90 protein-coding genes, 1 other RNA gene, 1 pseudogene and 1 other annotated feature are annotated in these 95,697 nt (G+C 54.4%); of the genes and pseudogenes, 47 read left to right on the forward strand and 45 right to left on the reverse strand.

Translation table 11 applies throughout. The annotated features are described in order from the left end of the window. Positions 1–445 precede the first annotated feature (445 nt). From clpB to rluD, 3 genes are all read right to left on the reverse strand, one after another. The gene (gene clpB, locus ACOTZF_RS19615; protein ID WP_013098336.1) at positions 446–3,019 is read right to left on the reverse strand and encodes an ATP-dependent chaperone ClpB; all 2,574 of its coding nucleotides are present in this window, start codon (positions 3,017–3,019) and stop codon (positions 446–448) included. A gap of 129 nt (positions 3,020–3,148) precedes the next feature. Then, positions 3,149–3,880 carry a purine nucleoside phosphorylase YfiH gene (gene yfiH / locus ACOTZF_RS19620; protein WP_038980875.1) on the reverse strand — a complete coding sequence of 244 codons (732 nt, stop codon included), beginning with the start codon at positions 3,878–3,880 and terminating at the stop codon, positions 3,149–3,151. Further along, positions 3,877–4,857 carry a 23S rRNA pseudouridine(1911/1915/1917) synthase RluD gene (rluD, locus tag ACOTZF_RS19625; RefSeq protein WP_029882082.1) on the reverse strand — a complete coding sequence of 327 codons (981 nt, stop codon included), beginning with the start codon at positions 4,855–4,857 and terminating at the stop codon, positions 3,877–3,879. The genes yfiH and rluD overlap by 4 nt, the downstream gene beginning before the upstream one ends. A gap of 131 nt (positions 4,858–4,988) precedes the next feature. On the opposite strand from rluD, the gene bamD reads away from it, so the two are divergent. From bamD to pheA, 4 genes are all read left to right on the forward strand, one after another. Continuing rightward, positions 4,989–5,726: an outer membrane protein assembly factor BamD gene (bamD, locus tag ACOTZF_RS19630; protein ID WP_013098339.1), complete on the forward strand. Its 738-nt coding sequence runs from the start codon at positions 4,989–4,991 to the stop codon at positions 5,724–5,726. Between the two features lie 268 nt (positions 5,727–5,994). Further along, entirely contained in the window at positions 5,995–6,336 is a 342-nt protein-coding gene (gene raiA, locus ACOTZF_RS19635; RefSeq protein ID WP_008502470.1) for a ribosome-associated translation inhibitor RaiA, read from the forward strand. A gap of 103 nt (positions 6,337–6,439) precedes the next feature. Beyond that, positions 6,440–6,565: a sequence feature (Phe leader region), on the forward strand. After that, positions 6,441–6,488: a pheA operon leader peptide PheL gene (gene pheL / locus ACOTZF_RS19640; RefSeq protein ID WP_100249759.1), complete on the forward strand. Its 48-nt coding sequence runs from the start codon at positions 6,441–6,443 to the stop codon at positions 6,486–6,488. It overlaps the preceding feature by 48 nt. Positions 6,566–6,595: 30 nt before the next feature. Then, on the forward strand, positions 6,596–7,756 hold the full coding sequence (pheA, locus tag ACOTZF_RS19645) for a bifunctional chorismate mutase/prephenate dehydratase (protein ID WP_013098340.1): 1,161 nt from the start codon (positions 6,596–6,598) through the stop codon (positions 7,754–7,756). On the opposite strand, the gene ACOTZF_RS19650 is transcribed toward pheA, so the two are convergent. From ACOTZF_RS19650 to aroF, 3 genes are read right to left on the reverse strand one after another with little or no spacing between them, the layout of a single operon-like run. Continuing rightward, complete coding sequence (locus ACOTZF_RS19650) at positions 7,753–8,625, reverse strand: SMP-30/gluconolactonase/LRE family protein (protein WP_108453963.1); 873 nt, start codon at positions 8,623–8,625, stop codon at positions 7,753–7,755. The genes pheA and ACOTZF_RS19650 overlap by 4 nt on opposite strands. Positions 8,626–8,685: 60 nt before the next feature. Then, a complete protein-coding gene (gene tyrA, locus ACOTZF_RS19655) occupies positions 8,686–9,807 on the reverse strand; it encodes a bifunctional chorismate mutase/prephenate dehydrogenase (RefSeq protein WP_058683947.1) in 1,122 nt (373 codons plus the stop codon). Positions 9,808–9,817: 10 nt separating this feature from the next. Next, positions 9,818–10,888 carry a 3-deoxy-7-phosphoheptulonate synthase AroF gene (gene aroF, locus ACOTZF_RS19660; protein ID WP_020690781.1) on the reverse strand — a complete coding sequence of 357 codons (1,071 nt, stop codon included), beginning with the start codon at positions 10,886–10,888 and terminating at the stop codon, positions 9,818–9,820. 214 nt (positions 10,889–11,102) lie between these two features. Between aroF and ACOTZF_RS19665 the strand changes: the two genes are divergently transcribed. From ACOTZF_RS19665 to ACOTZF_RS19680, 4 genes are all read left to right on the forward strand, one after another. After that, positions 11,103–11,477, forward strand: coding sequence for a DUF2799 domain-containing protein (locus ACOTZF_RS19665; RefSeq protein ID WP_045294704.1), 375 nt, complete (start codon positions 11,103–11,105; stop codon positions 11,475–11,477). Between the two features lie 153 nt (positions 11,478–11,630). Then, on the forward strand, positions 11,631–12,167 hold the full coding sequence (locus ACOTZF_RS19670) for a YfiR family protein (RefSeq protein WP_028028085.1): 537 nt from the start codon (positions 11,631–11,633) through the stop codon (positions 12,165–12,167). After that, the gene (gene dgcN, locus ACOTZF_RS19675) at positions 12,160–13,380 is read left to right on the forward strand and encodes a diguanylate cyclase DgcN (RefSeq protein ID WP_129317795.1); all 1,221 of its coding nucleotides are present in this window, start codon (positions 12,160–12,162) and stop codon (positions 13,378–13,380) included. The genes ACOTZF_RS19670 and dgcN overlap by 8 nt, the downstream gene beginning before the upstream one ends. Before the next feature lie 12 nt (positions 13,381–13,392). Beyond that, the gene (locus tag ACOTZF_RS19680; RefSeq protein ID WP_045901429.1) at positions 13,393–13,878 is read left to right on the forward strand and encodes an OmpA family protein; all 486 of its coding nucleotides are present in this window, start codon (positions 13,393–13,395) and stop codon (positions 13,876–13,878) included. A gap of 2 nt (positions 13,879–13,880) precedes the next feature. Here ACOTZF_RS19680 and ACOTZF_RS19685 read toward each other — a convergent pair whose 3' ends face one another. The 7 genes from ACOTZF_RS19685 to ffh all read right to left on the reverse strand — a co-directional run bounded on the left by ACOTZF_RS19685 (position 13,881) and on the right by ffh (position 19,297). Continuing rightward, entirely contained in the window at positions 13,881–15,251 is a 1,371-nt protein-coding gene (locus ACOTZF_RS19685) for a PepSY-associated TM helix domain-containing protein (RefSeq protein ID WP_045901430.1), read from the reverse strand. Between the two features lie 37 nt (positions 15,252–15,288). Next, on the reverse strand, positions 15,289–15,693 hold the full coding sequence (locus ACOTZF_RS19690; RefSeq protein ID WP_129253187.1) for a DUF2946 domain-containing protein: 405 nt from the start codon (positions 15,691–15,693) through the stop codon (positions 15,289–15,291). Between the two features lie 132 nt (positions 15,694–15,825). Then, on the reverse strand, positions 15,826–16,173 hold the full coding sequence (gene rplS / locus ACOTZF_RS19695; RefSeq protein WP_002914145.1) for a 50S ribosomal protein L19: 348 nt from the start codon (positions 16,171–16,173) through the stop codon (positions 15,826–15,828). Between the two features lie 43 nt (positions 16,174–16,216). Further along, entirely contained in the window at positions 16,217–16,984 is a 768-nt protein-coding gene (trmD, locus tag ACOTZF_RS19700) for a tRNA (guanosine(37)-N1)-methyltransferase TrmD (RefSeq protein WP_008502493.1), read from the reverse strand. 31 nt (positions 16,985–17,015) lie between these two features. Then, positions 17,016–17,555, reverse strand: a complete 540-nt coding sequence (rimM, locus tag ACOTZF_RS19705; RefSeq protein ID WP_013098350.1) for a ribosome maturation factor RimM — start codon at positions 17,553–17,555, stop codon at positions 17,016–17,018. A gap of 15 nt (positions 17,556–17,570) precedes the next feature. Next, positions 17,571–17,819: a 30S ribosomal protein S16 gene (gene rpsP, locus ACOTZF_RS19710; protein WP_003863133.1), complete on the reverse strand. Its 249-nt coding sequence runs from the start codon at positions 17,817–17,819 to the stop codon at positions 17,571–17,573. Positions 17,820–17,935: 116 nt separating this feature from the next. Continuing rightward, the gene (ffh, locus tag ACOTZF_RS19715) at positions 17,936–19,297 is read right to left on the reverse strand and encodes a signal recognition particle protein (protein WP_013098351.1); all 1,362 of its coding nucleotides are present in this window, start codon (positions 19,295–19,297) and stop codon (positions 17,936–17,938) included. 166 nt (positions 19,298–19,463) lie between these two features. Here ffh and ACOTZF_RS19720 point away from each other — a divergent pair, with 166 nt between their 5' ends. Together ACOTZF_RS19720 and ACOTZF_RS19725 are read left to right on the forward strand one after the other, a co-directional pair. Then, positions 19,464–20,255, forward strand: a complete 792-nt coding sequence (locus tag ACOTZF_RS19720; RefSeq protein WP_014832951.1) for a cytochrome C assembly family protein — start codon at positions 19,464–19,466, stop codon at positions 20,253–20,255. An 18-nt stretch (positions 20,256–20,273) separates the two neighbouring features. Next, a complete protein-coding gene (locus ACOTZF_RS19725) occupies positions 20,274–21,560 on the forward strand; it encodes an HlyC/CorC family transporter (protein WP_028028086.1) in 1,287 nt (428 codons plus the stop codon). 52 nt (positions 21,561–21,612) lie between these two features. Here ACOTZF_RS19725 and grpE read toward each other — a convergent pair whose 3' ends face one another. Continuing rightward, positions 21,613–22,206, reverse strand: coding sequence for a nucleotide exchange factor GrpE (gene grpE / locus ACOTZF_RS19730; protein ID WP_013098354.1), 594 nt, complete (start codon positions 22,204–22,206; stop codon positions 21,613–21,615). A gap of 122 nt (positions 22,207–22,328) precedes the next feature. Between grpE and nadK the strand changes: the two genes are divergently transcribed. From nadK to bamE, 3 genes are all read left to right on the forward strand, one after another. Further along, positions 22,329–23,207, forward strand: a complete 879-nt coding sequence (gene nadK, locus ACOTZF_RS19735) for an NAD(+) kinase (RefSeq protein ID WP_013098356.1) — start codon at positions 22,329–22,331, stop codon at positions 23,205–23,207. An 85-nt stretch (positions 23,208–23,292) separates the two neighbouring features. Beyond that, positions 23,293–24,954, forward strand: coding sequence for a DNA repair protein RecN (gene recN, locus ACOTZF_RS19740; protein WP_023622551.1), 1,662 nt, complete (start codon positions 23,293–23,295; stop codon positions 24,952–24,954). 138 nt (positions 24,955–25,092) lie between these two features. Further along, on the forward strand, positions 25,093–25,431 hold the full coding sequence (gene bamE / locus ACOTZF_RS19745; RefSeq protein ID WP_003863121.1) for an outer membrane protein assembly factor BamE: 339 nt from the start codon (positions 25,093–25,095) through the stop codon (positions 25,429–25,431). Positions 25,432–25,539: 108 nt separating this feature from the next. Here the strand turns inward: bamE and ACOTZF_RS19750 are convergent, their stop codons facing one another. Beyond that, positions 25,540–25,827, reverse strand: a complete 288-nt coding sequence (locus ACOTZF_RS19750; protein ID WP_023314692.1) for an RnfH family protein — start codon at positions 25,825–25,827, stop codon at positions 25,540–25,542. Next, on the reverse strand, positions 25,817–26,254 hold the full coding sequence (locus ACOTZF_RS19755) for a type II toxin-antitoxin system RatA family toxin (protein WP_008502504.1): 438 nt from the start codon (positions 26,252–26,254) through the stop codon (positions 25,817–25,819). Before ACOTZF_RS19755 ends, ACOTZF_RS19750 begins: the two co-directional genes overlap by 11 nt. Before the next feature lie 156 nt (positions 26,255–26,410). On the opposite strand from ACOTZF_RS19755, the gene smpB reads away from it, so the two are divergent. From smpB to ACOTZF_RS19770, 3 genes are all read left to right on the forward strand, one after another. Further along, positions 26,411–26,893: an SsrA-binding protein SmpB gene (gene smpB / locus ACOTZF_RS19760; RefSeq protein ID WP_008502505.1), complete on the forward strand. Its 483-nt coding sequence runs from the start codon at positions 26,411–26,413 to the stop codon at positions 26,891–26,893. Between the two features lie 89 nt (positions 26,894–26,982). After that, positions 26,983–27,346: a transfer-messenger RNA gene (ssrA, locus tag ACOTZF_RS19765) on the forward strand. A 183-nt stretch (positions 27,347–27,529) separates the two neighbouring features. Next, positions 27,530–28,246, forward strand: coding sequence for a hypothetical protein (locus ACOTZF_RS19770; protein WP_129253208.1), 717 nt, complete (start codon positions 27,530–27,532; stop codon positions 28,244–28,246). 299 nt (positions 28,247–28,545) lie between these two features. On the opposite strand, the gene ACOTZF_RS19775 is transcribed toward ACOTZF_RS19770, so the two are convergent. Further along, the gene (locus tag ACOTZF_RS19775) at positions 28,546–29,157 is read right to left on the reverse strand and encodes a hypothetical protein (protein WP_129253210.1); all 612 of its coding nucleotides are present in this window, start codon (positions 29,155–29,157) and stop codon (positions 28,546–28,548) included. Positions 29,158–29,306: 149 nt separating this feature from the next. Here ACOTZF_RS19775 and ACOTZF_RS19780 point away from each other — a divergent pair. Then, positions 29,307–29,623, forward strand: a pseudogene (locus ACOTZF_RS19780) (integrase); the annotation flags it as partial. A 188-nt stretch (positions 29,624–29,811) separates the two neighbouring features. Continuing rightward, a complete protein-coding gene (locus ACOTZF_RS19785) occupies positions 29,812–30,930 on the forward strand; it encodes a hypothetical protein (protein ID WP_129253212.1) in 1,119 nt (372 codons plus the stop codon). A 702-nt stretch (positions 30,931–31,632) separates the two neighbouring features. On the opposite strand, the gene ACOTZF_RS19790 is transcribed toward ACOTZF_RS19785, so the two are convergent. Continuing rightward, entirely contained in the window at positions 31,633–32,679 is a 1,047-nt protein-coding gene (locus tag ACOTZF_RS19790; RefSeq protein ID WP_129253214.1) for a bifunctional transcriptional activator/DNA repair enzyme AdaA, read from the reverse strand. Continuing rightward, a complete protein-coding gene (locus tag ACOTZF_RS19795; protein WP_129317799.1) occupies positions 32,663–33,439 on the reverse strand; it encodes an isocitrate lyase/PEP mutase family protein in 777 nt (258 codons plus the stop codon). Before ACOTZF_RS19795 ends, ACOTZF_RS19790 begins: the two co-directional genes overlap by 17 nt. Positions 33,440–33,755: 316 nt before the next feature. On the opposite strand from ACOTZF_RS19795, the gene ACOTZF_RS19800 reads away from it, so the two are divergent. The 3 genes from ACOTZF_RS19800 to ACOTZF_RS19810 are packed head-to-tail and all read left to right on the forward strand — an operon-like array spanning position 33,756 to position 35,358. Further along, on the forward strand, positions 33,756–34,478 hold the full coding sequence (locus tag ACOTZF_RS19800) for a hypothetical protein (protein WP_129317796.1): 723 nt from the start codon (positions 33,756–33,758) through the stop codon (positions 34,476–34,478). A 2-nt stretch (positions 34,479–34,480) separates the two neighbouring features. Then, positions 34,481–34,948, forward strand: coding sequence for a hypothetical protein (locus tag ACOTZF_RS19805; RefSeq protein ID WP_129253217.1), 468 nt, complete (start codon positions 34,481–34,483; stop codon positions 34,946–34,948). Further along, positions 34,945–35,358 carry a DUF7079 family protein gene (locus ACOTZF_RS19810; RefSeq protein ID WP_230210012.1) on the forward strand — a complete coding sequence of 138 codons (414 nt, stop codon included), beginning with the start codon at positions 34,945–34,947 and terminating at the stop codon, positions 35,356–35,358. Before ACOTZF_RS19805 ends, ACOTZF_RS19810 begins: the two co-directional genes overlap by 4 nt. 111 nt (positions 35,359–35,469) lie before the next feature. Here the strand turns inward: ACOTZF_RS19810 and ACOTZF_RS19815 are convergent, their stop codons facing one another. The 7 genes from ACOTZF_RS19815 to ACOTZF_RS19845 form a co-directional block, all read right to left on the reverse strand. Beyond that, positions 35,470–36,480: a TauD/TfdA family dioxygenase gene (locus ACOTZF_RS19815; protein ID WP_013098374.1), complete on the reverse strand. Its 1,011-nt coding sequence runs from the start codon at positions 36,478–36,480 to the stop codon at positions 35,470–35,472. A gap of 87 nt (positions 36,481–36,567) precedes the next feature. After that, positions 36,568–37,107 (reverse strand): 3-isopropylmalate dehydratase small subunit, encoded by a 540-nt coding sequence (locus ACOTZF_RS19820; RefSeq protein ID WP_013098375.1) that lies wholly within the window; start codon positions 37,105–37,107, stop codon positions 36,568–36,570. After that, on the reverse strand, positions 37,097–38,452 hold the full coding sequence (locus ACOTZF_RS19825) for a 3-isopropylmalate dehydratase large subunit (RefSeq protein ID WP_129317797.1): 1,356 nt from the start codon (positions 38,450–38,452) through the stop codon (positions 37,097–37,099). The genes ACOTZF_RS19820 and ACOTZF_RS19825 overlap by 11 nt, the downstream gene beginning before the upstream one ends. Before the next feature lie 108 nt (positions 38,453–38,560). Beyond that, positions 38,561–39,787, reverse strand: a complete 1,227-nt coding sequence (locus tag ACOTZF_RS19830) for an MFS transporter (protein WP_129253221.1) — start codon at positions 39,785–39,787, stop codon at positions 38,561–38,563. After that, entirely contained in the window at positions 39,784–40,389 is a 606-nt protein-coding gene (locus ACOTZF_RS19835; protein WP_038980932.1) for an L-threonylcarbamoyladenylate synthase, read from the reverse strand. Before ACOTZF_RS19835 ends, ACOTZF_RS19830 begins: the two co-directional genes overlap by 4 nt. Before the next feature lie 12 nt (positions 40,390–40,401). After that, complete coding sequence (locus ACOTZF_RS19840; protein ID WP_129253223.1) at positions 40,402–41,628, reverse strand: HlyD family secretion protein; 1,227 nt, start codon at positions 41,626–41,628, stop codon at positions 40,402–40,404. 10 nt (positions 41,629–41,638) lie between these two features. After that, complete coding sequence (locus ACOTZF_RS19845; RefSeq protein ID WP_129253224.1) at positions 41,639–42,115, reverse strand: YbhB/YbcL family Raf kinase inhibitor-like protein; 477 nt, start codon at positions 42,113–42,115, stop codon at positions 41,639–41,641. 235 nt (positions 42,116–42,350) lie between these two features. Here ACOTZF_RS19845 and ACOTZF_RS19850 point away from each other — a divergent pair, with 235 nt between their 5' ends. Beyond that, positions 42,351–43,130 carry an L-threonylcarbamoyladenylate synthase gene (locus ACOTZF_RS19850; protein ID WP_023620864.1) on the forward strand — a complete coding sequence of 260 codons (780 nt, stop codon included), beginning with the start codon at positions 42,351–42,353 and terminating at the stop codon, positions 43,128–43,130. 38 nt (positions 43,131–43,168) lie between these two features. After that, positions 43,169–43,762, forward strand: coding sequence for an L-threonylcarbamoyladenylate synthase (locus tag ACOTZF_RS19855; protein ID WP_013098382.1), 594 nt, complete (start codon positions 43,169–43,171; stop codon positions 43,760–43,762). On the opposite strand, the gene ACOTZF_RS19860 is transcribed toward ACOTZF_RS19855, so the two are convergent. Beyond that, on the reverse strand, positions 43,746–44,660 hold the full coding sequence (locus tag ACOTZF_RS19860; protein ID WP_048970749.1) for a LysR family transcriptional regulator: 915 nt from the start codon (positions 44,658–44,660) through the stop codon (positions 43,746–43,748). The two genes, ACOTZF_RS19855 and ACOTZF_RS19860, sit on opposite strands and share 17 nt — an antisense overlap. A gap of 340 nt (positions 44,661–45,000) precedes the next feature. On the opposite strand from ACOTZF_RS19860, the gene ACOTZF_RS19865 reads away from it, so the two are divergent. The 9 genes from ACOTZF_RS19865 to ACOTZF_RS19905 all read left to right on the forward strand — a co-directional run bounded on the left by ACOTZF_RS19865 (position 45,001) and on the right by ACOTZF_RS19905 (position 64,992). After that, complete coding sequence (locus ACOTZF_RS19865) at positions 45,001–46,407, forward strand: MFS transporter (RefSeq protein WP_129253265.1); 1,407 nt, start codon at positions 45,001–45,003, stop codon at positions 46,405–46,407. Positions 46,408–46,766: 359 nt separating this feature from the next. After that, positions 46,767–47,123, forward strand: a complete 357-nt coding sequence (locus ACOTZF_RS19870) for a hypothetical protein (protein ID WP_013098385.1) — start codon at positions 46,767–46,769, stop codon at positions 47,121–47,123. Between the two features lie 696 nt (positions 47,124–47,819). Then, positions 47,820–58,460, forward strand: a complete 10,641-nt coding sequence (locus tag ACOTZF_RS19875; RefSeq protein ID WP_129317798.1) for a BapA/Bap/LapF family large adhesin — start codon at positions 47,820–47,822, stop codon at positions 58,458–58,460. Positions 58,461–58,543: 83 nt separating this feature from the next. Next, positions 58,544–59,947 (forward strand): TolC family outer membrane protein, encoded by a 1,404-nt coding sequence (locus ACOTZF_RS19880; protein WP_013098387.1) that lies wholly within the window; start codon positions 58,544–58,546, stop codon positions 59,945–59,947. Continuing rightward, positions 59,944–62,136 (forward strand): type I secretion system permease/ATPase, encoded by a 2,193-nt coding sequence (locus ACOTZF_RS19885; protein WP_421636197.1) that lies wholly within the window; start codon positions 59,944–59,946, stop codon positions 62,134–62,136. Before ACOTZF_RS19880 ends, ACOTZF_RS19885 begins: the two co-directional genes overlap by 4 nt. Positions 62,137–62,146: 10 nt before the next feature. Further along, entirely contained in the window at positions 62,147–63,316 is a 1,170-nt protein-coding gene (locus ACOTZF_RS19890; RefSeq protein WP_096897060.1) for an HlyD family efflux transporter periplasmic adaptor subunit, read from the forward strand. A gap of 327 nt (positions 63,317–63,643) precedes the next feature. Next, the gene (locus ACOTZF_RS19895) at positions 63,644–64,081 is read left to right on the forward strand and encodes a hypothetical protein (RefSeq protein ID WP_038980939.1); all 438 of its coding nucleotides are present in this window, start codon (positions 63,644–63,646) and stop codon (positions 64,079–64,081) included. Between the two features lie 253 nt (positions 64,082–64,334). Next, positions 64,335–64,634 carry a type II toxin-antitoxin system RelE/ParE family toxin gene (locus ACOTZF_RS19900; protein ID WP_014832979.1) on the forward strand — a complete coding sequence of 100 codons (300 nt, stop codon included), beginning with the start codon at positions 64,335–64,337 and terminating at the stop codon, positions 64,632–64,634. 10 nt (positions 64,635–64,644) lie between these two features. After that, positions 64,645–64,992: a HigA family addiction module antitoxin gene (locus tag ACOTZF_RS19905; RefSeq protein WP_038980942.1), complete on the forward strand. Its 348-nt coding sequence runs from the start codon at positions 64,645–64,647 to the stop codon at positions 64,990–64,992. Between the two features lie 146 nt (positions 64,993–65,138). Here ACOTZF_RS19905 and ACOTZF_RS19910 read toward each other — a convergent pair whose 3' ends face one another. Continuing rightward, positions 65,139–65,870: a helix-turn-helix domain-containing protein gene (locus ACOTZF_RS19910; RefSeq protein WP_038980944.1), complete on the reverse strand. Its 732-nt coding sequence runs from the start codon at positions 65,868–65,870 to the stop codon at positions 65,139–65,141. 98 nt (positions 65,871–65,968) lie between these two features. Between ACOTZF_RS19910 and ACOTZF_RS19915 the strand changes: the two genes are divergently transcribed. Then, complete coding sequence (locus ACOTZF_RS19915; RefSeq protein ID WP_058651053.1) at positions 65,969–66,388, forward strand: nuclear transport factor 2 family protein; 420 nt, start codon at positions 65,969–65,971, stop codon at positions 66,386–66,388. A gap of 2 nt (positions 66,389–66,390) precedes the next feature. Here the strand turns inward: ACOTZF_RS19915 and ACOTZF_RS19920 are convergent, their stop codons facing one another. The 3 genes from ACOTZF_RS19920 to ACOTZF_RS19930 form a co-directional block, all read right to left on the reverse strand. After that, a complete protein-coding gene (locus ACOTZF_RS19920) occupies positions 66,391–66,909 on the reverse strand; it encodes a DUF6622 family protein (protein WP_029883923.1) in 519 nt (172 codons plus the stop codon). 85 nt (positions 66,910–66,994) lie between these two features. After that, positions 66,995–68,176, reverse strand: coding sequence for a PLP-dependent aminotransferase family protein (locus ACOTZF_RS19925; protein ID WP_038420464.1), 1,182 nt, complete (start codon positions 68,174–68,176; stop codon positions 66,995–66,997). Positions 68,177–68,195: 19 nt separating this feature from the next. After that, positions 68,196–69,083, reverse strand: coding sequence for a LysR family transcriptional regulator (locus ACOTZF_RS19930; RefSeq protein WP_020690740.1), 888 nt, complete (start codon positions 69,081–69,083; stop codon positions 68,196–68,198). Between the two features lie 97 nt (positions 69,084–69,180). On the opposite strand from ACOTZF_RS19930, the gene ACOTZF_RS19935 reads away from it, so the two are divergent. Then, positions 69,181–69,783 carry a short chain dehydrogenase gene (locus ACOTZF_RS19935; protein ID WP_013098397.1) on the forward strand — a complete coding sequence of 201 codons (603 nt, stop codon included), beginning with the start codon at positions 69,181–69,183 and terminating at the stop codon, positions 69,781–69,783. On the opposite strand, the gene ACOTZF_RS19940 is transcribed toward ACOTZF_RS19935, so the two are convergent. The 5 genes from ACOTZF_RS19940 to ACOTZF_RS19960 form a co-directional block, all read right to left on the reverse strand. Next, positions 69,777–70,511 (reverse strand): class I SAM-dependent methyltransferase, encoded by a 735-nt coding sequence (locus ACOTZF_RS19940; protein WP_020690739.1) that lies wholly within the window; start codon positions 70,509–70,511, stop codon positions 69,777–69,779. The genes ACOTZF_RS19935 and ACOTZF_RS19940 overlap by 7 nt on opposite strands. Before the next feature lie 74 nt (positions 70,512–70,585). Next, positions 70,586–71,584, reverse strand: a complete 999-nt coding sequence (locus ACOTZF_RS19945; RefSeq protein WP_072200340.1) for a transketolase family protein — start codon at positions 71,582–71,584, stop codon at positions 70,586–70,588. Next, entirely contained in the window at positions 71,584–72,429 is an 846-nt protein-coding gene (locus ACOTZF_RS19950) for a transketolase (RefSeq protein WP_013098399.1), read from the reverse strand. The genes ACOTZF_RS19945 and ACOTZF_RS19950 overlap by 1 nt, the downstream gene beginning before the upstream one ends. A 12-nt stretch (positions 72,430–72,441) precedes the next feature. Beyond that, complete coding sequence (locus ACOTZF_RS19955; protein ID WP_129253227.1) at positions 72,442–73,191, reverse strand: SDR family NAD(P)-dependent oxidoreductase; 750 nt, start codon at positions 73,189–73,191, stop codon at positions 72,442–72,444. 35 nt (positions 73,192–73,226) lie between these two features. Next, the gene (locus ACOTZF_RS19960; protein WP_038980953.1) at positions 73,227–74,558 is read right to left on the reverse strand and encodes an MFS transporter; all 1,332 of its coding nucleotides are present in this window, start codon (positions 74,556–74,558) and stop codon (positions 73,227–73,229) included. Positions 74,559–74,773: 215 nt separating this feature from the next. On the opposite strand from ACOTZF_RS19960, the gene ACOTZF_RS19965 reads away from it, so the two are divergent. Further along, a complete protein-coding gene (locus tag ACOTZF_RS19965) occupies positions 74,774–75,694 on the forward strand; it encodes a LysR substrate-binding domain-containing protein (protein ID WP_013098402.1) in 921 nt (306 codons plus the stop codon). Between the two features lie 96 nt (positions 75,695–75,790). Here the strand turns inward: ACOTZF_RS19965 and ACOTZF_RS19970 are convergent, their stop codons facing one another. From ACOTZF_RS19970 to ACOTZF_RS19995, 6 genes are all read right to left on the reverse strand, one after another. Further along, positions 75,791–77,170 (reverse strand): amidohydrolase family protein, encoded by a 1,380-nt coding sequence (locus ACOTZF_RS19970; RefSeq protein ID WP_129318058.1) that lies wholly within the window; start codon positions 77,168–77,170, stop codon positions 75,791–75,793. Between the two features lies 1 nt (position 77,171). After that, positions 77,172–78,128: a carbamate kinase family protein gene (locus ACOTZF_RS19975; protein ID WP_013098404.1), complete on the reverse strand. Its 957-nt coding sequence runs from the start codon at positions 78,126–78,128 to the stop codon at positions 77,172–77,174. Then, the gene (locus tag ACOTZF_RS19980; RefSeq protein ID WP_040023525.1) at positions 78,125–79,705 is read right to left on the reverse strand and encodes a xanthine permease; all 1,581 of its coding nucleotides are present in this window, start codon (positions 79,703–79,705) and stop codon (positions 78,125–78,127) included. Before ACOTZF_RS19980 ends, ACOTZF_RS19975 begins: the two co-directional genes overlap by 4 nt. An 11-nt stretch (positions 79,706–79,716) precedes the next feature. Next, the gene (locus ACOTZF_RS19985; protein ID WP_206738705.1) at positions 79,717–81,132 is read right to left on the reverse strand and encodes a DUF1116 domain-containing protein; all 1,416 of its coding nucleotides are present in this window, start codon (positions 81,130–81,132) and stop codon (positions 79,717–79,719) included. Continuing rightward, positions 81,132–82,673 (reverse strand): acyl-CoA synthetase FdrA, encoded by a 1,542-nt coding sequence (fdrA, locus tag ACOTZF_RS19990; protein ID WP_129318056.1) that lies wholly within the window; start codon positions 82,671–82,673, stop codon positions 81,132–81,134. The genes ACOTZF_RS19985 and fdrA overlap by 1 nt, the downstream gene beginning before the upstream one ends. A 106-nt stretch (positions 82,674–82,779) precedes the next feature. Then, positions 82,780–83,385, reverse strand: a complete 606-nt coding sequence (locus tag ACOTZF_RS19995) for an ankyrin repeat domain-containing protein (RefSeq protein WP_129253231.1) — start codon at positions 83,383–83,385, stop codon at positions 82,780–82,782. Between the two features lie 318 nt (positions 83,386–83,703). Here ACOTZF_RS19995 and ACOTZF_RS20000 point away from each other — a divergent pair, with 318 nt between their 5' ends. Then, the gene (locus tag ACOTZF_RS20000) at positions 83,704–84,633 is read left to right on the forward strand and encodes a LysR substrate-binding domain-containing protein (RefSeq protein WP_020684930.1); all 930 of its coding nucleotides are present in this window, start codon (positions 83,704–83,706) and stop codon (positions 84,631–84,633) included. On the opposite strand, the gene ACOTZF_RS20005 is transcribed toward ACOTZF_RS20000, so the two are convergent. Continuing rightward, a complete protein-coding gene (locus tag ACOTZF_RS20005) occupies positions 84,630–84,788 on the reverse strand; it encodes a YqaE/Pmp3 family membrane protein (protein ID WP_013098410.1) in 159 nt (52 codons plus the stop codon). The two genes, ACOTZF_RS20000 and ACOTZF_RS20005, sit on opposite strands and share 4 nt — an antisense overlap. A gap of 178 nt (positions 84,789–84,966) precedes the next feature. On the opposite strand from ACOTZF_RS20005, the gene ACOTZF_RS20010 reads away from it, so the two are divergent. Both ACOTZF_RS20010 and ACOTZF_RS20015 read left to right on the forward strand, forming a co-directional pair. Further along, on the forward strand, positions 84,967–85,488 hold the full coding sequence (locus ACOTZF_RS20010; protein WP_045901503.1) for a rhodanese family protein: 522 nt from the start codon (positions 84,967–84,969) through the stop codon (positions 85,486–85,488). Positions 85,489–85,567: 79 nt separating this feature from the next. After that, positions 85,568–85,747, forward strand: coding sequence for a hypothetical protein (locus tag ACOTZF_RS20015; RefSeq protein ID WP_023621597.1), 180 nt, complete (start codon positions 85,568–85,570; stop codon positions 85,745–85,747). A gap of 38 nt (positions 85,748–85,785) precedes the next feature. Here ACOTZF_RS20015 and stpA read toward each other — a convergent pair whose 3' ends face one another. Then, positions 85,786–86,190 (reverse strand): DNA-binding protein StpA, encoded by a 405-nt coding sequence (stpA, locus tag ACOTZF_RS20020; protein WP_013098413.1) that lies wholly within the window; start codon positions 86,188–86,190, stop codon positions 85,786–85,788. Between the two features lie 479 nt (positions 86,191–86,669). Here stpA and alaE point away from each other — a divergent pair, with 479 nt between their 5' ends. After that, positions 86,670–87,119, forward strand: a complete 450-nt coding sequence (gene alaE / locus ACOTZF_RS20025; protein ID WP_013098416.1) for an L-alanine exporter AlaE — start codon at positions 86,670–86,672, stop codon at positions 87,117–87,119. 32 nt (positions 87,120–87,151) lie between these two features. Here the strand turns inward: alaE and ACOTZF_RS20030 are convergent, their stop codons facing one another. Further along, complete coding sequence (locus ACOTZF_RS20030; RefSeq protein WP_013098417.1) at positions 87,152–87,496, reverse strand: DUF2002 family protein; 345 nt, start codon at positions 87,494–87,496, stop codon at positions 87,152–87,154. Between the two features lie 160 nt (positions 87,497–87,656). Here ACOTZF_RS20030 and ACOTZF_RS20035 point away from each other — a divergent pair, with 160 nt between their 5' ends. The 8 genes from ACOTZF_RS20035 to proX all read left to right on the forward strand — a co-directional run bounded on the left by ACOTZF_RS20035 (position 87,657) and on the right by proX (position 95,557). Next, positions 87,657–87,983, forward strand: coding sequence for a DUF883 domain-containing protein (locus ACOTZF_RS20035; protein ID WP_029883716.1), 327 nt, complete (start codon positions 87,657–87,659; stop codon positions 87,981–87,983). Between the two features lie 243 nt (positions 87,984–88,226). After that, complete coding sequence (nrdH, locus tag ACOTZF_RS20040; RefSeq protein ID WP_129253233.1) at positions 88,227–88,466, forward strand: glutaredoxin-like protein NrdH; 240 nt, start codon at positions 88,227–88,229, stop codon at positions 88,464–88,466. Further along, positions 88,463–88,873 carry a class Ib ribonucleoside-diphosphate reductase assembly flavoprotein NrdI gene (gene nrdI / locus ACOTZF_RS20045; RefSeq protein ID WP_029883717.1) on the forward strand — a complete coding sequence of 137 codons (411 nt, stop codon included), beginning with the start codon at positions 88,463–88,465 and terminating at the stop codon, positions 88,871–88,873. Before nrdH ends, nrdI begins: the two co-directional genes overlap by 4 nt. Next, a complete protein-coding gene (gene nrdE, locus ACOTZF_RS20050) occupies positions 88,846–90,990 on the forward strand; it encodes a class 1b ribonucleoside-diphosphate reductase subunit alpha (RefSeq protein ID WP_129253235.1) in 2,145 nt (714 codons plus the stop codon). Before nrdI ends, nrdE begins: the two co-directional genes overlap by 28 nt. A gap of 9 nt (positions 90,991–90,999) precedes the next feature. Continuing rightward, on the forward strand, positions 91,000–91,959 hold the full coding sequence (gene nrdF, locus ACOTZF_RS20055; protein ID WP_058660443.1) for a class 1b ribonucleoside-diphosphate reductase subunit beta: 960 nt from the start codon (positions 91,000–91,002) through the stop codon (positions 91,957–91,959). Positions 91,960–92,292: 333 nt separating this feature from the next. Beyond that, the gene (proV, locus tag ACOTZF_RS20060) at positions 92,293–93,495 is read left to right on the forward strand and encodes a glycine betaine/L-proline ABC transporter ATP-binding protein ProV (RefSeq protein WP_013098423.1); all 1,203 of its coding nucleotides are present in this window, start codon (positions 92,293–92,295) and stop codon (positions 93,493–93,495) included. Then, on the forward strand, positions 93,488–94,552 hold the full coding sequence (proW, locus tag ACOTZF_RS20065; protein WP_013098424.1) for a glycine betaine/L-proline ABC transporter permease ProW: 1,065 nt from the start codon (positions 93,488–93,490) through the stop codon (positions 94,550–94,552). Before proV ends, proW begins: the two co-directional genes overlap by 8 nt. 9 nt (positions 94,553–94,561) lie before the next feature. Further along, on the forward strand, positions 94,562–95,557 hold the full coding sequence (proX, locus tag ACOTZF_RS20070) for a glycine betaine/L-proline ABC transporter substrate-binding protein ProX (protein ID WP_013098425.1): 996 nt from the start codon (positions 94,562–94,564) through the stop codon (positions 95,555–95,557). Positions 95,558–95,697: the final 140 nt, after the last annotated feature.

Genomic DNA, 95,697 nt, shown 5'->3' on the forward strand with positions numbered 1-95,697 from the left:
TCAAACTCTTCAATTTAAAAGTTTGATGCTCAATGAATTAAACTTCGTAATGAATTACGTGTTCACTCGTTGAGACTTGGTATTCATTTTTCGTCCGAGGACGTTAAGAATCCATGTCACTTTGAGTGCCCACACAGATTGTCTGATAAATTGTTAAAGAGCAGTGCCGCTTCGTTTTCGCTGCGGCGCGGGGTGTGCATATTACGCTTTCCCGCTTCAGAGTCAAGCGTTTAATTTGCTTTTCTCTGCTGACCCGGCGGCGTGTGTGCCGTTGTTCCGTGTCAGTGGAGGCGCATTATAGGGAGTAATTCTGAAGCTGCAAGGATAAAGTGAAAATTATTTACTGACTGCTCACTTTCCAGGCAAATTACATCCCAGACCTCAATTCTGGCCTGGTTTTTAAACAAAAACGAGCCGCAAGCGGCTCGTTTTTGCGTTTTGTGACTTACTGCACTGCCACAATTCGGTCGTCGTTGGCTTCCAGACGGATAACTTTGCCCGGAACCAGTTCGCCTGACAGTATTTGCTGCGCCAGCGGGTTTTCGATCTGCTGCTGGATAGCACGTTTCAACGGACGCGCCCCGTAAACCGGATCGTAACCATTTTCGCTCAGCAGTTTCAGCGCATCGTCAGAGATGTGAATTTCATATCCACGCTCTTCCAGACGTTTGTACAGACGCTGCAGCTGGATCTGTGCAATCGACGCAATGTGTTTCTCACCCAGAGGATGGAATACCACCACTTCATCGATACGGTTGATGAACTCCGGACGGAAGTTATGGCTAACCACACCCAGAACCAGATCCTTCATATGGCTGTAATCCAGTTCACCGAAACGTTCCTGAATCAAATCGGAACCCAGGTTCGATGTCATGATCACCACCGTATTACGGAAATCCACCGTTCTCCCCTGCCCGTCGGTCAGACGACCATCATCCAGGACCTGCAGCAGAATGTTGAACACATCCGGGTGCGCTTTTTCCACTTCGTCCAGCAGGATGACGGAATAAGGGCGACGGCGTACCGCTTCTGTCAGGTAGCCACCTTCTTCATAACCGACATATCCCGGAGGCGCACCCACCAGACGTGAAACGGAGTGTTTCTCCATAAACTCGGACATGTCGATACGCACCATCGCATCGTCGCTGTCGAACATAAAGTTAGCCAGCGCCTTACACAGCTCGGTTTTCCCCACCCCGGTAGGGCCCAGGAACAGGAACGAACCAATCGGACGATTAGGATCAGACAATCCGGCGCGGCTACGACGGATGGCGTTGGAAACCGCTTCAACCGCCTCGTCCTGGCCAATCACGCGCTGATGCAAATCCTGCTCCATGCGCAGCAGTTTATCGCGTTCGCTTTCCATCATGCGTGCTACCGGAATACCGGTCCAGCGCGCCAGCACCTCTGCAATTTCCGCATCCGTTACTTTGTTACGTAACAGACGCATCGTTTTGCCTTCAGACTGCGTCGCAATCTCAAGCTGTTTCTCCAGCTCAGGGATTTTGCCGTACTGCAGCTCTGACATTCGCGCCAGGTCACCCACTCGACGCGCCTGCTCAATGGCAATTTTTGCCTGTTCAAGTTCAGCCTTAATGGTCTGAGTGCCAGAGAGTGACGCTTTCTCTGCCTTCCACTCTTCTTCTAACTCAGAATACTGGCGCTCTTTATCGTCCAGTTCCTCATTGAGCATATCGAGGCGTTTTTTACTGGCTTCATCAGACTCTTTCTTGAGTGCCTGCTGTTCCAGTTTAAGCTGAATAATACGACGGTCGAGTCTGTCCAACTCTTCCGGTTTCGAGTCTATCTGCATACGAATGCTGGATGCGGCCTCATCGATAAGATCGATCGCTTTATCCGGTAACTGACGGTCGGCGATATAACGATGCGAAAGCGTCGCTGCCGCAACAATCGCCGGGTCAGTGATCTGCACATGGTGGTGCAGCTCATAACGTTCTTTCAGACCACGCAGGATCGCGATGGTATCTTCCACGCTTGGTTCCGCGACAAACACCTTCTGGAAACGACGTTCAAGTGCAGCATCTTTTTCGATGTACTGACGGTACTCGTCCAGCGTCGTGGCACCCACACAGTGAAGTTCACCGCGTGCCAGTGCAGGTTTCAGCATGTTGCCGGCATCCATCGCGCCGTCTGCTTTACCGGCACCGACCATGGTGTGCAACTCATCGATAAACAGAATGACATTGCCTTCCTGTTTAGCCAGATCGTTAAGTACGCCTTTCAGACGCTCTTCGAATTCACCGCGATACTTCGCCCCGGCCACCAGCGCCCCCATATCCAGTGCCAGTACACGGCGGCCTTTCAGCCCTTCCGGTACTTCACCGTTTACAATACGCTGCGCCAGTCCTTCAACGATGGCGGTTTTACCAACACCCGGTTCACCAATCAGCACCGGGTTGTTTTTGGTACGGCGCTGCAGAACCTGAATAGTACGGCGAATTTCTTCATCACGGCCGATCACCGGGTCAAGTTTACCCTGCTCAGCACGCTCGGTCAGATCGACCGTAAATTTTTTCAAAGCCTGACGTTGGTCTTCGGCTCCCTGATCGTTCACGCTTTCACCCCCACGCATTTTCTCAATCGCCTGAGTCACATTGGCCGTGGTTGCGCCGGCAGTTTTCAGCAGGTCGGTCAGGGTACCGCGTGATTCAAGCGCCGCCAGAACAAACAGTTCCGACGAAATAAAGTTGTCCCCACGTTTTTGCGCCAGCTTGTCGCAAAGGTTCAGCACCCGCACCAGATCCTGGGACGGCTGAACGTCGCCGCCGGTACCTTCTACCTGCGGTAAACGGCTCAGCGCCTGATCGATGGCGGTGCGTAACTGGCCAGCATTAATGCCAGCAGACGTTAATAATGGACGTACCGATCCCCCTTCCTGATTCAGCAAGGCGCTCATTAAATGAAGAGGTTCGATGAATTGGTTGTCGTGCCCCAGTGCAAGGGACTGGGCATCGGCGAGAGCAAGCTGGAATTTATTAGTAAGACGATCCAGACGCATAACTCCTCCCATAACAGGTCAAATTTGCTACTGGAGATTAAATGAGGTCATCCCTCAATTATTCAAGGTTAATGACCTGAATTATGTGAAAAGAAAACGGCACGTGCCGGATCGTCTTGATTCTTTAGGTTATATCAGCCAAATAAAACTTGCCATACGCCCCGTCGTCTTGTCGCGGCGATAAGAGAAGAAATCACCCTTTTCGGTGAACGTACAGCGGTCACCGCCGAAGATCTGCGTCACCTTGACATTATTCAGACGCTGACGTGCAAGCTGATAAATATCGGCCAGATATTTTTCCCCCACGGGTTCGAAAGCGTTAACGGCTTGCGGATCTTTTGCCATAAACGCTTCACGAACCTCTGGGCCCACCTCGAATGCCTGAGGACCAATTGCCGGGCCAAGCCAGGCAATGATATTTGCAGGATCGTCTTTGAAGCAGGCGACGGTCTCTTCCAGCACGCCTTCACACAGACCACGCCAGCCCGCATGAGCAGCCGCAACCTCGGTACCCGCACGGTTACAAAACAGCACCGGCAGGCAATCGGCTGTCATCACCGCGCATACTGTTCCCGGCGTATCGCTGTAGGAGGCATCGGCACGTTTAGACGCGTAGGGTTCTCCCGTCAACTTCAGCACGGCTTTACCGTGAACCTGCTCAAGCCACACCGGTTTAGACGGTAAGTTGCCCGCAGCAAACAGCCGCGAGCGGTTTTCTTCAACGTGTTCCAGGTTGTCGCCGCAGTGTGCGCCAAGGTTCAAAGACGCCCACGCCCCCTGACTTACCCCGCCAACGCGGGTTGAACTGCAGGCAGCCACACCTTCAGGCAGTGGCCACTCCGGAACAATCAGTTTGCTCATAACCAGTCCACTTGATCTTTGTGTTCTTCAAAATCCGCGCGCATGGCGTCAATAAGCTCCACCATATCCTGCGGGATCGGCGCATGCCATTCCATTTGAATCCCTGAAATAGGGTGATAAAGGCGCAGCATGGTGGCGTGCAGCGCCTGACGATCAAACTTGCGCAGTACGCTAATGAACTCGTCCGATGCCCCTTTTGGCGGACGCGGACGACCACCGTAAACCTGATCCCCCACCAGCGGATGGGTTATGTGCGCCATATGCACGCGGATCTGGTGGGTACGACCGGTCTCCAGACGCAGACGCAGACGCGTATGAATGCGGAAATGTTCCATAATGCGATAGTGCGTCACCGCCGGTTTACCCATCGGATGCACCGACATATGAGTACGTTTGGTAGGGTGACGGCTGATCGGCTCATCAACCGTACCGCCAGCGGTCATATGGCCAATAGCCACGGCTTCATATTCGCGGGTGATCTCACGCAGCTGCAGTGATTCCACCAGGCGAGTCTGGGCAGGTACGGTCTTTGCCACCACCATCAGACCGGTGGTGTCTTTATCCAGACGATGCACGATACCGGCACGCGGCACATCAGCAATCGGCGGATAATAATGGAGAAGTGCGTTAAGTACCGTACCGTCAGGATTCCCCGCTCCCGGATGAACAACCAGGTCGCGCGGCTTGTTAATCACCAGAATGTCATCATCTTCATAGACGATATCCAGTGGGATATCCTGTGGCTCGAAGCGGATTTCCTCTTCGATTTCAGCATTGATGGCGACAGCTTCCCCACCTAACACTTTCTCTTTCGGTTTGTCCCAGACTTTACCGTTTACCAGCACGCGCTGGTCAAGAATCCATTCTTTTATGCGTGAACGCGAATAATCAGGGAACAATTCGGCCAAAGCTTGATCTAAGCGTTGACCGAGCTGATTTTCGGAGACTGTTGCGGTGAGTTCTACTCGTTGTGCCATAAACTGCTTCTTCGTTTAACGTTGGGTTTTACGGCTTTGCCGTTTAATATAGTGTGCTATTGTAGCTGGTCTTAATCGGGAGCAGGAACAGAGTTTCTCCCGGACAAACATTTGAGGAAAGTCAAAACGTCATGACGCGCATGAAATATCTGGTGGCAGCGGCCACGTTGAGCCTGGCTTTGGTGGGCTGCTCCGGTTCAAATGAACAGGTCCCTGACAATCCGCCGAATGAAATCTATGCGACCGCACAACAAAAGTTGCAGGACGGTAACTGGAAACAGGCGATAACGCAACTGGAAGCGTTGGATAATCGCTATCCATTTGGTCCGTATTCGCAGCAGGTACAGTTAGATCTCATCTACGCATACTATAAAAATGCCGATCTGCCGCTGGCTCAGGCAACCATCGATCGTTTCATGCGTCTGAACCCGACTCATCCTAACATCGACTATGTAATGTACATGCGCGGTCTGACCAACATGGCGCTGGATGACAGTGCCCTGCAGGGCTTCTTCGGTGTGGATCGCTCCGACCGTGACCCGCAGCATGCGCGTGATGCGTTCAACGACTTTTCCAAACTGGTGCGCGGCTATCCGAACAGTCAGTACGTGACCGACGCCACCAAACGTCTGGTGTTCCTGAAAGACCGACTGGCGAAATACGAATACTCGGTTGCTGAATACTACACCCGCCGTGGCGCATGGGTTGCCGTGGTTAACCGTGTAGAAGGAATGCTGCGTGATTATCCGGATACGCAGGCGACCCGCGACGGCCTGAAGCTGATGGAGAATGCTTACCGCCAGATGCAGATGACCGCACAGGCAGACAAGGTAGCAAAAATCATCGCCGCGAACAGCAGCAACACCTGATAGCGACGTCAAAGCAAAACGGCAGCCCGCGGGCTGCCGTTTTTTTATTCAATTCAGACAAAGCTGAAGCGGTTTAGCTTCAACACATCCTATCAACTATGACCGCAATTTTTGCCTTCGACAAGGTAAATCTCACCTCTTCCTGCCCTGCCTCACAAAAAAGATTCCCTGACAAAAACCGACAAAATAACGTGATATAAATCACACATTTTGACATTAGGACAGGTATGCTGGAATCACCAAGACGGAAAGACAAGAGGTAAAATTTATGACAATGAACATTACCAGCAAACAAATGGAAATTACCCCGGCAATTCGCCAGCACGTCGCAGACCGTCTCGCCAAACTGGATAAATGGCAAACACACTTGATTAATCCACATATCATCCTGTCTAAGGAGCCGCAGGGTTTCATCGCTGACGCAACTATCAATACTCCAAACGGCCATCTGGTCGCCAGCGCAAAACACGAGGATATGTACACCGCTATTAACGATTTGATCAACAAGCTGGAACGGCAGCTCAATAAAGTGCAGCACAAAGGTGAAGCCCGTCGCGCCACGACCTCGGTGAAAGACGCCAGCTTCGCGGAAGAAGTTGAAGAAGAGTAATCCTTTAAATTGAGTTTACCGCCAACGCGCCTTCGGGCGCGTTTTTTATTGACAGGGTGAAAACAGTACGGGTACTTTAACGTTATCAACCACAGGATGATTTCATGAAACTGACGCCGTTTTTCTTCGCATTCTTTTTTACCTTCCCCTGAACGGGAGGCGTTTCGTCGTGTGATAAAGAATGCGAAGACGAACAACAAGGCCTCCCACACCGGGAGGCCTTTTTTATTGATAACGATAAAACGAGACAGACAACACTATGACACCGGAAAACCCGTTACTGGATCTGCGAGTAAAAATCAGCGCGCTGGATGAAAAATTACTGGCACTTCTGGCTGAACGCCGCGCGCTCGCCATCGAAGTGGGTAAAGCCAAACTGGACTCCCACCGTCCGGTACGTGATATCGACCGCGAACGCGACCTGCTGGAACGTCTGATTCAACTCGGCAAAGCCCATCACCTTGACGCACATTACATCACCCGTTTGTTCCAGCTCATCATCGAAGACTCTGTTCTGACCCAGCAAGCGCTGTTGCAGCAGCATCTGAATAAAACCAACCCGCACTCTGCCCGCATCGCGTTTCTTGGCCCTAAGGGCTCCTACTCCCATCTGGCTGCCCGCCAGTACGCTGCACGTCATTTTGAAGAGTTCATTGAGAGCGGCTGCGCAAAGTTCGCCGATATTTTCAATCAGGTGGAAACCGGCCAGGCGGATTACGCCGTCGTGCCGATTGAGAACACCAGTTCCGGTGCCATCAACGACGTGTACGATCTGCTGCAACACACCAGCCTGTCGCTGGTTGGGGAGCTGACAATCCCTATCGATCACTGCGTGCTGGTCTCTGGCTCAACCGATTTGAGCACCATCGAGACGGTCTATAGCCATCCGCAGCCGTTCCAGCAGTGCAGTCAGTTCCTCAACCGTTATCCGAACTGGAAAATTGAGTACACCGAAAGCACCTCCGCGGCGATGGAAAAAGTCGCCCAGGCAAACTCCCCCACCGTCGCGGCGCTGGGCAGCGAGGCGGGCGGTGCGCTGTATGGTCTCCAGGTTCTGGAACGTAACCTGGCAAACCAGACGCAAAACATTACCCGCTTCATCGTGCTGGCACGCAAAGCCATTAATGTCTCTGATCAGGTGCCCGCCAAAACTACCCTGTTGATGGCAACCGGGCAGCAGGCAGGCGCACTGGTTGAAGCGCTGCTGGTACTGCGTAACCACAATCTGATCATGACCCGGCTCGAATCGCGCCCGATTCACGGCAATCCGTGGGAAGAGATGTTCTATCTCGACATTCAGGCCAACCTGGAATCGCCGTCCATGCAGAAAGCCCTGCGCGAACTGAGCGAAATCACCCGTTCAATGAAGGTGCTGGGCTGTTATCCGAGCGAAAACGTGGTACCGGTTGACCCAAGCTAACGTTCGATAAACCGGCTTTTCTTCATCCCTGCCACACTGACCGGCAGGGTGAAGATAGCGCCGGAGAGGGGATATTGCGCCACCTCTTGCGCATCCATATTTTCCCGCGTGGTCGTGATAAACAGCGTTTTCATATCGTCACCGCCAAAGCAGACCATCGTTGGGCAACGGACCGGCATACGGTACTCTTCCAGTTGCTCTCCCTGAGGTGAAAAGCGCGCGATGCGCCAGCCATCAAACAGCGCACTCCAGTAACAGCCTTCCACGTCCATCGCGGCACCGTCAGGTATCCCTTCGCCGTCGTTGAACCGGCGGAATACCTCCCGTTTACCGGGTTCCCCCTGCTCATCCAGCGAGGTACGGTAGATAACGCCGTTTGGCGTATCAGAAGTAAACATCCACCGCTGGTCGGGGCTGAATGCCAGACCATTGTGGCCATGAATGTCGCACTGGATAACTTTTGGCGTCAGATCGTTATCAATGCGCATCAGCAGCGCCCCGTTGTAATCACCCGGTGCCCAGAAGGTCCCGGCGTAGAACTGGCCCCGGTGATCGGTTCCCCCATCATTGAAACGCGCAAGCTGCGGATTCGACGGGTTATCACAGACTTTGCGCTGCAGCAGGCCGTGTTTATCGGAAAGCCAGATGCCGCTTCGCATCGCGACGATAAAGCCGCCGCGTTCGCGCAGGGCGAAACACCCCACCTCTTCGTGGAAAGAGAGCACGGTGTGTTCCGCCGTGGGTAAATGATAACGGTGGATCTCACCTTCAAGAATATCCGCCCAGTAAAGCGCATTTTCCTCTGCACTCCACGTCGGGCATTCGGGCAGATGCCCGGTGTAGTTCAACAGCAGCTGCGGTTCGGCCATGACAGTTCCCCAAAATGAAAAAAGCCAGCAATGCTGGCTTTCAGTATATACATCATCGCATTACTGGCGACTGTCATTTGCCTGACGCAACAGCGTGCGGCTCTCGCTCTGGAAACGTTGCGCGTAATCGCCAAACCAGTGTTCGACCTTACGGAAGCTGTCGATAAACGCCTGCTTGTCGCCGTGCTCCAGCAGCGTAATGGCTTCGCCAAAACGCTGGTAGTAACGCTTAATCAGTGCCAGGTTGTTCTCAGACGACATAATAATGTCGGCGTAAAGCTGGGGATCCTGAGCAAACAGACGCCCCACCATCGCCAGCTCCAGACGATAGATAGGCGAAGAGAGTGCCAATAACTGCTCAAGCTGCACATTCTCTTCCGCCAGATGCAGCCCATAGGCAAAGGTCGCAAAGTGACGCAGGGCCTGGATGAACGCCATGTTCTGATCGTGTTCAACCGCGCTAATGCGGTGCAGCCGCGCGCCCCAAACCTGAATCTGTTCCAGGAACCACTGGTAGGCTTCCGGCTGACGACCATCGCAGTAGACCACCACCTGTTTCGCCAGGCTGCCACTGTCCGGGCCAAACATAGGATGTAGCCCCAGGACCGGCCCCGTATGCGCAGCCAGCATTGCCTGCAGCGGACCATTTTTCACGGATGCCAAGTCCACCAGGATGCAATCTGCCGGCAGCGGAGGAAGCTTCGCAATGATCTGCTCCGTCACGTGAATCGGCACGCTGACGATGACCATTCCGGCATCTTTCATCAGCTCCGGCGCGTTGGCCCAGTCCTCTTTTTCCAGGATACGCACCTGATAGCCAGACAGGGTCAGCATTTTTTCAAACAGCCGCCCCATCTGACCCGCCCCGCCCACAATAACGACCGGGCGCAGGGACGGGCAAAGGGTTTTGAAGCCTTTATCGTTTTCGCTGGAGTAGGACTCCCGCATCACACGACGCAAAACATCTTCAATCAAATCCGGCGAGACGCCCAGCGCCTGGGCCTCTTTACGACGGGAAGCCAGCATGGAGGCCTCGCGCTCCGGAACGTAAATCGGCAGGCCATATTTGCTTTTGACCTCACCCACCTCGGCAACCAGCGCCATACGGCGCGCTAACAGATCCAGCAGCGCCTTATCCACTTCATCAATTTGATCGCGTAATGCGGTCAATTCAGCAACCATACCTAACCTCTTAAGCCAGACGCGTCGCCAGCTGGCCGTTTATATCTTTGTGGATCTCACGCAGCAGCGCATCGGTGGTTTCCCAGCTGATGCAGGCATCCGTCACGGACACACCGTACTTCATTGCGCTGCGCGGTTGTTCAGATGATTGATTGCCTTCATGAATATTGCTCTCAATCATCAGACCGATAATAGAACGGTTGCCGTCTTTGATTTGTGCGACCACCGATTCCGCCACCGCAGGCTGACGACGGTAATCTTTGTTCGAATTACCATGACTGCAATCTACCATCAGTGCCGGGCGCAGTCCCGCCTGCTCCATCTCTTTTTCACACTGTGCCACATCTGCCGGGCTGTAGTTTGGCGCTTTACCGCCACGCAGGATCACATGACCGTCCGGATTACCCTGCGTCTGCAGGAGACAAACCTGGCCCGCCTGGTTAATACCTACAAAGCGATGCGGCATGGCCGCGGCGCGCATGGCGTTGATCGCCGTGGCAAGGCTACCGTCGGTCCCGTTTTTAAAACCAACCGGCATCGACAGACCAGACGCCATTTCACGGTGGGTTTGTGATTCCGTAGTACGCGCACCAATCGCAGACCAGCTAAACAGATCGCCCAGGTACTGCGGGCTGTTCGGATCCAGCGCTTCGGTTGCCAGTGGCAGCCCCATGCTGACCAGCTCAACCAGCAGGCGACGCGCAATCTTCAGACCGGCTTCCACATCAAACGAGCCATCCATGTGCGGATCGTTAATCAACCCTTTCCAGCCAACGGTGGTACGTGGCTTCTCAAAATAGACGCGCATCACCAGGTAGAGGCTATCGCTGACCTCCTCCGCTAATGCTTTAAATCGACGAGCGTACTCAATGGCGGTTTCAGGATCGTGAATGGAGCAAGGACCACATACCACCAGCAGACGCGGATCGCGGCCAGCGATAATGTCAGAAATGGTCTGGCGCGAGTGCTCAATTTGAGCCTCCTGCGCGACGCTCAGCGGGAACTCCGCTTTCAGTTGATCCGGTGTAATCAAAACCTGTTCGTCAGTGATATGTACGTTGTTCAGCGCGTCTTTTTGCATGATGGCGATCCTGTAAAGCTCGTTTGCGATAGGTGTTTTCCTCGAAGAGGTGAAACAACGATACCACAACAAGTAAAGATTTCAATCCAAAATACGTACACTTTACTTTACAAAAGCCATTTTACTGCAAAAATCAGCCGTCAAAATCGTAAACCTAAAATTACACCCCCACTTTCTTTTGCCAGGCTATGCTGAAGAAAAAAGGAGAATGGCTATGCGTTCAATCGCTCTGATGCTGTTGTCGCTGTTTTTATCGGGCTGTGAGATCAACCCTTATACCTTCCAGCCCGACTGGACTAGTCCCAGCTGGTTTGATGCGGGTAAAGAAGACGCCATGAATGGTCTGCCGGTTAAAGATAATCAGACGCTGGCCGATAGTTTTAACGACCCGCAGGTTGATCGTAGTGAATATCTTCGTGGCTACGCCGACGGACAGAAAAAAGTGTGTGAGGAAGGTTTTATTCACGCCTGGGGAATAGCAGGTAAATCTTTCCCGGCCAGTTGTGATACTGTTGAAAACGCAGCAAAACTGCATGAATCATGGCAACAAGGAATGGATGAAAGTATGCGTTCCAGCAGACTTAATTAAGCCGTTTTTTATACGCCGGAATATATACAACTGTAGGATTTAGCTTAGGTCGTACTCAGTACATTTCTGACATAATGACGGCTTTGATAAACAATGGTATTCTGCCGACAACTCGTAAGGACATCTATTTCCAGAGCGGTATGGCGGATTCTGGTGAGAAATTCATTCTTGATCTCTTTGTTCCGACTCACTCTGGTGCTAATGCTGTTCTTTATGGTGGGCCCAGCACCGGCAGCCACGTTCACAGAAACCGATAAATCGGTACGTTCGATTGTATCGGGTATTGTGAGCTATACCCGATGGCCGTCACTTTCCGGGCAACCTAAACTCTGCGTTTATGCCTCGTCTCACTACACGCAAGCACTGAGCAGCGAAGAAGGGCAAAGCGAGTTACCTTATACTCCCGTCATTGTACGTAACGATCAGGAAGCCCTGTCCGCGACGTGTGATGCTATTTATTTCGGGGCTGAATCGCCTGCAAAACAACTTGAATTAATAAGTCAATATCAGGGCAGAGCATTGCTATTAATCTCAGAGCAGAATCCGGAATGTGTTATTGGCAGTGCATTCTGCCTGATAATCGATCATAACCAGGTCAGATTTTCCGTTAATCTGGATGCATTGACGCGCAGTGGCGTACGCGTCAATCCGGATGTATTAATGCTGGCACGGAATAAGCAGCATGGATAAAGAAATCACTTCAACGCCACGTCCAACGTTTAAAAGCACGTTGAGACGAATCAGCATGATAAGCGTCATCATCACCATGACGTTTATTTGGCTCCTGCTCTGTTTTGCTTCCGTGGTGACATTAAAGCAATACGCCCAAAAAAATCTCGAATTAACCGGCGCAACAATGAGCCACAGCCTTGAAGCCTCACTGGTCTTTAATGATGCGCTGGCGGCTAACGAAACGCTCGCCACCCTGGGTAAACAGGGCCAGTTTGCCGTGGCTGAGGTTCTTAACGCGCATAAAAAGCGGTTTGCTTACTGGTCCTGGAACCCGGAAGAGAATAACGACACGCTGGGTGCATTGGTTAGCCGCTGGCTGTTCCCCGACCCGGTCGCACAGCCGATCATGCATAACGGTAATGCGATCGGCGAAATTCGCCTGACCGCACGCGATAATCTCATCAGCCATTTCATCTGGCTGTCGTTTGCCGTTCTTACCGGCTGTATTCTTTTTGCCACCGCCGTCGCGCTTACGATTACACAATCTCTGCATCATGGCATGGTCACGGCGCTGCAAAACATCACCGATGTCGTGCATGACGTACGCACCAACCGCAACTTTTCCCGGCGGGTGAAGGATGGTCGCATCGAAGAATTCCACCAGTTTGGCGAAGACTTCAACAGTCTGCTGGATGAAATGGAAGAGTGGCAGCTTAAGCTGCAGGCGAAAAACGCTCAGCTACTGCGTACCGCCATGCACGATCCTCTCACCGGCCTCGCCAATCGGGCGGCGTTTCGTAGCAGCATCGCGGCATTAATGCACGACGCCTCCGCAAAAACCAACACTGCCCTGCTCTTCCTCGACGGTGATAATTTCAAGTTTATTAACGATACCTGGGGACATGCTGCGGGCGATTGCGTCCTGATTGAAGTCGCCCGCCGGATGGTTGAGTTTGGCGATAAGCGTCATCAGCCATACCGCCTTGGCGGTGACGAGTTTGCGATGGTGCTGTACGGCGTGCAGTCTGCCGCGGAGGTTCAACAGATTTGTGCTGCGTTGTCGCAGCAGTTTATGCGCCCGTTCGATCTGCATAACGGGCAGACAGCAACGATGTCACTTAGCATTGGCTTTGCTCTGGCGTGGGAAAGTGCCTCTGTGGAAGCATTACTGGAGCAAGCCGACCGCAACATGTACCAGGATAAAAACCAGCGTACAAAAGCAATAACTTAGAAAGGATACGATATGTTAAAGCGATACTTCGCGCCGTTATTTCTCGCTTCAATGGTACTGGCGGGTTGTCAGTCACCGCCTGAAGGTAAATTCACCCCTGAGCAAATTGCGGCGATGAAGTCATACGGTTTTAACGAACTGAATGGCGACTGGTCTTTGGGCCTGTCAGATACGATCCTGTTTGATAAAAATGACGCCAGACTGCGCCCGGAAAGTGAAGCGCAGATCCGCTCCATGGCCTCTCGCCTGGCGGCTACCGGCCTGAAACACGCGCGTATGGATGGCCACACCGATAATTACGGAGAAGAGAGCTACAACGAAGCGCTGTCGTTAAAACGTGCCAATGCAGTGGCTGACGTCTGGGCCAAAGGCGCCAATATCCCGCGCAGCAACCTCACCACGCAGGGATTAGGTAAAAAATATCCGGTTTCCAGCAACAGTACGGCGCAAGGGCGTGCTGAAAACCGTCGGGTCGCGGTGGTCATCAGCACGCCATAGCCTTATTTAACGGATGATTGTGCGAGCGACACGCCAGTTGCCGCTCGCCAGCGTAGCCAGTCAATCAGCATAAACAGCGCCAGGCTCACGCCCATCACCGGCAATGCCAGCCCCAGCAATACGCTGACCACCACCGTGACGGCTTTTCCCCATCCCGGGAGCGCCAGCCAGCACTGACAAAGCGTCTGAAGCGGATCCGCCGTCGATTGCGCCGGACGACGCATCCACCACATCCGATATCCCCAGACAATCAGCACACACAGCGCCAGGCCAAATGCGACGAGCAGTAACTGGTTAACCAGCCCGAATAAGATCCCCATATGGAAATCCACACCCCAGCGGGTCAGCTTTGCCATTAACGGGAAATCCTCAAAGCGGGTTCTGTCCAGAATTTGCATGGAATTTGGATCCACCGCAACGGCATCCACCTGGGTCGGCCAGCTGCGGTCAATTTCCGTCACGGTCCACGCCTGGTCAGCGCTTTTCGCCGGGCGGATTTCGAGTTTATTCGCATCAATCCCGGCCTGGCGGGCAGCGTGCAATACGCCATCGAACTGGGTCAGCTCCATCGTCATGTCGGGCATCATCATGCCGGCATGATGCCCATGGTGTTCAGCGTGCTCATCCATCGTGGCGGGCGCACCCGAAAGCGTGGTGTTCACCTGCGGCGTGAGCCAGTTCATCTGCGCGCGCAGTTTATCCACATTGCCGCCCGCCCACTGGGACCACGTCAGGCCGGTCGCAGAAAACAGCAACATTCCCCCCAGCAGCACCCAGCCCAGCGTGACATGCAGGCGACGCCGGTTCTGAAAACGATTGTTGAGCCGACGTTTTGGCCGGGTATAAAACCACAGCGCAATCCCGCCCAGCGCAGCGACCCACATCCACGAGGCGGCCAGCTCGCTGTAGAGCCGACCAACGTTACCCAGCATCAGGGACGTATGCAGATAATCAATAGTCTGGCGTAGCGGTAAAATCCCGCTGGTGCCATACACGGTCATATCGCCACGCACCGCAAGAGTAACGGGATCGATAAAAATAGCGCGGGTCTCCGATGGGCCAAGCGACGGGTCGGCAAACATCACCCGGGTGGTTTCACCCGCAGCCAGGCCAGGACGAACGGCATGTAAACGCAGATCGGTGCCGATGTTTTTTTCCGCCACGGCGATCTGTTCCGCCAGCGGTTGGAGCTCCCCCACGGAATCCGTATGGAGCGCGTGCCGGTACAGGATATTTTCCAGCTGCGGTGTCGCCACGTACAGCGTACCGGTCAGCGCGGCGAAGAAGATAAACGGGCCGACAAACAGCCCGACATAGAAATGGAGTCGACGCAGCAGGTTTCCCCATGCCGCGCGCGGAGTGCAGGTAGTCATACTTTTCCTTTTTAAGGCAAAAAGTTATCGATATTTTTTAAAGGGAAAAAGCAGACTGCCGCGGCGGCGCGCGGGTATCAGGATAAAGCCAGGGGAAAAAGTGCCAGTGGCTGACTGCCTGACGCGGCGTCCTGACACGCAGCCTTTGCAGCACGATGCTGAGCAGCACAATCAGCGCGAGTATCATGCCCGGCACGTGGGCTAATAGCACGCAGTAGCCACAGGCTCCCGCATGGTCAACCGGCATGCTGTGCTGCATATCGCCGTGGTACTCATCCATCGACATCATGCTCATGTCATGATGCATCCCCGGCATGGCACTCATGGGATCTTTTTGCAGCGAGACGGAGATCAGCGGTGCGATCACGATCAGCAGGATCGCAAACAGCGCGGTCAATGCCGCTGCGCGTTTCCAGTTATGCTGATGCAGTACGTTAATCACTTACCCTCCACGGAAGAGGCCAGCATTGTAAATGATTTATGACGAAAGGGTTAACACGAGAGATGCGATGGGATAAAAAAAGGGCCAGCCTTTCGGCCAGCCCTTTCTAACAGGATGTCGCTTAAGCGAATCTTAGTTCAGACGCTCTTTAATACGAGCAGACTTACCAGTACGCTCACGCAGGTAGTACAGTTTAGCTTTACGTACAGCACCACGACGTTTAACAGCAATGCTGTCAACTACCGGAGAGTGAGTCTGGAAGACACGCTCAACGCCTTCGCCGTTGGAAATTTTACGAACAGTGAATGCAGAGTGCAGACCGCGGTTACGAATAGCGATAACCACGCCCTCGAATGCCTGCAGACGTTTTTTGGAACCTTCAACAACCCATACTTTCACTTCCACGGTGTCACCTGGACGGAAGGAAGGTACGTCCTGCTTCATCTGCTCTTGTTCAAGTTGCTTAATAATGTTGCTCATAATTTAATCTCTTATCCTGGGTAAACTGATATTCGGGAGCGTATTACGCATTCCCATCATGTTCATGCTGCTGTTGCGCGTGTTCAGTTTTGAACTCGGCCAGCAACTTTGCTTGCTCTTCAGTCAGAGCCAGGTTTTCCAGAAGTTCAGGTCTTCTAAGCCAGGTTCGGCCCAGCGACTGCTTCAAACGCCAGCGACGTATCTCAGCATGGTTTCCTGACAGTAACACTGCCGGGACTTCCATCCCTTCTAACACTTCAGGACGGGTATAGTGTGGACAGTCCAGCAACCCATCGGCAAAGGAATCTTCCGTTGCCGAAGCTTCATGGCCCAGTACTCCCGGAATGAACCGGGCGACGGAGTCAATCAGCGTCATTGCGGGTAACTCACCACCGCTGAGAACGTAATCGCCGATAGACCATTCTTCGTCAATCTCGGTTTGAATTACGCGCTCATCTATCCCTTCGTAGCGACCACAGACCAGAATCAGTTTTTGATTCGTCGCCAGTTCGCTGACGCCCGCTTGATCAAGCTTGCGTCCCTGAGGTGACAGATAAATCACCTTTGCGCCTTCACCTGCCGCGGCTTTTGCTGTGTGAATGGCGTCCCGTAAGGGTTGCACCATCATTAACATCCCCGGTCCGCCGCCGTAAGGACGATCGTCCACGGTACGGTGCCGGTCATGCGTGAAGTCACGAGGACTCCAGCTCTGGATGCTCAGCAGGCCATTCTTTACTGCCCGGCCAGTTACCCCGTAATCGGTAATCGCGCGGAACATTTCAGGAAACAGGCTAATTATGCCAATCCACATAGCGCCGTCTTTTACCGTTTATCCGGAGAATTTAAAAACCAGGATCCCAATCTACTTCAATCGTTTGAGTAGCGAGATCGACTTTCTTGATAACCTGTCCATCGAGGAACGGAACCAACCGCTCCTTGATGCCAAATGCATCTTTCAGGTTTGCCTTAATGACGAGAACGTCATTAGACCCGGTTTCCATCATGTCGATGACTTTCCCCAGGCTGTAGCCTTCAGTAGTGACTACCTGGCAACCCATAAGGTCTTTCCAGTAATAGTCGCCTTCTTCAAGCTCCGGCAACTGCGACGAATCCACGACAATTTCACAATTAGTCAGTGCATTCGCGGCATCACGATCGTCAACGCCTTTCAGCTTGATGATGATGTCCTGATTGTGGTGACGCCAGCTTTCCAGCTCGACCTCTTCCCACTTACCGCCTTTCTGAATAAACCAGGGCTGGTAATTAAAAATGCTATCAGCGTCTTCAGTGGAGGAAAACACTCTGAGCCAACCACGGATACCGTAGCAAGAACCCATTTTGCCCAATACAATCGGTTCAACAGGTGCTTTATTGCTCATCATGACCACCGTGACAGATTAAGCTGCTTTGTTTGCTGCTTTGATCAGCGTAGCAACGCGATCGGAAACAGTCGCGCCCTGGCCAACCCAGTGAGCGATACGATCCAGATCCAGACGAGTTTCTTCTTCTGCGCCAGCGGCCAGTGGGTTGAAGAAACCAACGCGCTCGATGAAGCGACCGTTGCGTGCATTACGGCTGTCAGTCACAACAACCTGGTAGAACGGACGCTTTTTAGCGCCGTGACGTGCTAAACGAATAGTTACCATAACATCCTCTTGTGTGAATAAAACAACCGGGCCCCATCGAGGAACGGAGCCCGGGTGTCATATTAAAAGCCCGAAAATTTTACTCATTTTCGGGCAAAAAGCAATCTCAAAAGCGATTATCGCCCAGGAAAACCGGGTGGCATCATGCCTTTCATGCCACGCATCATTTTCGCCATGCCGCCTTTCTTCATTTTCTTCATCATGCGCTGCATGTCGTCGAACTGTTTCAGAAGGCGGTTAACGTCCTGCACCTGCATGCCGCAACCGGCTGCGATACGGCGCTTACGGGAACCTTTGATGATATCCGGGTTAGCACGCTCTTTGAGGGTCATTGAGTTGATGATCGCCTCCATACGCACCAGCACCTTGTCATCCATCTGCGCTTTTACGTTGTCTGGGATCTGGCCCATGCCCGGCAGTTTGCCCATCAGGCTTGCCATGCCGCCCATGTTTTTCATCTGACGCAGCTGCTCAAGGAAGTCGGTCAGATCGAAACCGTCACCTTTTTTCAGCTTGCTGGCCAGCTTCTCGGCCTGCGCACGGTCAACTTTGCTCTCGATATCTTCAATCAGCGACAGCACGTCGCCCATGCCGAGGATACGGGATGCAATACGGTCCGGGTGGAACGGCTCCAGCGCTTCGGTTTTTTCGCCCACGCCGAGGAATTTGATCGGCTTACCGGTGATATGACGAATAGAAAGCGCCGCACCGCCGCGGGCGTCACCGTCCACTTTGGTCAGCACCACGCCGGTTAACGGCAGCGCTTCGTTGAACGCTTTCGCGGTGTTCGCCGCATCCTGACCGGTCATGGCGTCAACCACAAACAGGGTCTCTACCGGGTTGATAGAGGCATGCACCTGTTTGATTTCGTCCATCATCGCTTCGTCAACGTGCAGACGACCGGCGGTATCCACCAGCAGCACGTCGTAGAACTTCAGCTTCGCCTCTTTCAGCGCCGCGTTCACGATGTCGACTGGCTTCTGGGCCACGTCAGACGGGAAGAAATCGACCCCAACCTGCTGCGCCAGGGTCTCCAGCTGTTTGATCGCCGCCGGGCGATAAACGTCCGCAGAAACCACCAGCACCTTTTTCTTGTGCTTCTCGCGCAGGAATTTACCCAGCTTACCGACGCTGGTGGTTTTACCCGCACCCTGCAGACCCGCCATCAACACGACGGCCGGAGGCTGAGCCGCCAGGTTCAGAACCTGGTTCTCTTCGCCCATCGCCGAAACCAGTTCGTTACGAACGATTTTGACGAACTCCTGACCCGGGGTCAGGCTCTTGTTAACTTCATGACCAACCGCCTTCTCTTTAACGCGGTTGATAAAATCACGAACAACCGGCAACGCGACGTCTGCTTCCAGCAGCGCCATGCGCACTTCGCGCAGCGTTTCCTTGATGTTGTCTTCGGTAAGGCGTCCGCGGCCGCTGATGTTGCGCAGCGTGCGCGACAAACGATCGGTTAAATTATCAAACATTGTCTCTCGCCTGAGTAGAAACGTTGGGCCGCCATGAGCGACACATACACAGAATTTTGCCGGAGTATAACATGAAGGCGCCTTTGTTGTTATGCAACGGTTGGAGCAGGCGTCACGTAACGTTATACTGCTTCTCTTTCTTATTAAGACAACTGTCGATGCCTATATGCCTGTTTTCGCACTGATCGCCCTTGTTGCCTACTCTGTCAGCCTTGCGCTGATCATTCCCGGACTGCTGCAAAAAAACAGCGGCTGGCGGCGCATGGCTATTCTGTCGGCGGTGATCGCACTGATTAGTCACGCTTTTGCGCTGGAATCGCGCATCATTCCCGGTGACGGCAGCGTGCAAAACCTGAGCGTGCTGAACGTCGGTTCGCTGGTCAGCCTGATGATCTGTACGGTGATGACAATTGTCGCCTCTAAGAATCGTGGCTGGTTGTTGCTGCCCATTGTTTATGCCTTCGCGCTGATCAATCTGGCCTTAGCCACCTTTATGCCCAATGAGTTCATTACGCATCTGGAAGCCACGCCGGGCATGCTGGTGCATATCGGCCTGTCGCTGTTCTCTTACGCAACGCTGATCATTGCCGCGCTCTATGCCATGCAGCTCGCCTGGATTGACTACCAGTTGAAAAACAAAAAGCTGGCGTTTAACCATGAGATGCCGCCGCTGATGGTCATTGAGCGTAAGATGTTCCACATCACCCAGGTCGGCGTAGTATTATTGACCTTAACGCTCTGCACTGGCCTGTTTTATATGAAAAATCTGTTCAGCGTGGAGAATATCGACAAAGCGGTGCTCTCCATCATCGCGTGGTTTGTCTATATTGTGCTGTTATGGGGCCATTATCATGAGGGCTGGCGCGGTCGTCGCGTGGTCTGGTTCAATGTCGCGGGTGCGGGCATACTCACCCTTGCCTATTTCGGAAGTCGCTTCATACAGCAATTTGCTGGCTAAGTAACAAAGGAGTTCCCCCTGGAACACATCTCTACCACCACGCTGATCGTTACGCTGATCGTCATGGTGGTCATCTCCGCCTATTTCTCTGGCTCGGAAACCGGCATGATGACCTTAAACCGCTACCGGTTACGTCATCGTGCTAAACAGGGTAACCGTGCCGCACGTCGCGTTGAAAAACTGCTCCGTAAACCGGATCGCCTGATAAGCCTGGTGCTTATCGGTAACAACCTCGTCAATATCCTCGCCTCTGCGCTGGGCACCATTGTCGGGATGCGACTGTACGGCAACGCCGGGGTCGCGATTGCTACCGGCGTACTGACGTTTGTGGTGCTGGTGTTTGCGGAAGTGCTGCCCAAAACCATCGCTGCGCTTTACCCGGAAAAAGTGGCTTACCCGAGCAGCTTCCTCCTGGCACCGCTGCTGATCCTGATGATGCCGCTGGTCTGGCTGTTGAATATGGTCACCCGTATCCTGATGCGCATGGTCGGTATCAAAGCCGACGTCGCCATCAGCAGTGCACTCAGCAAAGACGAGCTGCGCACCATCGTGAACGAATCCCGCTCGCAGATTTCACGCCGCAATCAGGACATGCTCCTGTCGGTGCTGGATCTGGAAAAGGTCAGCGTTAACGACATTATGGTGCCGCGTAACGAAATCGTCGGGATTGATATTAACGACGACTGGAAGGCCATCGTCCGCCAGCTGACCCACTCCCCGCACGGACGCATTGTGCTTTATCGCGACTCCCTGGACGACGCCATCAGTATGCTGCGCGTACGGGAAGCCTATCGCCTGATGACCGAGAAAAAAGAGTTCACTAAAGAGGTGATGCTGCGCGCCGCCGACGAGATTTACTACGTGCCGGAAGGAACGCCGCTCAGCACGCAGCTGGTAAAATTCCAGCGTAACAAAAAGAAAGTCGGTCTGGTGGTCGATGAGTATGGCGATATTCAGGGGCTGGTGACGGTCGAAGATATTCTGGAAGAGATTGTTGGAGACTTTACCACCTCCATGTCCCCTTCTCTTGCGGAAGAGGTCACACCGCAAAACGACGGTTCGGTGCTGATTGACGGCAGCGCGAACATCCGCGAACTCAATAAAGCCTTTAACTGGCATCTGCCGGAAGATGAGGCTCGCACCATGAACGGGATGATTCTGGAAGCACTGGAAGAGATCCCGGCGGCGGGCACGCGGGTGCGCATTGAACAGTATGATATTGATATCCTGGACGTGCAGGACAATATGATTAAGCAGGTGAAGGTCCTGCCTGTTAAACCACTGCGCGAAAGTATCGCGGAATAAAGTTGTAGGCCGGGCAAGGCGAAGCCGCCGCCCGGCACTACGGAGCGGCAAATTACGCTTTCGCTTTCGCCACGGTTACCATCGCAGCACGGATGGTACGGCCGTTCAGGGTATACCCTTTCTGCATCACGCCCAGCACTTTACCGGCTTCAACGTCTTCTGATTCCACCATCGCAATTGCCTGGTGCACGTTAGGATCCAGCGGGACGTCGGTATCGGCAATCACTTCCACACCAAACTTACGCACCACGTCCAGCATGGATTTCAGCGTCAGTTCGATACCTTCGATCATTGCCGCGTTGTCCGGATTCGCTTTATCAGCCACTTCCAGCGCGCGATCGAGGCTGTCGATTACCGGCAGCAGTTCGTTGACGAATTTCTCCAGCGCAAACTTATGCGCCTTCTCAACGTCCTGTTCGGTACGACGACGCAGGTTTTCCATTTCCGCCTTGATGCGCAGAACACTGTCGCGTTCGCGATTCTGTGCTTCTACCAGTTGGGCTTCCAGATTCGCAATTTTTTCATCGCGCGGGTCCACCTGCTCAGCAGATGCGTCTGGCTCTACAGCCTCAACTTCATCGTGCTGTTCCGTGATAATTTCTTCAGGGGCTTGCCCCTCAGGCGTTTTCTGTTCTTTACTACTCATGAATTTCTCCGCGTTTTTCTGCATTCATCTCGCTAACTTCGCTTATTATGGGGATCAGTTTCCTGGATTCAAGGGAACAAGAGAGATTGTCATCATTCATCAGGCACAAGGACCTCCAGAAAATGAATAATCATTTCAGGTGTATTGGGATCGTCGGGCACCCGCGTCACCCTACGGCATTGACGACACATGAAATGTTGTATCGCTGGCTGTGTAGCAAAGGCTATGAGGTGATGGTTGAGCAGCAGATCGCTCAGGAGCTGCAGCTTAAGAGCGTTAAAACCGGCACGCTGGCAGAGATTGGACAGCAGGCGGATCTTGCCGTTGTGGTCGGCGGCGACGGCAACATGCTCGGCGCGGCTCGCACGCTGGCGCGCTACGACATAAAAGTCATCGGCATTAACCGTGGCAATCTCGGTTTTCTGACCGACCTCGACCCGGACAACGCGCAGCAGCAGCTGGCCGATGTGCTGGAAGGACATTACATCAGCGAAAAACGTTTTTTACTGGAAGCGCAGGTGTGTCAGCAGGACTGCCAGAAACGCATCAGTACCGCCATTAACGAGGTGGTACTTCACCCCGGCAAAGTGGCGCATATGATTGAGTTCGAAGTGTATATCGATGAAATCTTCGCGTTCTCCCAGCGCTCTGACGGGCTGATTATCTCTACGCCGACGGGCTCGACCGCCTATTCGCTTTCCGCGGGAGGACCAATCCTGACGCCTTCGCTGGATGCCATAACGCTGGTGCCGATGTTCCCGCACACCCTTTCTGCCCGCCCGCTGGTGATTAACGGCAGCAGCACCATTCGCCTGCGTTTCTCGCACCGCCGTAATGACCTGGAGATCAGCTGCGACAGCCAGATCGCACTGCCTATTCAGGAAGGTGAAGATGTACTGATTCGTCGGTGTGATTATCACCTGAATCTTATTCACCCGAAAGATTACAGCTATTTCAACACATTAAGCTCGAAGCTTGGCTGGTCAAAAAAATTGTTCTGATTTTGCATCCAGTACTTTACTGTACAAAAAACCAGTTTATACTGTATGAAAACACAGTTATGGTTTTTCATACAGGAAAACAATTATGCTGGCACAACTGACCATCAGCAACTTTGCCATTGTTCGTGAGCTTGAGATCGATTTCCACAGCGGCATGACGGCGATCACCGGGGAAACCGGTGCGGGTAAATCCATTGCCATTGATGCCCTCGGCTTGTGCCTTGGCGGGCGTGCTGAGGGTGATATGGTGCGCATGGGCGCCAACCGTGCTGACCTCTGCGCTCGCTTCTCCCTGAAAGACACCCCTGCAGCCCTGCGCTGGCTCGAAGAAAATCAGCTTGAAGATGGACGTGAGTGTTTACTTCGCCGCGTTATCAGCAGCGACGGTCGTTCACGCGGTTTTATCAACGGCACGGCGGTACCGCTTTCTCAGCTTCGCGAGCTGGGTCAGTTGCTTATTCAGATCCATGGTCAGCACGCGCATCAGCAGCTGGTTAAGCCGGAGCAGCAAAAATCGCTACTCGATGGCTATGCAGGTGAGTATGCACTTACTCAGTTGATGGCAGAACACTATCGCCAGTGGCACCAGAGCTGTCGCGAGCTGGCTCAGCACCAGCAGCAAAGCCAGGAGCGTGCCGCACGCGCCGAGCTGCTGGAGTATCAGCTCAAAGAGCTGAACGAGTTTAACCCGCAGGCGGGTGAGTTCGAACTCATTGACGAAGAGTACAAGCGTCTGGCCAACAGTGGCCATCTGCTCTCTACCAGCCAGAACGCCCTCACCTTACTGGCAGATGGCGAAGACGTTAATCTGCAAAGCCAGCTGTATAACGTGCGTCAGCTTGTTACCGAGCTGGCGGGCATGGACAGCAAACTGTCCGGCGTGCTGGATATGCTGGAAGAGGCGGCGATTCAAATCTCTGAAGCCGGTGATGAACTGCGCCACTACTGTGAACGTCTGGATCTCGATCCCAATCGCCTGTTTGAGCTGGAACAGCGCATTTCCCGTCAGATTTCTTTGGCGCGCAAGCACCACGTCACGCCAGAAGAGTTGCCTGCTTTTTATCAGTCTCTCCTTGATGAACAGCAGCAACTTGACGATCAGGCTGATTCACTGGAAACGCTGACTCTGGCGGTAAACCAGCACCATCAGCAGGCGCTGACCACGGCGAAAAAGCTGCATGAAGTTCGTCAGCATTATGCTCAGGAACTCAGCCAGCACATCACCGACAGCATGCATACGCTGGCGATGCCACACGGCATATTCACGATTGATGTCCGCTTCGAAGAGAACTCCCTGACGGCGGAAGGCGCGGATCGCATCGAATTCCGTGTCACCACCAACCCAGGCCAGCCGTTACAGCCTATTTCCAAAGTGGCATCCGGTGGTGAGCTCTCCCGTATTGCTCTGGCGATCCAGGTTATCACCGCCCGTAAAATGGAAACCCCGGCCCTGATTTTCGATGAAGTGGATGTGGGGATCAGCGGCCCGACGGCGGCGGTAGTGGGTAAACTGCTGCGCCAGCTCGGTGAATCGACTCAGGTGATGTGCGTCACCCACCTGCCGCAGGTGGCAGGCTGTGGTCATCATCACTTTATCGTCAGCAAAGAAACGGATGGTGAAATGACCGAAACGCACATGAAACCGCTGGATAAACGCTCGCGCCTGCAGGAGCTGGCTCGTCTGCTGGGAGGCAGCGAAGTTACCCGCAATACGCTCGCGAATGCGAAAGAACTACTGGCGGCATAAACTTTTTCGGGATCTCAGGGTCATACAGAACAACAAAAACGCCGCCAGACCGGTTTCAAAGTGGGGCAAGGTCTATTATCATCGGCATATTACATATGAGCCGCGTACTGCTCGGGCCCGAAAAGGAATCAAATCACTATGCGCTGTAAAACGCTGACCGCTGCCGCTGCGGTTCTTCTGATGTTGACCGCAGGCTGTTCCACTCTGGAGAAAGTGGTTTACCGTCCTGACATCAACCAGGGGAACTACCTTACCCCTAACGATGTGTCTAAAATCCGTGTAGGGATGACACAACAGCAGGTCGCTTATGCACTGGGAACCCCGATGATGTCCGATCCGTTCGGCACCAACACCTGGTTCTATGTATTCCGTCAGCAGCCAGGCCACGAAGATGTGACCCAGCAGACCCTGACGCTGACCTTCAGCAGCGCCGGTGTGTTGACCAACATCGACAACAAGCCTGCCCTGACCAAATAATCCGGCGTCAGAAATGCAAAAAGGTGCTCACTGAGCACCTTTTTTGTATCGACATTTCGCACTGGATCGTAGCCCCGGTAAGCGCAGCGCCACTGGGAGAGAAAAGCACTACTTACCAGATTTCTCCGCACGTTGGCGACGCAGCTCTTTCGGGTCGGCAATCAGCGGGCGATAAATCTCCACCCGGTCGCCCTCTTTCAGCACATCACCCAGCTTCACCGGACGGCTGTAAATGCCGACTTTATTTTTTGCCAGATCGATATCGCGACGAAGCTCCAGAATGCCAGAAGCTCGGATAGCCGCCTCAACGGTTGCGCCCTCTTCCAGCATCACGCGCTGCAGATACTGCTTCTCCGGCAACGCATAGACCACTTCCACAGCTATCTTATGCGACACTGTAGACCTCTTTGGCGCGGGTCGTGAACGCCTGAACCATATTGGACGCCAGCTCTTTGAAGATGCGGCCAAACGCCAGCTCAATCAGCTTATTGGTAAACTCAAAGTCCAGATGGAACTCGATGCGGCAGGCATCAGCGCTCAGCGGCGTAAACTTCCAGCCTCCCATCAGGGTCTTGAATGGACCATCCACCAGATGCATCAAAATACTCTGATTGTTCGTCAGCGTATTGCGGGTGGTGAACGTCTTGCTGATCCCCGCTTTGGAGACATCCACCGCCGCCGTCATCTGCGTCGGGCCAGACTCCAGAACGCGGCTCCCGGTGCATCCCGGAATAAATTCTGGATAAGACTGAACATCGTTCACTAACTGATACATTTGTTCCGCGCTGTAAGGTACAAGCGCAGTACGGCTAATCTGAGGCATAGCATTTCCCATGGTCACACAACGGACAAATAATAACATTTATCACCTGTTAAAAAAACGCTAAGCCTCATCTCGTGCTAAGATAGCGCGTTAGACCTCACAGGACGCAATGAGGTGACTTTTTGAAATCAGATTACCGACGGCTTTACGACACTTATGACGAAGAAAAAAGCACATAAACCAGGCTCGGCGACCATTGCGCTCAACAAGCGTGCTCGCCATGAGTATTTCATTGAAGAAGAATTTGAAGCTGGCCTTGCCCTGCAGGGCTGGGAAGTAAAATCGCTGCGCGCCGGGAAAGCCAACATCGGCGATAGCTACGTCATCCTGAAAGATGGCGAAGCCTTCCTGTTCGGTGCCAACTTTACGCCGCTGACCGTCGCCTCTTCGCACTACGTGTGTGACCCAACGCGTACCCGTAAGCTGCTGCTGAACAAGCGTGAGCTGGAATCCCTCTACGGGCGCATTAACCGTGAAGGCTTTACCGTGGTCGCGCTGTCGCTGTACTGGAAAAACGCCTGGTGCAAAGTAAAAGTTGGCGTTGCCAAAGGTAAAAAACAGCACGACAAACGTACTGACCTGAAAGAGCGCGAATGGCAGCTCGACAAAGCGCGCATTATGAAAAACGCAGGACGTTGATTCTGCACACTTATTGTACTATTCAATAAGTTAGCGTTCCGGGCTGGTATCCAGGAAGTGAAATCTGGTATACTGAGTTCAACACTATTGGGGCTGATTCTGGATTCGACGGGATTTGCGAAACCCAAGGTGCATGCCGAGGGGCGGTTTGCCTCGTTAAAAGCCGCAAAAAAATAGTCGCAAACGACGAAAACTACGCTTTAGCAGCTTAATAACCTGCTCTGAGCCCTCTCTCCCTAGCTTCCGCTCTTAAGACGGGGATCAAAGAGAGGTCAAACCCAAAAGAGATCGCGTGGAAGCCCTGCCTGGGGTTGAAGCGTTAAAACTAATCAGGCTAGTTCGTTAGTGGCGTGTCTGTCCGCAGCTGGCGTGCGAATGTAAAGACAAACTAAGCATGTAGTACCGAGGATGTAGAAATTTCGGACGCGGGTTCAACTCCCGCCAGCTCCACCAAATAAAACAAGGGGTTACGTGAAAGCGTAGCCCTTTTTTTTAGTAGTGGCGGCAAAATGGCGACAGCTTAAATTACGGCTCTTAGAAGGGACCCACTACACCAAAGACATGGTAGTGCTTCAAGATGCCCCCTCATTTAACCTGCCTATGGAAACCAGATTTTTTACCATTCTGAGACTAAATATGGAAATCAATTTTAAAAAAATACTTCCAGTGAATAAATTGCTAATAATAATTGTTTTTTTACTGTTAACATCCGCTGCCATGGAATTTATTTATCTCTATCTTCATTCTGTGAAGAGCGCACCGAACTATACTGGTACTGTTAGCGACATTTTAATAGCGACAACTAACATTATTTTATCATTATGCGCAATTTTTGCGTTTAAAAACATAGCTGGAATATTCAAGGATAAAATATCAGATAGAGCCATAAGCAAAATTGATACTGCACTAATGTCTCTTGATGAATGTCTTGAAAAACTTTCAAGTCTATACTTTAATATAGAGATTGCAATTGCTTATAAAAACAGCAAGAATTATCAAGATCCTCATTTAACCAAACAACTTAATGATGCCTCCGATAACCTGAGTGGCGCTCTAGATGCATCATATAAAGCAAAATCCACTTTCGGCTCTTTAGCTCGTTGGGATATTAAGCTTGATTCAGAACATGGGAAACGGAAAGATAAGCTTGTAAGTGATGCTTTTGAGTTGTGTATGTTATCCACCACGATGTATGCAGCCTTAATTAAGGAAATAAATCCAAACTCAATATCCATTAGCTCTGAATCTTTTGAGAAGCTTTACACAAATTTTAAAGAAGAAAGGATGCGACTTGAAAATGAGAGCAATGATTTAAAGAACGTTTCTATCTCCCAAATATTTACAGTCCAATAATGTATTAGGAATAGGCAATTATGATTCTTCCTTGGCTTTCTTAACTATTTTTGAATATAGGCCTTATCGCCAACAGCCTGCAATATGATGATAATTTTCAGGTACTATATTTGCAATATCAAACCCGCCAACGGCGAGCCTCAGTAAAATGTTCCTAAAATGATCATGTAAATTCATGCAACATAGATATGCACCACAATTAATAAGTAATCAAGTATATCACCCCGTAGCATTTTCGAGTTGGAGTCACATTGATGATATGGAAAATAACTCTGGAAAACCAGCGTACCTGCATAAAATTAGGCAACGACAGTCAGAGTATGCATTCTGGCACGTATAGCCTCACAGGTATCATCAAAGAGTTTGCTAATAGCAATTCGGCTTAATTCCGCTTCTTTCCAATATTCAAAATTCGGCGCTTCCGGATCTCCGTGCTCGAACATAATAGCCTCCGTGAGGCAACTTTTTCTGTAGTCATCCAAGATGATGTAAACTTCCGGAGATATAAATGGTTTATTCGACTCAACACTCGTAACGAATAAATTAAACGCATCTTTAAACTTTCTCAATCTCCTTAGCTTGCGCTCGTCAAATGTTTCCGCAGGATCAACATGGTCCAAATGAGGTCTTAAATGAAGAACACTCTCTCTTGTTTCGAACATCGAATTCCAAATAAGATTATACGCTGATAATTCTTTATCGAAATAAGCTTTAGTAACATAGACAGAATTATCCAGTTTAGCTCTTATCTTTTCATTAGTCGCACTTAGCTGAGATTGCAATTCAGCGTATTCTTTGTTTAACCGTGATTTATATTTTTCTATATAAACCTTTCCTAGCCAAGCTAAAATACCAGATACAATAAAAGATATACCACCCAACGAAGCCAGAATTTTATAGGCTAAATCCATCCCCCCTCCCTAATTAAAAAATATGCTAAGTATATATTAATGCATTTTTAATCAAAGAGGGAGTACTTCGCATCAAATTTATCACTTCATTGCTCTAGTCTTGTGACTTCCATCATAAAACCAAGCAGTTATGTAAAAAATGGGAAATCCAGCTAAGCAAAGAGGCTATGCCTATCCTCGAGTTAATCAAACCAATCAGTAGTCATAGAGAGTGGGTATTCCAGGTATCAAAGCTCCCCTCAACCACATGCAGGAGCAAACAGATAACGCTGCGATTATCCGCATGGGCTTCGATGGCGAACTGGTTGCCCACGGAATGCATTCTATAGCGAGAACGGCTGCTGCAGAGTCTGGTAAGTTCAGAACCCAAGTGCTTGAAGCAGCCTTAGCTCACACAAATAATAATGAGATCATAGCTGTCTACAATCGCTCCGAGTATCTTGCAGAAAGAGAAGAGCTGATGTAGTGGTGGGGAGATTACGTTCAGGCCAAGAAACTCCTGGCTATTGCTGCTTAAGGTATGAATCATTACTTTTTTACATTATAACGATATGGCAGTGATAAGTTGACTATATATTTATGTTGCTGCACAATATTTTTTAGAGTCTCATTCTATCAGCGATACAAGACATTGAACAAAACACAGAGGTAAGCATGAAAGATAATTGGCCAATCTGCGGAAGAACCGTATTTTTATCCGGCGGTCCTATTGCTACAATTGAACCACTAAGTGATAAAGTTTTAATTTGGCCAAAAACTAAAGATGGTAAAACAACACAAATAAAAATAGATAAGTACGGTAAACTCTTTTATGCTGTTAATAAAATAAACTTAAATATTATTGGCGTTGAGTTTACCTCTAATGAAAGTGAATATATTGGCATGTCCCCAAGAGAGTTTCGAGGCTATGTTAACCAAAAGGATATTTGGTCAAATTGGGATGCTATACAGAAATGGGGAGGAATAGCGCTGTCATCATTTCATGACAAAAATGGAATTAGCTATGATCTTTCAAATAGAATCCGATTTCAACTGAGCACAATTAACAATCGGTTAAAAAACTTAGCTATTTCTTATCAACAACAATTAAATGCATTAGTTTTAAAAGAAAGTTTCAAAAAAGGGCAACGTTTTCAGGACGGATATACCGATTTAGTTTATCAAGAATTCCATTCATATTTATTTGATGCTGGAATCCTTCGAGATAATCTTTGCGAGTATGTATACAACTTCTCCAATAAAGGAAACAATAAGCAACAAGGAAAAGAAATTACAACAGCAGGAGGCCTGCTAAGATTTTTAAACTCAAAAAAATATCATTCAGAAATAGAGACTTATCTGAAAAAGGAAATGAGCATTGGTGGATGGTTATTTGAGTTGGGAAATTATAGAGATCTAGTAATGCATTCTGCACCAATAAATATTGCGGGCCATAATTTATATGCAATTCATGAGCCTATCGCTATGCCTGAAGGTAAAGAACTTCCTGCAGTTCGTTTCCCATTACCTGCTAACCCCGAAAAGCTTTATAGTGAACGGTGTAAGAAAAATGATTTTGATAAGTATATAGATAACTTTAAAGAAATATCGCGAATTTCTCTTCAAGATCGTGGTAAATATGATTGCTTAGAGTATGCACATAAAGTTTTTGGTTTGCTCACAAATTTGTCATTAGAAGTAGCAAAGCAATCACCATTTAAACCAATGCGGCACAGATTTATTCGCACAAAACAAGGTCTCGTTTCTATACCTGAATATGAAGAAAGAACCTGATACTATAGTCAAAGCCTTTGGACGATTTATTCATCGTCCAAAATGAAGTCAGTCTAATATTAGACTAAAACCACATATCTATCATTAACCACCTATAATTCATAATATATTAATCGTTTTTATCGTAGCTAAAAGACTTTTTATTTTAAAATCCTGTAATCTTCGATTTATGTTAATTGTCCCTTGGGTTCTTTTCCTTTTGAGTCGTGCTTCAGCTTGTATTTGAATATATCCCCATACTCAACCATATATAATGGTTATTATATCCTGTCTAAATCTGCTTACAATTTTAAATTAGCCAATTAAAACGCTAACATTATTAAAATCACTTTACATATAACTACAGATAAAACTGCAATCATCTTTAAGAGTATTCAACTCTATTTTGAAATTATTTCCCTGTCTTTGCTATATTATCCTTCATAGTTTTGATCCTTCTTTATTTTCAACAACCTTTTACTTACCTGATTTATCAGAAATTTTGTTTAAGAGACTTTGATATTATCAAAATCATTATTTGAGTTTTTTGCTACAAGCAAAATAACAAGGACGCCAGCATCAAAATTCTCCATCGGTGATTACCAGAGTCGTCCGATGAAGTCCTGAGAGCCCGCATGGCGCAAGCCCTGCGGGCTTTTATGTGCCTTCAATTTGTCCCACAAAGTCCAAAAAATTTCCCGCCTACACTGGTGCATCACGCCATTAACTGTTATTCCTCTCATGCTCAATGAGCCATTCTTTGCGTGAAATACCCCCTCCATAACCCGTCATCGCTCCATCTTTACCAATTATCCTGTGGCAAGGGATCACAATCGCAATTCGGTTTGCACCATTAGCAGCAGCGACAGCGCGCACAGCATTTGGCTTATTCATCCGTAGTGAGATGGCCTGATAGTGTGAGGTCTGTCCATAGGGAACTGCCCGCAGCTCGTTCCAGACGGATTGTTGAAAATCACTCCCCGGGGCATCTACAGAGAGATCAAACTGTCGACGCGTTCCCGCAAAATACTCGCTGATCTCTTTTACTGTCTGCCGGGTATGGCTGTTTTCTCCGGTGACGATTCTGGCGTTAAATAAACGCTGAATATCGCGAAATTCTGTTTCTAACATCCGGCGATCGGTAAACTCCAGTAGACAAACTCCCCGCTCTGTCGCACAGACAAACATCGGCCCAAGCGTCGTGGTAAAACGGTGAATGACAATCACCTGGGTTGCCTGAGTCGGCGCTGCACCAGTAAGTCGCTTGTAGGTATAACCAAACCCACTCAGGGATTCATAGCCGTTGTCCAGCGCAACGTCAGTCGCCGTTCGTCCGCTTTTGAGCTCCTGCATGGCAACGTTCACCCGCTGCATTCGCTGGAAAGCCTGAAAAGTGATGCCGTGATGTTGCAGAAACCAGCGCCTTACCCGCTCCGGACTGATTCCATGCTGGCGAAGCTCCGCGTCTGCAACACGGGATTTAATATCGCGCCTGACAAGCGCAAGCGCCTGTTCAACAAATAATGGCGCGCTGTGCGCATTCTCAGCGGGTCTGCAGACCTTACAGGGCCGAAAGCCGGCTGCAAGGGCAGATTTGGCATCTTTATAAAATTCGACATTTTCACGTTTGGGCTTTCGCGCCCGACATACCGAAATGCAGAACACGCCAGTGGTTTTAACGCCGACAAAAAACACGCCAGTATATTCTGAAGCACGTTCAAGTAATGCCTGATACCAGATATCACATAAATTCTTATCGGTTATTTTCATCACCAAAAAGTCCTTCAAACGTCTGACGAGATCGGATCGCATGCATGACATCAGTCAGCGTTGACTGCATGGCTGAATGCACAAAATTGCCCATGGAAATGCGGCTTACTCCGGCCAGCTTCAGCCTGTCGAACGACGGAAGGTCGGGCATACACATGACATTAAGAGGTAGAGCCGTCGCCTCTGCAATGAGGCTGATGTCTTTCTCTGACGTCAGACAGGGAACAAAAAGGCCGTCAGCACCTGCAGCTTTATAACTTTGACCCCGTAATATCGTCTCCTGCAACGCATCTACATGCCCGAGCAGGTAAATGTCAGTCCGGATGTTCAGAAACAGGCCATGATTTTCGCTTCTTAGCGCATCGCATACTGTTCTTAGGGTACAGGTAAAATCAGGGGCATCGTCAAGCTGACGCACCCCGTTTATGGCTCTGCTGTCTTCAAGGTTAACGCCTGCGACACCTGTCTGAGCAAGGCGCCTGAGATTGGCTGTTATCTCTTCGGCTGAATCACCATACCCTGCTTCCATGTCAACGCTCAATGGCAGCTTGCTGACAGCCTGGATACGGGTGACCATATAAAATAACGCATCAAATGGCATTCCCTGCCCGTCTTCATATCCCAGTGTGGACGCGATTGCTGCGCTGGACGTTCCCAATGCCTGATAACCTGCTTCTTGCGCTGCTACAGCACTGGCGGCATCCCAGACATTAGCGATAAGAAGTGGCTCATGCTGGTTGTGGAGTTCTGCAAAGTTCATATCCATATCCTCTCGATAGATTGAAAATGAATCTAAGCAGTCAGCAAGAACGTCACAACCGAAATTCAGACGACCATTTTTTAGCAAACGTCGTCTGAACCCGGAGTGAATCAGACCGAAACCTTTCAAGGTCGGGTTGAGGTGCAAACTATTCATATCGAAAAGCTTCAACATCTCACTCATACTATATTGAAAACCCTCATAAAACTATTAAAATTAAAAACTTAACTAATAAATATTAAAAAGACCTTTTGCAGATAATGTGCTAGAAATTTGTTCGATCTATCTCAAAGCCAATGACAGGAACCATGAGAAAATGGATACGACGTTGCTTAGCGCATTAGATACCAGTGAACGCGAAAAATTCGAAAGCGCTATAAATGCCTTGCAAGGTGATGTCTCCGCTGCTGCCGCGAGGTTATCAGTTGATCCACGCTTACGCCTTGAATACTCAAAACGAATCAAAGAATTGTCCACAGACTTATGTGCAAAGGCCAATGCCGGTGTGATCTCATGGGGAAAAGCTGCACAGGAAGCACAGGAGACGCGAAATTTGATCATGGAAATGGTGCGTTCTCGCAGCACTCCACTCGGGCGAGCAATGGCCGAACGGATAAAAAGCGAAGGTAAGACGCTGAATGAGTTGGTTGCTAAAAAAGCGAAATCATTATTTGGGCCACAGGTAAATTTTAATAGTCTTGCTGAAGTACAAAAAAATCAGATTTATGCAGGTATCGTGGAATCAGCTGGTAAATCTAACCCTCAAGTTAACATGAAAATGATGCAACTCTCCCGCGTGGGAAGAGGTCTTATTGTTCTCTCGATTGCAATTTCTGTTTACGAAATTTATACCGCCGACAACAAAATATCTGAGTCAGGGAGGCAAATAGCCATTAATGGTGCGGGTATTGCCGGTGCTGCCGCAGGCGGCGCTATGGCGGGATTAATGTGTGGGCCAGGCGCACCTGTTTGCGTACTGATTGGTGGTTTCGTCGGTGGCGCTCTTGCCGCATGGGAAATGGGACGTTTGTGGAATTGATTATGCAACAGGTTAATTCAATATCTCTGATTAAGGTTCGCGAAGCTACCGATATATCCCAGGCTCAATCTGACGTCATGCTCAATGGCGAAAGCACGGGTATTCTCGTTCCTGGGCACATACTGGAAGCTGCGGTTCAGGTTAATGACCTGCGTTATATCCTGTTTCTGACAGACGATGTCATTTTCGAGGAATCGTTGACCATTGCCCTTATCGACGTGCATGACGGGCTTAAAGAAATTGTTCGTTTAGGTAATGAATACTCGACAGGAAGTTTTGCTGACCTCCAGATCACTGACGATAGCGTGAATTTCAGGTTTATTGGGGATTATATCTGGACAGTGGAGGTATCAGATTCACCTCGCTTGCGCCTCCCTTTTATTTCCGACCCGAAAGGTATTAAACGGGAGCCAGGCCTGAAAAAATACATAGCGATTTCTGCCACTCCCACGCCGGAAAACATAAGTTGAAGCCATTATTTAACAGAATACTCACCTTAACTGACGCAGAACTGCTCGCCCGCGTCCCCGTCTGGCACGCCTTATCAGAACTTTTTACCGGGCGCGAACTCCAGGAGTATGACTATCAATGGATGGCAGAGGTGCTGAAAAAATCCGGATTTAACCGGGAAGAGATCTTCAGAATTGTGGATGAGGAAGTCGCCCCTGCTCTACAGGCTAATCTGCATTACAACCCAACGCCGGTAATGGACGGTTGGTCAGAGGAAGACATCAAACGGCTTGTGACAGCGTATTTGAACAGAAAGCCGACAATTATCGAGCGCATCATTCCGGCCCGGGTACTGTTAAAACAACGGCGCAAACACATCAGCAAGGAACTTAACAGGCTATCCGCTGAGCTTGATAACGGCTTGTCATAAGTTATAAAGCGAGATGATAACCAAAGAACGTTAATAGCACAGGCCTTCCCGCAAAAACAAAAGCCCGCACACCTCAGGCATGCGGGCTTTTTTATACCAGCAAGGTCACCCTTACTCGGCGACCACAAACCCCGGCAGATCGGCATCGAAGTAGTTGTGATACATATTCATCACCTCGGGATTACGGAAGCTGTAGGTTTTCAGCAGCCAGCGTTTTTCCGCAGAGTAGGGATCTCTCACCTGGATGATTTCCCGGTTGTGTAAAGAGTCCTGATTGGCGAAGGAGAACAGGTCGCCTTTGTTAATAGCAACGCGGCCTTTTGCCGCTTTGGTGATGGCCACCTTAAGGTCAATTAATGCTTTGATCGCCTCTGCTGGCGCATCCGGAGAATACGTTGTGCGTGTGTCGTAGTAACGGAAAGTATGAATATTCTCCAGGATCGGATGCAGTTCAGAATCAATCTGGCTGGCGTTCGAGTCGCGAGAGTATTCATCAAAAGGGGTAATAAAAAGTGGCTTTCGTAACCACTCCTGGGATTCAGCCTTTAAATTATCCAGAATCGCTTTACCGTCCAGGTAGCCGGTAAAAATCAGGTTTTCTTCGCTGCAACGCATGCCTAATAAACTGAGAAAATCAGCGCGTACCGGGTGAGCGGTGCGATCGTTGTGGTAATAAAGTTCGCCGTCCGTTTTTTGCGTTTGTGTGTTGCTGTATTTTTTGTCGGCATAAACATCATGGAAAAAATCACCGTTGTTGCGCGTACGGTAGGCCAGTAACGGGGAGTCGGTGAGCTGAGCGAACAGCTCCAGCAGGGCCTCTCCTACAAAGGTGAGCTTTTTGGCGTACTTATCGTTAACGGGATTGGACTGATCAAATTCTGGAATGATGGTGTCGAGTGGTACGTTTTTTAATAAATGCGCGTTAATGCCTTGATCCTTGCGCTCTTGCCTGACGCGCTCGCAGGCCTGAACAAAAAAAGTGGGCACCAGACCATTTTCAATGAGTTCGGTGATGGACTGCTTGAAGAGTTTGTAGTCTGTATACGGGCTGATGGTGACACGGCTGATAAGTTTTGATAGCTCATCTTTTTGAAGATCGTTAAACTCTAGCTGGGTGATCATAGTTTGATTGCCTTATGTACGCTCAAAACAGACGCTGCACCCTGAGAAAGTAAGGCGTCTTGTTTTGAGTCTTATGGTTGTATTGGATTAAATCTTTCCTGTTTGCCTTGCGTAAGCGAACAAGCCACCGGCGGCGACAATGTTCGCAAGTTCCCCTACCGGAGCGGTTTTCAGAATCCCATCAGCAGTACCAATCTGATGAGCGTCTAAATCGATTTCAATGGTATCCCCCGTTTTCAGCGCACGGATATCACAGCCTTCATTCAGCGTGACGGGCATGATTTGCCCCGTGGATACACAGTTACGGAAAAATATGCGGGCGAACGACTGGGCGACGACGGCCTTCACGCCGGATGCCCCCAGAGCCACCACCGCATGCTCGCGCGATGAGCCACAGCCGAAATTTTTCCCGGCCACAATAAAGTCATACCCTGCTCGCTGCGTCTGCGGATTGATAAACGGCAGCGCCCCTTCCGGCAGTCCGCACATGGCGAGCGTTGCCAGCTCTTCACGCCCCTCGGCAGAGGCCGGGTTAATTTTCAAATATTCAGCCGTTAATATCTGGTCGGTATCGATATTGTCGCCTAACACATAAACTGTACCGCGCATTACGTTATTAATAGTCATTAGTTAAGTACCGTTCTGGATTAGTAATAAAACCGGCCACTGCCGCAGCAGCCACTGCATAAGGTGAGGCCAGATAAATCATCGCGCCTTTATTTCCCATCCGCCCCACAAAGTTACGGTTGGTGGTGGAAATCACGCTTATCGGATCCCTGACTCTCCCAAAGGTGTCCGCTGGCCCGCCGCAGCAAGCTGCGCAGCCGGGTTCAGAAGATAATTTAACGCCAGCCCGGGTCAGGATTTCATACACGGATCGGCCCTTCACCTGGGTGGTGATCAGATTATGAAAAACCTCTTTGGTCGCGGGAACGGCGTAGGTTGGGATGGCCACCTTGCGCTGCCACAGTATTTCCGCAGCAGCGATAAAATCATCCGTTTTACCGCCCGTGCAGGAGCCAATATAGGCTTGCGAAATGGCAATATTTTCCAGCTGTGCCACTGCCACCACATTATCCGGGGAGTGTGGCCGCGCAATCACGCTGGTTAATGCCGAGACGTCAATATCAATCGTGCGGACGTAATGCGCATTTTCATCAGGCGTCACCACGGAATACGGGACGGTGGTTCTGGTCGCCAGGTAATCCAGCGTGGCCTGGTTTGGCACCATAATGCCGTTTTTAGCCCCGCACTCCACAACCATATTGCACATCGTCATTCGCTCTTCGACCGATAATTCATCGATGACGTTGCCGGTAAATTCGATGGCATTATAGGTCGCCCCTTCCACGCCCAGCTCTTTCATTAACACCAGAATTAAATCTTTCGCCTGAACGCTTTTCGATTTTTTACCGTAGTAATTCACTTTTATGGTGGCGGGAACCATCAACGGGATCTCCCCCGTACCCAGGGCATACGCCCCGTCGGTGATCCCCACGCCAATGGCGAAGGTACCAAAGGCCCCGGCGGTCACAGTGTGTGAATCGGTCCCCAACAACACCTCTCCCGGCCGGGTGTGTCCCCCTTCCGCCAGGCCGATATGACACACGCCTTTATAGTCCGGGGTGCCCACATCATAAAAATGGGTAATATTTTGCGCTTTTGCGAATTCCCGCATTACCCGAATATTTTGATTCGCCTGCGGGTCGGCGGAATAAACAAAGTGGTCAGGGATCATAATAAAGCGATCCGGGTTCCAGACTTTTGCCTCTTCACCAAATTCTTTTTTAAATACGCTGGCGACGCCAGGCGTGCAGGGATCGTGGGACATTAATACATCAACATTCACGAAAAGCACTTCACCCGGTGAAACATGCGATCTATTGCTGGCTCTGGCGATTATTTTTTCGGTTAACGTCATCCCCGGCTTTATATTTACCGACGCATAATCATCAGTTTCGTGAATATTCATTTTTCTCTCCTCTTTATCTGATGGGGAAATTACACCGTACAGAGGAGGGGCTTTCAACGGGAATCCGTTATTCGTCAGATTAGTTTCATTTTGCGTATGAATTGTTCCTCAGGTGGAACTGTGCTCCCCGCTGCGCAAATTCTTTAAGTAAAGCAGTGCAGATATGCATACCACCAGAATATAGATCAGGCAGAAGATCAGCATCAGCGTGGAAAAGTCCCGGCTCACCAGCAGCCACGCCCCGACGGCCAGTAAAAAAGCATTGGCCAGCCCGAAATCACGCTCCATGCGCCCGAACACGCGCATACGTTCATCCGGGGTATTGGCAGAGAGATCGAGGTTAGCAAGCGTGACGGGCCGGATCGTCCCGGAGCCAAACCCCAGCAGCACCAGCGCCAGCAGCCCGGAGACAAAATAGTCCATGCCTCTCGCTGCAAGCCATTCATTGCTGGCAAAAAGCCCCAGCGCCGCCGTCATAAAAAGGCTTGTCGTCGCCAGTAACGCCGTTACCCCAAACCGTGCGATAAACGGTCCGGCTATTTTGATCGCCCCCCAGGACGAGAGTGTAAAGCAGCTCAGCACGGCACCGAAAAGCAGCGGGTCGACATTCACCATAATAAAGTAGAACGGGATAAAGCCGATGAACGGCGCCAGCGTAAAAGCGCGTGAAATGGAATAGAACAGCATCCAGAAGAGCTGGTCCCCTCTGGGCGAAAAAGAGACCCGCTCAACAGGCCGGGCAGGTTCGGGCTCTGCCTCCTGCACGCGAATCAACGCCACGCATCCGGAGGAGATAACGCTCACCACAATGGCGGCGATAAACGGCCACTGGGGGTTGTAGTCAAACAGAATACTCCCCAGCGATCCGGCGATCAGGGTGGCAATAAACATCCCGCTTTGCGACGTGGTCTGGATCTGCATAAACCGGTGCTGATCGCCTGCGGTGAGCTGGCGCAGCAGGGCCGCATCCGTGGTCAGCGCAATGGTAAATCCCGCGCCGCCAAGCAGCTGCGACACCACCAGCAGAGAGAGGTTAACCTCACTTTGCCGGGTGCTCCAGAGCATCAGCGCCATTCCCAGCGCCTTCATCAGTTCGCCTGTAATCACCGTCTGTCTGGATGACAAGAAGCGCAGCAGCCAGCCGGGTATGCCGCTGCTGAAGGTGCTGGTCAATCCATACAGCGCCAGCAGGAAAATAATCCGGTACATCCCCATGTCTATTGTCCAGAAATAGAGCAGCAAGACGGGAAGATGGAAATAGCAACGGGAAATAATACGGTAGGCCAGGAACAGGCCATGGTTGCCAGACCCGGGATGTAACCGGCGCGTCGTCATGACGCCAGCATCGCCATAATATCCATATCTCCCGCACGAAGGATTTTAATCTCCTTCTCCAGTAACGAGACGATGGTGCTGGAGACCGTTGTCACCGGACGCTGGGCTGCGGGCAGAATATAGCCCACACGGTCGCCAAACGTCTGGCGGGCGGCATCAATGTCGATCAGGCAGTCAGACTCCACGCCGGAAAGATTGGCAGAACTCATCCCCAGCGGGCGGCCAAACAGCGCAATCACCTCTCGCAACACGCTCTGATGATTGCACACCAGAGAGATGGATTCCGGCTTCAGATACGGGTTCTGCGGCACATTGTCCGATGCCGGAACCACCACATTCAGCGCGCCGGGCATGGCACCAATCAGTTTGTCGAGCGCAGCGCGGTGCTGGACCTTATCGACGGCGATGTAATCCCATGCCTGCGCCGGTTCCGCGACGAAAAGCGTCAGCGGTTTCTGTCGTTCGCGTTTTTTGAGATCGTAAATTTTCTGGCAGGCGTCAATGTTCCACGGGTCTGCCGCCAGGGCGTAATTCGTGTCCGTGGGGACCAGAACCACCTCGCCGCGCTTCAGGGCGGCGACCGTATTGTGTATATGCTGCATCTCTTTTCCTGTTTAAATGTTGACGGTTACGCTACGGCCCGCGAGGCAGAAACTGGCGGGATCCGGCACGTCTTTCCAGTCGATATCGATATGTGCAGTCAGCACTTTCACGGGCAACTGCCGGCGCGCGATTTCAGGCGGGGGCTGTACGTCCCTCTCCCCGACCGCCACGCGTCCACTCCCTGCACGGAGGGTTCTTATCGTTCCTTTCCAGCGCGTGGCGGATGCGGTGGTCAGACGCACCGTTACCGCCATCCCCGGGCGCAGACTGCCGGCGTCAGCCTCATCAAAAAACGCCTCAACCCAGCGAGTGCGGCAATCCAGAATGCGCACAATCGGGGTGCCGTTCTGAACGCTCGCACCACTCTCCTCCGTCACGTCCCAGATCACGCCGTCCGTGCTGCTGTTGAGCGCCGCCTGCTGACGGGAGTGAAGGAGCGCAGCGACTTCCTGAATGCTTTGCGTCGTCGCCTGCTTGCGGGCAATCAGCTGTAGCTTCTCCTGCTGCATATTCTCGATTGTGAGCGACATATCGCGCTGATTCTGCTGTGGCGCATCCAGCGTTCTTGGCCCTGTCAGCTGAAGGCCGGATTTGGCGGCATTCACGTCCAGTAAACGCTGACGGAGCTCGGCTGCTTTCGCCTCCTGGCTGGCCTGCAACACCCGCGTGTTGTTCTTACGCTCTTCATACTCCATGCGGCTGATGAAACGCTGCTGGTAGAGATTTTCATAGCGCTGAAGCTGCTGTCGGGAGAAGGCGGTTTGCGCCGTAATCGCGCTCAGCTCCTCCTTCAGTTGCACAAACGTGGCAGCCGATTGTTTCTCACCTAACTGCTGCTGCATCCTGCTCTCGACGAGGTACTGCTGCCGCTGCTGCTGATAAACCTGCAGTCGTTGATCGATCCCCGAAATTTGCTTGTCGAGTTCAGCAAGCTGGATCTCCAGCGCGCTGCGCTGGGCCACCAGGCCGGGGATCTGGTCGTTCGCCTGCGTGGTGACCACATTTCCCAGCGATTGCCGGGCCCGGACCGCCTGTCCCGGCGCGATGTTCTTCGCCAGCACCAGCTGTCCCGGCAGCGGGGAGAGCACCGTGGATATTCGGCCATTGATAAAGGCCTCCTTGCTGGAGACCCCCATTCCCGCAAAAAACAGCAGAACAATGGCCACCAGCACGCCACCCGCCACGCCCCATTTGAGCAGGCTATACCGGGCGAAAACCGCTCTGATTCGGTTAATCACGCACGCCTCATTAACGCTTATACAGCGTGACGACGCTGGCTTTCTCAAGGGTATGCATGTTGATGAGGAAACGTATCACCGCGTTTGGCAGATCCTGCGTTACGCCCAGGTCATCGCAGCTCAGGGCGTGCAGGGTGAAGATATAGCGGTGCGGAATGTCGCCCTCTGGCGGGCAGCAACCGCCGTAGCCAGGCGCACCAAAATCGGAGCTGGCGTGTTTGATGTCGGGTGTGTTCGCCGGGTTTCCCGCGCCTGCCGCAAGCCCGGTCAGGCTGGCAGGAATGTTATACGCCACCCAGTGCCAGAAACCGCTGCCCGTTGGCGCATCAGGATCGTACGCGGTTACGGCAAAACTTTTGGTTCCCTGCGGGACATTTTCCCAGGACAAGGCGGGAGAGACATTATCGCCATCCCCCCCAAAATTATGATATTCGTTCGCTTTGGAGAGAAAATCGTAGTCACTTAAACCTGCAATAGATACTTTCATAGCGTTAACCTCTGTTTGAAAATCGGTATTTACCGGTGGGTTGTTCTATTGGTAACCGATTGAAAGCAAAACCGGTAACAGAATTAACCAACCCGGCATATTGCCCAGGAATAACGCGATATTGTTCCAACACTGAAACAATGCGGTGAAAATTTCTCTGCTGATTGCGAAGCCTCTTATTACACGACATCCTTTCCCTAAATTTATGACACCAGTGCGGTGCAGGGAGAATTGAATGATGAATAAGAAAGTCGCGTGGAATGGTCAGGTTCAGCCGGAAGCGATTAACGTATTATCGGCTGAAGGCGGAATGATTGTTTGCCCTACGAAAGTGGGTTATATCATTATGACCTCAGATAAAGAGGGTCTGGAGAGAAAATTCGAAGCCAAACAGCGAAACCGTAATAAACCCGGCGTGGTATTGTGCGGCAGTATGGAACAGCTGAAATCGCTGGCGGAGATGAACCCGGAAATCGAGGCATTTTATCAGGCCCACTGGGATGCAGACGTATTACTGGGCTGTATTTTACCGTGGCGAGAAGATGCCATCGCCAGATTACCCGATAACGGCCTCAAAGAGCTGATGATGGACGGCAGAAAAACCAGCTGCTTCGTGATTAAATTTGGCAAACCCGGCGAAATGATTGCTAAAGAGCTGTGGGAAAATCATCAGAAATTCTCTTTTGCCAGCTCGGCGAATCCGTCAGGAAAAGGCAACCGCGGCATGGTGGAATTCATTGGGGAACGCATCGAATCGCGTGCAGACTTAATTATTTGTGCCAACGAGTACGTTAAGTCTATTCAGCCTGATGAGACCCAGGAGAGTCGCTATGAACAAGGCGTGATGGTGTCCATGGTGGACAGCGAAGGGAAACTGGTCCCTGAACAGGGTAGTGCCAGAAAAGTGACCCCTTGCCCGGTATTAATTCGCAAAGGTCTCGACGTGAATAAAATTATTAATTTCATGTCCGCCCAGTTTAATACCTGGGACTATCGCCACGGCGATTACTATTAATTTTTGGGTTTAACCGCGTCACAGGGATATCGATAATCATGTCATTTATAGACAAGGCCATTACCGTATTGCGTAATAGCGGGATCATCCTGATCCCTACCGATACCCACTTTGCCCTGGCAGCCGATCCTTACAGCCCGGATGCCGTGGAAAAACTGACGCTGTTAAAAAGATCGCCCTGTACCAGAGAGATGACGTTTTGCTTCTGCGAACTGGCGGATATATGGGAATGGGTGGATGTCAGCCCGTGGCAAAGAAGCAAAATTGAAATGCTCAGCCGGGCCTGCTGGCCCGGCACCCTTAAAATCAGCCTGCGAAAGAAACAGCGCGCCGATTTTCTTCCCGGCGCAGGCGATATTCTCCCGGTCGTCTGCGTGAAAAACAGTCAGATGCGAACCATCATCAGCCGCTTAGGCAGGCCCCTGGTGGTGATCCCGGCAGGATATCCGCAGGATGAGGGCGATCTTGTCAGTTTTACGCTCGCCCGGGAAGACATGGGAGACTGTGTCGATCTGGTTGTCCCGTCCAACTGCAAAAACCCCAGCCGTACCGCCACCACGCATATCTCTTTGCTGGATGACAAAGTCTCGATCCTGCGTCATGGCGAGCTGGATATCAGTAGCCTGCTTTGACCTCGGCCCCGGCGATCAGCTGCTGAAGTTCGTCGCTAAAGCGTTTAATGCCTGAGGTCATCGTGTTTTTATTTTTGGACAGTAGCCACACTTTATACTCATCCATCTGCCAGCCGGGTAAAAGCCGGACCAGTTTCCCGGTGGCGAGACTTTCTCGCGCAATGTAATTGGGCAAGTAAGCAATGCCGAGGCCGGAAAGCGCCATGCTGATCAGCGCCACGCTGTTGTTGCTTCTGAAGCGGCTATGAACGTCGATATTGACCTTCTGTTTCTCTTTTCTGAACGGCAGCGAAACCGTACGCGCCACACCGCGAAACAGAATATAGTTGTGGGCCGGGAGATCGCCCGGCGTCAGGACAGGACGCATCCGGGCGATACAGTCAGGGGTGGCATAAAGCCCCCACTGGATGGAGCATAAAAATTTGGTGTGCTCATGGGTTGGCGTTTCCTGCGCCACAATGATAGAGAGATCGTACTGGCTCTCTTTGATATCCACCGCTTTATCCGATAAATCGAGATCGACATTGGCCATAATATTTCGTTCTAAGTACGCATTTAATGCTGGCACAACATACTCTTTTCCGAACGTCACCGGGGCAAGTATTTTTATTGTCCCCGCTGGTTCCTCATAATAATCCCGTATAAAGCGTTCTGCGGCGCGCAGTTCATTCAATATTTTGAAGCAGTGCTGATAGTAGCTCAGCCCCAGCTCCGTAATCTCTATTTTCCGGGTGGTGCGCTTAAGCAGCATTGCACCAATACGTTTTTCCAGCGTTGAAATATCCCGGCTAACTGATGACTTCGACATTCCCAAAGAGAGTGCGGCCTCGGTGAAGCTCAGGGTTTCGACGACACGCGCGAAAACCACCATCGGAATTAAATTCTCGATTTTTTCCATTCTACAATCTGCACCAGGTCAGCAAACATCACCCGATAATTAGTGGCAAAAGTCCTTGCTATCGTCAAGTGAAAATTTTCCAATATTGTCGTTCTGCCCCGGTTCGATAATAACTCCGCAGCGCCGCACGGCTATTTTTCACCGCCTAACAAGAATATATTTTCTTCGAAAAATGGGTTAACTCAGAGGGTGAATATCCACGCACTAAAAGAAAAATATCTGGTTTTTTATGCTTTATTTATTGCTTCTGAATACGAATTAAAAATTTAAATCCGCTGATTTCCCTCTAGCATAACGACTCAGGGTGAATGTTGCGAGAGGGTTAACCGTGAGTAAATGCATAGTTTCAGGAACACAGTGGGGGGCACAAAACCCCATCCGCGAGGACGATCTTGCGGCAAGGATCGATGCCTTACCGGCTTCCGCCGGACTTTGGCGATTCATCGCCTTGCTGTCCCTTGGCGGTTTTTTTGAGCTTTACGATCTGTTTCAGACAGGCTACATCAGCGCCGGTCTCATTGCTGATGGCATCTTCCACACCGGCCAGCAGGGCGTGTTCGGTATGGCCGACCAGGCCGCGTTTGCGTCCGCGACCTTTCTGGGGCTTTTTATCGGTGCCAGCTTGCTCAGCCCCTATGCTGATCGCATTGGCCGACGCGCGACCTTTATGTATGCTCTGCTCTGGTACGGGCTGTTCTCCCTCGTCATGGCGTTTCAGCATCAGGCAGAATGGGTGATCTTTTTTCGTTTTATGGTAGGCATCGGCCTCGGCGTTGAACTGGTTACCATTGATACCTATCTGACAGAGTGGGTACCTGCTCACCTTCGCACCCGCGCCTTTGCTTTCGCCTTTTTCATTCAGTTTCTCTCGGTTCCTGCCGTCGCGCTGATGTCATGGTGGCTGGTGCCGCAGATGTGGTTTGGCTTGAGCGGATGGCGGTTCGTGGTGATCGCTGGCGCGCTGGCGTCCATCATTATCTGGCTGGTACGCAAGGGGCTGCCGGAATCTCCGCGCTGGCTGCTGCAGCAAAAGCGCTTTCTCGAGGTGAGAACCGTCATGCAGGAGATGGAAAAGCGCTGCGGCAGCGGCGAACAGGCGGATTTCCCTCTCCGCGCCGGGCAGCACAACGAACAGGTTTCACTCAAGGGCAGGTTTAAAGATATCTGGTCTCCGCGCTACCGTGGCCGGGTTGCGATGCTGGTGGTGATGAATATCTTTCAGGCGATTGGCTTTTTTGGCTTCGGAAACTGGCTGCCCGCCCTGCTGTCCGGCAGCGGGACATCCGTCACGCACAGTTTGTTATACGCCTTTTTCATCACGCTGGCCTATCCTCTCGGCGCGCTTATCTGCAGCCGCTATGCCGATCGAATGGAAAATAAATGGCAAATCGTGTTGTCCTGTCTGACCACGGTCATCTTTGGTTCGCTGTTTGCGTTTCAGAGCAACCCACTGCTGCTCATTGCCTGCGGCTTTTTTATTACCTGGTCCAATGCCTGGCTGACTTACAGCTACCACTCCTATCAGTCAGAGATTTTCCCCACCCGTATCCGGGCGCGAGCGGTCGGCTTTTGTTACTCCTTTAGCCGTTTATCCACCGTCTTCAGCAGTATAATTATCGGTCTGATACTACAATATAGCGGCTCAACGGCGGTCATTGCCTTTATTGTGATCAGTATGCTGATTGTTATGCTCACCATTGGTATTTTTGGTCCCAACACGCGCGGTATCGACCTGGAAAATATTTAATCACGGTGACTAATAAAATGCCGTCTCACAACTTGTGAGCGGCATCCATGATTATTTTCGCTGCCCTGTAGATAATAACGTTGCCCCTAATAACATCGGGCGGGAGCATACCAGGAAAACACGGATGAAATTTGCGCAAACAAGGAGAGAGCGATGTACAGACCCTTCACCATAGTATTTTTTATTCTACTGACGCTGGCAGCACTGGCTGAGATTGGATATCTCACGTTCGGTTAGCCTTTCGCATGAAATAGCGCCGTCATGGCCTCCACCCTTTTACAGTTTTTTCCTAAAGCCGCTTCGCTTTGTCTGTGACATGCTGAATCACGCTCATAACCGATAACGTAAATGAGGATATTATGAAAAAAACAATTATCGCATTGTCTGCCATTCTGCTGGCTTCTCCAGTATTTGCTGCGACCACACATGCAACTGATGATACCGTCGCCGCGGCGAACGCTAACGCCAACGAAGCGAAGCAAAAACTGCACGAAGAGCAGAACAAAGGTGAAGAGCTGAAGCTGAAACAGAAACATGCTGCAGAAGGTAAAAGCGAAAGCTTTGGCAGCAAGGTCAGCGAAGACTCACAGAAAGTCTGGCACAAAACCAAAGAAGGCACCGAGAAGGGTTGGGACGCCACCAAAGAGGGTGCTGAGAAAGGCTGGAACAAAACCAAAGAAGGTGCCAGCGAGCTGGAAAAGAAAGTCACTGAGTAACCGTCACACAGATAAAAAGGCCGCCTGCGCGGCCTTTTTTATTGCTTCAAATAAAGTCAGGCGTATTTTACCCCTCACCATTCTATTAAATGTCGCCTGCTAGCAGAAAATTTAACCCTGTAAAAGAATATTTTTAAAATGCGAATAAATATAATATATCTTACATCAAAAACATTACCCTATCTTAAACCGCAATTAAGCAACCATAAACAATCAATGTCAGAATACGATTAAAGTTATCACCTACCAATTATTTTCCCGCGGCGAAAACGCACAAAAAACCGACTCATCAAAAATAAATTAATCGCAAATAATCAATGGCTTACAAACTTTAAATTATAAACAAAATCTATAAAGTAATGCCCTCTTCACATCCTTGCGCCATGTTTACTAAAGCTTAATTTGCATATCCAGACTTTTCTGACTATATCATTTTCATACCGTCCCGGATTAATTCCTCTATTAAATACAAGGTTATATAAAAGACAAAATCACATTGTTGATAGTTTTTCTCAAATAAATAGATTCGCTCTGATGTTGCCACTCTGCATTCTGGCGGGCATCGTTCGCGCTGAAAATAAATACGGTGAGCGCTGTTTTAAATAACAGTTACTCCGCCGGGGGCGCGCTTTACCCTTAACAGAGATGGCTCATCTTGCTCGCCGTTAACGATAACTCTGCTGGAGTACTCACTAAATGAGCCAAATCTCTGTTATATCGAAACTTACGGGTGTGGAAACCACCACGGAAGGCACTCAGGTTACGCTGAGCCATTCCTCTATCGTTGAGCTTAAGGTAGAGCGAGCCAATGTCGCTGACTTCGCCCGCAACGGTAACGATCTGGTGATCACGCTACACTCCGGCGAGGTGATTACCGTTAAAAATTTCTTCGTCATCGATGCGCAAGGGGCGAGCCAGCTGGTACTGCAGGACAGTGAGGGAGCGCTGTGGTGGATTCAGGACCCCGCCGGGGCGGCCACCTATGAATCTATTGCCTCCACTGACGTCCTGCTTGCCGCATCCGGAAGTGATGCAGGCGGCGCGGCCATCTGGCCATGGGTACTGGGTGGCATTGTCGCCGCGGGTGGCATCGCGGCGGCGGCAAGCACCGGCGGTGGCGGCGGTGGGGATGACAATGATGACAACGGCAGCAACCCCGGCACGCCGACAAACCCTTCCGATCCGGATACCACTCCGCCGAATGCCCCGTCCGGTCTGCAGTTCTCGCCGGATGGTAAAACCGTCTCCGGTACCGCCGAACCGGGCAGTACCATCACGCTGAAGGACGCCGACGGCAACGTCATCGGCACCGGTAAAACCGGCAGCGACGGTAAATTCACCATCGACCTGGGGACGCCGCTGACTAACGGCGAACAAATTACTGCCACCGCGACGGATTCCTCCGGGAATACCAGCCCGGGCACGACCGTAACCGCTCCGGACACCACCGCGCCGGATGCCCCGGACATCCTGCTGGTAAATGACGATGCCGGCAACAAAGCGGGCCCGCTGGAAAACGGCCAGCGTACCGATGATGCCCGCCCGACCTTCAGCGGTATCGGCGAGCCAGGCAGCACCATCACCCTCTACGATAACGGCAAGCAGATTGGCACCACCACGGTGGATGCTAAAGGTAGCTGGAGCTTTACCCCCACCACCGATCTCGCCAACGGCAGCCACACCATTACCACAACCGCGACCGATGCGGCAGGCAACACCAGTCCGGCATCCGCTGCCGTCAGTTTTGTTGTCGATACGGTTGCGCCCGGTGCACCCACCATTAGCAGCGCAACGGACGATATTGATCCCGGCAAAGGAACGGTAAGCAGCGGAGGCAGCACTAACGATCCGCGTCCTCAGCTCTCGGGCACCGCCGAACCAGGCTCCACCGTAACCATCTATGACGGCTCTGTCGCTATTGGCACGGCGGTCACCGGCAGCAACGGCACGTGGACCTTCACGCCATCGGTCAATCTGGGTGAAAGCACCCACCAGTTCACCGTTCGGGCAACCGATGCCGCTGGCAACACCGGACCCGCCTCTCCGGTATTCACCCTCACCGTGGATCTCACCCCTCCGGCAACGCCAACGGCGATTGTACTGAGCGATGAGACTGGGGCCATTAAAGGCGCAATTACCGCAGGCCAGTTCACCGACTCCTCTGAACCACTGCTGGCGGGACGGGGAGAGCCTGGCGGCACAATCCAGGTCTATGACAACGGTGTGCTGATTGGGCAAACCACCGTGCTGCCAAACGGCACCTGGAGTCTCAGGCCAGACAACCCGCTCGCGGAAGGTCCGCACTCGATCACCATCAAACAAACCGATGCGGCGGGCAACCAGAGCGCAGAATCCCAGCCAGTAAACTTTACCGTCGATACCACGCCACCGGCGCTGCCCGTTATTGCCATTAACCCGGTGGGAACCCAGGTTACCGGCACCGCCGAGCCAGGCAGCAAAATCGTCATCACCAACAGCAACGGCGACGTGATTGGCCGCGCCACCACTGACGGCAACGGTAACTTTGTTGCGACCCTTTCGCCTGCACAAACAAACGGCGAGCAGCTTTCGGTGGTAGCCACTGACGCGGCGGGCAACCAGAGTCCGGCGGCGTCCCTCACCGCACCGGACACGACACCCGATATCCTCTCTGTGGTGGATGATCAACCCGGCGTCACAGGCCCCATCAGCCAGAATGGGATCACCAATGACCGCACCCCTACCCTGAACGGCACGGCGGAGCCAGGCTCGACCATCACCATCCATAGCGGCGGCGACGTCCTCGGCACGGTCGTTGTTCCATCATCTGGCCAGTGGACCTTTACGCCATCCACCCCGCTGGCCGAAGGTGCCCATGTACTGACGGCGACATCAAGCAACGGTAACGTTTCAAACGCCTGGACCATTACCATTGACGGAACGGCGCCTGATGCGCCCGCCATAACCCAGCTTGTCGATAATATCCCTGGGGGCACCGGCCCGGTGGGTGCCAACGACACCACCAATGACGCAACGCCGACGCTCAACGGTACCGGTGAACCCGGCTCAACGATCACCATCCGTCTGGATGGCGTCGATATTGGCACCGCGGTGGTCGGTAGCAGCGGCGCGTGGACCTTTACGCCCACCACGCCGGTTGGCGACGGCACGCATACCCTGACCGCGATCGCCACCGACGTCGCCGGTAACACCAGCCCGGTATCCGGTGGATTTACCTTTACCGTTGATACCACCCCACCGCCGGTCGCGACGCTGGCAACCGTCACCGACGACGCCGGAGACGTTAAAGGCCCGCTCAGCAGCGGCGATACCACGGATGACACCCAGCCGTTACTTCAGGGGAGCGCCCCGGACGGCACGGTCATCACCGTGTATGACGGCACCACGCTGCTCGGTACCGCAACGCTCGACGGCAGCGGCGGCTGGAGCTTTACCCCTACCACCCCGCTCACCGACGGCCCGCATTCGCTGACGATCCATGCCACAGATGCCGCCGGGAATACCTCGATTTCTGATCCGTTCGAGCTGGTGATTGATACCGTCGCACCGGCCACACCGGACACGCCAGCCATCACCGTAAACCCGGATGGCTCAGCACCCACGTCGCTGAACCCGGGGGAAACCACCCGTGATACCACGCCGACGCTGAGCGGTACCGGTAATCCGGGCGATACGGTGACGATTTACAACGGCACCGACAAAATCGGTGACGCCGTGGTGGACGGCGACGGCAACTGGAGCTGGACGCCATCCACCGACCTGCCCAACGGCACCTATGACATTACCCTGACCGTCACCAACAAGGACGGCGCGGGTAACGAAAGCGCCCCGTCCCAGCCGGTGACTATCACCATCGACACCGACGCGCCTGCCGCGCCCGCGGTCCCGGTCATTACCGACAGCGTCAGCCAGATAACCGGCCCGGTTGCCGATGGCGAAACCATCAACGATCCGCGTCCGGTACTGAGTGGCACCGGTACGCCAAATGATGTGATTACCATTTACGACAGCGTTGATGGCGGCACGCCAGCCGCCGTGGGTACCGTCACGGTAGACGGCAACGGCAACTGGAGCTGGCGTCCTGAAAGCGCTATTGACGAGGGCAGCCACGAATTTACCGCTACCGCCACCGACGAGGCGGGTAACGTCTCTGACCCTTCTACGGGGATCACCATCACCGTCGATACCCTCGCACCGGATACCCCGGTGATTGGCGCCATCGCCGGTGAGCCGAATGGCGGTGTTACTACGGATACCACGCCAACCGTCGGCGGAACCGGTGTGACGGGTGAAACGGTAATCGTCTACAACAATGGCGTCGAGCTTGGACGCGTGGTTGTGGCTAACGGCGAATGGTCATTCACCCTGCCCACGCAGACGGATGGCCCGCTGAACATCACCGTTGCGGCAGTCGACGCTGCGGGTAACGTCAGCGCACTCAGCCCGGTCTTTACCGTCACCGTCGATACCACTGCACCTGAGATCCCGCTGATCAACAGCGTTGAAGACAGCCAGCTCACCAACGGGACGCTCTATACCCGCGACGGTACGCCAACACTCAACGGCACCGGCGAGCCGGGCTCCACCGTGATTGTCAGCGTGGACGGTACGCCATCCACAGTCCAGGTCACCGTCCAGCCGGACGGTACCTGGAGCTGGACCGCCGACACCACACTGGCGGAAGGCCCACACAGCTTCACCGTCTCGTCGGTCGACCCGGCAGGTAACGCTTCAGGAAGCTCTGCACCGCTTGCCGTCACGGTGGATACCGTGCTTCCGGCAGCGCCGGACAATATCAGCGTGGCTGCACAGGGGACGCCGCTGACCGGTACCGGCGAAGAGGGTGCCACCATTATCGTTACAGACGCCAGCGGTAACGTGATCGGTACCGGGGTGGTCTCCGGCGGCAACTTCTCCGTGGCGCTCAGCCCGGCCCAGCAGGACGGCGCGGCGCTGACCATCACCGCCACGGATGCTGCAGGGAATCTCAGCCCTGAAGCCTCCTATACCGTCACCGGTACGCAGCCGAACCTCCCGGACGTGCCCGTCATTACGGTCATCAACGACGATACGGCCCCGGTTACGGGCGATGTGAAAGACAAAACCACCAACGACACGACGCCGACCCTTGTCGGGACAGCAGAGCCAGGCAGCATAATCACTGTCTATCAGGATGGCGTGCAGGTTCTGCTGCCAACCGTAACCGCCGATGCAAACGGCGACTGGAGCTATACGCCAACTCTGCCGCTGGGTGAAGGAGCGCACACCTTTGAGGTCACCGCCACGCTGAATGGCGAAACCAGCGGACGTTCGCCGGTGGCGACCGTCACTGTTGATCTCACCGCCCCTGACGCGCCTGTCATTGGCGCAGTTATTGATGATGTCGGCCCGGGCACCGGTCCACTCACGGACGGGCAGACCACCAATGACAACCGCCCAACCCTGACCGGTAGCGGCACGGCGGGCGATACTATCTCCATTTACAGCAACGGCACCCTGCTGGGCACCACCGTGGTCGGCCAGACGGGTAACTGGAGCTTCACGCCGTCCGCGCTGGCGGAGGGCAATAACGTCCTGACCATCCGTGAGACCGATCCGGCGGGCAACGAGAGTGCGCCATCGGCAGGCTTCACTATTGTGGTTGACACCAGCTCCACCACCCCGGTGATTGTTAACGTCACCGATGATGTCGGCAACACCGCCACGACCGTGGTCAGCGGCAATACCACCAACGACGCAACGCCTACCCTCTCCGGTACGGCGGAAGCGAACAGCGTGGTGACGATCTTTGATGGCAATACGCAGATTGGCATCGTCACGGCGGACGGTACCGGCGCGTGGAGCTTTACGCCTGAGACCGCCCTCGTCGAAGGGCCACACAGCTTCACCGTCAAGGCCACCGATCCGCAGGGTAACGTCAGCCTGTCGTCAAACGCCTGGAGCGTGGTGGTTGACCTGACGGCGCCGGCGGTCCCCGTGCTGGAAACCGTCAGCGACAACGTGGCGGGCGGGATTGTCGGTAATCTCACCACCGGCCAGGTCACCAATGACACCACGCCAACGCTCAGTGGGACAGGCGCTGTCGGCAGTACCATCCACATCCTGAACAATGGCGTGGAGATCGGTACCGCACCGGTAGACAGCAACGGCAACTGGAGCTTTACCCCTAATCCGGCGCTGGGAGATGGCAGCTATAACATTCGCATCAACGCCAGCGATGCCGCCGGTAACGTCTCAGCCAACTCGCCGGTCTTCGTCTTCACGGTTGATACCGCAGGTCCTTCCGCGCCGGTGGTTACCAGTGTGATTGACGATGTCGGTCCGGTCACCGGGACGCTCACCAGCGGCAACAGCACCAACGACACAAAACCCACCTTCAACGGCACGGGCGAAGTCGGTTCCACGGTGCACATCATTGTTGATGGCAGCGAGATTGGCACCGCGGTCGTCAATGCTCAGGGGAACTGGACCTTCACCCCGGGTACCGCGCTCACCGAAGGGCCACATGCCATCACCTTCAACGCCACCGATACTGCAGGCAATACCGGCAGCACGTCGGCACCGATTAACCTGACGGTGGATACCTCCGCACCAACAGCGCCGTCCATTTTGACCGCGAGCGATAACGTGGGCAGCGTTCAGACACCGCTCTCCTCCGGGCAGAGCACGGACGATACCACCCCAACCCTTAGCGGCACAGCCGCGGCCAACGCGACCATCACTGTCTATCAGGACGGGCAGCAGGTCGGCACCGCCCAGGCTGACGGCAGCGGCGCGTGGAGCTTTACCCCGTCCACAGCGCTGGCGAATGGTAGCCACACCTGGTCCGTCACGGCCACCGATGCGGCGGGCAACGTCAGCCCCGCATCGCCTGACTTTACGCTGGTGGTGGATACCACCGCGCCGAACGCGCCGGTTATCAGCCAGGCGGTTGATGACGTGGGCACGATCACCGGCCCTGTCAGCTCCGGACAAAGCACCGACGACACCATTCCGCGTCTCGTCGGTACCAGCGAACCGTTTGCCACGGTGAACATTTATGAAGGTACGACGCTGGTGGGCACCGGTACCGCGGATGCCAGCGGAAACTGGAGCATTCTGCTGACCACCACGCTGGCAACCGGTCCACATAGCTTTACGGCTCAGGCGACGGATGCGGCAGGTAACACCAGCGCGCCGTCAGCAACCTTCAACCTGACCATCGACACCACGCCGCCTGCGCAGCCGGTGCTGAGCAGCATTGTGGATGACGTCGGGAATGCCGCCACGCCTGTCGCCAATGGCGGATTGACCAACGACGCGCAGCCAACCCTCACCGGCACGGCGGAAGCGGGCGCGACGGTGAAAATCTTCGATAACGGCGTGCAGATTGGCAGCGTTGTCGCCACCGGCGGTAACTGGAGCTTTACGCCATCCCCGGCGCTCAGCGATGGTCAACACAGCCTGACGTTTACCGCCACCGATGCGGCGGGCAACGCCAGCGCACCCACCAGCGGGTATGTGATCAACGTGGATGCCACCGCGCCAGCCGCACCGGTTATCAGCGCGATTGTAGACGACGTGGGCAGCGTTACCGGGCCGGTGACGGGCAATAACCCGACCAACGACACCCGACCAGCGTTGAGCGGTACCGCCGAAGCCAATGCGACGGTGCGTATCTACGACGGTAGCACGCTGGTTGGCACGGTCACCGCCGATGCCAACGGCAACTGGACGCTGGCGCAGACCACCACCACGCTGACGGAAGGTTCGCACAGCTTCACCGCCACCGCCACCGATGCCGCGGGCAATACCAGCGCGCCATCAACCGTGACCACAATCCTGGTGGACCTGACGGCACCGGGCGCACCGACCAGCCTGCAGGTGATCGCTAACGGAACCCAGGTCACCGGTACCGCGGAAGCGGGCAGCACCGTCACCATCACCAGCGGTAACGGCACGGTGCTCGGTACCGCGACGGCAGACGGTAACGGCAACTTTAGCGCTACCCTCACCACGGCGCAGACCAACGGTGAAGCGCTGCTGGTCTATGCGACCGATAAAGCCGGTAACGCTGGCGTCAGCGCCTCGGTGGTTGCGCCATCAACCAACATTCCAAATGCACCGGTTATCGCCAACATTGACGATAACGTCGGTAGCGTTACCGGAGGGCTGACCAACGGTAAAACCACCGATGACACCACGCCAACCCTGAGCGGCACCGCACAGCCGAACGCCACCGTCACGCTGTATAACAACGGCGTGTCGATGGGTACGGTAGTGGCGGATGCCAGCGGTAACTGGAGTTTTACGACCCCGGCATTAAGCGAGGGATCACACGCCTTTACCGCCACGGCAACCAACTCAGCCGGCACCAGCCCGATCTCGCTCTCGACAACCGTTATCGTCGACGTGACGGCGCCAAACGCGCCTGCCGGGACCTTTAACGCTGACGGCAGCGTATTGACCGGTACGGCGGAAGCGGGCAGCACCGTCACCATCCGCCTCGCGGACGGCTCAACGGTGACCACCACCGCAGACAGCAATGGCGCCTACAGCTACACCTTCCTCAACAAGCAGACCGAAGGCCAGACGCTGCAGATCACGGCCACCGATGCGGCGGGTAACACCTCGCAGCCGGGCTCGGTCCTTGCGCCGGTGGTGCCGCTCTCTGCCAGCAATAACGTTGAAGAGCTGGATCTCAGTACCACCGCCACCGTCACCAACAGCCAGTACAGCGACTATGGCTTCCTGCTGGTGGGTGCCGTAGGCAACGTGCTGACCCTGCTGGGCAACGATACAGCCCAGGTTGAGTTCAACGTGGGCAGCGGCGGCAGTGCAGATATTGTGGTCAATGCCAACGCCACGGGGGCGGTACTTTCGCTGCTCAACACCCTGGAGCTGGTGGTGCAGCGTTTCGATACCGTCAACAACACCTGGACCACCGTCGTGGATACCGGACAACCGCAGTTCGCCGACTTGCTGACCCTTGGGGCCACCGGCGTGTCGCTGAACCTGACCGGGCTCGCTGATGGCCAGTATCGCGTGCTGAGCTACAATACCAACCTGCTGGCAACCGGCTCGTACACCAGCCTGGATGTGGCGGTGAAAGAGACCAGCGCCGGGACCGTAACGGGCGACACCAGCCTGGACGGTAACGTGATCCTGGATACCGATCCTACCGCAGGCAGCGATAACGCCCCGGCAGGTACGACCGTCTCCGCCGTGACCAACGCGCTGGGGGTCACCACCAGCGTTAACGCCGACGGCACGGTGATTCAGGGGCAGTACGGTACGCTGACCATTAACCGCGACGGCAGCTACACCTACAACCTCACCGACACCAGTGCCGCGGTGATTGGCCGCACGGAGAGCTTCACCTACACCATTACCCATAACGGTGTCAGCGCGTCGGCGAATCTCGTGCTGTCGCTCGGTTCGGGCAGCGTGGCGAATGGCATTGTCGCCGTAGACGACGCGGCTTCCCTGACCTTCGACACCACCGTCCAGGCCATCGATAACGGCACATCGTCGCAAAGTGGCTTTACCCTGGTGGGGATCAATCTCGGCAACACGCTGGGGCTGAACCTGCTGGACGATATGACCAACCCGATCATCTACACCGTGGAGGAAGGTACAACCCGCACCATGACGATTCAGGCCTCCGTGGGGGGCGTAGCCCTGGCATCGGTGTTCGACCTGTACGTCTATAAGTTCAACAACGCGACCCAGACCTTCGAGCAGATGCGCGTTGAGCCGGGCTGGCTGCGCGCGCCGCTGCTGGGCGGCACCTCCTCGCAGCTGACGCTGAACCTGCCTGCCGGGGAGTATCTGTTCCTGCTCAATACGGCGGCAGGGATCACCGCGCTGACGGCCTACACCCTGAGCGTGCTGCAGGATCATGTCTACAGCGTCTCCAGCATCGGGGAGAGCACCACGGGGGATGTGCTGGCGAACGATCCGGTGCCGGATGGCACGGTGGTGACGGAAGTGAACGGTGTGGCGGTTAACAGCAGTGGAACAACCGACATTCAGGGAGAATACGGCACGCTGACCATTGATTCGTCCGGCCAGTACACCTACACCCTGAATAGCGGCGTGGGTGCGGACCATATCAGCACGCCGGACACCTTCGTCTATACCATTACGGCACCAAACGGCGCGAAAGATACGGGCTCGCTCAACATTACCCCAACCGCGCGGGCAATGGATGCGGTGAACGATGTCAGCACCGAGATGAGTGTCACGTCGGTACACCATACCTCGGCTTACTCTGACACCACCGTCGGCAGCGCCAGCTGGACCACCTCGTTGCTAGGTACCACCACGGGCAGCGGAAGCGGGACCTTTGTGGTGGATCCGAACACCGCCCTGCATAGCGCGTCGCTGCACTTTGACGTCGCGTCGCTGCTGGCGCTGGGCGGGCTGACGGTGAACTGGACGATCAGTGATGCCAACGGTGTTATCCGCACCGGCTCCTTCAGCGGCGGCTCACTGCTGGGCGGCAGTATCGACGTGCCCCTGACCGGGCTGGATCTGAACGCCGGGACCTATACGCTGAGCTATACCGGCAGCGTACCGGGGCTGAGCGTGGGCAATATCACCATCACCCCGAGCGTGAACGGTACCACCTACTCGCTGACCCAGTTCGACTCCACCAGCGGCCACACCGTTGACGGCAATATCTTCGACGGTACGGATTCCGCCGGGGCGATGGATCAGCTGCAGTCGGTCGATACCCGCGTGACCATTACCGGCTTCGACGGCACCACCACCACGCTGGATCCTTACACCGGCAGCACGCTGGTCAACGTCACGGGTCATTACGGCACGCTGTCGATTGGCGCAGACGGCCACTACACCTACACCCTCAACAGCGGGGTGTCGCTCTCAACCATCACGTCTAAGGAGGTCTTCAACTACACCCTCACCGATGCCAACGGCAATACGGACACTGCCACGCTGACCATCAATATGGCGCCGCAGTTCGTCAGTTCTGAGCATAACGATGTCATTACCGGCACCGCGTACGGCGATACGCTGATTTATCAGGTGCTGAACAGCACCGCAGGCAACGCCACCGCGGGTAACGTCAGCAGTACCGCCGGCGATCACTGGACCAACTTCTCGCTGGCCCAGGGAGACAAAATTGACATCGGCGATCTGCTGGTGGGCTGGAACGGCAGTGCGTCAACGCTCGGTAATTACCTGCATGTGACGAACAGCAATGGCAGTACCGTGATCTCCATCGACCGTGATGGTACAGGAAGCACCTATACCAATACCACGCTCGTGACGCTTGATAACGTCCAGACCACCTACGACGAGTTAGTTAACCAGCAACACATCGTGACCTGATAGCACCTGTAGTACCTGACCCGGGCGCACTGCGCCCGGGCATAAACAATAAAGCTGTACTTATTTTTTATTAGGGACATGACATGGGAAAGATGATGCCTTACTGGTGGCTCTCGTGCTGCCTGATATCTGTGCCCGCACTCTCCGCTAATCCGGCGGCGATGATTAATACCGGACAACTTCGCGAAACGCAGGAACTCCCCTCCCTGAATGGCCGCGTGGCGCCTGTGGCGGGCAACGCCGCCCCCGGCACGCTGCAGCTTGGCGACGCCGTCAACCGCGCCGTCACCTGGCACCCGGCCATCAGTGAAGCGGTAGGAAAACTCTACCAACAGAGTGAAGAGGTGGACGTCGCCAAATCGAAATACTACCCGCAAATTAACGCCGGTATGGACAATGGCTATACCCATGACGGCGACGATAATGGCTTTACGCCATCGCTGGTGCTCTCTCTTTCCCAGATGCTGTACGACTTTGGCAAGGTGGCAAGCCAGGTGCGTGCCGAAAACGCCGGGGTTGCCCAGCAGCAGGCCAACGTGCTGGTGAGCATCGACACCATCGCCCACGATACCGCCATCGCCATGGTGGAAGTGCAAACCTGGCAGCAGATGGTCGATACCGCCAAAGAACAGCTCGACGCCCTCTCCTCCATTGGCAAGCTGACCCGCCAGCGTAACGACGAAGGGGCCACCTCGCTCTCTGACGTGGTGCAGACCGATGCCCGTATCGAAGGGGCCCGCGCCCAGCTCATGCAGTACCAGGCCAGCCTCGACAGCGCCCGCGCCACGCTGATGAGTTTTCTCGGCTGGAACACCCTCAACGAGGTGGGCAACGATTTTCCGCAAAAGCTGGCCCGCAGCTGTGATATCGCCGAACCGGACGATCGTCTGGTGCCAGCGGTGTTAGCGGCCTGGGCGCAGGCGAACGTTGCGCAGGCCAACCTTGATTACGCCAACGCCCAGATGACCCCGACCGTCTCGCTGGAGCCGGAAGTGCGTCACTACCTCAACGACCGCTATGCGGGTAACGAAACGCGGGATCGCACGCAATACTCCGCGTGGGTGAAAGTGCAAATGCCGCTCTATCAGGGCGGCGGCCTCACCGCCCGGCGTAACGCTGCCGGACACGCCGTGGAAGCGGCGCAATCCACCATTCAGCGCACCCGCCTTGAGGTTCGCCAGAAGCTGCTTGAGGCGCGCAGTCAGGTGATGAGCCTGCTCAGCACCCTGCAGATCCAGGGTCGTCAGGAGGCGCTCAGCGCCCGCACCCGCGAGCTGTATCAGCAGCAGTATCTTGACCTTGGCTCACGCCCGCTGCTCGATGTGCTCAACGCCGAGCAGGAGGTCTACCAGGCGCGTTTCACCCAGCAACAGACTCTTGGTCAGCTGCATCAGCTGCAGCTCAACTGCCTCTACAACACCGGGCAGCTGCGCCATGCGTTCGATCTTGATAACCGCACCATCCAGACCGTGGAGATCCAGCCATGAAAGAGCGTGATATACCGCAAGCTGAACCCATGACGGATGACGCCCTGGCCCAGTGGGCACAGGCCTTTGGCTTTATTGCCACGCGCTACCGCGTCGCCTGCTCTCCCGGCGCGCTGCTGGCAGGCGCACCGTGGCTGAAAGGCAAACCGATGGTGCCCGCCCTCACCCAGCTCGCCCGTGAGGCGGGGCTGTCGTTTCAGCTGCTTACCGCCAGCCAGCAGTCGATCAACAGCTGGCGTCTGCCGGTGGTGGTGGCGCTAAACGACGGCAGGGTTGGCGTGATCGAGCATTTCGACGGCGACGATACGCTGGAGGTCAGCTTCTTTGACGACCAGACCTACACCAACCGTTTGTCGATGACGGCGATGCTGCCCGCCATCCGCCACGTCATCGCCCTGCGTCCGCTGGCAGCGCTGAAGGACAGCCGCGTGGACGCCTATATCTCAAAATACCGCCCGGACTGGCTCTACCGGCTGGTGATGCGCGACCTGCGCCCCTACAGCTGGGTGATGCTCGCCGCGCTGTTTATCAACGTGCTGTCGCTCTCCGGGATTGTCTTTTCCATGCAGGTGTACGACCGGGTGATCCCCGCCCAGTCCTACCCGACGCTGTATGTATTGACCATCGGGGTGCTGATCGCCACCCTGTTTGGCTTCGTGTTGCGCGTGGCGCGCGGGCACATTATGGATCTGCTGGGCAAACGCTCAGATCTGCGCGTCTCGGATCGCGTGTTCGGTCACGCCCTGCGGCTACGCAACAGCGCGATCCCACGCTCTACCGGCAGCTTTATCTCCCAGCTGCGCGAGCTGGAGCAGATCCGCGAGATGGTCACCTCTTCCACCATCTCGACGATTGTCGATCTGCCCTTCTTCTTGCTGTTTGTGGTGGTGCTGGCGATTATCGCCCCGCAGCTGGCGTGGATCGCCCCGGTGGCAGCGGTGATCATGGTTCTGCCCGGCCTGCTGCTGCAGAAGAAGCTGGCGGAGCTGGCGAAACAATCCGCCCATGAATCGACCCTGCGCAACGCGGTGCTGGTAGAAAGCGTGCAGGGGCTGGAGGACATCAAGCTGATGCAGGCAGAAAACCGCTTTTTGCAGCAGTGGAACAGCTATATCCAGATCACTGCGGAATCCGGCCTGCGTACCCGCGAGCTGACGCAGAACCTGATCAGCTGGGGGATGACCATCCAGAGCCTGGTTTACGCCGCCGTGATCGTGGTCGGCGCGCCGATGGTGATCGACGGCACGCTGACCACCGGTTCGGTGGTCGCCGCCTCGATGCTGGCCTCGCGCATGATCGCCCCCATGGCGACGCTGTGCGGCGTGCTGGCCCGCTGGCAGCAGGTGAAAGCGGCAAAAGAGGGGCTGGACAGCATTATGCAGTTACCTACCGAGAACCAGCGCGAGGAGACGCCGATCCGCCAGGACGTGCTACGCGGTCACTACCTGTTCGAGCAGGCGCAGTTTCGCTATCACCCGGAGGATCCGCGCATGGCGCTGCGCATCAACCGTCTGGAGATCAAGCCCGGTGAGAAAGTGGCGATCCTCGGGCGTAACGGCGCGGGCAAATCCACCCTGCTGCAGGCGATGGCGGGCGGGATGGATCTGGCCGGCGGCGAGCTGCGGCTCGACAACCTCAGCCTGCCGCACCTCGACGTCGCCGATGTCCGGCGCAACGTCGGCTTTATGACCCAGAACGCACGGCTGTTTTACGGCACCCTGCGGGAAAACATCACCCTCGGCATGCCGCGCGCCACCGACGAGGAGATTTTCGCCGCACTGGAGTTAACCGACGCGGCGAGCTTTGTGCAGAAGCTACCGAAGGGGCTGGACTATCCGATCATGGAGAACGGCGTGGGGCTCTCCGGCGGCCAGCGGCAGTCGATCCTGCTGGCGCGCATGCTGCTGCGCGACCCGAATATCGTCCTGATGGACGAACCCACCGCCTCGCTGGATGAGCATACCGAACGGGAGTTTATCCAGCGTCTGAGCGCCTGGCTCGGCCACCGTACGCTGATCGTCGCCACCCATCGCGTGCCGGTGCTGGAACTGGTCGAGCGGGTGGTGGTGCTCAAGGAGGGCATGCTGGTGATGGATGCCCCGAAAGCGCAGGCGCTGAACAACAGCCGCATGCAACAACAGCAGGCAGCCGCCGCAAGGGAGTGGAAAAATGAAAATCAGTCAGCGTGATGCCGCGGCAATGGACGATCTGGATAATGCGCTCGGTTCTGAAAGCGGCTACACCGGCGCGCGACGAATCGTGATCCTCTCTCTGCTGCTGTTTATCGTCCTCGGGATCTGGGCCTGGTTTGGCGTGCTGGATGAGGTCTCAACCGGTACCGGCAAAGTGATCCCCAGCTCACGCGAGCAGGTTTTACAGTCGCTGGACGGGGGGATCCTCACCGAGCTGAACGTCCACGAGGGCGATCAGGTACAGGCCGGACAAGTGCTGGCGCGCCTTGATCCCACGCGTTCAGAATCAAACGTCGGCGAAAGCGCCGCACGCTATCGCGCCTCGCTGGCCTCCAGCGCGCGCCTGTATGCCGAGGTGAACGATCTGCCGCTAAAATTCCCCCCTTCGCTGAAGGAATGGCCGGATTTAATTGCCGACGAAACGCGGCTCTATAACTCCCGCCGCGCGCAGCTTGAGGATACCCAGCGGGAGCTACGTGCCGCGTTAGATCTCGCCAATAAGGAGCTGGCGATCACCCAGCGGCTGGTTAAAACCGGGGCCGCCAGCCACGTAGAGGTGCTGCGCCTGCAGCGGCAGAAAAGTGACCTGGAGCTGAAGCTCACCGACGTGCGCTCGCAATATTACGTTCAGGCGCGCGAGGCGCTCTCCAAAGCCAACGCGGAGGTGGATATGGTCTCGGCGATCCTGAAAGGCCGTCAGGATTCCGTCACGCGCCTGACGGTGAAATCGCCAGTGCGCGGGATCGTGAAAAACATCAAGGTCACCACCATCGGCGGCGTGATCCCGCCCAACGGCGAGCTGATGGAGATCGTGCCGGTGGACGATCACCTGCTGATCGAAACCCGCCTCTCGCCGCGCGATATCGCCTTTATCCACCCGAACCAGGAAGCGCTGGTCAAAATCACCGCCTACGACTACGCCATTTACGGCGGGCTGCACGGGGTGGTAGAGACGATTTCCCCGGACACCATCCAGGACGAAGCCAAGCCGGAAGTGTTCTATTACCGGGTGTTTATCCGCACCAGCCAGGATTACCTGGTGAATAAAGCAGGCAGGCACTTCTCAATTGTGCCGGGGATGATTGCGACGGTGGATATTAAAACCGGAGAGAAAACGGTGCTGGATTATATGATTAAGCCGTTTAACCGGGCGAAAGAAGCGCTGAGGGAGCGGTGATGAAACGCCTTACATCATTTCCTGAAGCCGCCTCGCAGGATTGGATTTCTCCTGGATAACCCTCTTCTTTTTATGGTTAACCGGGCGTATGTTCCTCCCACGCCAGCAAAATCTGGCGTCGGGATTGGCATCCCGGTTAAACTTAATGGCGGCGTAAGCTCTTGTTGCGCCGTGCGTCTGGCTACATTCCAATGGTGGGCTGGGCGGGGGCGTCGCAAGACGCGCCGGTGTCCATTAAGGCCGGTAATGCCAACTCCGTTCAGTCCTGCCACCCGGGAAATTGGCATTTCTCTGGCAGTGTCTTAATCACTTAATGGAAACTGTCATATGACCACCAGTAACGCACTTTTCACGACCCCTTTCGACTGCAACACCGACTTCATCGATCTTGCCGACAATTGCCAACGCTATTGCGAAGCGCTGGTGGAAGAGATCAATCCCGCGAGAAAAATAGCCCTCTGCGGTCGTCTTGCCTCGACTTTTGCCCTGCTCCGCCCAATGCTGCTGGAGCCTATCCCTGAGCACCTACAGGAACGTCTCACCGTCGATCGATTTCCCGAACGTGAGCCTGTATTCAACACCGAATCCGACCAGCTCTGCCGCTACTGCGAGGAAATTACCCAACTGTTGATGACTGACGCGCTCACGCCCGGATCCGCACGCGTGATGGGGGATTTACTCTTTGAACTCACCGGATATTTTGCCGACCAGCTAAAAGCCCCGCGCTGGCTGAGGACGGAGGCTGGAATCGCGTTGCTGGGTTGAGCCCGGATTGCCGGGTGGCGGCTACGCCTTACCCGGCCTACATGCCCGTAGGCCCGTGCAAGCGCAGCGCCGCCGGGCATAGAGCCATACGCCAGAAGTGGAATCCACCTCGGAGAATTAACCTTTAGTCATGCATCCTACTTCCCTTCAGCCATTCCCCTGGTAACATAACAGCAGACAGAACTGCACTTGCGCACTGTGCGGGAGTGCATTATTATCCACTCAGCTTCATGGACTGGAGCTTACCAGCATTATGATTAATCATTTTCGGGATCAATGGCTTGAGGATTTTTTTCTTTACGGGAGATCGAGCAATGTTATTCCTTCAAATCTGGAAACCGTTCTTGCAAGAAAGCTCGACCTCATCAATGCAGCCATCTCGCATCGGGATTTGCGTTCACCACCGGGCAATATGTTTGAAGCATTGAATCCGCCGCTGAAGGGATATTCCTCAATCCGGGTAAACAGACAATACAGGCTTGTATTTCGCTGGGCAGAGGGAAAAGCAGACGATCTCTATCTCTCTCCACACAAGTACACGCAACACAAGTGAGGCACCACCTATGATACTTCAACAGGCACTCCGCAAACCCACCACGCCGGGCGACGTGTTGCAATATGAGTATCTTGAACCGCTCAATCTGAAAATCAGCGATCTGGCGGAGATGCTAAATGTACACCGCAATACCATCAGCGCGCTGGTAAATAACAATCGCAAGCTTACCGCCGATATGGCGATAAAATTGGCAAAAGCCTTTGATACCACTATTGAATTTTGGTTGAACTTACAACTGAACGTCGATATCTGGGAAGCACAATCAAACGCCAGAACGCAAGAGGAGCTAAGCCGTATAAAAACCGTTGCGGAAGTCATAGCGAAGCGTAAAGGTGGCCAACCGGATGTTGCCTGATTCGGCACAGCATTTACCTACTTAATACTTTTTCAGGAAGAAATCATGCGCCAACCGGGAAGTCACGTTTAATGCCGAATTTCAGGATATCGCCTGGGTTAATCCGGAATCGTTAAAAGAGCGGGATCTCAACGACGCCACGCGCATTACCTTCGCCCAAAAGGGGCTTCTTTAAGCGCCCATTGCCCCGGCGTTTTACCGGTCCACGCGCTGAAAACCTCAATGAATGCGCTGACGCTGCTGTAACCGCAAGACAGCGCAATCCACCCCACCGGCTTCCCCGCGGCCAGCCACTCCATTGCCTGCATTACCCGCGCCAGTTGCCGCCAGTTAACGAAGTTCATTCCGGTCTGGGCACGAAACCGACGGTTGAACGTACGCACGCTCATCCCCGCCTGGCGGGCATGGCTCTCAACCGTCTGATTATCATCGACAAACTGCAGCAAATGCCTGACTACGTCCTTCAGACGCGGATCCGTCGGCACGGGCAGAGAAAAGTGCACCTGAGGTGCCACGGCAAGCTCATCCAGCAGCAGGGTGAGCTTTCGCGGATCGTACTCGCTTTCAGCAACGCTTAAGCGGGAAAACAGTGCATGGGTAAGATCGTCGGGTTCGAACAGGGCGGGCACATCGGGAAGCCTTGCGCAGCAGGCGGGGTCAAGATAGATGGCGCTGCCTTCTATCGCGCTTTCAGAAAAGGCGGCGTGCTGATTACCTGGCGGGATCCAGCCGATGTGTTTTGCCGGTACGACCGAGCGCCCCCGCTGCGACTCAATCACCAGCAGACCCGTTGCAATGCGCCACAGCTGGCCAGCGCGATGGCTGTGCCATGGGGTTCGGTACCCGCCAGGATGAAGGAGCGTCTCAGTACTCACCATATCATTTTGACCGAAAATCGTTATTCATCGGCGTATTACAGAAACTGCGTCTTCGGCTGTCAAGGATAATGGCGACTAAACCACATAAGGAGCCCCTAATGAGCATAATCACATCCCTGATAGCCGACACCGACAACGCCGCGCAGCGCGAAAAGATGGCGTGCCTGTTAACCCGCTTATTCAACGGCGATATCGATCCGGCAGAGATCTTTACGCCCGATTACCAGCAGGTTACGGACGGTCACACGCTTGATTACCGGGGATTTATCCAGCACCTGAGCCACGTCCGCTCGCAGACTCGCACGATCGCCTTTACCGTGGCGGAGATAGCCTGTCATGACGAACTTCTAGCTGACCGGCATATCGTGACGGTCATGTATCCTGGCGGTCGTCAGGCAGAGATCGAGGTTTACCTGTTTGCCGCGCTGCGTGAAGGGAAAATCTGGCGGATCCATGAAGTCACGCGGCCCCTCAGCGGCGATGCTTCAGATCGCACGCTGGCCCATGCGACAGAGTAACGTCACTCCGCCGGGCGCGGTACGCTACGGTTATATACCTCAACATAACGCGCAAATTTTCCGATAAACACGCCCGCAAATACCCCGCCTGAGATAATCGCCAGCGCGCTCATGGCGGGTTGCTGCATTGTATGGGGAGAGATGGCGCTCATCACGCCCAGCACATACTTCACCGCGAACGCCAGCATCATAAACGGCAGCGCGGTGTAGTCTGCCTGACGGTGGAGGCTGCGCGGTGCCTCAGCTCGGGTGATAGCCGCCTGCTTAATCAGGAAGTACCCCAGTGCCGCACCGGCAAGGATCCCTGCCGTCCACAATGCAACAGTCGCAGGAGTCAGCGTGCGATAGACCACCAGATCGTAAATATCCCAGATAAGAAAAATGCCCGGAATGATAGCAAGCCGCTCCAGCGTCACGGTGGCGGGCTTGCGGGCTTTAATGCCGCGGGAGATAAGGAAGATAAACAGCACCCACACCCAGGCGGGTGTGTGCGTAACGACACCGAGCAGAAATTCAAACATGGAGATCACCATGGACGATCGCGGCTCCTGCCGCCCTGAACGCGTATTGCGCATAACGGCAGGAGCGCCATTATGCGCAGGTCTTTTACAGCGATTTTTTCAGGCGACGAACCGCCTCTTTCAGCTCTTCATCCGTTGGCGTGACAAACGACATACGCAGCGTCGAATGGTCTGGCTCATTGCAGTAGAAAAATTCGCCCGGCACAAATACTACGCCGTTACTTAACGTCTTTTCCAGCCAGCGCGTGGTATTACTACCATTTTTCATATTCGCCCACAGGAACATGCCGCCCTTCGGCTTGTGGAACGACATCACATCGCCCAGCTCGGCTTCCAGTTCGTTGGCGAACGTCTGGTACTTCTGACGATAGGCTTCGCGGATCATTTTGATCTGCCCGGCCAGACGCCCGGTTTTCAGGTATTCGTAAGTCATCAGCTGCGACAGCGTGCTGGTGTGCAGATCGGTGGTTTGCTTCAGGTTCACCACCGCACGCTTCAGCCACTCCGGTACCAGCACCCAGCCCACACGGGTGCCCGGCGCGAGAATTTTAGAGAAGGTTGAGGTATACACCACGTTCTCTTCGTTGCCGATATCTTTGGCATGGGCAATTAACGGGCGGAAAACTTCGTCGGTGTAATTAATTTCACTGTACGGATCGTCTTCGATAATCACGAAGTCATAGCGCTTCGAGAGTTCCACCAGCTGTTTACGGCGCGCCTCAGACAGCGTAACGCCACCCGGGTTACCAAATGTCGGCACAATATAAACCGCTTTGATGGGTTTATTTGCCACCAGGGCTTCGAGTTCATCCACTTTCATGCCGTCGCCATCGGTGCCAACGGATTCGAAATTCGCCTGCGCCAGACCAAAGACCTGCAGCGCGGCAAGATAGGTTGGGCGTTCGACGACGACGGTATCGCCCGGATTAATTAACGCGCGCGCCAGCACGTCGAGGGATTGTTGTGAACCGGAGGTCACGACCACATCATCCGCTTTGCACCGGATCCCGCGCCCTTCGCAGATGCGCTGAATCTCTTCCCGCAGTCCCGGCACACCCTCGGTCAGACCATACTGGAAGGCTTCACCAAAATGCTGCGACAGTACGGCATCAGCGGCGATTTTCAGGCCTTCGTGATCGAACAAAGCCGGGTTAGGAATACCCCCACCCAGCGAAATGACGCCTGCCATTTTGCTATGTTTTAATAATTCACGGATGGCGGAAGATTGCAGGCCCTGCGCGCTGCTGGCGAGTTTGTTTGCAGACATTCTTTGATTACCTTCTTTTTTATATTGTGCCCAATCTTAGCAGAATATGAGCAATAAATTCCGTTAGCTTCGGGAGGGGACGTAAATCCTGACGCCACAGTAAATGAACCGGCCTTGGCGCGGGTGTAAACGGCTCCAGAACCCGAACCAGCCTGCCGCTTGCCAGCTCTTCCGCCACCAGCACCTCCGGCTGCAGAAGCAGCCCTGCCCCAGCGCGCGCCGCCATGCGTAAGCCGTAGCCGTCGTTGCATCGTAAAATGGCATCGCGCTTCCAGCGCACTTCGCCCTCCACACCCGGCAACCGCCATTCGTTACGCGCGGTCCATACCGTGTGGGAAAGGCAGAGATGGTCCACCAGATCAGCAGGCGTTTGCGGCGTACCGTGGCGCGCCAGATAATCCGGCGACGCGCAGATCACCATGTTGTAAGGGCACAGGTATTTCGCCACCAGATCGTCATTGCGAATATCACCAATGCGAATGGCCAGATCGACCCCCTCTTCCACCAGATCCACCATCCGGTTGGTGAGATCCAGTTCGATACGTACTGCCGGGTAGCGCTGCAAAAAGGTGGCGGTCAGCGGCGCGATAACGCAGCCGCCAAACGACGTAGGTGCCGTCACGCGCAGGGTGCCCGCCGGTGCGGCGCGCAGACGTTCCACCGCGCTTTCGGCAATGGCCACCTGCTCCAGCACCCGCTTCGCCTCGTCATAATAGACCCGCCCGGCGTCGGTCAGGCTTTGACGTCGCGTATTGCGCTCCAGCAGACGGGTGCCAAGCTCGGATTCCAGCAGCGCAATGTACTTCCCCACCATCACCGACGACATATCCAGACGGGAGGCCGCCCCGGTAAAACTGCCGCTTTCCACTACGGCGATAAAGGTTTCCATGCCGCGAAGCTTATCCATATTACAAACCTCTGGTTAGCAATCTTCTAACTTTAGCCCAGTTTATCCGACTTTTAATTTATTAAAGAATGAAGGCTCACAACATGAGGAGTCGGCTATGAAAATCATCATTATTGGTGCCAGCGGTACGGTCGGTCGTGCAGTAACGGAGGCGCTCAGTCGCCGCCACGAAGTGATCCGCGTGGGCCGCACGCAGGGCGATGAGCAGGTGGATATTACGTCACAGGCGAGCGTGCAGGCGCTGTTTGAGAAGGTCGGTCGTGTGGATGCGATTGTCTCCGCCAGCGGCGGATTGTACTTTGGCCCTCTCGCCACCATGAAAGACAGCGATTTCAATCAGGGCTTACAGGATAAACTGCTCGGACAGGTGCGCCTGGCGCTGACCGGCCAGCACTACCTGAACGATGGCGGCTCCATTACCCTGATTAGCGGGATTGTGGCGCACGAGCCCATCGCGCAGGGCGTCAATGCCACCACGGTGAATGCCGCGCTGGAAGGGTTTGTTCGCGCTGCCGCCTGCGAGCTGCCGCGCGGGATCCGCATCAACCTGATAAGCCCGACGGTCCTCACCGAATCGGTCGAAACGTACGACGGCTTCTTCCCGGGCTTTGAAAGCGTGCCGGCCGCCACCGTGGCGCAAGCCTATCGCCGCAGCGTGGAAGGGGTGCAGACCGGGCGGGTGTATAAGGTGGGTTACTGAGCCTTACGGGCGGAAATCAGCACCAGCATCGGGCGGTCTGCCTCTTCGGCCAGCGCGGGCCAGGCGTCAATCTGCGCCTGCGTTGGCCCCCATTCGTTCACTTCGCTTACCGTTAAACCGGCGTTGATCAGGGCGTTAAGCGTGCTGCCCAGTGTGCGGTGATACTTGATCACACCGTCTGCCAGCCAGTTGCTGACGCGCTGGCCTTCGTCCTGATAGTGGTTCACGCCCCAGAAACGCACGCCTGCGTCATCGGTCAACCAGCCCTGACGCGTCGCGCAGGTGTAAATTGGGTGCTCCATGGAAAAGACCAGGCTGCCGCCGGGTTTCAGCGCACGCTGAACGTTGCCAAACAGGGTGTTTAACTCGGGCAGGTAGTGCAGCGCCAGCGAGCTGTAGACCAGATCGAAACTGTTCGCTTTCATCGCCAGCGATTCCAGATCGCTACGTTGATACACAATCCCGTCATCGTGGGTCAGCTCTGCCGCACGGGCGAGCATTTTTTCGGAGATATCGACGCCGGTTACCGCAGAAGCGCCCAGTTCACGCGCCGCGCGGCAGAACCAGCCATAACCACAGCCGAGATCGATAACCGATTTGCCGTGTAAATCCGGCAGCATGCTTTTCAGCGCAGGCCACTCCGGCGCGCCATTCAGGCCGTCTACCGAGCGCGGCAACTGGGCGTAACCTTCAAAAAAGGCGGGGTTGTCGTAGATATTTTGTGCCATCACGGACTCCTTCATTGCAACAGAGGCGAGGGTAAAACACCCCTCGCCCGTTGACAACTAAACCGTCTGGCGAATCAAAGCCTGCGCCGGATCTTCTCCACCATGGCTGCCGTTGAGATCCCGTAGCGATCGTGAAGCGTCGGGAGCGCACCTGCATCCAGGAAAGCATCCGGTAGCGCAACGGTATCAAAGTCGACATGCACGCGATGGCGCATCAGCAACGACGCCACTGCCTCACAAAGCCCCCCTACGGTGCTGTGGTTTTCGGCGACCACCACCAGCCGCCCAGGTTTCGCGGCCTGCGCCAGAATGGTCTCCTCATCCAGCGGTTTAATGGTGGGCGAGTGCAGTACCGCCACGCTGACGTTATCCTTACGTAGCTGCTTTGCTGCCTCCAGCGCGCGCATGGTCATTAGCCCTGAGGCGATGATCAGGACGTCGCTCCCCTCTTCCAGCAGCGCGGCTTTGCCCAGCGTAAACTGGTAATTGTACTGGTCCAGCACCACCGGCACCTTGCCGCGCAGCAGTCGCATATACACCGGCCCATTGTGCGCCGCGATCGCCGGTACAGCCTGTTCGGTGTCTATCGCGTCGCAGGGATCGATGATGGTCATCCCCGGAATACCGCGCATAATCGCAATATCTTCCGTCGCCTGGTGGCTCGGACCGTAGCCCGTGGTTAACCCCGGCAGTGCAGCGCATATCTTCACGTTGAGATGCTCTTCGGCGATAACCTGATGAATAAAATCGTAGGCTCGACGGGTGGCAAAGACAGCATATGTCGTGGCGAAGGGAATAAACCCCTCTTTTGCCATTCCCCCGGCCGCGCCCATCAAGAGTTGCTCCGCCATCCCCATCTGGAAGAAGCGTTCCGGATACGCCTGGGCAAAGATATGCAGATCGGTATATTTCGACAAATCCGCCGTCATACCGACAACTTCCGGGCGCTGTTCCGCCAGCTTCACCAGCGCATGGCCGAACGGTGCAGAGCGCGTCTCCTGGCCGTCTTCCGCAATAGAGGCAATCATGGCCGACGTGGTTAAACGCGGTTTTTTCTCCGTTATCTGGCTCATTACAGCACTCCTTCAGGTTTGTTGGCATCCAGCACGGCGAGTGCCTTTTGCCACTCGTCAGCATCCACGCGAATAAAATGGTTCTTGTCACGTTGTTCGAGGAAAGGCACACCCTTGCCCATCAGCGTGTCGCACAAAATGACGCGTGGCTGGTTTTCCGGATAGCGTCTGGCGTTATCAAACGCCGCCACCAGCGCAGGGACATCGTTGCCATTTACGCGCTGCACATACCAGCCGAACGAGGTCCATTTATCCTCCAGCGGCTCAAAGCCAAGGATCTTGTGCGAATTGCCGTCTGCCTGCTGGCGGTTAATGTCCACCAGCACGATCAGGTTCGACAGGCCATGGTGCGCTGCAGACATAGCCGCTTCCCAGGTTGATCCTTCGTCAAGCTCACCGTCCGACATGGAGTTAACGACCCATGCCGCGCTCTGCTTGTGCTTCAGCCCCAGCGCCATGCCGACCCCAATACTTAACCCCTGCCCCAGCGAACCACCGGAGATCTCCATGCCCGGCGTGTAAGTTGCCATACCGGACATTGGCAGGCGGCTGTCGTCCGAGCCGTAGGTCTCCAGCTCCTCTTCAGGAATGATCCCGGCTTCAATCAGGGCGGCATAACAGGCAATGGCGTAATGACCGTGGGAAAGCAGAAAACGGTCACGACCTTCCCACTCCGGCTCGTCCGGCTTGAGGTTCATACCGTGGGTAAACGCGGTGGCCAGTACGTCGGCATAGCCCAGCGCCTGCCCGATGTAGCCCTGCCCCTGCACTTCGCCCATGCGCAGCGCATAGCGGCGAATACGCCATGCCGCCGCGGCAACCTGTTGAACTGTGGTATCCGTCATCGTCGAGTCTCCTTAATGGATCAGCATGCCGCCGTTCACGTCGAGCGTGATACCGGTGGAGTAAGACGAAAGGTCGCTGCCAAGGAACAGCGCGGCGTGGGCAATATCCTGCGCGTCGCCGAGGCGGTTAAGCGGAATGCCCGCCAGGATGGCGGTTTTCATCTCATCGCTCAGCTTGCCTGCGGTGATGTCCGTCTGGATAAGGCCGGGTGTAATGCAGTTTACGCGTACGTTATCCGGCCCCAGTTCACGGGCCATCGCTTTCGCCAGGCCCAGCACACCTGCTTTAGCCGCGCTGTAGTGGGGGCCGCCAAAAATACCGCCACCGCGCTGTGCTGATACCGATGAAATGCAGACAATGCTGCCTGACTTCTGCGCGCGCATGGTGGGGATCACCGCCTGGGACATCAGCAGCGTGCCGCGCAGGCTGACGTCCAGCACCGCGTCGTAATTCTCGCGTTTAATATCCATCAGCTTAATCGGCTGAGTAATACCGGCGTTATTCACCAGAATATCGATGCGCCCGTATTTTCCCAGCACCTGCTCAATGGCGGCGTTAACCTGTAATTCATTGCTGACGTTCGCCGCAAGGCCCAGATGCTCTTCACCCAGTTTCGCCGCCGCTGCCCGACTGGCCTCAGCATCTAAATCGATAATCACTACCTTCGCACCCTGCCCGGCATATAATTTAGCCGTGGCAAAACCCAAACCGCGTACAGAAGCCGCGCCGGTAATAACGGCGACTTTATCTTTCAGTAGCATATATTTACTCCACTATGGTAAAAGGAATTTATTTTTTATTTCGGTTCATCCAGCAACATAATCACAAACAGGCCAATCGCTGCACAAACACCGAAATAAATAAATACAGAGTTAAAACTTCCTGTTTTATCCAGCAGAAAACCCGCCAGCATCGGGGAAACAAATCCGCCGAGATTTCCGCCGCTATTGATAATTGACGCAGCTATCGGATAGGTTTTACTGTCCGCAACGGCCATACCGTAAGCCGTAAAAGCAGGCCAGCCGATATTCAGACAGAGGCCGACAAAAAACAGCCCCACGCAAACCGCAACGGTGCTTTGCGGAATATTCAGCATGATGACCATCATTAACACGGTGCTGATGGCGGTAAACATCATGGTCGGTTTACGCCGACGGCCGAGCAGTTTGTCGGATACGTAACCGCCAAAAATCGCCCCGATAAATCCGCCGATGCACGGCATACTGGCGACCAGCCCCATGCTCATAAACGTAAAGCCTTTCTCTTTCACCAGATAGAGCGGGATCCACGTCAACAGGCCATACAGCACGCTGACCATCATGAAATAGGCCAAACAGTCGCCGAGGATATTCTTCGAGGTAAACAGCCCTTTTACCGTGCTCACCGGGGCTAAGTCCCGCACGCGAATCAGGCGGTCAAGGCGCGCAAAGCCCGGTGAAATCACGATGTTTTCCCGTCTGGCGTCCGGCGTCTCCTGACCCACAGTAATGGTCTCCAGTTCGGCTTTAGAGACGAATGCGCTCTCTGATGGTCTGGTGCGCACCAGCAGATACCACAGGACGGCAATGACCAGACCGGGGATCGCGAAGGAGAAGAAGACCCAACGCCAGCCCCACGTCATGGCGATCCACACCGCCAGCGGCGGCACGAGGATCGGCGCGAACATGGTGGCCGCGATGTAGACGCCGGTGGCGGTGGCCTTCTCCCTGGGTGGAAACCAGTTATTGATGGTGGAGGCCAGCCCGACAGGACACGGCCCCTCCGTTAACCCCAGCCCCAGACGAATAAACTTCAGCCCAAGAACCGAGGTCGCCGTGCCCATCAGCCAGGTAAACGCCGAGAAGCCGAATATCGACAGCGCCACCATGCCGCGAATACCCTTTTTGGCGATAAAAAAGCCCGCTGGAATTTGGCTCAATGCGTATCCCAAAAAGAACATACTGGCGATGGCACCGGCTTCGAAATTATTAATATGAAACTCATCAATGATAAAGGGCAGTACTGCACCAATATTTGTTCGGTCAGCATAGTTAATGGCATACACAATAAAAATTAATGCCAGCACAACGAAACGGTAATTGGTTTTTTTAGTGTTTATGTAGGGGACAGCATGTTCTATACGAGACATAACTTACCTCATTATTCGAACAACGTGAGTCGTTTTATTTTTACGTTCAAGGTCAATATATCGGCTCATGAATGAAACACCATTCAATAAACCTCATTTATTGCTGAGATAAATTTGATTCGCGATACAGCTCAAAAAAATAACCTCGGGATAAAATTGCCCGCATGTCGTCTCAATGTTATGTTTTTTATCAATAAACATGACAGGAGTAGGCTATGTCCGCGCAGGATCGCCAGACGTTATCACTGCCCTCGCTCAGAAATTTGCAGGCATTCATCGCCGTCGCTAACGCATTGAGCATCCATCAGGCGGCCGAACAGCTCAACGTCACCCCCTCTGCGGTCAGCCATCAGATCGCGTCGCTGGAGTCGTGGATGGGCAAGAAATTATTCATCCGCAGCGGCAAAGGGGTTCAGCTCACCCCAACGGGAGAAAAATATCTGCGGGAGGTCTCGGCGGCGATGAGCGCCATCGGACGCGCCACCGATCAGATCGTCAAAGAGAAAGATAACGCCGTGCTTCGGGTGCACTCCTCGCCCACCTTCGGGTTGTCATGGCTGTTGCGCCGCCTGGGTAAGTTTCGCGCCGAATATCCCGATATCACCATCAATCTCACCTGCTCCTATGAGAATCTGCAATTCGCCAGAGATAATATTGATATTGATATCCGCCACGGTATCCCGGACTGGGATGCTTACCGGGTGATGACCATAAAAAACGACACGCTGGTGGTGCTGGCCTCGCCGGAGTATGCGCAAAAACACCCCATCAGCACACCCACCGATCTGCTGCAACAGTCACTCATCTCGTCCACCAGCACTCTGGTGAACTGGGAAAAATGGTTCGCCTGGCACAATATCGACAGGCCCTGGCTCAACTTCAGCCTCAGCTTTGACCGCTCCTATATGAGCTTTGAAGCGGCGCGCATGGGGCTGGGATTTATCCTTGAGAGCAAAATGATGGCGACAGACCACCTGAAAGATGGCTCACTGGTGCAGGTACTGCCGGATGAGATGGGGATCGCCATTAACGCGCATCATCTGGTAATGCCGCATATGCATGAACGCGCGTGGAAGATCCAGCAGTTCGTTGAGTGGATTGACCGGGAGCTGCGGCTGTCGGGTTATCATCTGTAACGTCGGGTGGCGGCTTCGCCTTACCCGACCTACAAAATCTGCGGCCTGTTGCCCTCACCCCAACCCTCAACCCACCGGGAGAGGGAAAAATGCACATTAACCCACCGTGCCCCAGACAAGGTTCCCCTTATGGAAGGTCGCGGTGCGCGGAGATATGCGCGCCACCGCCTCGGCGGAACAGGAGGCGTCCACCAGCACAAAGCTGGCGTCGTCCTGCGCTTTCGGCCAGACGCGTTCACCTTTGTCGTTCAGCGGCAGTACGTCACCGGTCGCAATACCTAAAGCGCGGGACAGCGTCTGCTCATTAGGGCGGATATAGAGCTGGGCGTAGAGATTCGCTTTTTCCAGCATGTCCCCCAGGCCGTACGGCGACCAGTGGTCGATCACGCTGTCGGTGCCGGTCATCACAAACACGCCCTTATCGCGCAGCTGCTTCAGCGGCATATGCAGGGTGCCAATCGGCACGGTGGAGGCGATAGTCACCTGCTGCGCCGCCATGCGGGTGGCAATCTCGTCCACCTGCTGCTCGTTGAGCGTGGCCAGCGCAAAGGCGTGGCTGATGGTCAGTTTGCCCTTCAGTTGCGGGGTTTTCTCCACGGTTTCGACCATGTAGTTCACCGCCGCCACGCCCGCCGGGCTGGTTTCGTGCAGGTGAATATCCACCCCTTTGTCATAATCCAGCGCAATCTGGAACATGGTGTCGAGAGATTTCTCCATCGCCCCGTCAACGTTGGTTGGGTCCAGCCCGCCCACGTAGTGCGCCCCGGCCTGCATCGCCTCGCGCATCAGCTTTTCGGAATTCGACAGCAGCAGGCCGTGCTGTGGAAACGCCACGATCTCGCAGTCAAATCCGGGCTTGCGACGCGCCAGCACCGCCTGCAGGTTCTCGAGATTCTTCAGGCCCGAGACCGGCTCAATATTGCAGTGGCTGCGGGCGAGGGTGGAGCCTTTCGACTGGATCAAATCGATCAGCTTTTCGGCGCGCTCCTGGGTATAAGGCTGGAGTTCGGGGAGCAGCTTCTGCTCAAGGCGGATCATATCCTGAATGGTGGTACCCGCCGGGCGGTTGACCGAACGCCACGGGCCGCCGTAGAAGGTTTTATCCAGGTGAATGTGCATATCGCGCATCGCCGGGAGCATCAGCTTGCCGCCCGCGTCATAGTGCGGCAGGGTGGCGTCCGCGTGACTTTTGTTATCCCGCAGGGCGACAATTTTCCCGTCTTTGATCTCCAGCGTTTTCAGCTCGGTGCGGGTGCTCGTCGCCACGCCGCCGTCGACGTTAAATCCGGCCTCCAGCAGCACGTTGTCCAGGTAGTAGTGTTTAGCGGTGATGTTCATCGGTTTACCCGTCTCGCAGGTTGGTTTTGCGGAATCGGCAGCATACGCGACGGAGCCGGTCGCGCCAAACAGCGCGCAGGCGGTGACCATTTTGCCGCTCTGGCTGATGAATTCACGGCGGCTTTTATTTTCACTCATCTTATCTTCCTTCATTAACAATATGGGTACCGGTTTCCCCGCGCAGCGCGGCGGGCAGGCAGTCTGGCGAGGTGATGATCACGCGCTTGCCGCCATGGCGTAAAAATTCCAGCGAGGCGACGATTTTGGGCAGCATGCTGCCCGCCGGGAAATGGCCCTCGTCTTTGTAACGCGTCATCTGCGCCACGCTCACCGTGTCCAGCGCCTGCTGATTCGGCTTGCCAAAGTGGATGCACACTTTTTCGACCCCGGTGGTGATCACCAGTACGTCGGCGCGGATCTCGCGCGCCAGCAGCGCGGTGGAGAGATCTTTATCAATTACCGCGTCAACGCTCTGGTAATCGCCCTGCTCAGTGCGCACCACCGGAATACCGCCGCCGCCCGCGCCAATCACCACAAAGCCTTTTTGCGTCAGGGTTTTGATGGCATCGGCTTCAACAATGCGTAACGGCTGCGGCGACGCCACCACGCGACGATAGCCCCGGCCAGAATCCTCAACAAAGTGCCAGTCCGGATGCGCCTGCTGCAGTTCATCGCGCTGCGCTTCGCTGAAGAACGCGCCGATGGGCTTGGTCGGGTGGCTAAAGCCCGGATCGTTTTTATCCACCTCCACCTGAGTGACAACGGTGACCGCTTTTTGCTCACCGCGCGCAGACAGGCGGTTGTTAAGCGCCTGCTGGATCAGGTAGCCGATACCGCCCTGCGTATCCGCCACGCAGTTGGCCAGCGGCGTGAGCGGCAGTCCCTCCCGCTCGTGGGCAATTTCAGCGCGGCGGAGATCCAGCCCCACCTGGGGGCCGTTGCCGTGGGTAAGCACGATGTCATAGTCCGAGGCCAGCATCTCCAGCACCGACTCTGCCACCGCCTTTACCGCCTGCGCCTGATGTTCAACCGACTGGCTGGCGTTATCTTTGATAATGCTGTTGCCGCCAATGGCGACGACCATAAGCTCTTTCATTTTGTTTCCTTTAGAAGGTGCGTTCTGGTGCCCTCACCCCGGCCCTCTCCCACAGGGAGAGGGGGATTAACAGAGATATCCAGCACATGCTTCACCACAAACATGCCGCCCATCATCAGATACGCCGTCACAAACATCAGCGAACTGCCTTCGGCAAAGCCCACCACCGGGGCGTGGATCACGCCAAACAGCGCCAGCAGCGCGCCACCGGCGGCGGCAATGGCCCCGCGCAGCGGTTTGTTGATAATGGCGAAGATGGCGATGCAGCCCCACAGCATGCTGGCGAGCGGTGCGCCGCTGCCCAGATGCACCAGCCCCTCGTAGTAGATCCCTTTACTGTGCAGCACGTCGGTGCCGATTTTCGCCGCGCTGGTGCCCGCCGCGCCCATCACGCTGTTCATCATGGTCAACGCCCAGTTGGCGATCCACGGGAACAGGCAGATGAAAATCACGGGCACCTCCACTTTGGGCGTTTCCCTCACGACCTGGTTGGCGGTGACAACGCCGATAAACACCAGGATCGGCACGATGGCGGTCATCGGAATGATGGCGAGCATAAACGCCCCCAGCCCGAACAGCGGCACGATAAACATGGTCACGCCGGAGGCCAGCGTGTAGCCGATGCTGGCGCCCATCGCTTTCCAGCCCGCATGACCCACATAGACCGTCACCGGGAACGGATTGCCCATCAGGCAGCCGAGCATGGAGGCCAGGCCGTTCGCCAGCATTACCTTGCGGGTCGGGTACTCGTCTCCCGCCGCGTGGGCGCTTTCAATGTTTTCCAGGTCGAAGATGTAGTTCGCCAGCCCCAGCGGCACGGCAGACGCCAGGTACGGCAGCGCGTGCGGCAAGCCCTGCAGGAAACCTTCTACATGGACTTCGGGCGGGTTAAAGCCGAAAGAGGACATAGAGGCTTTGATTGCCTCCGGGCTTTGCAGGCCGGAGATCCACGCTAACACCGTGCCAGCAATCAACAACAGCAGACCGGTCGGGATCCTGGCGAAGATCGGTTTTTTGCCGAACCAGTTAATGAAGATCAGCAGCAGCACAATGAACGACACGGTGGGCGCTTCAAACGCCTGCAGCATCGGGTTCATCGCCAGCAACAGCAGGCCCAGGCCCGACAGACACGAGAGCAGCACGGTACGCGGGATCATCTTGCGGATGGTCTCCCCCAGGAAAGAGCCGCCCGCCAGAATCATCGCCTCGACAAAGCACCACACCAGACCGATCTGAATGGCAAAATCCGCGTCACCGGTTTGCTGGTAGACCGGCATCAGGACCAGAAAAGTAACGGTAAAAATCGACGGCGCGCTCGGGCCAGACGGCAGCGCGGTGACGTCCGTTCGTCCGGTGGCGCGCGCCATCTGCAGGCCAAACCATGCGTAACAGACGCTCGCCACCAGCACCGCCAGCCCGAAGGCCGGTGCGATGCGTCCATAAACAATCTCCTTCGGGATGCCGACGACAAAAATGAGCAACCCCATCATGGTCAGCAAATTGGTCAGGTTGTTGGTCATCAACCCGAAATATGCCGCCCAGTCACCTCTTTTCCACTCCAGTTTCATGTTTTTCATGGATGCTTGCCTTATAAAAAGTAGCGATCGCGGAAGGTCAACAGCGCCTTTTCAAAACAGCTAAACGGCGGGTGCACAATGCCCGCGCCAATCATGCCAATACCGGCGTCTTTGTGGGCAATGGCGGTATTGATAACCGGCAGAATGCCGCTGCCTGCGACTCGGGTGATGTCGATGGCGGTTGGAATGCCCATAAACAACAGCAGCGGAATGGTGACGTTCGGGTTTTCACCGAGGGTGATTTCGCGCATCTGGCGGGAGAAGTCGATGGCTTCTTCCACCGTGCCGCCCACCAGCGCGACAATCGCCGGGGCCGTCGCCATCGCAAAACCGCCGATACCGTAGGTTTCCGTGATGGCGCTGTCGCCGATATCCAGCCCGGAGTCTTCAGGCTTGTAACCCGCGAACATCGGGCCAATCACCTGCTGCGCCGGGCCGGTGAACCACTGCCCTGGCAGGCCAGAGACGCGCAGACCAAACTCGTAACCGTTACGCGCCATGGTGGTGACCACGGTGCTGTACTCAATGCCGTGGGCGGCGTCCAGCGCGGCCTTACACATCGCCATCCACGTCGGGCCGGAGAAGTAGTCGCTGCTGGCGACAAACTCAAATACCTCGCGCTGCTGCGCCACCGGATAGCCCGCCTGGATCAGCCCCGGCGTCAGCGCCTGGATCAGCAGCGTGGTGCCCGCGTTGTTGCGGTTGTGGCATTCGTCACCCATGTGCAGCGCCTGAGCCAACATCAGGCGCAGATCGATTTCGCCGATAATCTTCATGGCATCGCGCAGCATCGGGCCAAGCACATCGCGCATCCAGTTCAGACGGTCAATGACGCTCTGGTCGTTGGCGCCCATGCGCAGGATCTTCGCCATCTGCTCGCTGAGGTTGGTGTAGGCGCGGTTGCCGTAGGTTTTGTTCTCAACGATATGCATAAACATCGACGCGGAGGTAACGCCCGCCATTGAGCCCACGCAGTCGTGCTCGTGGCACGGCGAGAAGGTGATGTCGCCTGAAGCCGCCAGCCTTGCCGCCTCCTCCAGATCGTTCGCCAGCCCTTCAAATACCAGCGCGCCGGTGACAGCGCCTTTCATCGCGCCACACATATTTTCCCAGCTCACCGGAGGACCGGCATGCAGAATGGTGGTACGGGTCATCCCCGGCACAACGTTAATCGCCTGGTCGTACCCCACCAGCACCGGGTGGGACTGAATGATGCGCTCCAGCGCAATCTTGTTGGCGGCAGCGATCTTCTCTGCCAGCGGCTCCGCGGCCAGCTGGTCGAGCGCTTCGACGATCTGCATATTGCCCTGCCCCGGCGGTGCCCAGTCGAGCTGGGTGACGGGGACGTGCTGTTTTTTAAGATCGTCACTGAACAGCGCAATACCGACGTTAATGACGTTCAGCGGTTGGTTGAATAAGGTGGTCATCAGGCGTTCTCCCCTTTGCAGACAAATTCGCGTGCCAGTAATCCGGTGTTAGTACTGCTGCTGGCCCAGATCACGCCGGCATCGGTCAGAAGCTGGCACTGCTGCGCCAGCGACTGAGGATCCTGGTCGGTGCCCAACACGTAGCCGAGGATCTCCAGCGGACGGTTATCGGCTTTCGCAATCGCCTGCGCCTCTTTAATGGCATCGAGCATCACGCCGACCGGATCCTCATGCGCGCCAAAGCCCAGCACGAAGTCCATCACAATCACGCCCACTTCCGGATCGCGCGCCTCCTGCAGCAGGCGGCTGATGCGGTTGGTCGGGTCGATCATCGGGTGCGGTTTGCCGTTGGTGAAATCGTCATCCCCAAAATCGAGGAAGGTGTGAGCCTGGCTGACGTTTATGTCGCGCAGGCGTTTCGCCGGATCGGGCTGAATGTTGCTGTAGACGTCGTCGTACTTCTCAAGCGCGGCGAACATCGCTTCATCACACAGGGTGCCGCCACAGAACAGACCGCGAATGTATTTCTGCTGCGGAGTGAGACGGGCGCGCACCTCTTCAATCAGGGGCCAGTTGAGCGGATGCAGGTTAAGGGACGCTTTGTTGATACCGGTGAGCAGCACGGCCTTCAGGGCCGCCTCTTTGGTGCCGCGGGCGAACTGCAGACCGTCTTCATCGGCGGGCGGTTCGTTGCGCCCAAGGAAGCAGGCGATGACCGGTTTGCGACAGGTCCGGGCACGCGCCAGCACCTTTTCTGCCACCGCTGGCGCTGGCGGTTTGGAGATCAGCGCGATGACCTGGGTGGCATCGTCGGCCTCCAGCATGTCGATGGCGTCGAGCATCATCAGACCACCGATTTTTTCACTGAGATCGCGCCCGCCGGTGCCAATCAGCTGCGATACCCCGCCGCCAAATTCATGAATGCGCACGCTCAGCTCCTGGCTACCGGTGCCGGACGCCCCGACAATGCCTATCGACCCGCGGCGTACAGCGTTGGCGAAGCACAGTCCTGCGCCGTTGATGATGGCAGTGCCGCAGTCTGGCCCCATCATCAGCAGCCCTTTCTGGTGCGCCAGCTGCTTGAGCGCCAGCTCATCGTCGAGGGAGACGTTATCGGAAAAGAGCATCACGTTGAGATCGTTTTCAAGCGCCTTGCGCGCTTCGCGTGCCGCAAACATGCCGTTTACTGAAATCACCGCCAGGTTACTGTCGGGACGGTGGGCTTTCGCGCTGGCCAGAGTCGCGTAGCGTGCTTCATGGGTGCCCGCGCTCTCTTTTCGGGTGAATAACGCTTCAATCGCCGCCAGGGTTTCATCATTGGCCGCGTCGCCTTTAATGACGATCATCAGATCGCCGTTTTTCGCATCCTCTAATTCCGGCGTTAACAGCCCGAGGTTTTTTAATACGCCTTTGTTCATTTCCGTCGCCATCGCTACAAAGGCCTGCTCAACGCCCGGCAATTTATTGGCTTTGGTGGAAACGGACATTAATGAGACGGAGTCAAAATACGTGTTCTTTTTAATCACGATTTTTGTGGGCATTATTTTCTCCTGAATGCGGATAAAAGGGGGCCGCCGTCGTGCAAAATGCACGTCGGAAAAATACGTTTGAAATGGGGGCCAGCCGGAAACAGGCTGGCCGAATAAATTACGCGCCCGCCGCCAGCAGCAGATCAGCTATCGCGTGGTAGCCTTTTTCCCGCGCCAGTTCGAGCGGGGTTTTACCGTATTTATCGGTCATGTGCGGATTCGCACCGTGGTCCAGCAGCAGCTTTACGAGCGCCTGCTGTTTCGGGCCGCCGTCATTCAGGACAATGGCTTCCAGCAGCGGCGTCCAGCCGACGAAGTTGGTGTGATTAACGTTGATATCGGTCTTTTCCAGCAGCTCGCGGACAATCTCCACATGCCCTTTCTCACTGGCGGGCGTAATCCCCACCCCGCCGAAGCGCGTCAGACGGTCCAGATCCGGGTTGGCGGGCAGAACAAGCCGCAGCAGGGTTAAATCATTGGTCAGGCAGCTTATCAGGAAGGGGTTAAAACAGGTCTGGTCCTGTTTATCTATATCCGCACCGGCGTCAATTAATAACGCGACACAGGGGTAATGTTTTTTCAGGCTGGCAATAACAATGGCGGTTCTTTTCTGACGGTTGGTGGCGTTAATATCGACACCTTTCTCCAGGCAGGCTTTTAGCGCGTCGACATTACCCTGCTCTGCCGCCAGTAAAAATTCCGTCACAAGTTCGTTCGCAGACATACAGACTCCCGATGGTGTGTTGCTGATGACCTGAGAATAGCAACAGCCCTTTCAGAAAAGAATCCGCTTAAAAATCATTCATCGACAGTCAATTCATTGTTGAGTTAAATTCAACGGTTCAGCCAAAACGTGCGTCTGTGCAACCTTTTTCTTATGGGTAAGCGTTTTTTCAGGCCATTCACGGCATTTTGCTTATGACCAAAGAAGCCTTGCATAACAAGGCCTGTAGCTAAACATCAGAACTGTGACCGCCGTCAAATGCGTTGTTGCGCCGCTGTTAAAATATGTTCAAAACTGATGGTAACCCGGAGCCGTAATATGAATTCCATCTTTACTGAAGAGAATCTGCTGGCCTTCACCACGGCGGCACGTTTTGGCAGTTTCAGCAAAGCCGCCGCCGAGCTGGGTGTGACCACGTCGGCCATCAGTTACACCATCAAACGTATGGAGACCGGGCTGGACGTGGTGCTGTTTGTGCGTAACACCCGGAGCATCGAGCTGACCGAGTCCGGCTTTTACTTTTACCGCAAGGCCACCGATCTGCTGAACGATTTCTATGCCATCAGGCGTGGGATAGACACCATCTCTCAGGGCATCGAGGCGCGGGTACGCATCTGCATCAATCAGCTTTTGTATACCCCACGTCATACCGCGCGGCTGCTGCAGGTGCTGAAAAAGCAGTTTCCCACCTGCCAGATCACCGTCACCACGGAGGTCTATAACGGCGTCTGGGACTCAATCATCAATAACCAGGCCAATATCGCGATTGGCGCGCCGGATACGCTTCTTGACGGCGGCGGCATTGATTACACGGAGATTGGCGCTATCCGCTGGGTATTCGCCATCGCGCCGGAACACCCGCTGGCGTTTGTCCCGGAACCGATCGCGGAAAGCCAGCTGCGCCTCTACCCGAACATCATGGTGGAGGACACCGCGCACACCATTAATAAGAAGGTCGGCTGGCTGCTGCACGGGCAGGAGGCGATTCTGGTGCCGGATTTTAACACCAAATGCCAGTGTCAGATTCTGGGGGAAGGGATCGGTTTTTTACCGGAATACATGGCCCGGGAGGCCGTAGCGGACGGGCTGCTGGTGACACGACGCATTAATAACCCGCGTCAGGATTCGCGCATGCTGCTTGCCACGCAGCATGCGGCGACCGGCCAGGTTACGCGCTGGATCAAACAGCAGTTCGGCCCGCAGGGCGTACTGACCGGGATCTACAGCGACTTACTGTGGCGTACCTAGTTTCTCGTCTGAACCCAAAACGCGTGGATAAGTCCAGGGAAGTAGCCCAGTATGGTCAGAAGGATATTCAGGATAAACGCCCAGCCCAGTCCCTTGCCAAGCAGTACGCCCAGCGGCGGGAGAATAATCGTAAAAACAACACGCCAAAAACCCATAAAGACTCCGTGCAAGCTAACCAATTGAAAATTATAAAAGAGACATCTCTAAGCGTAGCCAGTTTACGGGTAACTGCCATTCGGCTGGCGCGCTTTTACCTGCCTTTACCCTCTTTACACTGGCTTAAATCCTTCTTTAAATGCTCTACTACATAAAACACGATCGTAAGGAAACACCATGTCTCTTCCTCTGATTACGCCACAGCAGGCAAACGCGCTTATTGATGACGGCGCAAAGCTGATTGATATTCGCGATCCTGACGAATATGCCCGCGAGCATATTCCCGCCGCACAGTCCGTGCCGCTGGACACCTTACCCGGCGCACTGAACGCCGGGGCAGGTGAAACGGTGATTTTTCACTGCCAGTCCGGGGCCAGAACATCCAACAATGCCGCACGTCTTGCCCAGGCGGCGTCGCCTGCTCAGGCCTTGGTGGTCGAGGGCGGTATTCAGGGCTGGAAACAGGCCGGACTGCCGACCGTAGAAGATAAATCCCAGCCGCTGCCGCTGATGCGTCAGGTGCAAATTGCTGCCGGGCTGCTGATTCTGTGCGGCGTGGTGCTGGGCTATACGCTCTCCAGCGGCTTCTTCCTGCTGAGCGGTTTTGTCGGGGCCGGGCTTCTGTTTGCTGGCCTGACCGGATTTTGCGGCATGGCAAGACTGCTCAGGGTGATGCCGTGGAACAGACATACCTCATAAGCAGTAATCGATGAACCCTGCTGTACCCGGCGTGTGACGTGGGCTACAGTGAAGATCGCTAAAACGATGAGGAGGTTCTATGTTTTCTGTCGGTGATTATGTGCAACCGCGTCAGGGCGGCCCGAAACTGAAAGTGCTCGAAGTGAATGGGGATAGCATTGTGGCCGTTCAGGCCAGCAATGAGCAGGGCGAGAAATATACCCTGAAGGCAGCGGATGTTGCGCTGTACACCGAAGACGGTGATTTTGGCGTCTGCTAAACAGACAACCGGGCGGAGTCTTCCGCCCGGCTCACGCATTAGATCAGAAAATCATCCAGTGATTTGCCGTTTTCCAGCGCATTGGCAATAGGCTTCGGCGTGCGGCCCTGACCGGTCCACGTTTTCTCTTCACCGTTCTGGTCAATAAAGCGATATTTTGCTTCACGCGGCTTACGTTTTTTCGCCGATTTACCCGCATGCGCCAGCTCTACACCCAGCAGATCGGACGGTGAAATACCATCGGCTTTCATCCGTTCCAGCAGAGCATTAATTTTTTCCTGCTGCTCAGCGCGCTGTTGCTCTAATTCCGCCTGCTCACTACGTTTCTCTTCAGCAACGACCCTGACTTTTTCCAGCATTTCCTCAAGAACGTCCAGGGATAATTCACGCGCCATGGCGCGCAGAGTTCGGATATTATTAAGATTCTGTAACGTCAAAGACATATTATTTGAAAACCTTTTTTGTGGTGAGTCGTAAAATCAAAGCGAAGAATAATTCATTTCAAACATAATATCCACCCATCGACGCTTTTTGTCATTATTGTAAATATTTTTAAAGACGCCGCTTATATTATCCGGATATCGCGTTGTCGCGCTGCTTTTAATAAACATTCATAACAACATAAACGGTCGGTTTTAAGGCAAATCACAGGAGAGTACGCTGCGCGCTGCGTGTCGCACGGTCGCCGCCCACGCATTGCAAGCAACTTGTTGATTTTGCGCATCAAAAAACAGGACGAGAAAGAAAATAACGAAGCGAGCAAAAAACCATCATCTTTAGAGGATTTTGTGGAAAAAATGCGAATAAATAAAAATTTAACACTAGTTGTTAGTTTAAAGCCAGAAGGATACGCTATACACGTCAACCAAACCAACCCAAATCACTAAGATCATTACTTTTGTGCGTCTCAAGGAGCTCAGCCATGTTCTCACCGCAATCTCGCCTGCGCCACGCGGTAGCGGATACTTTCGCGATGGTTGTCTACTGTTCCGTCGTGAACATGCTGATTGAAATATTCCTCTCCGGAATGACCTTCGAGCAGTCACTTTCTTCGCGTCTGGTAGCGATCCCGGTGAACATTATTATCGCCTGGCCTTACGGCTTATACCGTGATGCCGTAATGCGCTTCGCCCGCCGCATCAGCCCGTCTGGCTGGATGAAAAACCTGGCAGATGTGCTGGCCTATGTGACGTTTCAGTCGCCTGTGTATGTGGCGATCCTGTTGACGGTGGGGGCAGACTGGCATCAGATTGCCGCAGCGGTGAGCTCAAATATCGTGATTTCGATGTTGATGGGCGCGGTGTATGGCTATTTCCTCGACTACTGTCGCCGCCTGTTCAGGGTCAGCCAGTACAGCCAGGCAAAAGCCTGATATGAAGCGACTGGCATATGCCAGTCGCAGTATTATTGTGCGTCGCCAAACAGTCCCTTCAGAAACCGCTCCAGCGCCATACGCGAGCTAAAACCATGCGGAATACCATAATGCTCGTGCGTCTCGCCGCCTAAATAGAGCGGAAATTGCTGGTAGTGATCGCAGGTTTTAATATCCGAGGCAGGCTCAGCAAATGACAGACTTCTGTCTTTCAGCGTCGGGTGAATAATAAGAGCGGTACGCCCCATTCTGGCTTCACGATTCACGTAAACATAATTCTCGCCACGGCGATAGCCATACGCTTTTGGCGTCACTTCATCCATGGTGAATCCCGCTTTTTCAAGAACGCGCGCCACCTCATCCGGTCGTAAATACATATCTTTTCCTCGTTATCTTTTCCTGCCCGGCAACCTTACAGTATTCAGCATTAGCAGGGCTTTCAGAATATTCCATAAACGGCCTGATGAGTCGTGACTCGCTTCAGATATTAAATTTCTGAACTAAACTAAACCGGAAGACAAAATTATGGAGGATCGTATGTTTAACAGACCGAACCAAAACGATATTAACGACGACGCTCAGGATATTCGTAATGATGTCAGCAGATTAGCGGACACGCTGGAGGAGGTGCTGAAATCCTGGGGCTCCGATGCGAAGGACGATGCGGAGGCCGCAAAACGTAAGGCTCAGTCTCTGCTGCGTGAAACACGCGCCCGGATGCATGGCCGCTCTCGTGCCACCCAGGCTGCCTGCGACATGGCAAGTTGCGCCACCACCTTCGTTCGTGAAAAACCGCTGTGTACCCTGGGTACGGTCGCGGCGGTGGGTATTTTTGTTGGCGCCCTGCTTAGCCTGCGTAAGTAAGCACGCGTTATCAGCCCCGGTTGCCTCTGGCGCCGGGGCTTTTCTTTGCCTGAAAGCCTGAAAAACCCGTGCAGCCTGCCCTGCCCCGCTGTGCTCATCATTGGGGCGCCATCAATCTGAATTTCCCATATCTTGTATGGTTGAAACTTAGCACAACTACATCTAGTATTCCCTTTAGCAAGACACACACAAACTGACGCGATGCTTCGCGCCGTTCTCTCATTTTAAATGGAAATACGAATCATGAGCATTATTATTTACACTCGTAACGATTGTATTCAGTGCCACGCGACCAAACGCGCTATGGAAAGCCGCGGGGTGGACTTTGAGATGGTGAATATCGATCTGGTGCCCGAGGCTGCCGATACTCTTCGTGCCCAGGGATTTCGCCAGCTGCCAGTGGTGGTGGCCGGGGAAACCAGCTGGTCTGGCTTTCGCCCGGACATGATTAACCGCCTCGCCGCGCAGGCCGCAAGGGCATGAGTGGGCTGGTCTACTTCTCCAGCAGCTCGGAAAACACGCTCCGCTTTATTGAGCGCGTCGGGCTGCCTGCGGTGCGCATTCCGCTCAACGAGCGGGAGCGTATTCAGGTAGACGACCCTTACATTCTGGTGGTTCCCAGCTATGGCGGCGGCGGTACGGCAGGTGCGGTACCGCGTCAGGTGATCCGCTTTCTCAACGATCCCCATAACCGCGCGCTTATTCGCGGCGTGATTGCGGCGGGCAATCGTAATTTCGGCGACGCCTTTGGTCGCGCCGGGGATGTCATCTCTCAAAAATGCGGCGTGCCGTATCTCTATCGCTTTGAACTGATGGGGACACAGCAGGACGTAGAGAACGTGCGTAAAGGAGTGAACGAATTTTGGCAACGACAACCGCAGAACGCGTAATGCAGGCGACACCGGACTACCACGCCTTAAACGCGATGCTTAACCTCTACGATCGCGAGGGGCGCATCCAGTTTGGTAAAGATCATGACGCCGTGGACGCCTTTTTGGCCGCCCACGTCCGTCCAAACAGCGTGACGTTCGCCAGCCAGGATGAGCGTCTCGACTACCTGGTCAACGAAGGGTATTACGAAGAACGCGTGCTCTCCCGTTACAACCGCGCCTTTGTGGTCAGGTTATTTGAGCGGGCCCACGCCAGCGGTTTTCGGTTCCAGACGTTTCTGGGCGCCTGGAAGTATTACACCAGCTACACCCTGAAAACCTTCGACGGCAAACGCTATCTTGAAAGCTTTGAGGATCGCGTAGTGATGGTGGCGCTGACCCTGGCCCAGGGCGATGAAGCCCTGGCTGAACAGCTGACGGAAGAGATCCTCTCCGGGCGCTTCCAGCCGGCCACTCCGACCTTCCTTAACTGCGGCAAGGCCCAGCGCGGCGAGCTGGTCTCCTGTTTCCTGCTGCGTATAGAAGACAATATGGAGTCGATTGGCCGCGCGGTAAATTCGGCGCTGCAGCTGTCCAAACGCGGCGGCGGCGTGGCGTTTTTACTGTCTAACCTGCGTGAAGCGGGTGCGCCAATTAAGCGCATTGAGAACCAGTCATCCGGCGTGATCCCGGTGATGAAGATGCTGGAAGATGCCTTCTCCTACGCCAACCAGCTTGGCGCGCGTCAGGGGGCCGGGGCGGTCTACCTGCACGCCCACCACCCGGACATTCTGCGTTTTCTGGATACCAAACGCGAAAACGCCGACGAAAAAATCCGTATCAAAACCCTGTCGCTCGGGGTGGTGATCCCGGATATCACCTTTAAACTCGCCAAAGAGAATGCCGACATGGCGCTGTTCTCGCCGTATGACATCGAGCGAATTTACGGCAAAGCGTTTGGCGACGTGGCGATAAGCGAGCTTTACGACGAGCTGGTTGCCGACGATCGCATTCGCAAAAAATACATCAACGCCCGCGATTTCTTCCAGCGGCTTGCCGAAATTCAGTTTGAGTCCGGCTACCCGTATATCATGTATGAAGACACGGTAAACCGTGCGAACCCGATTGCCGGGCGCATCAACATGAGCAACCTCTGTTCGGAGATTTTGCAGGTCAACAGCGCGTCCACTTATGACGAGAATCTGGACTACGCCGACATCGGCAAAGATATCTCCTGCAATCTCGGGTCGCTGAATATCGCCCACACCATGGATTCCCCCGATTTTGGCCGTACGGTCGACACAGCGGTTCGCGGCCTGACGGCAGTATCAGACATGAGTCATATCCGCAGCGTGCCGTCCATTGAGGCAGGCAACGCCGCGTCGCACGCCATCGGCCTGGGCCAGATGAACCTGCACGGCTATCTGGCGCGGGAAGGCATCGCCTACGGCAGCCCGGAAGGGCTGGATTTCACCAACCTCTATTTTTACACCATCACCTGGCATGCGTTGCACACCTCTATGATGCTGGCGCGCGAACGCAACCAGCGCTTCGCGGGCTTTGAGCAGTCGCGCTATGCCAGCGGGGAATATTTCAGTCAGTACCTGGAGAGCGACTGGCAGCCGAAAACGGAGAAAGTGCGCGCGTTGTTTGCCCGCGCCGGGATCGTTCTGCCCACGCGCGAAATGTGGCAGCAGCTGCGTGACGATGTGATGCGCCACGGCATCTATAACCAGAACCTGCAGGCGGTGCCGCCCACCGGCTCTATCTCCTATATCAATCACGCCACGTCGAGCATTCACCCGATTGTGTCGAAAATTGAGATCCGCAAGGAGGGCAAAACCGGGCGCGTCTACTACCCCGCCCCGTTTATGACCAATGAAAACCTGGCGCTGTATCAGGACGCGTATGAAATTGGCCCGGAAAAAATCATCGATACCTACGCCGAAGCAACCCGACACGTGGATCAGGGCCTGTCGCTGACGCTCTTCTTCCCGGACACGGCCACCACGCGGGATATCAACAAAGCACAGATTTATGCCTGGAAGAAAGGCATTAAAACGCTCTATTACATTCGCCTGCGCCAGCTTGCGCTGGAAGGCACCGAAATCGAAGGCTGCGTGTCCTGCGCGCTGTAAGGAGAAAGGATGAAACTGTCACGCGTGAGTGCGATTAACTGGAACCACATTCAGGATGATAAGGACCTGGAGGTGTGGAACCGCCTGACCAGCAATTTCTGGCTGCCGGAAAAAGTGCCGCTTTCTAACGATATTCCGGCCTGGCAAACCCTGAGTCATGCCGAGCAGCAGCTGACAATTCGCGTCTTTACCGGTCTGACGCTGCTGGACACCATCCAGAATACCGTTGGCGCCCCCGCGCTAATGGCCGATGCGCTGACGCCGCACGAAGAGGCGGTGATGTCGAACATCAGCTTTATGGAAGCGGTGCACGCCCGCTCCTACAGTTCGATCTTCTCGACGCTGTGCCAGACCAAAGATGTGGATGCGGCCTACAGCTGGAGTGAAGAGAGCGAGTCACTGCAGCGCAAGGCCAACCTGGTGCTGGATTATTATCAGGCCGATGAGCCGCTGAAGAAGAAAATCGCCAGCGTGTTTCTGGAATCATTCCTCTTCTACTCCGGCTTCTGGCTGCCGATGTACTGGTCGAGCCGCGGCAAACTCACCAACACCGCCGATCTCATTCGCCTCATCATCCGGGATGAAGCGGTGCACGGGTATTACATCGGCTATAAGTACCAGAAAGGGCTGGAGAAAGTCAGTGATGCCAGACGCGAGGAGCTAAAAGGATTTGCCCTTGATTTGCTGATGGATCTCTATGATAACGAACTGAGCTATACCGAAGAGCTCTACGCCGGAACCGGCTGGGAAGAGGAGGTAAAAGCCTTCCTCTGTTACAACGCCAATAAGGCGCTGATGAACCTCGGCTACGAAGCGTTGTTCCCGCCGGAAATGGCCGACGTGAACCCGGCAATTCTGGCGTCGCTCTCCCCCAACGCTGACGAAAACCACGACTTCTTTTCCGGGTCCGGCTCATCGTATGTGATGGGTAAAGCGGTGGAAACAGAAGATGAGGACTGGGATTTTTAATGAGCGCCTTAACGTTCATTAATTAAATATAAATATTCCAATTTCCTTCCGGATATTTCTCCTTCAGCTACACTGTCATCTCCACGACATATTCGCCTGAATCACTCCGATCCAGGCGAATTCTCCCGATGGCGCAGCAAAAAATTCACAAAAATTCAGATCGCGCTCAGCCCTTTACTCATGGGAAATTCAGCCGTTTCGCTTACTGCAAAATTCAACCCATAAGCAAACCCAGGGTTGCCTCAGAATCTGAGTATGTTAGGGTTATGCCCGTTAACAATTTACCATGGTAATCATATCGACATAAACAAATAACAGGACACTCTCTATTGCATGGCAATTAAATTAGAAGTGAAGAATCTTTATAAAATATTTGGCGAGCATCCGCAGCGCGCATTCAAATATATTGAAAAAGGCCTTTCGAAAGAGCAAATTCTGGAAAAAACCGGGCTATCGCTTGGCGTTAAAGACGCCAGTCTGGCCATTGAAGAAGGCGAGATTTTTGTCATCATGGGGTTATCCGGTTCGGGTAAATCCACTATGGTTCGCCTTCTCAATCGCCTGATTGAACCCACCCGTGGGCAGGTCCTGATTGATGGCGTAGACATTGCCCAAATATCAGATGCCGAACTCCGCGAGGTGCGCAGAAAAAAGATTGCGATGGTCTTCCAGTCGTTCGCCCTGATGCCGCATATGACGGTACTGGATAATACCGCCTTTGGTATGGAATTAGCGGGCGTTGCCGCCAGCGAACGTCAGGAAAAAGCACTTGATGCATTGCGCCAGGTGGGGCTTGAAAATTATGCCCATGCGTATCCGGATGAGCTTTCCGGTGGCATGCGTCAGCGTGTAGGTTTAGCCCGCGCATTAGCCATTAATCCCGATATTTTATTAATGGATGAAGCCTTCTCGGCGCTTGATCCCTTAATTCGCACCGAGATGCAGGATGAGCTGGTAAAATTACAGGCCAGACACCAGCGCACCATTGTCTTTATTTCTCACGATCTCGATGAAGCCATGCGTATTGGCGACCGCATTGCCATTATGCAAAATGGCGAAGTGGTGCAGGTCGGTACACCGGATGAAATTCTGAATAATCCGGCAAATGATTATGTGCGGACCTTCTTCCGCGGCGTGGATATTAGCCAGGTGTTTAGCGCCAAAGATATTGCCCGTCGTACCCCGAACGGCATTATTCGTAAAACGCCAGGTTTCGGTCCGCGCTCTGCCCTTAAGCTTCTGCAGGACGAAGACCGTGAATACGGTTATCTGGTTGAACGCGGCAATAAATTTGTCGGCGTTGTCTCCATCGATTCTCTCAAAACCGCGCTCAGCGAAAACCAGGGAATTGATGCGGCGTTAATTGACGCTCCGCTTGCCGTGGATGCCGAAACGCCGCTCAGCGAGTTGCTCTCTCACGTCGGCCAGGCACCCTGTGCCGTGCCGGTTATTGGGGAAGAACAACAGTACGTCGGCATCATCTCAAAACGGATGTTGCTGCAGGCTTTAGATCGCGAGGGGGCAAACCATGGCTGATCAATCTAACCCGTGGGGCACCACAGAGGCAGCAGACAGCGCTGCGCAATCTGCCGATGCGTGGGGTTCCACGCCAGCACCGGCCGATGGCGGTGGCGCGGCAGACTGGCTCAATAATGCGCCAGCACCGGCACCAGAACATTTCAATATTATGGATCCGTTCCACAAAACGCTGATCCCCCTGGACAGCTGGGTAACGGAGGGGATCGACTGGGTGGTTACCCATTTCCGTCCCGTCTTCCAGGGGATCCGCGTTCCGGTGGATTACATCCTCAACGGCTTCCAGCAGCTGATGCTGGGCATGCCCGCGCCGGTGGCGATTGTGCTGTTCTCGCTGATCGCCTGGCAGTTTGGTAGTGCAGGTATGGGGATCGCCACGCTGATCTCGTTGATTGCGATTGGTGCCATTGGCGCGTGGTCGCAGGCGATGATCACCCTGGCACTGGTGCTGACCGCCCTGCTCTTCTGCATTGTCATTGGTTTGCCTACGGGGATCTGGCTGGCGCGCAGTCCACGGGCGGCGAAGATCGTTCGTCCGCTGCTGGATGCGATGCAAACCACGCCAGCGTTCGTTTATCTGGTGCCCATCGTGATGCTGTTCGGTATCGGCAACGTGCCGGGCGTGGTGGTGACCATTATCTTCGCCCTGCCGCCGATTATTCGTCTGACAATACTCGGGATTAACCAGGTGCCTGCGGATCTGATTGAGGCCTCCCGTTCGTTCGGTGCCAGCCCGCGGCAGATGCTGTTTAAAGTTCAGCTCCCGCTGGCAATGCCTACCATCATGGCGGGGGTTAACCAGACGCTGATGCTGGCGCTCTCGATGGTGGTGATCGCCTCGATGATTGCCGTTGGCGGGCTGGGTCAAATGGTATTGCGCGGTATTGGCCGCCTCGATATGGGGCTGGCGACCGTCGGCGGCGTGGGCATTGTGATCCTCGCCATTATCCTTGACCGCCTGACCCAGGCTGTCGGTCGTGATTCACGCAGTCGCGGCAACCGTCGCTGGTATACCACCGGCCCTGTCGGGTTACTCACCCGCCCATTCAGAAAATAAGGAACAACGATGCGACATAAGGTACTTTTTGCCACAGCGTTTGCCACCCTTGTCTCCACCAGCGCATTCGCCGCGGACCTGCCGGGTAAAGGCATTACCGTGCAGCCGGTGCAGAGCACCATTTCGGAAGAGAGCTTCCAGACGCTTATCGTCAGCCGCGCGCTGGAGAAGCTGGGTTATACGGTCAATACGCCGAGCGAAGTGGATTACAACGTCGGCTACACCTCGATTGCCTCCGGTGATGCGACCTTCACTGCCGTCAACTGGCAGCCGCTGCACGACGATATGTACGCCGCGGCTGGCGGTGATAAGAAGTTCTACCGTGAAGGCACCTTCGTGACCGGTGCGGCGCAGGGTTATCTGATCGACAAGAAAACCGCCGACCAGTACCACATCACCAATATTGAGCAGCTGAAAGATCCGAAGATCGCCAAACTGTTCGACACTAACGGCGACGGCAAAGCCGATATGATGGGCTGCTCGCCGGGCTGGGGTTGTGAAGCGGTGATTAACCACCAGAACAAAGCGTACGGTCTGGCGAAAACCGTCGACGTGAGCCACGGCAACTACTCAGCGATGATGGCCGACACCATCGCCCGCTTTAAAGAGGGTAAACCGGTGATTTATTACACCTGGACCCCGTACTGGGTGAGCGACGTGCTGAAGCCGGGTAAAGATGTGGTGTGGCTGCAGGTACCGTTCTCCTCCCTGCCGGGCGAGCAGAAAGATATCGACACCAAACTGCCGAACGGCATGAACTATGGCTTCCCGGTGAATACGATGCATATCGTCGCCAACAAAGCCTGGGCGGAGAAAAACCCGGCCGCCGCCAAACTGTTCTCGGTAATGAAGCTGCCGCTGGCGGACATCAACGCCCAGAATGCGATGATGCACGCGGGCAAATCGTCTGAGGCGGATGTGAAGGGCCACGTTGACGGCTGGATTAAAGCCCACCAGCAGCAGTTTGATGGCTGGGTGAAGGAAGCGCTTGAGGCGCAGAAGTAAGTTTTTCCCCTCACCCCGGCTCTCTTAATCGTTCCCTCTCCCTGTGGGCTGAGGGATCCCCAGTAATATGGTCATGCCACCATGACCATATTACTGTACTCTTTACCCAGCTTTTTCATCTCGTTAACTATATTCAGGCG

Source organism: Enterobacter cloacae complex sp. SHL021 (genome assembly GCF_049237765.1).
GTDB lineage: Bacteria > Pseudomonadota > Gammaproteobacteria > Enterobacterales > Enterobacteriaceae > Enterobacter > Enterobacter cloacae.

Coding starts and splice junctions, on each gene's coding strand:
- clpB (WP_013098336.1), bottom strand. CDS start 3,019: ATGCGTCTGGATCGTCTTACTAATAAATTCCAGCTTGCTCTCGCCGAT.
- yfiH (WP_038980875.1), bottom strand. CDS start 3,880: ATGAGCAAACTGATTGTTCCGGAGTGGCCACTGCCTGAAGGTGTGGCT.
- rluD (WP_029882082.1), bottom strand. CDS start 4,857: ATGGCACAACGAGTAGAACTCACCGCAACAGTCTCCGAAAATCAGCTC.
- bamD (WP_013098339.1), top strand. CDS start 4,989: ATGACGCGCATGAAATATCTGGTGGCAGCGGCCACGTTGAGCCTGGCT.
- raiA (WP_008502470.1), top strand. CDS start 5,995: ATGACAATGAACATTACCAGCAAACAAATGGAAATTACCCCGGCAATT.
- pheA (WP_013098340.1), top strand. CDS start 6,596: ATGACACCGGAAAACCCGTTACTGGATCTGCGAGTAAAAATCAGCGCG.
- ACOTZF_RS19650 (WP_108453963.1), bottom strand. CDS start 8,625: ATGGCCGAACCGCAGCTGCTGTTGAACTACACCGGGCATCTGCCCGAA.
- tyrA (WP_058683947.1), bottom strand. CDS start 9,807: ATGGTTGCTGAATTGACCGCATTACGCGATCAAATTGATGAAGTGGAT.
- aroF (WP_020690781.1), bottom strand. CDS start 10,888: ATGCAAAAAGACGCGCTGAACAACGTACATATCACTGACGAACAGGTT.
- ACOTZF_RS19665 (WP_045294704.1), top strand. CDS start 11,103: ATGCGTTCAATCGCTCTGATGCTGTTGTCGCTGTTTTTATCGGGCTGT.
- dgcN (WP_129317795.1), top strand. CDS start 12,160: ATGGATAAAGAAATCACTTCAACGCCACGTCCAACGTTTAAAAGCACG.
- ACOTZF_RS19680 (WP_045901429.1), top strand. CDS start 13,393: ATGTTAAAGCGATACTTCGCGCCGTTATTTCTCGCTTCAATGGTACTG.
- ACOTZF_RS19685 (WP_045901430.1), bottom strand. CDS start 15,251: ATGACTACCTGCACTCCGCGCGCGGCATGGGGAAACCTGCTGCGTCGA.
- rplS (WP_002914145.1), bottom strand. CDS start 16,173: ATGAGCAACATTATTAAGCAACTTGAACAAGAGCAGATGAAGCAGGAC.
- trmD (WP_008502493.1), bottom strand. CDS start 16,984: ATGTGGATTGGCATAATTAGCCTGTTTCCTGAAATGTTCCGCGCGATT.
- rimM (WP_013098350.1), bottom strand. CDS start 17,555: ATGATGAGCAATAAAGCACCTGTTGAACCGATTGTATTGGGCAAAATG.
- rpsP (WP_003863133.1), bottom strand. CDS start 17,819: ATGGTAACTATTCGTTTAGCACGTCACGGCGCTAAAAAGCGTCCGTTC.
- ffh (WP_013098351.1), bottom strand. CDS start 19,297: ATGTTTGATAATTTAACCGATCGTTTGTCGCGCACGCTGCGCAACATC.
- ACOTZF_RS19720 (WP_014832951.1), top strand. CDS start 19,464: ATGCCTGTTTTCGCACTGATCGCCCTTGTTGCCTACTCTGTCAGCCTT.
- grpE (WP_013098354.1), bottom strand. CDS start 22,206: ATGAGTAGTAAAGAACAGAAAACGCCTGAGGGGCAAGCCCCTGAAGAA.
- nadK (WP_013098356.1), top strand. CDS start 22,329: ATGAATAATCATTTCAGGTGTATTGGGATCGTCGGGCACCCGCGTCAC.
- recN (WP_023622551.1), top strand. CDS start 23,293: ATGCTGGCACAACTGACCATCAGCAACTTTGCCATTGTTCGTGAGCTT.
- bamE (WP_003863121.1), top strand. CDS start 25,093: ATGCGCTGTAAAACGCTGACCGCTGCCGCTGCGGTTCTTCTGATGTTG.
- ACOTZF_RS19755 (WP_008502504.1), bottom strand. CDS start 26,254: ATGCCTCAGATTAGCCGTACTGCGCTTGTACCTTACAGCGCGGAACAA.
- smpB (WP_008502505.1), top strand. CDS start 26,411: ATGACGAAGAAAAAAGCACATAAACCAGGCTCGGCGACCATTGCGCTC.
- ACOTZF_RS19770 (WP_129253208.1), top strand. CDS start 27,530: ATGGAAATCAATTTTAAAAAAATACTTCCAGTGAATAAATTGCTAATA.
- ACOTZF_RS19775 (WP_129253210.1), bottom strand. CDS start 29,157: ATGGATTTAGCCTATAAAATTCTGGCTTCGTTGGGTGGTATATCTTTT.
- ACOTZF_RS19785 (WP_129253212.1), top strand. CDS start 29,812: ATGAAAGATAATTGGCCAATCTGCGGAAGAACCGTATTTTTATCCGGC.
- ACOTZF_RS19790 (WP_129253214.1), bottom strand. CDS start 32,679: ATGAAAATAACCGATAAGAATTTATGTGATATCTGGTATCAGGCATTA.
- ACOTZF_RS19795 (WP_129317799.1), bottom strand. CDS start 33,439: ATGAACTTTGCAGAACTCCACAACCAGCATGAGCCACTTCTTATCGCT.
- ACOTZF_RS19800 (WP_129317796.1), top strand. CDS start 33,756: ATGGATACGACGTTGCTTAGCGCATTAGATACCAGTGAACGCGAAAAA.
- ACOTZF_RS19805 (WP_129253217.1), top strand. CDS start 34,481: ATGCAACAGGTTAATTCAATATCTCTGATTAAGGTTCGCGAAGCTACC.
- ACOTZF_RS19815 (WP_013098374.1), bottom strand. CDS start 36,480: ATGATCACCCAGCTAGAGTTTAACGATCTTCAAAAAGATGAGCTATCA.
- ACOTZF_RS19820 (WP_013098375.1), bottom strand. CDS start 37,107: ATGACTATTAATAACGTAATGCGCGGTACAGTTTATGTGTTAGGCGAC.
- ACOTZF_RS19825 (WP_129317797.1), bottom strand. CDS start 38,452: ATGAATATTCACGAAACTGATGATTATGCGTCGGTAAATATAAAGCCG.
- ACOTZF_RS19830 (WP_129253221.1), bottom strand. CDS start 39,787: ATGACGACGCGCCGGTTACATCCCGGGTCTGGCAACCATGGCCTGTTC.
- ACOTZF_RS19835 (WP_038980932.1), bottom strand. CDS start 40,389: ATGCAGCATATACACAATACGGTCGCCGCCCTGAAGCGCGGCGAGGTG.
- ACOTZF_RS19845 (WP_129253224.1), bottom strand. CDS start 42,115: ATGAAAGTATCTATTGCAGGTTTAAGTGACTACGATTTTCTCTCCAAA.
- ACOTZF_RS19850 (WP_023620864.1), top strand. CDS start 42,351: ATGATGAATAAGAAAGTCGCGTGGAATGGTCAGGTTCAGCCGGAAGCG.
- ACOTZF_RS19855 (WP_013098382.1), top strand. CDS start 43,169: ATGTCATTTATAGACAAGGCCATTACCGTATTGCGTAATAGCGGGATC.
- ACOTZF_RS19860 (WP_048970749.1), bottom strand. CDS start 44,660: ATGGAAAAAATCGAGAATTTAATTCCGATGGTGGTTTTCGCGCGTGTC.
- ACOTZF_RS19870 (WP_013098385.1), top strand. CDS start 46,767: ATGAAAAAAACAATTATCGCATTGTCTGCCATTCTGCTGGCTTCTCCA.
- ACOTZF_RS19875 (WP_129317798.1), top strand. CDS start 47,820: ATGAGCCAAATCTCTGTTATATCGAAACTTACGGGTGTGGAAACCACC.
- ACOTZF_RS19880 (WP_013098387.1), top strand. CDS start 58,544: ATGGGAAAGATGATGCCTTACTGGTGGCTCTCGTGCTGCCTGATATCT.
- ACOTZF_RS19885 (WP_421636197.1), top strand. CDS start 59,944: ATGAAAGAGCGTGATATACCGCAAGCTGAACCCATGACGGATGACGCC.
- ACOTZF_RS19890 (WP_096897060.1), top strand. CDS start 62,147: ATGGACGATCTGGATAATGCGCTCGGTTCTGAAAGCGGCTACACCGGC.
- ACOTZF_RS19895 (WP_038980939.1), top strand. CDS start 63,644: ATGACCACCAGTAACGCACTTTTCACGACCCCTTTCGACTGCAACACC.
- ACOTZF_RS19900 (WP_014832979.1), top strand. CDS start 64,335: ATGATTAATCATTTTCGGGATCAATGGCTTGAGGATTTTTTTCTTTAC.
- ACOTZF_RS19905 (WP_038980942.1), top strand. CDS start 64,645: ATGATACTTCAACAGGCACTCCGCAAACCCACCACGCCGGGCGACGTG.
- ACOTZF_RS19910 (WP_038980944.1), bottom strand. CDS start 65,870: ATGGTGAGTACTGAGACGCTCCTTCATCCTGGCGGGTACCGAACCCCA.
- ACOTZF_RS19915 (WP_058651053.1), top strand. CDS start 65,969: ATGAGCATAATCACATCCCTGATAGCCGACACCGACAACGCCGCGCAG.
- ACOTZF_RS19920 (WP_029883923.1), bottom strand. CDS start 66,909: ATGTTTGAATTTCTGCTCGGTGTCGTTACGCACACACCCGCCTGGGTG.
- ACOTZF_RS19925 (WP_038420464.1), bottom strand. CDS start 68,176: ATGTCTGCAAACAAACTCGCCAGCAGCGCGCAGGGCCTGCAATCTTCC.
- ACOTZF_RS19930 (WP_020690740.1), bottom strand. CDS start 69,083: ATGGATAAGCTTCGCGGCATGGAAACCTTTATCGCCGTAGTGGAAAGC.
- ACOTZF_RS19935 (WP_013098397.1), top strand. CDS start 69,181: ATGAAAATCATCATTATTGGTGCCAGCGGTACGGTCGGTCGTGCAGTA.
- ACOTZF_RS19940 (WP_020690739.1), bottom strand. CDS start 70,511: ATGGCACAAAATATCTACGACAACCCCGCCTTTTTTGAAGGTTACGCC.
- ACOTZF_RS19945 (WP_072200340.1), bottom strand. CDS start 71,584: ATGAGCCAGATAACGGAGAAAAAACCGCGTTTAACCACGTCGGCCATG.
- ACOTZF_RS19950 (WP_013098399.1), bottom strand. CDS start 72,429: ATGACGGATACCACAGTTCAACAGGTTGCCGCGGCGGCATGGCGTATT.
- ACOTZF_RS19955 (WP_129253227.1), bottom strand. CDS start 73,191: ATGCTACTGAAAGATAAAGTCGCCGTTATTACCGGCGCGGCTTCTGTA.
- ACOTZF_RS19960 (WP_038980953.1), bottom strand. CDS start 74,558: ATGTCTCGTATAGAACATGCTGTCCCCTACATAAACACTAAAAAAACC.
- ACOTZF_RS19965 (WP_013098402.1), top strand. CDS start 74,774: ATGTCCGCGCAGGATCGCCAGACGTTATCACTGCCCTCGCTCAGAAAT.
- ACOTZF_RS19970 (WP_129318058.1), bottom strand. CDS start 77,170: ATGAGTGAAAATAAAAGCCGCCGTGAATTCATCAGCCAGAGCGGCAAA.
- ACOTZF_RS19975 (WP_013098404.1), bottom strand. CDS start 78,128: ATGAAAGAGCTTATGGTCGTCGCCATTGGCGGCAACAGCATTATCAAA.
- ACOTZF_RS19980 (WP_040023525.1), bottom strand. CDS start 79,705: ATGAAAAACATGAAACTGGAGTGGAAAAGAGGTGACTGGGCGGCATAT.
- ACOTZF_RS19985 (WP_206738705.1), bottom strand. CDS start 81,132: ATGACCACCTTATTCAACCAACCGCTGAACGTCATTAACGTCGGTATT.
- fdrA (WP_129318056.1), bottom strand. CDS start 82,673: ATGCCCACAAAAATCGTGATTAAAAAGAACACGTATTTTGACTCCGTC.
- ACOTZF_RS19995 (WP_129253231.1), bottom strand. CDS start 83,385: ATGTCTGCGAACGAACTTGTGACGGAATTTTTACTGGCGGCAGAGCAG.
- ACOTZF_RS20000 (WP_020684930.1), top strand. CDS start 83,704: ATGAATTCCATCTTTACTGAAGAGAATCTGCTGGCCTTCACCACGGCG.
- ACOTZF_RS20005 (WP_013098410.1), bottom strand. CDS start 84,788: ATGGGTTTTTGGCGTGTTGTTTTTACGATTATTCTCCCGCCGCTGGGC.
- ACOTZF_RS20010 (WP_045901503.1), top strand. CDS start 84,967: ATGTCTCTTCCTCTGATTACGCCACAGCAGGCAAACGCGCTTATTGAT.
- ACOTZF_RS20015 (WP_023621597.1), top strand. CDS start 85,568: ATGTTTTCTGTCGGTGATTATGTGCAACCGCGTCAGGGCGGCCCGAAA.
- stpA (WP_013098413.1), bottom strand. CDS start 86,190: ATGTCTTTGACGTTACAGAATCTTAATAATATCCGAACTCTGCGCGCC.
- alaE (WP_013098416.1), top strand. CDS start 86,670: ATGTTCTCACCGCAATCTCGCCTGCGCCACGCGGTAGCGGATACTTTC.
- ACOTZF_RS20030 (WP_013098417.1), bottom strand. CDS start 87,496: ATGTATTTACGACCGGATGAGGTGGCGCGCGTTCTTGAAAAAGCGGGA.
- ACOTZF_RS20035 (WP_029883716.1), top strand. CDS start 87,657: ATGTTTAACAGACCGAACCAAAACGATATTAACGACGACGCTCAGGAT.
- nrdH (WP_129253233.1), top strand. CDS start 88,227: ATGAGCATTATTATTTACACTCGTAACGATTGTATTCAGTGCCACGCG.
- nrdI (WP_029883717.1), top strand. CDS start 88,463: ATGAGTGGGCTGGTCTACTTCTCCAGCAGCTCGGAAAACACGCTCCGC.
- nrdF (WP_058660443.1), top strand. CDS start 91,000: ATGAAACTGTCACGCGTGAGTGCGATTAACTGGAACCACATTCAGGAT.
- proV (WP_013098423.1), top strand. CDS start 92,293: ATGGCAATTAAATTAGAAGTGAAGAATCTTTATAAAATATTTGGCGAG.
- proW (WP_013098424.1), top strand. CDS start 93,488: ATGGCTGATCAATCTAACCCGTGGGGCACCACAGAGGCAGCAGACAGC.
- proX (WP_013098425.1), top strand. CDS start 94,562: ATGCGACATAAGGTACTTTTTGCCACAGCGTTTGCCACCCTTGTCTCC.